Below are 95694 nucleotides of genomic sequence, written 5' to 3' on the forward strand. Positions count from 1 at the left end.
GTTCTGGCCCCGGCGACGACCTCGGGCAAGAACTTCCTGCCGCGCGTTGCCGCGCTGAAGGATGTGGCGATGCTGTCGGATATCTGCGGCGTGGTGTCTGCTGACACCTTCGTGCGGCCGATCTACGCCGGGAACGCGCTGGCCACCGTGCAGACGGTTGACGCCCTGAAGGTGATCACCGTGCGCACCACCGGCTTTGACGCCGTTGCCGCTGAAGGCGGGTCTGCGGCGGTTGAGGCTGTTGCGGGTGCGGCGGATGCCGGGCAGAGCAGCTTCCTTGGAGAAGAACTGTCGAAGTCTGAACGGCCGGAACTGACGGCGGCGCGGGTGATTGTCTCCGGCGGTCGCGGCATGGGCTCGGGCGAGAACTTCACCCTGATCGAAGCGGTTGCCGACAAGCTCGGCGCGGCGGTCGGTGCGTCGCGTGCGGCGGTTGATGCCGGATTTGTGCCGAACGACTATCAGGTCGGCCAGACCGGCAAGATCGTGGCACCGGAACTGTACGTCGCCGTCGGGATCTCCGGGGCGATCCAGCATCTGGCGGGGATGAAGGACTCCAAGGTCATCGTCGCCATCAACAAGGACGAAGAGGCCCCGATCTTCCAGGTCGCCGATTACGGCCTGGTCGCCGACCTCTTCCAGGCGCTGCCTGATCTCGAAAAGGCCCTGTAAGAAGCAGGACCGCGGCGCCGGAGCTTCCCTCCGGCGCCGTTGACCTTTTACCGATGTCAACCGGTGCGGCCACATTTGATCACCGGCTGACAGTCTCTGACGGGGGAAAACCCAATGATCCAGAATATCGGCGTTGTCGGCGCTGGCCAGATGGGCAATGGCATCGCACATGTCGCTGCGCTGGCCGGGTATAACGTGCGTCTGTCCGATATCAGCCAGGCCCAGCTTGATAAAGCCGTGGGACTGATCCGTAAGAATCTGGAACGTCAGGCCAAAAAGGGCATGATCCCGGAAGCGGACATCGCTGCCACCCTTGCCCGTATCAGCACGACCACCGACCTGAATTTCCCGGATGCTGACGTGGTGATCGAAGCCGCCACCGAAGATGAAGCGGTAAAGAAGCAGATTTTTGCCAAGATCTGCCCGTCGCTGAAGCCGGAAGCAATCCTCTGTTCCAATACCTCCTCCATCTCCATTACCCGTCTGGGTGCTTCTACCGACCGCCCCGGGCGGTTCATGGGGATGCACTTCATGAACCCGGTGCCGGTGATGCAGCTGGTGGAGCTGATCCGCGGCATTGCCACTGACGAAGATACGTTCCGCGAAATCCGTGAAATGACGGAACGTCTGGGGAAGACCCCGACGTCTGCCGAAGATTTCCCGGCCTTCATCGTCAACCGCATCCTGCTGCCGATGATCAACGAAGCGATCTACACGCTGTATGAAGGCGTCGGCTCGGTGGATTCGATCGATACCGCAATGCGTCTGGGGGCCAACCATCCGATGGGGCCGCTGGAACTGGCGGATTTCATCGGTCTGGATACCTGCCTTGCCATCATGCACGTCCTGCACGACGGTCTGGCCGATACCAAATATCGCCCCTGCCCGCTGCTGGTGAAGTACGTCGAAGCCGGATGGCTGGGCCGGAAGACCGGTCGCGGTTTCTACGATTACTCCGGCGAGAAGCCGGTCCCGACCCGCTGATTCCGGATCAGGGACAGAACCTGCAGAGCAGGACAAAAAAACACCCCTCCGGGCCAACCGGTGGGGTGTTTTTCTATCTGGTCTCCCCTGAAAACGACAGGGAAGCTCTGAGACAATCAGACAGGCAAAATCTGTTAACGGGGATTCCCGATGATCGACAGAAATTCACGGCGGGTGATCGGATCATCACGGAATGCGCCGAGCATCCGGCTCGTCACCATACTGACACCGGTCTTATGCACGCCCCGGGTGGTCATGCACTGGTGCACAGCCTCAATCACCACCGCCACCCCTTTGGGTTCAAGCACATCCTGAATCGCATTGGCGATCTGAGACGTCATTTTCTCCTGAATTTGCAGACGTTTGGCGTAGAGATCAACCACGCGGGCCAGCTTGGAAATCCCGACGACCCGACGCTGAGGCAGATACGCGACATGGGCCTTACCGATGATCGGGGCCATGTGATGCTCGCAGTAGCTTTCGAAATGGATGTCCTTCAGGACCACCATCTCATCATAGCCTTCGACTTCCTCAAACGTCCGCCGCAGCATCGCTTCCGGGTCATTGCCATACCCGACGAACCACTCTTCAAACGCCCGCACTACCCGCGCCGGAGTATCAATCAGTCCTTCGCGGGACGGATCGTCACCGGCCCAGCGCAGCAGGGTCCGGACCGCTGCTTCGGCTTCCGTCCGGCTCGGGCGGGTCTCATCGGAAAGAGGGCTGATCGGCGCAGGGGTATCCACGGGCTTCTCCTTAAACAACGGGCCGGTCATCCTTCCCCGTGACACAGAACAGGTGCCACACGACGGGTGGTGACCGAGTAAATCTCTAAGGTATTTAGGGCGATCCGGGGCAGATTACCAGTACAACATTCCCGGATCACCCCCGCGACAGGCCTTCCCTTTCAGTTCAGGACAATCCCTTGATAGGGGCTGTCGAGCGAAAAGGCCGGGACATCGACCCAGAAGCGCTCGCCATCCGGCGTTTCCATCTCGTAGCGCCCGGCCATGATCCCCGAAGGGGTCGCCAAAGGGCACCCGGAGGTGTAGGTGAAGCTGTCGCCGGGGTGAAGCACCGGCTGCTCCCCGACCACACCGGGGCCCTTCACTTCCTGCACCTGACCGCGGCCATCTGTGATAATCCAGTGACGGTTCAGCAGCTGGACGTCACCCGCCCCTTCATTGCTGATCTCGATACTATAGGCCCAGACGTAATGATTCTCATCGGGCCGCGACTGCTGATCCAGATACTGCGGCTGCACCGTCACCCGGATCTGATGTGTGGTCTTGGAATACATCTCCGCCCTCCGTCCTGTTGCAGCCGTCAGGCCCCCAGCTCCCGACCCCGCCGTTCAGCGGCAGCCGTGGCGCGGGCCATCAGCGGCGGCAGGCCGCTGTCCGGGTTCATCAGAACCTCCAGCGCCGCAGCCGTGGTTCCGCCGGGGCTGGTGACGTTTTTACGCAGCTGCTCCGGGCTGTCGCTGGCCTGCGCCAGCAGTTCTCCGGCACCGGCAACCGTCTGCCGGGCCAGCAGGGCGGACAGATCCGCCGGCAGGCCCAGCGCCCTGGCTGCCTGCTCCATCGCTTCCGTCAGATGGAAAATATAGGCAGGCCCCGAGCCGGAAATGGCGGTGACGGCGTCCATCAGGTTCTCATCCTCCAGCCAGGCGGCAACCCCGACCGCCTCCGCCAAGGTCTGGCACCGGGCCTTTTCTGCGGCGCTGACCCCGGCCCCGGCACACAGAACGGTCATCCCCCGGCCAACGGCAGCCGGTGTGTTCGGCATGGCGCGGACAATCTTGGCATCTGCCCCCAGCAGGGCATGGAACCCGGCAATCGTCTTGCCCGCCGCCACCGAGAAGAACACCGCGCCGGATGCCGCAAACTGCCGGTACGGGGCAATCGCATCAGCCAACACCTGCGGCTTTACCGCCACCACCACCACCTCGGCCGAAGTTCCGGCCGGAATGTCCGCTGCGGTGGCCAGCACCTTTACCCCAACGGGGAGCCCGGAGGCAAACGGGTCAACCACCAGCACATCCTGCGATGCGACCCCTTGCGCCAGCCAGCCATGCAGCATGGCCTGCCCCATTTTACCGCAGCCAACCAGAACGATTTGATAATGAGACTGAGGCAGGGGAGTGGTCATGTCTGCAATCCGAAATGAAGAGGGAGAAAGAAATGACGGCGCATCCGGATCGCATGCGACCGTAGGACGCACGGATGGAAACCAGCCCCGGACAGCCAGTTACAGGCGGAAAATTTCGTCAATCTGCGACTGGTCCATGGCCCGGTCGGATCCATGAATGACGGAGCTTGCCACATCAATCAGCCGCTGAATTCCCCGTGACGCGGCTTGTCCCCGTATTTTGACCAGTTCCGGATCGCCAAGAGACACAGCCTCCTCCAGCCGCTCCAGCGCCTGAAAAACCAGACTGTTCATCTGCTCGACGGTATCTTCGAAGGGACGGCGGAACCGCTGCGGCACATGGTTATAGGCTTCGACAGCCAGATCACGGTCACGGAAAGAGCTGTCGCGGAAGTGATCCTGATAGGACTTCGGCGCCCAGGCTTTACACTCCTCCAGCATATCAGGCATATCGGCAACCAGTTCAAGGAGCATCACGATCTCATTGAAATGATTCAGATAGTCGGTCGCCAGCAGGGTGTTTTGGCTGATATTGGCACCCGCCACCTTCTGCTGCCATTCATTGAAGGCAGCCTGTTCGTCAGGGGCAAGGCCATCCACGATGTCACTCATCTGATACGCGGGTCCTCACAATCGTGGTGTCGATTATCCCCGAGGCCCGCGCCCGGCGCAATGCTGTCGGCAGCCTAAGACTAATTTTTCGCTTTCGTCTTGCCGGTAAACACATCAATCCCTTGCCTTTTTAAAGCATGCTTTTACATATGGCCTGACATTTGCGCCAGACACGAAGGGGGCACCGGAATGGGATGGACGCTTGAGGATATTGCCTGGGACCGTTTCGATGCGACCCGGGTTGATCCTGATATTCTGGCCGTCGTCAAAGCTGCTGCCATGGTGGAGCGCAACGCTGCCGACTATACCCGCTATCTACGGGCGATCTTTCAGGATGATCCGCAGTTTCAGGCGGAAACCGACCGCTGGCAGATTGAGGAAGAGCAGCACGGCGATGCGCTCGGGACCTGGGCGGAACTGGCGGATTCCGGTTTCAACTATCAGGCCGCGTGTCGCCGCTTTACCGACGGCTACAAAATTCCGCTCGATGGTGATGGCAGCGTCCGGGGATCGCTGACCGGGGAACTGATCGCCCGGTGTATTGTGGAGACGGGCACCAGCTCTTTTTATTCCGCCCTGCGTGATGCAACAACAGAACCGGTGCTGCGTGATATCTGTCACCGGATTGCCGGGGATGAGTTCCGACACTTCAAACTTTTTTATGCGACGATGCAGGCTTATCTGAAGCGGGAAAACATTCCGGCCTGGAAACGTCTTCTGGTGGCTGTCAGCCGCATCCGTGAAAGCGAAGATGACGAACTGGCGTACGCCTGGTTTGCCGCCAATGCTCCGGCAGATGCTGTCTACAACCGGTCCAGCGCGACCGCCGCCTACGGCACCCGGGCTTATCGTCTGTATCAGCCCACCCATGTCACCCGCGCCACCCATATGGTTCTGAAAGCCTGCGGATTGAACCCACAGGGGCTTCTCGGCACCGTCGCGTCCCGTATCATGTGGCGCTATATCGCATCCCGGGCCCGGATCCCGCTGGCAGAAACCATGCCCCAGCCAATCCCCCGGGCGGCGTGATTGCCAATCATCAACCGGGGGCGACAGTTTGGTCGGGCCCGGTTGATTGATAAAATTGTACGTATACCGTGTCTCCTCCCTTCTCTCCGCTCAGCGAACGGCTACCACCGCCCGCCAGAACGGTACGGCAGAACGGCACAGACGGAGACAGGACCGGGATATGAGACGTTACCTTGCCCCGGCCATGGCTGGCCTGTTTGCAGGCGTTGATACCCTCGGCAGCGGCATTGCCTTTGCAACCCTGCTCTTTCCCGCGTCCCTTGCCTCCGGGCTCGGGACCGGTGTCGGTGTCATTCTCGTCAGCGCCGCCATTCTGGCGCTGGTACTGGCCTGGCGCAGCACCTGCCCCAATGGAATTCCACTGGTGCAGGAAACCAGCATCGCCATTCTGGCTTCGGCAATTGCGGGACTGATGCCAGCCCTGACAGCCCTGCCCCCTGACATCAGGCTGTATACCATTCTGGCTGTCCTGGGGACGTCAACGGCAGTGACGGGCCTGCTGTTCTGGGTCTTCGGCAGTCTCCGGCTGGGGACACTGGTCCGGTTTCTGCCCTATCCGGTGATCGCCGGTTTTCTGGCCGGATCAGGCTGGCTTCTGGTCGAGGGGGGCCTGATGATGATCACCGGGCAACATAGCCTGCTGGCCAGCCTGTACCACCTGCCGGACCTGCTGGTTCAGGCCAAACTGATGCCCGCAATCCTGTTCGCGATCACCATGCTGGTGGCTTTACGCCGCTCCAGCCATCCAATGGTCGCCTCAGGAATCATGCTGGGAAGTGGCCTGCTGTTTTATGCCATCCTTGCTGCCACCGGTATCTCTACAGAGCAGGCCCGCAGCTGGGCGTGGCTGCCGACAGTCCCCGGTGATGACAGCATCAGCATGCCCAATCCGCTGACCGTCCTAAGCAAGGCGGACTGGTTGATGGTTGGCACCGTCATACCGGCGATGATTTCCGCCGCCCTGCTGAACATGCTGGGCCTGCTGCTGAACCTGAGTGGATTAGAACTGGCGCAGGGACGCGAAATTGATACGAATGCGGAATTACGGACCAGTGGTCTGGCCAACCTTCTCGCCGGAGGGGTTGGCGGCGCAGCAGGCTATATCGGCCTGGGTGTGACCCTGCTGGCAGAGCGGATGGGGGCCACCGGGCGCAGTGCCGGGGTTGCAACCGCCATTGTCATTCTGGCAGGAGTGACCTGGGCCTCCTCACTGGCAGCAGCGATGCCTTCTTTCCTGTCCGGCGGACTAATGCTGTTTCTGGGGCTAGAGCTGCTGCTGGAATGGCTGGTCGCCGCACGGCGGACGCTGCCCAGACGGGACTGGATGATTATTGTCGCCATCCTGATTACCACCGCCACCACGGGCTTCCTGACCGGACTGGGGCTCGGGCTGGCGATTTCGGTTGTTCTCTTTGTCTATACATACTCCCGCCAGCCGGTCATCCGGCTGATCGCGGATGGCAGAACCCTGCGCAGCACTGTCGACCGTGCGCCGGCGGCAACCCATACCCTGAATGAACAGGGGGGACAGATTCTGATCCTGCGCCTTCAGGGATATCTGTTCTTTGGCACCGTCGAACAGGTGGTTTCACAAATCCGGACCCGGCTGATCCCGACGGATGGATCAATGCGCCCGGTTTTTCTGGTGCTCGATTTCCGTCACGCCAGCGGAATAGACTCTGCGGCAGCATCAGGCTTCGCCCGAATCTGCGGCCTCGCCAGCAGCAGCGGGACAGACGTGATCTTCAGTCACCTTGCTCCGGAGATTCAGAATGCGCTTCACCGAAGCGGTATCAGGGCAGACAGTGCGACGGATCTCGATCACGCGCTGGAAGCCTGCGAGAACGCCCTGCTTGCGCGCTATGGCGACCTTCGCCACGATACGCTTCCTGTGGCAGGCCATCTTCAGGACCTGATCGGCTCACATCCCCGCTTACCGGACATGGTCTCCGCGATGACCCGGCGCTCGCTGGCCCCCGGAGATGTCCTGATCCGGACCGGAGAAACCGCAGACGAACTGTATCTACTCGCCAGTGGACAGGTCAAAGTGCAGGTCACTCTGGCGGACGGGCGACCGATTCGGCTGCGAACGATGACAGCCGGGGCGATTGTCGGCGAAATTGCCCAATACCTCGGCGGGCGGCGGACAGCCGATGTTATTGTCGAAACGCCGACAACCGTTTACTGCCTATCCCGGCAACACCTGCTGCATCTGGAGCAGGCAGACTGTCATCTGGCTCTGCTGTTTCACCGCCTGCTGGCAGTCACGATGGCGGAAAAGCTGGTTCTGGCCAACCGGCAGATCCAGTCTCTGCAACAGGGGTAACCAGACTCTCTTTATTTCCGGACTCTCCTTTTTTCAGAAATACAACCGGGCGTTTTGAACTATGCCAGGCTGGTCTGACGTGGCACGGTGGTTGCGTTGCAATATGTGCCCACGGTAAGGCCCCGCAGAGGGTCACCGTCTCAGAAGAGAGGATGACCGACCATGGACTTCCTGACCAACCTACGCCTGCGGCGGCAATTGCAGCTGATGGCTCTGGCTTTTGTTATTCCGGCTCTCTTTGCCCTTGCGATGATCCTGCACAATGAAGGCGTCGCAATTCGCAATGCAAATCGCGAAGCCATCGGTGCCGAATACATTAAAGCCGTTTTTTTCGCCGACGCTGTGCTGAACCGTTATTTCGTCGATCCGTCACAGGATCTGAAAGACAGCATCTCTGCGGCAACCACGGCCATGACCAATGCGACAGCGCTGGCCAGCGACCTGTCGATGGATGACACCCATACCGCCATGCTGCAGGCATGGTCAGCCTATGCCGCCGCGCCGGATATGGCAAAAGGCGATGCCGCGATGGAAACCATCGACACCGCCTTGCGGATCGCCGGAGATACCTCGGGCCTGATCCTCGACCCCGAGCTGGCAAGCTACTATCTGATGGATACTCTGGTAGTCCGGCTGACAGCCTTAGTCGACAATGCCGGGGTGATCGGCCGCAAGTTCCGCGAGAGTGGCGAAAGCGGTGCCCTGGTGTATGAAGACCAGCTTGATCTGCGCCGGACGGCTGCCCTTGCAGACAGCGACCTGAACACCATCAACGCGTCTCTCCACACTGCGGCGGGCCATACCCGCCAGTCCGGCATCGACGAACAGCTGACCACCCTGAATCAGAAATTGCAGGACAGCGTGAAAGCGCTGCTGACCACCACCGAGCAGATGTCGCAGTTGCCCGATGTCGCCATGATGATGGCGATGAATAAGGATCCGACGCGGATCAAGCTGCGCAAACCGCAACTTGCAACCCACCATGACACGGCCCTGGCAGCTCTGGCAGGCATTGAGGCTGCCTTCGCCGAAACGCATGTGGCCTTTCTGGAAGAACTCTCCCTCCGGCAACGGCAGTCCGTCCTGACCATGGCTGGCAGCGTCGGTCTGACAGCACTGATGTTCGCCCTCACCACACTGGTGGTCCTGCGCTACGCCTCCCGTCAGCTATCCACCCCGCTGGCAGACCTCCGTAACTGCTTTGAGCGACTGTCCCGGGGCGATGAGGATGTTGCCATCCCCCTCTCAGACCGCCGGGATGAAGTGGGGGATATCATGCGCGCCGCCGCTTCACTGCGGGATGCCGTCGGTCGGGCCTTCACCCTGCAGGGGATGGTCGAAAGTATGCCGATCAGCCTGATGACCTGCGACCCCGAGACCTTTAAGATCACCTACCTGAATGCATCCTGCCGGAAAACCATGGCGCTGGTGGAAACCGCCCTGCCCTGCCGGGTTGATCATCTGGAAGGGCAATCCCTGACCCTCTTCCACCGTGACAACGCCGATCATATCCGCCGGATCATCACTGACCCATCGCGTCTGCCGTTCAGCAGCGACATCATGATCGGTCAGGAACATATGCATCTGGAGATTTCGCCGGTCTATAACAGCGCCGGGCGTTATGTCCGGACGATGCTGTCGTGGGACGTGGTGACCCGCCAGAAGCAGATGGCCAATCTGTTTATGGAAAACATGGAAGGCGTGATCGGTGACGCCGGGGCCGTAAAATCGGCAGCGCAACAGTTGCAGGACATTGCCCGGAAGTCCGGTGACGGCGTCCGCACCGCCGATCAGGCGGTGGAGGAAATCTCCTCGCTGATCGGTGATCTGGCCCAGACGTCGGAAGAACTGTCCCGCTCAATCGCAGGAATTTCGCAGCGCCTGCAGGAGGCCAACCATCAGACCCTGTCCGGAGTGCATCTGGCCAGCAACAGCATTGAGGCTGTTGACGGTCTGGCCCGCGTTGCTGAAGAAATCGGCGGTGTGGTCGGGTTGATCACCGATATCGCCAATCAGACCAATCTGCTGTCCCTGAATGCCACCATTGAGGCGGCCCGGGCCGGAGATGCCGGTAAGGGATTTGCCGTTGTCGCAACAGAGGTCAAAACGCTGGCCGGAGAAACCGCCCGGGCAACAGAAACAATCCGGTCCCGGATTGAATCCCTGCGCAGTGTCAGCCAGTCGGTGGTCACGTCCATCGGACGGGTGACCGACTCGATCTCAACGGTCAATGGTATCGTTGCCGCCCTCAGCGCAGCGGTGGAGGAGCAGACCGCCGCCACCGGCGACATCGCCAACAAAATCCACCAGACCGCCGGGCGCGCCAATGCGGCAGCCGAAGATCTGCGACAGGTTTCCACATCCGCAGAAGAAACGGCAACCGAGGCAGACTCCCTGCTGTCTATTTCCAGCAGATTGCAGAACCGGTCTGAAAATCTGGGGCAGGAGTGGTCCCGCTTCGTGTCGGGCTGAGCGACATAAAGCGTCGGGCCTGCCCCGGCTTAAGGGGAAGGGGCTTCTGTCCTCTTCCCCTTTTTTATTCCGGATCTGAAAAGATAAACAGGGTGGCCCTATACGGGACCACCCTGCTGTTTACTCACGGTTGCCCGGATACTGCGGCCTAGATCAGGACTGCAGCTCGGGCCGGTCAGCGAACAGCTCCAGCGCCTCAGGATTGGCGAGCGCTTCCTTATTTTTTACCGGACGCCCGTGCACCACTTCGCGGACTGCCAGCTCAACAATCTTACCGGACTTGGTGCGGGGAATATCGCTCACCTGCACCACCTTGGCCGGCACATGGCGCGGGGTGCAGTTGTCTTTGATCACCTTCCTGATCCTGTCAGTCAGGGCCGCATCAAGGATCAGGCCGTCACGCAGCCGCACGAACAGCACCACCCGGACGTCATTATCCCAGTCCTGACCGATCACCAGAGACTCGACCACCTCATCCAGCTTTTCCACCTGCCGGTAAATTTCGGCAGTGCCGATCCGCACCCCACCGGGGTTGAGCGTCGCGTCCGAACGGCCATAAACGATGATCCCGCCGGTGGGGGTCAGCTCGATCCAGTCGCCGTGCGTCCACACCCCCGGACACTGATCGAAGTAGGCCGCCCGGAATTTCACATCCTGCGGGTCATTCCAAAACCCTACCGGAACCGAGGGGAACGCCTTGGTGCAGACCAGTTCGCCCTTTTCCCCGGCAACCGGCTTGCCCTCATCATTAAAGACTTCGACCGCCATCCCCAGACCACGGCACTGAATCTCGCCACGGTACACCGGGGAAACCGGGTTCCCCAGCATGAAGCAGGACAGAATATCGGTTCCGCCGGAAATGGACGCCAGCTGCACATCCTGCTTCACCGCTTCGTATATGTAATCGAAGCTTTCCGGCACCAGCGGTGACCCGGTGGAGGTGATGACCCGGACACTGGACAGATCGTGGCTGTCCTTCGGCACCATACCGGCCTTTTTGACCGCATCAATCCATTTGGCCGAGGTCCCGAGCAGGGTGAAGCGCTCCGCCTGACAGTAATCAAACAGGATATCGCCGGACGGGTAAAACGGTGATCCGTCATACAGCATCAGGGTGGTGCCTGCGGCCAGTGATGCCGCCAGCCAGTTCCACATCATCCAGCCGCAGGTGGTGAAATAAAACACCCGGTCTCCCGGCTTTTCATCACAGTGCAGCACATGCTCCTTCACCTGCTGCAGCAGGGTACCGCCATGGCTGTGGACAATGCACTTCGGCACCCCGGTGGTCCCGGACGAAAACATGATGAACAGAGGATGATCGAACGGTAGCCGCAGAAATTCCGGCGTCTCTGCCGTTGAGGCGGCAATGAAATCAGCATGGGAGCAGGCCTTGGCAATCGCCGACAGGTCCGCCTCCTCCTGCACGTAGGGGGCCACCACGACCGCCTGCAGGCTGGGGATCGCCGCAGCGATATCCCGCACCTTATCGCGAATATCGTGGGACTTTCCGTTGTAAAAATACCCGTCCACGGTCAGCAGAAGTTTCGGTTCAATCTGCCCGAACCGGTCAAGAACCCCCTGTACACCGAAATCCGGCGAGGCCGAAGACCAGATGGCCCCCAGACCGGTGGCCGCCATCATGTACAGCATGGTTTCCGGCATGTTGGGCATATAGGCGGCAACCCGGTCCCCCTTGCCGATCCCCATAGCTTTCAGGGCCTGCTGGATCTGCGCCACCGTCCGGGTGGTTTCGCCAAACGTCAGCCGCCGCTTGACCTGGGTTTCCCCCCAGAACACAAAGGCCTCGACCTCAGGATCGCGGGTCTTGAGCAAATTCTCAGCGTAGTTGACCGCCCCCTGCGGATACCATTTGGCCCCCGGCATCCGGGTGACATCATCAACCACCACCGGGCCACGGTCACCGACCAGACCGCAGAATTCCCACACCGCATCCCAGAATGCCGGAATATGGTCGACCGACCATTGGCGGAGACTTTCATAATCTGACAGCGCCGTGCCATGGGCGGCATTGATGGTCTGCATGAAGGCGGTGATATTGGCCGCGCTGACGCGCTCCGGCGACGGTTGCCACAGCAGATTCGACACAGAACATCCTCCCTGAAGAAACGGGCCTGACAAGCGGGTCTTAAGGCCTGACCTCGTTGACAGTCCAGCGGGCCTCCCCCCGATGGATCTGCCCGTCGAGTGTAGTGAAGCCACTGCTTTTGTACATCTCTTATTGGTCAGACCAATAAAGGTTTCAATTGAAACTTAATCGCCCGCTCTGGGGATTGCTGACAACGCGTCGAGCATCGCCATCGCCCCGGCACAGGCGCTGCCGCACAGCGATGGCTCCTGATGCGCGCGGCTGAGGACGTAGCCCCCCTGAATCACCGCAATCAGGGCCCGCGCGGTCTGCTCCGGTGACAGCGTCTGCGGCAGCTCACCCCGGGTGACAGCCTCCGTCACTGCAGCGGTCACCAGATCCTCCAAAGAACGGAAATAGGCTGCCACCGGGTCATGCAGAGCCGCCTCAAAAACCGCGCTCTCACTGGCAAGCCGGCCGATCCGGCAGCCCTTCAGGCCATCGCGGGTCAACAGAAGCCAGCGCCGCAGACGTTCCAACGGCGGATCACCCCCGGCCAGCAAGGACATCGCCACCGCCGTCAGTTCATCCCTGACCTCATCAAGCGCTGCCCGTGCCAGATCCCGCTTGCCGGGAAAGTGGTGGTAAAGGCTGCCTTTCCCCACCCCGCTGAGGGTCAGGACATCCTGTGGACTGGTTTTTTCATAGCCTTGACGCCACAGCAGATCTTTCGCCGCCGTCAACAAACGGCGGCGGGACGAATCCTCTTTCCGGCTGCGGTCATCGCCCACCGATCGTCCTTTTCTGTCCTTACCGCTGTCCCGCCGGTTTTACCCGGCAGGACAGCCATACCCCTGGGGCCTGTGGATCAGGCCGGTTTCGTCGCCTTAACCACCGGGTGATCTTTCAGGCTTTCCCACCAGGCGGTCAGCGCCGGGCGGGCAGCCCGCCAATTCAGCTCCGGATGACGGAAGTCGATATAATCAAGGGCACAGATCAAGGCAATCGCTGGCAGCGGCAATGGACTGGCCACGGCCGGAACCGCCCCTTCCGCCACATCCAGCGCCCGCAGGATCGCATTGCGGTAACGGTCCATCCACAGCGGGGACTGCTGTTCCGCCGGGCGACGCTTCTCACCATTCAGCGCCACGCCCGCTTCACAGATCCCGTCTGCCAAGGCCTCATCACGCAGGGCTGCCCAGCGGCCGGGGCCACTGGCGGGCAGCAGGCCACCGCCGCCCATCTCATTCACGGCCTGCACGATCACCGCACTGTCAAACAGGGTGGTCCCATCTTCCATCAACAGCGCCGGGACCTTGCCCAGCGGATTGGCGGCCAGCAGCTCCGGCGGGTTATCCAGCGGCATCGCATCCACAGCCTTCAGGGGAACACCCAGCTCGGCAGCAGCGATCGACACTTTGCGGGCAAACGGGGACAGAGGGCTTGCATACAGAATCACGGTTCAAACTCCGGGATGAGAGAGAAAGACGATATCAGAAAATCCTAGCGGCGCATCCCTGTCAGACTGTTTCCGGACGACGCCCCGCCGGAAGAGCCGCCACCGCAGAGGCCACCACCAGCGCTAGCGCGGCAACCAGAAACATCGGACGGTAACTGCCGGTCAGGGTGAACAGCTGCGCGTGCAGGACGCCCCCGACAGCCTGAAAGAGAGCAAAAATGCCGGTCATCAGCGCCCACTGTCCGGTCAGGCGGTGAGGCTCCGTGACACCGGCCAATCGCCCCGACATCAGCGCCACCACCCCGGGGACCAGAAGACCGACGAGGATGCTGGAGACCGCCAGCACCCCTGCCGCATCACTGATCAACGGCAGGCCGACCACTGTCGCCTTCAGCAGCAGAGCCAGCGGCACGGCACGCCGGAAGCCGATTCTGGCGGCAACCACCCCGGCTACCGGGGCCCCCAGCACCGCCCCGGCCCCAAACAGCACCCATTGGCTGCCGCCGCTGCCAACCCCGAGCCCCAGTTCGCGGGCGATATAGCTGCTCCAGTAGACCGTATGGGGAATGTAACCGATCGCATCCAGTCCATACGCAAGGGTCAACAGCAGCACCGGCAATGGCATCTTCAGGCCAGCCCACCGCCCGCCTTGCCCGGTGGCGATCTGTGATAGCACCGGCTGCGGCGGGGCCCGGCGAAAACCCGGTAATGCCCCCAGCAGGGCTGCCCCGGCAATCAGCCAGCTGGCTGAAACCGCATCTGCCACGGTCGGGATCACAATTCCGGACAGAGCAATTCCCAGACCGATCCCGGCATAGATCACCGCACTGACCGCCGGGCGCGCCGCCGCAGCTGTCGCCCGGAGAATCGCACTGGGCCCAAGAACCATCAGAATGCCGCCGGTCGTACCGGTAACCGCCCGGAAGGCGGCTTGCCCTGTCTCATCAGGAAAAACCGCAGCCCCGACAAGCGCCGCGACCGTCACCAGCAGCGCCAGCCACAGGCAGCGGTCGGTGCCGAACAGGCGGGCCAGCGGTGCCGCAGACAAGGCCCCGACGGCATAGCCCGCCAGCATCAGGGCGGCGGCCTGTGCCGCCGCCTGTGCGGTCAGCCAGTGCTCCGCCACCAGCAACGGTGCCAGAGGCGTCAGGGAAAACCGCCCCATCCCGATGCCGACAAATGTTGCCGCAAACCCCGGCAGGGCACGGGGGACGGCGGTCAGCCACAGAACAAGAGCCCCGGACTGAGGAGAGACAGGCTGACTCATCACGCGCTCCATACCTACCAGTTGGTATGCTTTAACCATTCCCTCTCTGGCCGGGAATGTCCAGCCCTGATCTACCGGGTCTGACCGATCGGGGCTTGGACGCACCGGCAACTCGGAGTATGAACAGCCTGTGATATGTCTTCTTGACCGGAATTCCGCAGGTGACCGAGTTTGGAAATCTGGCCCAGCAGATGGGCGACCTGTACGACGCTGCCGCCCGTAAAGGGTTTGATCTGAAACCGGTGCCGGTCTTTGACACCCGCAACGATCTGGTCAACACCCTCTATCTGCGGCCAACCGGGGTTGACCGCACCATCCGCCCACTGGAAGATGAAGAGCTGCTGGCCGTCGGCACCTATGACGCCAGTGGGGTCGGCAATACTATCACCCGCACCATGATCCTGACGCTGGAAGCCGCGATTGAAATAATCCCCGCTTTCCTGAAGCTGTCCCCCGACCTGAAATGTATTGTACCGCTGAATGCAGCCATACTGCATGACCGCCATACCGCCAGCCTGTTCACCACCTTCTGTCGGACTCATGCCCGGCATCTGGCACCATCCCTGATTTTCGAGGTCGTGAACATCACCGGCGAGCAGGTAATGAGCCATCTCGATGAAATCGCTCTGATCCTGTATCCGTTCTGTCTGACGTATTCTGCCCGGATCGCGCCTAAGACACAGAACCTGCGCCTCTACGCCTCGTGCAATTACAGCGGGATCGCGCTTGACCTGAAGGGCAAGCCGTGGCCGATGAAAGCTGTGGGCGGATACTTCACAGATCTGGTCAGCCGCAGTGAACAACACCGCCTGAAGGCCTACTGTCATGGACTTGGCACGGCGGAACTGGCGGATGCCGCCCGGCAGGCGGGCATCCGCTTTATTTCCGGTCCGGGGGTCAATGACCTGTTCGGCCTGACCGTTCCGGCCTGATCTGCCTACTGTCCGGTTTTGGGCAGAAACACTGTCACCAATCCCAGCAGGGGCAGGAATGACGTCAGGGTGTAAACCCAGACAATGCCATACGTGTCTGCAAGCTGCCCCAGACCGGCCGCTCCGATTCCACCGATCCCGAACATCAGACCAAACATCAGGCCGGACACAAGCCCGACCCGGCCCGGCACCGCCTCCTGCGCATAAACCACCAGCGCCGCAAAAGCAGACGACATAATCAGGCCGACCGTACTGGCCAACACCACAGTCCAGAACAGGTTGGCATAGGGCAACGCCAGCGCGAAGGGGGCAACCCCGAGGAACGAAATCCAGATCACGGCCCGACGGCCGATCCGGTCCCCCACCGGACCACCGGCAAAAGTGCCGACCGCAACCGCAGCCAAAAAGGCAAACAGGATCATCTGGCTTTCCTGCGTGCTGAGGCCGAACCGCTGGATCAGGTAAAAAGTGAAGTAGTTGGTCAGCGACGCGATATAGACAAACTTGGCAAAGATCAGAAGGCAGATCACCACAATCGCCTGCACAATCCGGCCCCGTCTCAGACCTTCCCCCTTGCCCCGGGACAGACTTTTTAACTGGGCCTGCCCATGGGTCAGGGTCCAGCCGGTCAGCCGGAACAGCACCCAGATGGCAAACACCGCTGCAACGGCAAACCACGCCACTGCGGACTGACCATAGGGGATGACAATCACCGCCGTCAGCAGCGGGCCAATGGCAGACCCGGTATTTCCCCCGACCTGAAAGGTCGACTGTGCGGTCCCGAACCGCCCGCCGGAGGCCATGCGGGCGACTCTGGAGGCTTCCGGATGGAAGGTTGCCGATCCCACGCCGACCACAGCCGAGGCAACCAACAGCATGGCATAGCTGTCAGCGGTGGCGAGCAGCAGAATCCCCAGCAGGGTCATCCCCATCCCGGACGGCAACAGATACGGCATCGGATGCCGGTCGGTATACAGGCCGATCCAAGGCTGCAACAGCGAGGCCGTGACCTGATAGGTCAGCGCAATCATGCCGATTTCACTGAAACTGAGCGAAAACTGAGTCTTTAGCAGCGGGAAAATCGACGGCAGCATTGCCTGAATCAGATCATTCAGCAGATGGGCCAGCGCCGCCGCGCCGACGATACGGACATAGAATGTGCCGCGAACCGGCTCGGCTGCCGCAGGGGCGGAGAGGACATCTGTTGTCTCAAGGACTGCTGTTTTCGCTGTCATGGAATCACTTTCGGAAACAGGGGCCGCATCCCGGACGCAAGGCCGGTCTCCGTCCTCTGGAAACACTCTAACCAGCGCAGAGTATAAGAAACCCACCTATGGCCGTCTCGCGTACTTACGCCAAATATTATAGAGTTTCTGCCATGAGACAGGACCCCACCCCGTACTATGAAACCTTTGACGGTCAACCCTCTCCGTTAGTGGCCATTGAAAGCGCATGGCCTTCCGGCACGTCGACCGGCTGGCATTCCCACGCCCGGGGACAGCTCCTGTATGCGATCACCGGCGTCATGGTCATCCAGTCCGAGGCCGGAACCTGGGTCGTCCCGTCCAACCGGGCTCTGTGGATGCTGCCGGGGCTACGTCATACAGTGCGGATGTCGGGCGATGTCGATATGCGGACCGCCTATATTGATACCGACGCCGCCCGAAACCTGCCGACGCAAACCTGCGTCATTAATGTGTCTCCCCTGCTCCGCGCCCTGCTGATGGAAGCGGTGCGGTTACCCCGCAGCGGGCCCCTTCTGCCCCGGGCAGAACACATTGTCGGCCTGATCCTTGATGAGCTGCGGATTTCCAGCAGCCTTGCCCTCCACCTGCCAACGCCGGGACATCCGGTGCTGAGGAAACTCTGTCAGGCCCTGATCGAAACACCCTCTGACCGGTCAAGCGCCAGGGACTGGTCTGCCCGGGTGGGAATGGGGGAAAGAACCCTGCACCGGCTGTTTTCACAGCAAACCGGCATGACCTTTGCCCAATGGCGGGAGCAGGCCAGACTGCTGTCTGCCCTGAAGGACATTGCTGAAGGAAAGAAGGGCATCGAGGTCGCCCTGAACTGCGGGTATTCAAGTCAGAGCGCGTTCTCGGCGATGTTCCGTCGCCATTTCAGCCTGACTCCCTCGGAATTTTATCGCCAGCTGACCGAGGACGGTCAAAATCCCCAGCCGTAAACCGTGAAAGTGCACGGCTTTCACGGTCTTCCACAGAAAAAGGGCCATCCCATTCGGGATGACCCTTTCTGTAACGCAGACTGCGTCACGGTTTCTCTCGGGGTGGACCCCGGCCAAAGCCGGGGTCCGGAGCCGATTAGAAGCCCATGTCGCCCATACCACCCATACCGCCCATGCCGCCCGGCATCGGAGCATCCTTCTTCTCCGGCAGTTCGGAGATCATGGCTTCGGTGGTGATCAGCAGACCGGCGACCGAGGCGGCATCCTGCAGGGCAGTGCGCACAACCTTGGTCGGGTCGATGATGCCGGAGGCGATCATGTCGACATACTGGCCGGACTGGGCGTTGAAGCCGAAGTTGACGTCGGTCTGTTCCAGCAGCTTACCGGCAACGACAGCACCATCGGTACCAGCGTTTTCGGCGATCTGACGGACCGGAGCCTGCAGGGCACGACGGACGATTTCGATACCGACGTCCTGATCGTTGTTGGCACCCTTCAGGTTGGTCAGGGCACGCACGGAGTACAGCAGAGCGACGCCACCACCGGCGACGATGCCTTCTTCCACCGCAGCGCGGGTGGCGTGCAGGGCGTCATCAACGCGGTCCTTGCGTTCCTTCACTTCGACTTCCGAAGCGCCACCGACCTTGATCACCGCAACGCCGCCAGCCAGCTTGGCCAGACGTTCCTGCAGCTTTTCACGGTCGTAGTCCGAAGAGGTTTCTTCGATCTGGGCGCGGATCTGGTTGCAGCGGGCTTCGATATCAGCCTTGGAACCGGCACCGTCAACGACAGTGGTTTCTTCCTTGGAGATGGTCACCTTCTTGGCAGTGCCAAGCATGTCGATGGTGACGCTTTCCAGCTTAATGCCCAGATCTTCGGAGATCACGGTACCACCGGTCAGGATGGCCATGTCTTCCAGCATCGCCTTACGACGGTCGCCGAAGCCCGGGGCCTTCACGGCAGCAACCTTCAGACCGCCGCGCAGCTTGTTGACCACCAGGGTGGCCAGGGCTTCGCCTTCGACGTCTTCAGCGATGATCAGCAGCGGCTTGCCGGACTGCACGACAGCTTCCAGCACCGGCAGCAGCGGCTGCAGGGAGGACAGCTTCTTTTCGTTCAGCAGGATGAACGGGGATTCGAGATCCGCGATCATCTTGTCGGCGTTGGTCACGAAGTACGGGGACAGGTAGCCACGGTCGAACTGCATGCCTTCGACGACGTCGAGTTCGGTGGTCAGGCCCTTGGCTTCTTCGACGGTGATCACGCCTTCGTTGCCGACGCGTTCCATCGCCTGAGCGATCATGTCACCGATTTCTTTTTCGCCGTTGGCGGAAATGGTGCCGACCTGAGCCACTTCGGCAGAGGTCTTGATCTTGTTGGTGCGGGACTTCACGTCTTCGACGACGGCGGCAACCGCCATGTCGATGCCGCGCTTCAGGTCCATCGGGTTCATCCCGGCGGCGACGGCCTTGACGCCTTCGCGGACAATGGCCTGAGCCAGCACGGTGGCGGTGGTGGTGCCATCACCGGCCAGATCGGCGGTCTTGGAAGCGACTTCCTTGACCATCTGGGCGCCCATGTTCTCGAACTTGTCCTTCAGTTCGATTTCCTTGGCGACGGAGACACCGTCCTTCGTGATGCGCGGGGCACCGAAGGACTTGTCGATCACGACGTTGCGGCCCTTCGGGCCCAGGGTCACCTTAACGGCGTTGGCGAGCAGGTCGACACCGCGCAGCAGACGGTCGCGGGCGTCGGTGGAAAACTTAACGTCCTTGGCAGCCATGTGAGTATTCCTCTGAATAAAACGCTGTGTAGAGAGGCGATCAGGCGACCGGAAACCTTAGGCTTCCAGGATCCCCATGATGTCGGATTCCTTCATGATCAGGAGATCCGCGCCATCGATCTTCACTTCGGTGCCGGACCACTTGCCGAACAGCACGGTGTCACCGGCCTTGACGTCCAGAGCAATCAGCTTGCCATCTTCGCCGCGAGCACCGGCGCCAACAGCCACCACAGTGCCCTGCATCGGCTTTTCCTTGGCGGTGTCCGGGATGATGATCCCGCCGGCGGTCTTTTCTTCAGATTCAACGCGCTTCACCAGCACGCGATCGTGCAGCGGACGAAACTTCATAATGGGTCCTCCAATTGAGCGTTGCCCAGTTTGAAAGTGTGACTCCGACGGGGAGCCTAAAGTCGGCTAGCACTCCCCACAGTCGAGTGCCAAAGAGGTAGTCTGCCTGTTGCCTGAAGTCAAGAGGGGCAGCCGTCAATCCAGCTGCCCCCCATGAAAAATCAGATTTCTCAGGCTCTTAAACTGACGGCCCGGCAAAACTCTCCAGACAATCAGGCACGGCCATCCGCCGTCCGCCCATATCCCGGCTTTCAATCCAGCTGGACAGACGGCTCTCCGGCGCGGCCTTATCCGGGTAGAACGTCACATCCAGAACACAGCGGCCGGTCACAAACTGCCAGACCTCGGCGGGCTGCTCGCGGCGGATATAGGTCGGCTCCCCCAGCAGAGCACTGATCGCCGCAGGCGGACGGCTCTTCAGCTCCGCCTCTTTCGGCACCACCTTGATCGGGGCCCGGCGCGGCACACCCGGCATGATGTAAGCGTTCTGCGGATCCGGTGTCTGGACAGTCTGCGGCCCCCCGCAGGCCACCGGCAGCAGGCACAGGGCCAGCACCGCCGCCCGACGGATCAGCGGGCGGAACGACTCGGGCCGCACCGGCAGAACAGACGGCATCAGGGCGATGGACATAACATCTCTCCGGTTAGACAGCGGACAAACGGCACGGCATTAAGCCGCAGGACGCAGACGCTGCACCATATGCACCATCACCGCAACCCCGATGATCGGAGCCAGCAGATTGATCCCCGGGATCACCAGCAGCCCGGCAAGGGCCATGCCGGTTCCCCACAGCCGCAGCCGGTGTTCCCGGCGCAAGGCAACCGCCTCGGCCTTCGGCATCCGCCGCAGGGCCGCCAGTTCAAAATATTCCCGGCTCAGCAGATAACCGTTCAGCGCCGCGAAAACCCCCAGATTGACGACCGGAACCAGATACAGCGGCAGAACCAGAAGATTCAGGCCAATGGTCAGGCCGAGCAGACGCAGACCATCGAGAACCGCTGTCAGCACCGGCGTCGGCCGGGCGGGGGGCAGACCCGGATAATCGCGCCGCTCCACCGCCGTGGCGACGGTATCGAGAAACAGCCCGAGAAATGCCGAGACTGTTCCGGGGAACAGCAGCCACGCCAGCATGACAGCGGTCAGGCCGCCCAAAACGTCAATCACCGCGTCCATCCACGGCACCGACGTCAAGACAGCAGAGGACAGCGCCCAGACCACGCCCCCCAGCAACAGGGCAAAAATGACAACAGCCGCCGCAACGGAAATCGCCAGCATCCGGCGGATTGTCGGATCTTCAAGGTCCGTCAGGGATTTCCAGAACACCGAAATCACGTCATCACACTCCTGCTGTCAGCCGGATCAGGAGAGCGGCACCCCCGGCCTTATTGCGAACGCCGAAAAATACCCGAAAAGAAATCTGAAAGGCGATTTTTCCGCTGCTTCAGGTCTTGTTCCGGCCCTGCCCGCCTGTATACTCCGCCGCCGCTGAACAGATACTCCGGGTGGGTCGCCATCATTTGGCAGTCCCCGGCCCCGGTCCGCAAGATGCTCGGCAGAAGAAATACCCGCCGACACCCCCGGTCTTCGGCGTGGATCCGGATAAACCAGACGGAACCGTCATGCCGCAGGCAGACCTTAAAAAAGGCGGTTCAGAGAGACTTGAACAGGACCCTGCCGCCATGACCACGCCCCGCTTTGCCGTTGCCGCCATCGGGAATGCCATTGTCGATATCCTCGCCCATGCTGATGATACCTTCCTGACCGCCCATGGCATGGCCAAGGGAGGCATGGCGCTGATCGACGAAGCCACCGCCGATTCGCTTTATGAAGCGATGGGACCGGCCATTGAGGCATCCGGCGGGTCAGCCGCCAATACGGCGGCCGGTATCGCCTCGCTCGGCGGGGCCGTGGCCTATGTCGGCAAGGTCAACGGAGATCTGCTCGGCCGGGTGTTCACCCACGACATCCGGGCCATTGGCGTTCATTTCGATACCCCGGCCCTGGCCGATGGCCCGGCGACCGCCCGCTGCATGGTGCTGATTACCCCGGATGCCGAGCGGACCATGAACACCTATCTCGGTGCCTGCACCCGCATGACTCCGGAAGATATTGACGATACAGTGATTGCTGACGCCGCCGTCACCTATGTCGAAGGCTATCTGTGGGATCAGCCGGATGCCAAGGCCGCTATCCTGAAAGCGGCGAAGGCCGCACGGGCCGCCGGGCGCAAGGTTGCCCTGTCCCTGTCCGATGCCTTCTGCGTGGACCGCCACCGGACTGAGTTTCTGGAGCTGCTGAGCACCACCGTCGACATCCTGTTCGCCAACGAACAGGAGATTTGTCATCTTTATGGGGTTGCATCTTTCGACGAAGCAGTAGAAAAGGTGCGCGGTCAGGTAGGACTTGCGGCGTTGACCCGCGGGGCCGCCGGTTCGGTGGTGGTGACGGCAGACCAGACAGTCGAAGTTGTCGCCCATGTCCCGGATGCGGTGGTTGATACCACCGGAGCCGGCGATCTGTATGCCGCCGGTTTCCTTTACGGCCTGACCACCGGGCGATCGCTGACCGACTGCGCCCGTCTGGGCGGCCTGTGCGCCGCTGAGTGCATCAGTCACGTCGGTCCCCGTCCGCAGGTGTCGCTGGCGGACCTCGTTAAACGGCATCTTGGCTGATCCCTCCGGACCCCTTTTATCCGGGTCGTTTCAGCCGCTCAGGATACCCCTCCTCCGGGCCGGATCGGCCCGCCCGCGTCCCAGGGGCTGCACAGCAGCCCGTCCCTAACCAATTGGAACCCTTCATGGATCTTCGCAATATCGCGATCATTGCCCACGTCGACCACGGGAAGACCACCCTCGTTGACGCCATGCTGAAGCAGAGCGGAACCTTCCGCGAAAACCAGAAAGTGGCCGAGCGCGCCATGGACTCCAACGATCTGGAGCGTGAGCGCGGCATCACCATTCTGGCAAAGTGCACCTCCGTTGACTGGAACGGGCACCGCATCAACATCGTCGACACCCCGGGCCACGCTGACTTCGGTGGCGAAGTGGAACGCATCCTGTCGATGGTCGATGGCGTGGTTCTGCTGTGCGACTCCGCTGAAGGCCCGCTGCCGCAGACCAAGTTCGTGCTGGGCAAGGCCCTGAAGCTCGGCCTGCGCCCGATCGTGCTGATCAACAAGGTTGACCGTCAGGACGCCCGTCCGCACGAAGTCCATGACGAGATCTTCGACCTGTTCGCCAGCCTTGATGCCAGCGATGAGCAGCTCGACTTCCCGACCCTGTTCGCTGTCGGCCGTGAAGGCTGGGCGGTGGAGAATCTGGATACCGACGAGCGTAAGGATCTGACCCCGCTGTTTAATCTGGTGCTGCGCCATGTGCCGCCGCCGAAGCGGGATCTGGAAGCGCCGTTCTCCATGCTGGCCACCACCCTGGAAGCCGACCCGTATCTGGGCCGTATCCTGACCGGCCGCATCGCCACCGGGCGCGCCAAGGTCAACATGGCGATCAAGGCGCTTGGCCGTGACGGCAGCCTGATTGAACAGGGCCGTGCCTCGAAGATCCTTGCCTTCCGTGGCCTGCAGCGCGTGCCGCTGGACGAAGCCGAAGCCGGGGACATCATCTCCATCGCCGGTCTGACCAAGGCGAACGTGTCGGATACCATCTGCGCCCCCGACGTGACCGAGGCGCTGGAAGCCCAGCCGATCGATCCGCCGACTCTGGCAATGACCTTCACCGTCAACGACAGCCCGCTGGCCGGGACCGAAGGTGACAAGCTGACCAGCCGCGTCATCAAAGGCCGTCTGGAACGCGAAGCTGAAGGCAACGTCGCCATCCGCATCACCGAAAGCGCCGACAAGGACAGCTTCGAAGTGGCTGGCCGTGGTGAACTGCAGCTCGGTGTTCTGATCGAAACCATGCGCCGTGAAGGGTTCGAGCTGTCGATCTCCCGCCCGCGCGTGCTGTTCCGGGAAGAAAACGGCGTCCGCATGGAGCCGATCGAAGAAGTCGTCGTCGACGTCGATGAAGAATTCTCCGGTACCGTGGTCGAGAAGATGAGCCTGCGTAAGGCTGAAATGACCGACATGCGTCCGTCGGGTGGCGGCAAGACCCGCATCACCTTCCTCGCCCCGTCGCGTGGCCTGATCGGATATCACTCTGAATTCCTGACCGACACCCGTGGCACCGGCCTGATGAACCGCCTGTTCCACAGCTACGCCCCCTACAAGGGTGCGATTGAAGGGCGCCGGACCGGGGTTCTGATTTCCAATGCCCAGGGCGATGCCGTTGCTTATGCCCTGTTCAACCTGATCGACCGTGGCCCGCAGTTCGTGGTCCATAACGACCGGGTGTATGAGGGCATGATCGTCGGCGAACATACCCGTTCCAACGATCTGGAAGTCAACGTCCTGAAGGGCAAGCAGCTGACCAACATCCGCGCCTCCGGCAAGGACGAAGCCATTAAGCTGCCGCCGCCGAAGAAGATGTCGCTGGAAGAAGCCCTGTCTTATATTCAGGATGACGAGCTGGTGGAAGTGACCCCGAAGTCGATCCGTCTGCGCAAGCGTTACCTTGACCCGAACGAGCGCAAGCGCGCCGCCAAGAAAGGCGAGTTCGAATAAGACCTAGAAAGAAACCCCCGTCAGTCCTCTGACGGGGGTTTCTTTCTGACGCCCTCAAAACGGCGCGCCGCCAGATCCGAAGCATGGCGCTTTTCTGGGCGGGAGCTATTTGCAGTCGAAGACAGACAGATTCGGCGCCGTCAGTGGGCATTGGTACCGCAGGGTTCCAACAAAAACCGGCGTCCGCTTGGTCCGCGCACATTCCTGCACGGCCAGACGCTGAACTTCAGCGGTCGGCTGGCCGGCATGACAGACAGACACCAGGTCATCGGTTGAAGTGCCGACAAATTTATGCGGTTCTCCGGCCTCACGGCGCCGGTCAACCCACGGGTCCGCACAGCCCGCCAGCAGGGTGAGGATCGATACTGATGCAACAAGGGCGCACATCCGGCGTAACCGGGCCTTCTGTTCCGGACGGTGGATACCTGCGATGCTCATCTGCTGCCTCCTGTGCGCCCACTCTGTCGGCGGACAGGTATACTGCACCCGACGCGACAGGCAAAGCGGCATCCCATGAGGGGACTCTACAGTTATTGATAATGCTTCTCATTCTCTTGAGTGGACAACCGACTTTCTCCTGCCTATAATCAGTCTCAAGTTCTCTTCGTGATGGATCAGCCCCATGTTCGCCGACAACACTCTGACACCGCGTGAAGCCGTCCGCCTGTGTACCCTCGGCACCATTGCAGCGGGGCCGCTGCACTATTCGCAGCTGGCATCCTCGGTCCGGCTGTTCATCACCCGCCTGTCCGGCCCCTCGCTTGACCTGCTGGGCAGCTCCATTGAACTGCTCCGCTACGAAGGCCTGGTCGAGCCGGTAAATGGCGAAGGCATGGAAGATGATGCCCTGTTGCAAATCACTCCGGCCGGGGCTGAAGCCTTTCATGATCTGATGACGGCGCCGCTGCGCCCGGCCAGCGATCTGTCCAAGCTGATCACCGCCCTGAAATTCCGCTTCCTGCATCTGCTGCCTGCCGCAATTCAGGCAGAGCAGATTGACCTGCTGATCGATACTCAGGAAACCGGGCTGAACCGTCTGGCTGATCTGCGGAAGGCAGTCAACGGTGAACCGGGCTACATGGGCGATTGGCTGGACGAGGAAATCGCCCGCGCTGAAGATCGCCTGGCGTGGCTGGAAAATCTGCGGGTCCGCGCCGGTCAGGCGTAATCCACTCTCAAAAGCAGATTGAGAAAAGAAGAAGGGGAGCCGGTCGGCTCCCCTTCGTTCTTGTGGCCTTCAGGACCAGCCTTTCAGCTGCTCCACTGCCTCGCGCAGGGTCGCCTCATCCCGCGCGAAGGAAAAGCGGACAAAATGGCTACCGCCGACCGGGTCGAAATCGACCCCCGGCGTTGCCGCGACCCCGGTTTCAGCCAGCATACGACGACAGAACTCAAGGCTGTCATTGGTCCGGTCGGCAACGTCTGCGTACAGATAAAAAGCACCGTCCGGCGGGGCAAAACGGCTGAATCCGGCCTTCGGCAACTCTTCCAGCAGCATCGCCCGGCTGCGGCCATAGGCGGCAACCCGGGCCTCCAGCTCCTCAATATGATCGAACACATGGATTCCAGCATGCTGAGACAGGGCCGGCGCGGAGATGAACAGATTCTGCGCCAGACACTCAACGCCGCGGACCATGTTTTCCGGCACCACCAGCCAGCCAAGGCGCCAGCCAGTCATGCAGAAATATTTAGAGAAACTGTTGATCAGAACCGCCTGATCGGTAAAGCGGGCCGCCGTCGCCGCTTGCTGGCCAAAAGCAATGCCATGATAGATCTCATCAGAGATCAGGCGGATGCCATTAGCGTCACAGTAGGCCGCCAGCCGCTGCAGTTCGTCCGGGGCCATGATCGTACCGGTCGGATTCGACGGGCTGGCGACGATCAGACCATCCAGCTTCTGCCCACAGCGCTCCAGAACCTCGACCGTCGGCTGATAGCGGCTGTCCGGGCCAACCGGTATCGAGACCGGCTCAATCCCCAGTGAGCGCAGGATGCTGGGATAAGCCGGATATCCCGGCTGGGCCAGACCAACCCGGGCACCAACCTCGAAACAGGCGGCAAAAGCCAGAATAAACCCGGTGGAAGACCCAGTGGTCACCACCACCCGACTGGGGTCGATCTCCACGCCCTGCGTCCGCTGATAGTGCACAGCGATTCGACGGCGCAACTCCGGCAATCCAAGGGCCACGGTATAGCCGAGGGTATCACTCTCCAGAACTCCCTTCAGCGCCTCGGTCACGCCCTGCGGTACGCCAAGGGAGGGCTGCCCGACTTCCATATGCCAGACCGGCAACCCCTGCGCCTCCCGGTCGGTTGCCGCACGCACAACATCCATCACAATAAACGGCGGCACGGTGCCGCGGCGGGAGAGTCCCGACATCTCAGATTTCCTCACAGACACTGTTTTCCCCCGGCGAAACCGGCGGAAGCTTACGTTTGCTTACTTTTCTTTCCCGATCAGCAGACCGTACCCGGCACCACGCGAATCGATGGCAACGCGGCAGGATGCCGGATACGGCGGCAGCCCCTGCGGACAGCTGAGGCCGACAATCCGCCCCGGTCCGGAAGCGGCATTGATCACCGGCGGGAAAGACGCCTCAACCGACGCATCCGGCCCAATCAGGGTCACGGCAACACGGGCAGCGTGTTCCGGTGCCCCAAGACCGCCACCGGCCAGACCATACCGGAATTCGTTGACATTATCGTTGATCAGCAGACCAACGGCCATCGGGGCCATCATGTCGCCATCCGGCGGCAGAGTCAGGAACATGCCAAACCCCGGCACGGTCCGCCCGGCCCCGAAAGGAGCCACCATGGTCAGCGCGCAGGAGACCGAGGTGCCGGTACGGTCCGCCACCACAAAACCGGTGCTGCCTGCCTTGGTCGGAATCGCCCCCGACGGCGCAGGCAAAGATCCCGCCTCAGCCCCGCTCCACAGGGCGGCAAAATTCCCGAAAGAAGCGGCTCCCGGCGGGGTATAGAGGGTTTCGTTCCCGATCTTCCGGCTGTCCGGTGTCACCCACGACGGTGTCCATTCCCGCAGCCCCTGCACCGTGATGAGCCCACCGACACTGCGGACGGCTTCGACATAGTTCCGGCCCAGCACCCCGCCATACAGATCCCCCGGCCCATTCTGCCGCAGACGGCCCAGAACGGCCGCCAGATCTGTCTGAACCAGCTTATCGCCTTCCTTCAGCAGCGCCCCTTCGCGGGTACCAAACACCCGCGCGGCCAGAGGGTCACGGGCAATCGCCCGCCCGCCTTCCTGCAGTTCCAGCGCCAGTGCCCGCGACATCGGCTCGCCGAAGCGGGCCAGAAGTTCAGCCGGGGTCACCACCTCTTCCCAGCGCATCCGGCCATATTTGGCATGCAGCGCGAACAGGCCCCGTGGCAGGGCGGGCAATGCTACCGGCGTCCCCTGAACCCCGGCGGGCAGGCCAACCACAGACGCCGACAGGGGCGGGGTCATAAAATCAAGGACTTCAGTGGTTTTGGTCGCCCGGTCATGCACCACGCAGACCCCACCGCCCCCCAGACCGGCAGACGACGGCAGCGTCACCGCAAGGGTAAAGCCCATCGCCACGGCAGCATCAACCGCCGAGCCCCCGGCTGAGAGCACATCCCGCCCGACCAGCGTGGCCCGTGGCTCATCCGCCGCAATCGCACCGGCAAAGCCTTTAACCGTCCCAACGGTCCCTACCTTGAGATCCCGGGCCGGGTCGCCACAGCCGGTCAGGGCCATCGCCGCAACAATAACCCCTGCCAGAGACAGGCCCATCCGTTGACGGTGACGGGACATGCCCCTACCTTGGGAGGAAACCTTGAGGGTCATGGCAGTGCACACTTTCAGTTCAGCGTTTCGCATCTTCCGGTTCAACGTCCTGCGGTTGGCGGTAACGGTACTGGCAGGGGCGTCCCTGATCCTAGCGCCGGGAGTGGCTCAGGCCGCGGGGGCTTCGGTCCTTCGCGACGCGGAAATTGAAACTATCATCCGCTCTTACGCTGATCCACTGTTCCGAGCATCCGGCATCCCCCCGGAATCAATCCGGATCCGGATTCTTGAAGATGAGACCCTCAACGCCTTCGTGACATCGGGCAACCGGATGTTCATCCACTCCGGCCTGCTGATGAAGACGGAGACCCCCCTGCAGCTGATCGGCGTCATCGCCCACGAAACCGGACACATCGCCGGGGGCCATATCGCCCGTATGGGGCCGGAGCTGGAAAAGGCGATGATGACCTCGCTGCTGGCAACCGCCCTGGGGGTGGTGGCCGGGGTCGCATCGGGGCGCGCCGATGCCGGGATGGCGGCGATGACACTGGGCGGCACTGTGGCGGAGCGCACCTTCTTCGCGTTTACCCGCACGCAGGAAAACTCGGCGGATGCCTTCGCGATGAAGGTGCTGGACTCGACCAATCAGTCGGCACAGGGCCTGCTGGAATTCTTCCATACCCTGCAGGGTCAGGAAATGCTGGTGGCCGCACGGCAGGATCCCTATGTGCGAACCCACCCGCTGACCGAAGACCGTATCAGCGCCATCGAAAACCACGTTGAGCAGAAAAATATCTCCGACCGCGTGCCGTCGCAGCAGCAGGCCACCCATGACCGGATGGTGGCCAAACTGTTCGCATTCCTGAACGGACAGGGGCGGACCCTGCAGAAATACCCGGAAACAGACCAGAGCCTCTCAGCCCGCTACGCCCGCGCCATCGCCTATTACCGGCGCGGAGACATGGCGAAAGCCCTGCCGGAAATTGACGGCCTGATCCGGGAATACCCGAAAGATCCGTACTTCCACGAGCTGCGCGGCCAGATGCTGGTGGAAAATACCCGCATCGCCGAAGGCCTGCCCTCCTACCGCACTGCTGTCTCTCTGGCCCCCAATGCGCCCCTGATCGGGATCAGCTATGGCCACGCACTGGTTGAGAGCGACATTCCCGCCAACTGGACCGAAGCGCAGACCGTTTTGCGCCGCGCCCTGTCGCAGGAGCCGGACCACGCCTTCGGGTGGCGGATGCTGGGCAATGCCTATGGCAAAGCCGGAGACGAAACCCGCGCCGCCTATGCGATGGCTGAATATGCCCTGCTGATCGGTGACCGCAGTCAGGCCCGCTTTCAGGCTGCCAAAGCTGAGAAAGGCCTGAAGCAGAGCGACCCGATGTGGCTGCGCCTGCAGGACATCAAGACGCATGCCAAGCCGGATGATGAAAAGTAAGACACGCCGATTTGATCACCGGACCAGCACACACCACGTTATGCTGTGGCGCTGCCGCTTTCTGCGTCGACACCGATGGACGCCCCCTGGAGACACCTGTTTGATGATCCCGATGCCTCGCGCCCTCCGCTCTCTGGCCGCCGCCGCCCTGATTCTGGGGGCAGCACTGCCCGCCACGGCCTCTGCTGCCGACAGTTTCTCCGACAGCCAGAAGACGGAGGTTGAAACTATTGTCCGGGACTACCTGCTGAAACACCCGGAAGTGCTGATGCAGGCGATGGAAGTCCTGCAGTCCCGTCAGGAGGCGGAAGAAAAGACCCGTCAGCTGGCAGCGGTCAAAGAACACCGCCGGGCCCTGCTGTCCAACGCCGATGACCCGGTGATGGGCAACCTGAAAGGCGACGTCACAGTGGTCGAGTTCTTCGATTATCAGTGCGGCTACTGCAAGCGGGTTTATCCGTCCCTGATGGATACCGTCAAAGCGGACGGCAAGGTGCGGATCGTCATGAAGGAACTGCCGGTTCTGGGTCCGGCCTCCATCGTTGCCGCCCGCCATGCGCTGGCCGCCAAGCTGCAGGGGCAGGCAAAGTATGATGCCTTCCACAGCGCCATGATGGCCGCCCGCGGCCCGGTGACCGAAGACAGTATCGCCGCTGCTGCCCGCACTGCCGGGCTGGATACCGCCCGGCTGGCCGCTGATGCCAAGAAGCCGGAAATTGAGCAGCAGCTGCGCGCCAATATGGAGCTGGCTTCGGCGCTGGGGATCAGCGGCACCCCGGCCTTTGTCATCGGCGACACCCTGATCCCCGGTGCGGTGGAAGCCCCGGTCCTGAAAAAAGCGATCGACGACGCCCGCAAGGGATAAGGCCCGGCCCCTTGCCGGGGTCTGAAGAGCCGCCTATATCGGCCGGGGGAAGCGCCTTAATCTTCCCCCGGTCTGTTTGTTTAAGGGTCGGAGTGATTATGCAGGTCAAAAAAGCCCTGTTCGAGATCGGTCAGGTGGTCCGGCACCGGGTCTTCGCGTTCCGGGGCGTGGTCTTTGACGTGGACCCCGAATTTGCCAACAGTGACGAGTGGTGGCAGGCAATCCCCGAGGCGATCCGCCCCCGGAAAGATCAGCCGTTCTACCACCTGTTGGCTGAAAATGAGCAGGGCTCTTATATTGCCTATGTCTCTGAACAGAATCTGCTGCTGGATGACTCCGGCTCCCCTGTTGACCACCCGGACATTGATAAGCATTTCATCATTGATGCTGACGGGAGCTATCACCCGAGGCCACAGGCCCTGAACTGAGCCGCGCTCTGCCGGATCAGGCCACCTCTGGCAAATCCCTGATGACGTGGCAGGGATCAGCGGGCATTCTGCGCCCCTGCTTCTCTGATGCGGTGATGCTGAATGGATCTGAAACCGTTACGCCCGGAATGGCTTCTCCCCCTGTGTGCCCCTCTGGCATGGCTGGCTCCACAGGGACTGTGGATTCCCGTTGCGGTCAGTGGACTGTGGTCCCTGTTTTTACTGCGGGGTGATCTGATCCGCTGGGCGGTCCGGGCCAACCCGGTTCTGCTGGCATTTCTGGCTTTTGCGGTTCTCAGTGCAGTCTGGGCGATTGATCCGGTCGGATCCCTCAAGCGCGGCCTGCTGCTGTGCCTTGAGGTTCTCGCCGGGCTCAGCCTGTTTCTGCATCTGAAAAAAAGCCCGGATCAAGCCCTGATCCGTCCGGCCCTGACCCTGCTGGCGGGCACCGTCCTGTTCGCACTTCTGGCCAAACTTGACATGATCAGTGCTGGCCTGCTCAGCGGCTGGGCCCGTAAAGGGGCAGCCGTTCAGGATGGCGTGGTTTACAGTCGCGGCGTCGCGTTCCAGACCATCATCCTGTTTCCGCTGTGCGGGCTGTTGCTGCGGATTATCCAACCCCGTCTGCGCGGAATACTCCTTGCCCTGACCGCGACCGGGGCTGTCAGCATTTTTCTGCACACCAGCGAAACGTCGATGGGCGGGCTGTTGCTGGGCGGACTGGCAGCTGCGGTCCTGTTCGCCATTCCGCGCTTTGTCAGCCTGCTGCCGGTGGTGCTGGCGTTCGGTTTTCTGGCGATGCCCTGGATCACGCCAAAAGCCAACAGCACCCTGTACTGCCTCTCAGATTTTTCCCCCAGCCTGATGCACCGCATGCAGATCTGGACCTTCGGAAAAGACCGGATCAGCGAAAAGCCGCTGTTCGGATGGGGGCTGGATGCTGACCGGGTCATGCCCGGTGGCCATGATCCGGTGACCATCGCCCACTGCTCTACCGGGGTGGTGATGGCGGTGGGGGAATCCCTGCCCCTGCACCCCCATAACGGCCCCCTGCAGATCTGGATTAACTTCGGCCTTGCCGGGGCGGTTCTGGCCGCCGCCACGCTGGGCTGGGCCCTGTCCTCTGTAATTGAGCGCTGTAGCGGTTCACGGCGCGAGGCCGCCCTGCTGGCCGCCTGCCTGATCCCCGGTTTTGTGGTGATTTCGATGGGATACGGATTCTGGCAGAGCTGGCTGCTGGCAACACTGTGGATTGCCGCCGCCCTGACCGGGCGCCGCTTTTCCGTCGCCCCACATACCACCTGACCCCTCCTGAAACAAAAAAGGCGCATGGGGCTGCCGTCCCCATGCGCCCGCCATCCATCCCCGAGAGGCAGGGACCGGATGGTGTCTGATACCGCGCGGATACTGAAACCGCTTTAGCCGCGCGGGTGCATCGCCTTCCAGATCACAAAAGCCCCAAGGCCGACAGTGACCAGCAGAATCAGCCCGATTCCGGACATGCCATAGAAAAACATCTCTTCGAAAGTCATCGCAGATACTCCCCTGATACACCGGGGAGCACAGCCCCCGCTGTGCCTCTCCCGGGGGACTGTGGGTTCGCCACAGCCCGTCATTCTGAGGGAAGTAAAGCCCATCGAGGAATTCAGGACATTGAGAATTGTCAATCTGGGGAAAAATTAGCCACGGCCCTCACGGACTGGCCATTTCAGCCTGACGGTTTCGCAGTTGCCCGCAGCAGCGCCCGGAACAGAAGACCGCAGATCAAGCCCCAGAACGCAGGCCCGATCCCCCACAACGACAGACCGGAGGCCGTGATCAGAAAGGTCAGCACCGCAGGCAGACGGTCTTCCGCCTCCTGAAATCCGGCGACAGCCGCCCCGGCAAAAGCATTCATCAACGCCAGACCGGCAACCGCCTGAATCAGCAGGGGCGGCGACTGGGAGACCAAAGCCGCCGCCGCTGCCGAAAGCACGGCTAACCCGACATACATCAGGCCAGCCATCAGCGCGGCGATGTAACGGCGGTCCGGCGAAGAGGAGGCCTCCGGCCCGGCACACAGCGCAGCGGTGATTGCAGCAAGGTTGATAGACAGGCCGCCACAAAGGGCGGACAGCATGGATCCTAAACCGGTCCCGGCAAACAGTGGCCGGGCGTTCGGGCGATAACCGTTTGCCGCCAGAATGGCCAAACCCGGCACATTCTGCGACGCCATGGTGACCAGAAACAGCGGCAGTGCAATGCCGACCACCGCACTCCCCGTCAGGGTCGGGGTGACAAACGACAGGGACGGAGCCAGCGACACTGCTGCCGCAGCCTGCCCCCCGGTCAGTTCAGGAAAAAGCATCAAAACCAGCGCGACCAAGACCGCCACCGGCACCGCATACAGCCGGGAAAACACTGTGGTCACCGCCCACGCCAGCACAACCGGCACCGCCAGCATCGGTATCGCCTTCAAGGCCGTAAACGGCGCCAGACACAGAGGCAGCAGAATCCCCGCCAGCATGGCATTGGCGATCGAAGAGGGAATCCGCTGGATTAGTGTCCCCAAGGGCCGCCACAGGCCACACAGAATGATCAGGGCCCCGACCAGCAGAAAAGCCCCGACTGCCGCCGCAAAACCACCATCAGCGACGCCGGTCGCTGCCAGCAAAGCAGCGCCGGGCGTGGTCCAGGCGATACTGATCGGCTGCCGCAGGCGCAGACTGAACAGCACCCCTGCCACCCCCATCATAATGCAGGTGGCCGTCAGACCCGAAGCGGCCTGCTCCGGGGTGGCCCCAACCGCCAGAAGCCCCTGCACCACCACCGCGAAGGAACTGCCAAAGCCGACCAGACCGGCGATCACGCCAGTTGTAATGGTCTGAAAAGACAACGCCAGTCGGAGCGGGACCGGAGACGGGCCATGTACGGGGGAGGTCATCGGGGAAACATCCACTGTCAGCGGTCGGTACAGTCCTCACGACGACAGCCTTCGGCTTGCCAACGCAGAGGGATATGATATTGTTCAATTGGATCCAATTGAACATGTTTGGAGCATCATGGCAACCCTTTTGCCGGACCTGCCCGCCCCCTCATCCCACAGCGACACCCCGGGAGAGGACGCCTCTGCCCCGCTCGGGTCCCTGATCGCGAAAAGCAAGCCACGTTACCGGACGGCGACGGAATTCGTTGAGGCTACTCTCCGCGACGGCATTCTGTCGGGTCAGATTCCCGGTGGCACCCCGCTGCGACAGGAAGACCTCGCCCACCAGTTCGGGGTCAGCCGGATGCCGATCCGGGAAGCCCTGCGGCAGCTGGAGGCCCAGGCCCTGATTGACTTCACCCCCCACAAAGGGGCAGTGGTCACCACGATCTCCGCCGCAGATGCTGCTGATCTGTTTACCGTGCGGCTGGCATTGGAGCCCGCAGCCCTCGCCCTGTCGTTACCCCATCTGACAGCAGAGGATCTGCTGCGGGCCGCTGACAGCATTGCCGATATGGATGGGGAACGGGATCTGGCGCGGATGGGGGAGCTGAACCGCCGCTTTCACATGGTGCTGTATTCCCGGGCTGACAGCCCTCGCCTTCTCGGACTGGTGGAACAGCACATGGCCGTCTTTGACCGCTATCTGCGGTTTGAGCTGGCTGCCCTGGGCTGGGATCACCTGAAGCAGGATGACCACCGTGCGCTGCTGGAAGCCTGTCACAGCCGAGATACAGACACCGCCATCACAATCCTGACCGGCCATCTGCGTCACGCCGATCAGGCCCTGCGCCGCTTTTTTACCAACCGGACAGACCGCACAGCCTGAAGATGCCCCCCCGTCGCAGGCCTCAGCTTGCAACCGGAGAAAGCCAGAAAAAAGGGCACCCCTAAGGGTGCCCTTTCTGTTTACAGGCTTAACAACCGCAACCGATCAGCGGCGCCACCAACCCCGGCGGGGCGGAGCATTCGGGTCTTCCTGCTCAGTGACCACAACCGGCGTCACTGCGGTATCGCCCGATTCGGCGACCTCAGCGACAGGAGCAGCCACCTCGACCTCGGCCGGGGACACGTCCGCAGACACCGGAGCAACCGGCTCAGCGATCAGCGGAACACTGTCATCCTGAGCGTCAGCGGGGACAGCCTCCGTCGCAGGAGCCTCCGCTTTCCGGCGGCTGCGGGTCTTGCGGGCAGGCTTCTCAGCTTCGGCCGACTCCGCCTTCCGGCGGCTCGGACGACGCTTGGAGTCAGAGGCAGCCTCAACAGCTTCCACCTCGACAGCAACCGGACCATCGGATACACCGTCCGTATCCTGCTCGGCAGCGTCCACCGCCGGAGTCGCCTGAACGGTCACCACCGTTTCATTCGGGGCGCTGCGAACCCGGCGCACACGGCGACGGGCCGGACGGCCTTCCGGGGCTGCAGAAACCGGCGCAGCCTCAACAACAACATCCTCAGAGAGGACGGCCTCGCCCTCTTCGTCCGTCACCGCCTCAGACGCGGCATCGACATCCGCCTCAGCCCGGTCATCGGCCCCGGCAACACCGTCAGAGCCGTTCCCATTCCGACGGCGGCGGCGGCCCCCACGGCGGGACCGACGGCGACGGCCGCCATCACGGCCATCATCAGACCCGGCATCGTCGCCGTTGTGGTCGGCGGCGGCATCAGTGTCGCTACCGTCGGCGTCGTCTGCGGCATCCTCAGCCTCTTCACCGGCATCAGCGTCAGACTCATCGCCATCCTGCAGGGCAGCATCGGCAACGTTGTCTTCACCCTCACCGTTTTCACCCCGACGGCGGCGCTTGCGGCGCTTGCGGCGACGCTTGCCATCTCCGTCACGGGCCCCCTGCTCGCTTTCAGCACGGGTTTCTGTGACCTCTTCGATCTCTGCGGCTTCTACCACGTCGATCTCATCCACCGGATCCTCTTCGACAAAGTCGTCGTCAGGATCCGCCGGCAGCGGAGCCGGCATTTCCGGGATCGGCAGCGGATTTGCGGCCTTAACCCGATCCATCCGGTAATCCGGAGCAATCAGGCTGTCATCCCCGCGCAGGAACGCCTGCAGGCCATACCGGGCCTCGATCTCGTCCAGCGTCTTGCGCTTATTGTTCAGCACATACAGCGCCACCGGGGTGGCGACATGGACGGTGATTTCCGACGAGCGGCGACGGACGCCCTCTTCTTCGATCACGCGCAGGATCTGCACTGCCGCGCTTTCGACCGAGCGGACCATCCCGGTCCCGGCGCAGTGCGGGCAGGTATGGAAGCTGGTTTCCATCAGCGACGGACGCAGGCGCTGACGGGACAGTTCCAGCAGGCCGAAATGGCTGATCCGGCCGAGCTGGATCCGTGCCCGGTCCTGCTTCAGGGCATCTTTCAGGCGGCGCTCAACTGCGGCATTGTTCTTCGACTCCTCCATATCGATGAAGTCGATGACAATCAGACCGGCCAGATCGCGCAGCCGCAGCTGACGGGCGATTTCCTCAGCCGCCTCAAGGTTGGTCTTGACCGCCGTTTCCTCGATGTGCCGCTCCTTGGTGGCGCGGCCAGAGTTAACGTCAATCGCCACCAGCGCTTCGGTCTGGTTGATAACAATATAGCCGCCGGACTTCAGCTGCACGGTCGGGCTGTGCATCGCATCCAGCTGATTGTCCACCTGATAGCGGTGGAACAGCGGCATGGTCGGATCACGGTAAGGCTGAACCTTCTTGGCATGGCTCGGCGTCAGGATCTTCATGAAATCCTTGGCCGTGCGGTAGCCTTCATCGCCGTCAACCAGAACCTCTTCAATATCAGAGGTATAGATATCGCGGATCGCCCGCTTGATCAGGTTGCCTTCCTCGTGAATCAGGGCCGGAGCCCGCGACTGCATCGTCGTTTCACGGATCTGGGTCCAGGTGCGGATCAGGTATTCGTAATCCCGCTTGATTTCCGCCTTGGAGCGCTCCTGCCCGGCGGTGCGGAGAATGACAGCCATCTGCGACGGCACGTCCAGCTCCTGCATCACCTGCTTCAGGCGCTTGCGGTCAGCGGCATTGGTGATCTTGCGCGACACACCGCCGCCCTTGGCGGTGTTGGGCATCAGCACGCAGTAGCGGCCCGCCAGCGACAGATAGGTGGTCAGGGCGGCCCCCTTGTTGCCGCGCTCTTCCTTCACCACCTGCACCAGCATGATCTGACGGCGCTTGATGACTTCCTGAATCTTGTAATTGCGGGAAATGTAAGACTTGCCGCGGGACCGCGGGGCCATTTCTTCCGGATCATCACCGCCGAGGGTTTCAACATCCTCGCCGTCATCATCGCCATCATCGGCATGGCTGTCGGCTTCCGCCTGCATCAGCGCCTGACGGTCCGCGACCGGAATCTGATAATAATCGGGGTGGATTTCGCTGAACGCGAGGAACCCATGGCGGTTGCCGCCGTACTCTACGAAAGCCGCCTGAAGCGACGGCTCGACCCGGACAACCTTGGCAAGGTAGACATTGCCCTTCAGCTGCTTCTTGGTCGAGGTTTCAACGTCAAACTGTTCGAGACGGGTTCCATTGACCACCACGACCCGGGTTTCTTCCGGGTGGGTAGCATCCATTAACATGCGCTTGGCCATAAGCCTTGAGACTCCGTTGCATCCCCGGCCGGGACAGGCCACTGCGCCGGGGGCAGGTCATGACAGCAAGGCCCATGGCGCCAGGCTTCCCGCCCGTCGGCCGCCGGAAAGCGCCGGACAGGTCGCGGAGGGCGACTTCGGGTCCGGTCTTCGGCGCGACAGAAAGAGACAGCGGCTGCACGTGGGCCTCGAATTTCACAGGGTTGTCGAATAGGTCTCCAACCGGGCTCTCCCCACCGGTCTCTAACAGGCCGGAACGGGAAGCCGCATCGTGACTCCGAAAAAAAGTCGTTCAGAAACAAAAGGCTTCCGGACAGACCGTGCAGGGAGACACCGATACTGGGTGGCGACGGGAATTCGCGTTATGAACATAACGGGCAGGGGCCGTCGGCACAACAGTTTGTTGCCTGTAAAGATACCGTTGCCGGTCCCGGACCGTCTTTATTTTGCAGGCGCTCAAAAAGGCAGGGTGTTTCGCCCCCTTCCGGGTTGAAACCCCGGCTGCTTTGGTCCAGATTGAGCCTGACCGGTACAAAAGCAGTCCGGCCCGGAGCCCCGAACCGGCCCGCCCCCACGGACAAAGACCGCACCTGACGGCCTGCCTCAGACTGTTCCCGGCCCCGGTGCGGCTGACCGGGACAGAAAACCCCTGTCGTCCGAACGGAAACCGCTGTAAGACGCTTTGCCTGACCCACACCGACCGCCGAAGAACATATTCCAGCCCATGGCCGATCACCGCTCTTCAGACGACCAGCATCCCGATCAGCAGTCCCGCTGCACGCAGCAGGGCCGCCGCCGGATACTGCGCCGCCCCCTGTCAGCCCTGCTGCACAGGCAGGCGGCAGAAGGCCCGGTCCTGCCGGTGACGGATACGCGGACCCGGCTGGAAACGGTGTACAGCGTCTCCCGCCGGGCGATTCTGGCAGGCCTAAGTGGGGCCGCCAGCCTGCTGGTGCTGCCGCGCCTTGCCTTTGCCGTTCCGCAGGCGATGGATGTCCGCCTGGGCAAACCGACCCCTGACGTCACCCGGGTGGTGGTCGATGTCTCGGAAGAGATGCGGTTCAGCCTGTATACACTGGATAATCCCAACCGCATCATTGTCGACCTGCCGGAAGTGGACTGGAAACTCAGCCGGGACGGTGTGTTCGGCGGCGGGGGGATCATCCGCGCCATGCGCTATGGCCTGTTCCAGAGCGGCAACTCCCGCATGGTGCTGGATCTGGCCAGCCCGGCACAGGTCAAACAGGCCTTCATGCTGCCCCCGAACGAGGGGGGCGGCTGGCGGCTGGTGATCGACCTGCAGCAGACCACAGCAGACCTGTTTGCCGCCTCTTCCGGCCCGGAACACCGGATCGGCAGTTTCCGTCCGCCTGCCCAGCAGATGACGGAACCGACACCGGTCTCTCAGCAGGATGTGCAGGGGGGCAAGCCGCCGTCGAAAGCGAAGGACCCGCAGCAGCAGGAAGCAGCCCTGCGGTCCCCCGATCCCCGCACCGACAAGGCTGAAGACAAAACGCCGCCAAAAGGTAAGGTTAAGCCCGGCGGCAAGCCGGTCATCGTGCTGGATCCCGGTCACGGCGGCATTGATCCCGGTGCTATCGGGGTCTCCGGGGTTTTTGAAAAGAATATCACGCTGGCGGCCGCCAAAGAGTTCCGCAATATCATTGCCGCCTCCGGCCGCTATGACGTGCGCCTGACCCGCGATACCGACACATTCCTGCAACTGCGGGAACGGATGGCTTTGGGCCGCAAATATGGCGCATCGCTGTTTGTCTCGATCCATGCCGACACCGGGGCCCGCCCGAACGTCAAGGGTCTGTCGATCTATACCCTGTCCGAGAAATCTTCTGACGCCGAGGCCGCCGCCCTCGCCGACAAGGAAAACAAGGCCGACATCATCGCCGGGATCGACCTGAGCCATGAAAGCGCCGAGGTCACCAACATCCTGATCGAACTGGCGCAGCGCGAGACGATGAACATCTCGTCGCGCATTGCCGACACCATCATCGACGAGCTGCGCCGGGAAGTGACCCTGCTGCCGCGCTCGCACCGCTTTGCCGGTTTTGCGGTGCTGAAGGCCCCCGATGTGCCGTCGGTCCTGGTGGAAATGGGCTATCTGTCCAATCCGGAAGAAGAAAAAATGCTTCAGACAGCAGCCTACCGCGCCAAACTGGGGCGCTCGCTGCTGCGGGCCATTGACCGGCACTTTGCAAACGGGCAAAAGGCCAGTCGCACATGATGGCCCCCGCCCACCGGGCGGGTACGCCAGTACAGTACATATGACCGGCTGCCGAGCATCACCCCACACAGGGGGGATGTGGTGGCCCACTCTGTTTTGGTCACGGCCTGAGGGTAAGGATACTCGGTATGCTCAGGGGTTTCGCCATTCTGCTCAGCCTGCTGTTTCTGGGCATTGTTGCCGCCGTCGCCGTTGTCGGCGGCGTGTTCTGGCACTATGGCCGCAGCCTGCCGGATTACCGGCAGCTGGCTGACTATCAGCCGCCGGTCACCACCCGCCTGTATGCGGGCGATGGCCGCCTGATGACAGAATACGCGGTGGAAAAGCGGGTTTTCGTACCGATTGACGCCATCCCCCGCCGGATCATTGATGCCTTTCTGTCGGCAGAAGACAAAAACTTCTATCTGCATCAGGGCCTTGATCCGACCGGCCTGCTGCGGGCCATTGCCGTTAACGCCCGTAACGTCGGCTCTGACCGGCGCCCGGTCGGCGCATCGACCATCACCCAGCAGGTGGCGAAAAACTTTCTGCTGACCAACGAAGTGTCCATTGAGCGCAAAATCAAGGAAGCCATCCTCGCCCTGCGGATTGAACAGTCCTTCTCGAAGGATCATATCCTTGAGCTGTATCTGAACGAAATCTACCTTGGCTTTGGGTCCTACGGCGTGGCCTCGGCGGCGCTGAACTACTTCAACAAGTCTCTGGACCAGCTGACCGTTGCCGAAGCGGCCTATCTTGCCGCCGTCCCGAAAGCGCCGAACAACTATCACCCGATCCGCAAGCACGATGCCGCCGTCGAACGCCGGAACTGGGTGGTCGACCGGATGCTGGAGAACGGCTACATCTCTGACGCCGAAGCCGATGCCGCCCGGAACGAGGCGCTGCAGGTGCGGGAACGGGACGAGACCGAATACGTGCGGGGCGGGGAATTTTTCTCGGAAGAAATCCGCCGTCAGGTCGCCTCCGGCTACGGAGAGGCATCACTGTACAAAGGGGGCCTGACCGTCCGCACCACGCTGGATCCCGCCTATCAGGGATTCGCGGAAAAGGCCCTGCAGAAAGGCCTGATCGACTACGACCGCCGCCATGGCTGGCGCGGCCCGGTGGCCACCATGGGCGATCTGTCGTCCTGGAAGACCATGCTGGCCTCCATCGCCGCCCCCAAGGGCACGCCGGAGCGCTGGGGTCTGGCCGTGGTGCTGAAAGTCGGCAAGGATGCCTCGATCGGCTTTGTCAATGGCAGCACCGCCACCATTCCCTATGAAGCCCTGAAATGGGCCCGTCCGCACCTGCCGGAACAGCGGGTCGGACCGGAACCGAAATCCGCCACCGATGTTCTGAAGGCCGGAGACGTGGTGCTGGTGTCTGATACCGGCAAACCCGGCCAGTATGCGCTGGAACAGATGCCGGATGTGGATGGGGCGCTGGTCGCCATGGATCCGCACACCGGCCGCGTTCTTGCCATGGCCGGTGGCTTCTCGCCGGAAAAGTCGGAATTCAACCGGGCCACACAGGCCCTGCGTCAGCCCGGTTCCTCCTTCAAGCCGTTCGTCTATCTGGCCGCCCTCGACTCCGGTTTCACGCCGTCCACCCTCGTGATGGATGCGCCGTTTGTTTACGATCAGGGGCCCGGTCTGCCGCCCTGGAAGCCGAAAAACTATTCCGGCGACTACCTTGGCCCGACCACCCTGCGCGTCGGCATTGAAAAGTCCCGCAACCTGATGACCGCCCGCCTGGCACAGGCCATCGGCATGAACCGGGTGGCCCAGATGGCGGAACTGTTCGGGATCGACAAAAACTTCCCGCGGTTTCTCGCCGCCTCGCTGGGGGCCGGGGAAACAACGGTGATGCGGATGACCACCGCTTATTCCATGCTGGCCAACGGCGGGCGGCGGATTACCCCGACACTGATCGACCGTATTCAGGACCGTACCGGCAAAACCATCTACAAGCACGATACCCGCCAGTGTGAAGCCTGCAACAACACCTTCTGGACCGGTCAGGGCATGCCGGAAATCCCTGACAGCCGGGAACAGATTCTCGATCCGCGCAGCATTTACCAGATTGTCCACATCATGGAAGGGGTGGTGCAATACGGCACCGCAACCCGCCTGAAAGCCCTGAACGTGCCGATGGCCGGAAAAACCGGCACCACCAATGACAGCGTTGACACCTGGTTTGTCGGCTTTACCCCTGATCTGGTCGTCGGTGTGTTCGTCGGCTTTGACGAGCCGCGCTCGCTCGGGAAAAAAGAAACCGGCGGCTCTACAGCCCTGCCGGTGTTTCAGGCCTTCATGACCGATGCGCTGAAGGGTAAACCGGTCCGCCCGTTTGCCGTTCCCCGGGGAATTCAGTTCATCCGCGTGGATCATCGTACCGGCCGGATCGCCCAGGCCGGGGACAGCGACGTGGTGTATGAAGCCTTTAAGGTCGGGAACACGGCAGGCTTCACCCCATCGCCGGTCATTGACGGTTCCGCCCCGATTGACGGTGCCTCCGGCGCTGACGGCAACGGGGATATCATGCCGGAAGAAGACGGCCTTGGCCCGGCAGATGTCTATCGTGACACGGCCGGTTCCACCCCGTCCGCTCCGCCCCCGAACCCGTTTGCCACCGGCGCAGGCCAGACCCCGGCCCCCGCCCCGGTCACAGCCCCGCAGGCCGGTGGCCTGTACTGATCCTTTCCGCCCCACGGGAGGCCCCGCCGCCGTTGGCTGTTGCCAGCGGCGGCGCTTCGGCCTAAAACCGGGGTTCGCTTTTTGCCCATGCACGCCAAGAGGACCTGATGCGCGCTGAAGCCCAACAGTTGGTCGATGAGATCAAGCAGGCAATGGCCCTGCTGAGGAGGCATCTTTGACTGGGAGAATGCTCTCCTCCGCCTCGACGAAGTAAACGCGCTGGCCGAAGATCCCAATTTGTGGAACAACGCCGCCAATGCCCAGACGGTGATGCGGGAACGCACCCAGCTGGAAAATTCCATCACCGGCTTCCGTAAGCTGGAGAAGGATCTCGACGACGCGGTGACGCTGGTCGAACTCGGTGAAATGGAAGGCGATGAGCCGACCGTTGAGGAAGGTCTGACCGCCCTGCGGGCCATGCAGGCTGAAACCGCCAAGCGACAGCTGGAAAGCCTGCTGTCCGGCGAAGCCGACAGCAACGACTGCTACATCGAAATCAACGCCGGGGCCGGTGGCACCGAAGCACAGGACTGGGCCAGCATTCTGCTGCGCATGTACACCCGCTGGTGCGAACAGCACGGCTACAAGGTGGAAGTGCTGGAAGAATCCGACGGCGAAGAAGCAGGCATCAAGTCTGTCACCCTGCAGGTGACCGGCCTGAACGCGTATGGCTGGCTGAAGACCGAGAGCGGCGTGCACCGTCTGGTCCGTATTTCGCCGTTCGACAGTGCCGCCCGGCGCCATACCTCCTTCTCGTCGGTGTGGGTCTATCCGGTTGTCGATGACAACATCGAAATCGAGATCAACGAAAGCGACTGCCGCATCGACACCTACCGCGCCTCAGGCGCCGGGGGGCAGCACGTCAACCGGACCGAGTCGGCGGTGCGTATCACCCATATCCCGACCGGGGTGGTGGTGGCCTGCCAGACCCAGCGGTCGCAGCATCAGAACCGGGATGCGTGCTGGAAGATGCTGCGCGCCCGCCTGTATGAGCTGGAACTGCAGAAGCGCGAAGCCGCCTCGCAGGCTGAGCAGGACGCCAAAACCGATATCGGCTGGGGTCACCAGATCCGCTCTTACGTGCTGCAGCCGTACCAGATGGTCAAGGATCTGCGCACCGGGGTCGAAACCTCCGACAGTCAGGGGGTTCTCGACGGTGATCTCGACCAGTTCATGGCCGCCTCGCTGGCGCAGAAAATTCAGGGCTATGCCGATACCCTCGACAACGCCTGAGTCGATCTTGTCATAAGAAAAACGCCCCGGACCAAAGCCGGGGCGTTTTTTCATGCCGAAGAGACATCAGCGGGTTTCTTCCACAATCAGACCCCGGGTCATCTGGGCCAGAATCTCCCCCAAAGCTGCCCCATTCTCACCCCGGCGTGGCAGGCTGCCGGTGGCGGAAGCCTGTACCTCGGATTTATAACAGAAGGCTCCGATCACCCGGACCGTCGCCGGGTCACCCTGTTGCTCAAGACGGGTGCCGTCACACAACCGCTCCGGGGCAGTCGCAGCAGGAAGATCAAAAGCAAACACCAGCCGGTATTCAGGGGCTGCGGCCTGCGCCGGATCTGCGGTGGCCGTCACCACCTTCCGCTGAATGGCCCGGCTGACAGCGGCCCCGGCCTGTGCCGAGACACTATCCGGCGTATACCCTGCCGGTGCGGTCAGCACCTGTACCAACAGCGGCCCCCGGCTGGTCGCATAGTCAAAAAAAGCCCAGGTCCCACCCGGCCGCATAAAGGTCACCACTGTCTGCGGCACCTCGTCGCAGGCAGCGACCCCACTGACAGCCAGCGCCAGAACTGCCTGCGTCAGCCGCTTGAAAACCGTGCTCATGGCCATCTCAGGTCCGCTCCTCTACGGGTTTCACCAAGGGAGTGTACCACGCTGCCGGAAATCCGGCCTGATCGCGAGCCGCTTCATTGAACGGTGCCTTCAGCCCCCCGGGAAAATGCGCCGTCAGCATCGCCGCGTAAAGACCGGCAGGATCAGTGCCCCGGCACTCCGCCACATGCCGCATCCAACGCACACCGGCAGCGACATGCTTGATCTCATCGGCATAGATCACCTCCAGCGCCGCCACCACGACCTCCTCCCCCTGCGCCCGCAGGCGTGCCACCGTTGCCGGTGTCGTGTCCAGTCCCCGGGCCTCCAGCGTCATCGGCACCACCGCCAACCGGGCCGCAAGATCATGGGCGGTCTTTTCCGCAGCCTGCCACAGACCGTCATGGGCGGGCATCGCCCCATAAAAAGAGTCATAGCGCCGCAGGGTTGCCTCCAGCAGCTCGAAATGCTCAGCCTCTTCGACCGCCACCTGCACCCAGTCGTCATAAAAAGCCCGTGGCAGATCCTGCCCGGTGAAGCGGGCGATGATATCCCACGCCAGATCCACCGCATTCAGCTCGATATGGGCCAGTGCATGCAGCAGGCCAGCCCGCCCCTTGCCCGGACCGGTGGACCGCTTGGGCATTTCCCGCGGTGGCAGCAACAGCGGTGTGGCAGGCCGGGCTGGCCGGTCAGGCGGAACCGCCTTCCCCACATCACAGATGTCCCCCGCCTGCCAGGCGGCGGCAATCCGACCGGTCAGGGCACACTTTTCCTGCGGATCCGGCGTGGTCAGCACCAGTGTCGCAGCGGCGGCGAGGGTCCGGGGCAAAGGCGTCGGCTCGGTCACGGCGGATCTCCTGTCAATCATGAATCATGGCCCTACCCGAAGCGGACACCCCCGTCAATCATCGGGTCGCCCGGACCCTGATCATAAGATTATCTAATGGCATGCCTTAGCAGGTTCCGGGCTGTCAGCCCGCCGGGAGTTGTCTATGTTGCATAAATGTTCCCCCGGCTCCGTGAGGCACCCCATGGCATCCCCTTCCTCCCCTTCTCCGTTGACCCTCGATGGCCGGGACTGGGGTACCCTGCTGTTTCTCTCTCTGCTATGGGGCGGATCTTTCTTCTTCGTCGGGATTGCCGTCAAAGGTCTGCCCCCCTTCACCATCGTCGCCCTGAGGGTGGTGATCGCCAGCGCAACGCTATGTCTGGTGCTGTGGGCCCGGGGGATGCCCTTGCCTTTTGAGCGGCGGACCCTTGGCCTGTTCCTGACCATGGGCCTGTTGAACAACGTTTTGCCCCAGACCCTGATCGTCTGGGCCCAGACCCACATCACCAGCGGGGCCGCGTCGATCCTGAACGCCACCACCCCCCTGTTCACTGTCCTGATCGCTCACGCCTTCACGCAGGATGAACGCCTGACCCCGGCAAAACTGGTCGGTGTCGGCATCGGCTTCGGTGGGGTGGCGGCGATGATGGGGCCTGATGCGGTCGCCGGTCTGGGTAGTGATCTTCTGGCTCAGGGGGCGATTCTTATTGCCACCCTGTCCTATGGGTTTGCCGGGGTTTATGGCCGCCGCTTTGTCCGCTATCAGCTTCCCCCGATGACAACGGCGGCCGGGGCCCTGATGGGGGCCAGCCTGCTGCTGATCCCGCTGTCTCTGGTGTTTGAAACCCCGTGGACCCTGCCCCAGCCGGCAACCGAAGTCTGGGGTGCGGTCTTCGGGCTGGCCCTGCTGTCCACCGCCCTTGCTTATGCCCTGTTTTATCGCCTGCTTGGCCGGGCCGGAGCGTCAAACCTGTCGCTGGTCACCTTTCTGGTTCCGGTCAGCGCCATTCTGCTGGGTGCCGGAATTCTTGGGGAAACACTGGAAACCCGGCATCTGGTCGGAATGGCCCTGATCAGCTGTGGTCTGGCAACTCTGGACGGTCGCCCGCTGCGCTGGCTGAAGCCAGCCTCAGCCTCCAACGGCTGAGTCGGGCCCCTCTTGCGTCTTACCGGACATTCCAGTGCTGGAAACAACAGTCTTCTGCCCCGTACCCTGCCCGCCCGGCCTCATAGACCCGGACACCCAGAAACGGTCCTACAGAAACGGAGTCCCCGATGGCGGTCAACCTGATCAGTCTTGCTCAGTCCCTGCCCCAGGAGTGGCAAAGCCACCGCGTCGCTCACCTTGAGGGGACAGCCATCAAGCTGTTCCGCATGGATGGGGCCGCTTTGCCTGAAGAATGCCACCCCGACTACACCGAAATCTTTCTCGTACTCGACGGAGAGATGCATCTGGTCATCAACGGGCAGACAGAAACCCTGCTGGCGGGGGATATGCGGCACATTCCCCCGTCCACGCCCCACAGTGTTTTAGCAGGCAGTCATGGGACGCTGCTGATCATCGATAACGAATCGGCCTGATTCCCCGGCCTGTGCCGACGGGGGTGAAGGCCCCATTTTCCCCATTCAGACAAAAAAAGGGGCCCACCGGGAAATCCCGATGGGCCTCAAGTTTTGCTCAGAGACTCAATCCGTCTTGCTCACCGAACCGGACAAGGGTGGCCAGAGTCCGGTCCACCTGTCATCAGGCACGGGCTTGCGCGGTGGATTGGGCCGACACCGGCACCTCCAGCTTGTCGAGCATTTCCTTAGGCACGACATGCCAGAACTTGCCGATCTCACGATCCCAGTTCGCCAGCAGACGCTCGGCGAAGCGGGAATTGGTTTCACGCACATGCTCTTCGATCAGCGACTTGAGCATGGACTGATAATGCGGGACCTCCATCCGGACCCATTCGACCGAGTCGGGGTTGACCCGGATGTCAAACAGGTTGGAGTCATCGTACACGAAAGCCATGCCCCCGGTCATCCCGGCACCGAAGTTAGCACCGACATCGCCCAGCACGACCACGGTTCCGTTGGTCATGTATTCGCAGCCGTTGGAGCCACAGCCCTCAATCACCGTCAGAGCCCCGGAGTTGCGCACCGCGAAGCGCTCCCCGGCCTGACCGGCGGCAAACAGCTTACCAGACGTGGCACCATACAGGACAGTATTGCCGATGATGGTGTTCTGGTTGGACTGCAGCGGGCTGGACACCGGCGGACGCACCACGATCGTCCCCCCGGACAGACCCTTACCGACGTAATCGTTGGAGTCGCCGAACACTTCCAGCTTCAGGCCCTGCACCGCGAAGGCACCAAGGGACTGACCGGCAGACCCCCGCAGACGCACGGTGATATGGCCCGGCTGCAGACCGGTCATCCCATACTTCTTGACGATCTTGTGCGACAGCTTGGTCCCGACAGCACGGTCGGTATTGCGCACGTTGTAAGCCAGCTGCATCTTTTCGCCGTCCCCAAGGGCCGGGCGGGCATCCTCGATGATCTGGGCGTCGAGAGTTTCAGCAACTTCGTTCCGGCCCTCAACGGTATTGACGGTCGGCAGACCGCCGGAATCCGCCTGCACCAGCAGCGAGTTAAGGTCGAGGTCGTCAAGGTGCGACGCCCCACGGGAGACCTGATACAGCAGGTCCGTGCGGCCAACCACTTCGTTCAGGTGCTTGAAGCCCAGTTCGGCCAGAATCTGGCGCACTTCCTCGGCGATGAAGGTGAACAGGTTCACCACCTTCTCCGGGGTCCCGGTGAACTTCGCCCGCAGCGCCGTATCCTGGGTACAGACCCCGACCGGGCAGGTGTTGGAATGGCACTGGCGGACCATGATGCAGCCCATGGCGATCAGGCTGGTGGTGCCGACGGCGAATTCTTCCGCCCCCAGCATCGCCGCAATCACCACATCGCGCCCGGTCTTGATGCCACCGTCGGTCCGCAGCTGCACCTTGTGGCGCAGGCGGTTGAGGGTCAGCACCTGATGGGCTTCAGACAGGCCCATTTCCCACGGCAAACCGGCGTATTTGATCGAGGTCTGCGGGCTGGCCCCGGTACCGCCGACATGGCCGGAGATGTGGATCACGTCCGCCTTGGCCTTGGCCACCCCGGCGGCAATGGTGCCGATGCCGGACCGCGACACCAGTTTGACCACCACGCGGGCAGAGGGGTTGATCTGCTTCAGGTCATAGATCAGCTGGGCCAGATCTTCGATCGAATAAATATCATGGTGCGGCGGCGGCGAGATCAGCATCACGCCGGGGGTGGAATGCCGCAGCTTGGCAATTTCCACCGTCACCTTGAAACCGGGCAGCTGCCCGCCCTCGCCGGGCTTGGCCCCCTGCGCGACCTTGATCTCAATTTCACGGCACTGGTTCAGGTATTCCGCCGTCACCCCGAAGCGGCCGGACGCCACCTGCTTAATCGCCGAGTTGGCGTTGTCGCCATTCGGACGCGGACGGTAACGGCTCGGATCTTCCCCGCCTTCCCCGCTGTCAGACTTGGCGCCGATCCGGTTCATCGCGATATTCAGAGTGCCGTGGGCTTCCGCCGACAGCGCCCCCAGCGACATCGCCGGAGTGATGAAACGCTTACGCAGCTGGGTCACCGACTCGACTTCGTCGATCGACACCGGATGAGTGGCCGGACGGAAGTCCAGCAGATCACGGACGCTGATCGGCGGCAGTTTGCGCAGACCTTCAGAGTACTTCTTGTACATCATGAAGCTGTCGGTGGAGACCGCCGACTGCAGGGTGTGGATCAGCGTCCCTTCAAAGGCATGGGCTTCACCGGCATTGCGACGGTAGCGGTAGAACCCGCCGACCGGCAGCACCGCCGCCGAGGTGCTGAACGCCTTGTTATGCTGTTCCAGAACCTTCTTCTGGATCCCGGCCATCCCGATGCCGGAGATGCGCGACGGCATACCCGGGAAGAATTCGGCGACCAGAGACCGCGACAGACCGATGGCCTCAAAGTTCAGACCGCCACGGTAGGAGGAGATCACCGAGATCCCCATCTTCGACATGATTTTGCGCAGACCGTCGTCGATGGCCTTCTTGAAGTTCTTCAGCGCCTTGTCGATCGGCAGATCGGCGAACAGACCACGACGGTGACGGTCCTTGATCGCCTCTTCCGCCACATAGGCGTTGACCGTGGTCGCCCCGACGCCGATCAGCACCGCGAAGTAATGGGTATCAAGGCATTCACCGGACCGCACGTTGAGACTGGTGAAGGTACGCAGCTGCTGACGGATCAGGTGCGTATGCACCGCCCCGGCCGCCAGAATCATCGGCAGCGGTGCCCGGCTGGCACTGGCCTTTTCGTCGGTCAGGATGACGTGGGTACAGCCGCCGCGCACGGCGTCTTCCGCCTCGCGCTGGATGTAGGTGATGGCATCGCGCAGGGCATTTTCCCCGCCGTTGACATCAAAGGTACAGTCCACCACCGCAGCGGTTTCGCCCATGTAATCCCGCATGGCGAAAAATTCCGCCGTGGTCAGCACCGGGCTTTCCAGCTGCAGCAGGTCACACTGGCTGGGATCTTCATCCAGAATGTTGCCGAGGTTGCCGAGACGGGTGTTCAGGCTCATCACCCGGGTTTCACGCAGCGGGTCAATCGGCGGGTTGGTGACCTGCGAGAAGTTCTGCCGGAAGAAGCAGTGCAGGCCACGATAGTTTTCGGCCAGCACCGCCAGCGCGGTGTCATCGCCCATGGAGCCGACCGCTTCCTTCCCCTCTTCCACCATCGGGGTCAGGATCAGTTCCATATCTTCCAGCGTCATGCCGTGGCCAAGCTGGCGGCGACGCAGGGTATCGCCGTCAACCTGGGCATCGGCCACGCCCGAGCCCTTGATCAGGCTGTCGAGGTGCGTGATGCGGTTGGTCCATTCGCCAAAGCTGGCGCGGCTGCCAAGCTCATCCTTCAGGTCACCATCACGGAAGAACTTGCCTTCCACCAGATCAATACCCAGCACCTGACCGGGGCCGACCCGGCCCTTTTCGACCACGGCAGTCTCGTCAACGCGGACCATGCCGGTTTCCGACCCGACGATCAGCAGGCCGTCACCGGTGATGGTATAACGCAGCGGACGCAGACCGTTGCGGTCAAGACCGGCCACCACCCAGCGGCCATCGGTGGCACACAGGGCAGCCGGGCCGTCCCACGGCTCCATCACGCAGTTACAGTAAGAGAAGAAGGCGCGATGCTTTTCTGACATCACCGCATTCTGGATGATGCTTTCCGGCACCAGCATCGCCTTGACCACCGGGGCCGGGCGACCGGCACGGACCAACAGCTCGAACACGTTATCGAGAGCCGCCGAATCCGAGCCACCCGGCTGGATGATCGGCTTCAGATCTTCAATCCGTTCCCCGAAAACCGGGCTGGACAGGCGGGTTTCATGCGCCTTCATCCAGTTGGCATTGCCCGACAGGGTGTTGATTTCCCCGTTGTGCGCCAGCATGCGGAACGGCTGGGCCAGACGCCAGGTCGGGAAGGTGTTGGTCGAATACCGCTGGTGATAGATCACGAACGCGGAAACGAAGCGCTCATCCTGCAGGTCGGGATAGAACACATCGACATGCTCGGCAAGGAACATGCCCTTGTAAATGATCGACCGCGACGACAGAGAGCAGATGTAGAACTCGGTCAGATTCTCACTCTGCGCCTGCTTTTCCATCCGGCGGCGCAGGACGTAAAGATCAGTCTCAAACTGCTCATCCGACACCCCGCGGGTGTTCGCGATCATGATCTGCTCGATCTCGGGGCGGGTGGCGTTAGCCTTTTCCCCAATCACCGAGATATCAACCGGCACCTGACGCCAGCCGAGAATGCTGTACCCATAATGCAGGATTTCGGATTCGACGATAATCCGGCAGCGTTCCTGCTTATCCATGTCGTTCTTCGGCAGGAAGACCATGCCGACGGCCAGACGGCGCTGGCCCGGCTCGCTGCCACCACGACGGATATGTTCCTTGAAGAATTCCTGCGGCACTTCCACATGGATGCCCGCACCGTCACCGGTCTTACCATCAGCGTCAATCGCACCACGGTGGAACAGCACTTTCAGGGCGTTGATCCCGGCTTCCACCACCTGACGGCGCGGCTTGCCGTCAATGGCGGCGATCAGGCCGACGCCACAGGAATCCAGTTCCTGCGCCGGGGAATACAGGTGCGCGGCTTCCAGCTTGGCAGCGTTGGCCTGCCAGTCGGCAACAAACCGTTCCCCGTCCGTCATTCCGTGCTGAAGGGCGTGGGCGGACACCGCCTGCGGCAGAATGGAGTCGATCTTGGTCATGGTCGGTATCCCTCTTACTCGGCGGCGGCGCGGTCGCTGAGCGACTTCTGGTTCAGATAGGCGGAAATGGCAGCGGCGGAGTCCCGGCCATCGCGGATGGCCCATACCACCAGTGAAGCCCCGCGCACGATATCCCCGGCGGCAAACACACCGTCCAGAGTGGTCATCGAAGAGCGCGGGTTGACCTTCAGGGTGCCCCATTTGGTGACGTTCAGCTCTTCCTGCGCAAACATCTGCGGCAGGTCTTCCGGCTCAAACCCCAGAGCCTCAATCACCAGATCAGCGGGCAGAACGAACTGAGAGCCTTCCAGCGGCTGCGGCGACTGACGGCCGGAAGCGTCGGAGACGCCGAGGTGCATCCGCACCGCCCGCACACCCGACACCACATCACTGGTGCCTTCGTTCAGCAGGGCCTCCGGGGCCGCCAGCCAGACGAACTCAACACCCTCTTCCTCGGCATTGGCAACTTCGCGCTGCGAGCCGGGCATGTTGTCACGGTCACGGCGGTACAGACACTTAACGCTCTTCGCACCCTGACGGATGGCGGTGCGCACACAGTCCATCGCGGTATCACCGCCGCCGATCACCACCACATCCTTACCGGCGGCATTCAGCTCGCCGGAGGTAAAAGCAGCGACACTGTCACCAAGGCTGACCTTATTCGAGGCCGTCAGATAATCCAGTGCCTTGGCAACCCCCTTCAGGCCAGCCCCCGGCAATGCCAGACCACGCGCCTTATAAACGCCGGTGGCGATCAACAGGGCATCATGGCGGGCCCGCAGCGTGGCAAAGGAGACCGTCTTACCGACATTGGTATTCGGGTGAAACACCACACCTGCCTGCTCCAAACGGTCAATCCGGCGCTGCACCACGTCTTTTTCCAGCTTGAAGCCGGGAATTCCGTACATCAGCAGGCCGCCCATGCGGTCGTAGCGGTCATAGACATGCACCGCGAACCCCTGCTTGCGCAGCTCTTCCGCCGCCGCCAGACCGGCCGGACCGGACCCGATGATCCCCACCGACTCCCCGCGTTCAGCCCGCGGCACAATCGGCTCGACCCAGCCTTCAGCCCAGGCGGTGTCGGTGATGTACTTTTCCACCGCGCCGATGGTGACGGCCCGGTGGGTCGACTGTTCCAGTACGCAGGACCCTTCGCAGAGGCGGTCCTGCGGACAGATCCGACCACAGATTTCCGGCATGGTGTTGGTGGCGGAGGACAGCTCGTAGGCTTCCTTCAGACGCCCGGCAGTGGTCAGCATCAGCCAGTCAGGAATGTTGTTCCCCAGCGGGCAGTGGATCTGACAGAAGGGGATGCCGCACTGCTCGCAGCGCGACGCCTGCTCCCCGGCGCGGGTCGGCTGGAAACCGGTGTAGATTTCGTTGAAATCCTGTTTGCGATCGGTGGCCGACCGCTTCTCCGGCATCTGCTGATCCAGACGGGTGAACTGCATCATCTTCGGCGACATCGATCGACATCCTCTTTCTAAGGGCCTCCCCGGCCTCTGCCCTGAGGGGATTGGGGAAACCGGACCGCTTTTCAGGGGAAAACCCAAGAGCAGAAACAAAAGTTCCTACGAGCGGGGCAATACGTAATTTTCACTCACAAACCCCGCTGAAAGTCGCAGGGTCTGCGGCGCATGTTCCGTATACCCCCATCGAAACCCCCGATCAAGCAAAAATAGCACAGATAGTTCCGCTTTGATTACCATTTCCACAAGGTCAATGCGAACCGCTCGCAACAAATCCCGGAACCTGAGACGCCCTTGCCGGAAATTAGTAAACATATGCGAACGATATCGCCCCTTTGTGCTTTTTCAACAAGATGATAAAAAATCGCCACGATCCACATGATGGGAGCGGGCGGTGACGCTTCTACAAATTCTGGTGTTTGCGCTCATTCACGGCCTCACCGAGTTCCTGCCGGTGAGCGCAACAGCTCATCTGATCCTGATTCCGCTGGTGACTCAGTGGCCTCCGACGGATCTGGAGCTCGATATTGCCGTACGCCTCGGCACCCTCGCGGCAGTCTGCCTCTACCTCTGGCGCGATATCGGCGGCATGACCGCCGGACTGTTCCGGGTTCTGAAGGGCAAAAGCGACAGGCGGGCCCGTCTGTTCTGGCAGCTGGTCACCGCCACCATCCCCGTCATCGCCGCCGGAGCTGCCCTGAAACTGTGGATGCCGCTGGATGACCTGCGCAGCCTGATCTTCATCGGCTGGTGCACCCTCGGCTTCGGCGCATTCCTGTGGCTGGTTGACCGGTTGTGCCTGACCGTCAAACGGCTGGAGCACCTGACGTTCCTTGATTCCCTCGTCATTGGCATCGCACAGGCCATCGCCTTCCTGCCCGGGGCATCCCGCGTCGGCCTGGCCATTACCACCGCGCGGATGTACGGCTACGAACGCCGTGACGCGGCCCGGCTGGCCATGTTGCTGTCCGTGCCGACCATCATCGGCACCACACTGCTGGTCGGCTATGACCTGTGGCTGCATCAGGGCTTCCACTTCGGCAACAGCTCACTGATTGCCATGGGACTGGCCTTCGTCATCAGTTTCCTGACCATCGCGTTCCTGATGAGCTGGCTGCGCCGCCGCTCCTTCGGCCCGTTCATCCTGTATCGGGTCCTTCTGGGCCTGATCCTGCTTGGCTTCGGGTATGACCTCTTCCGGTTCTGACACCGCCCTGTCCCTGCTTCTGGACCACACGGGAGCCAGCGCCGCCGCGCTGGTCGCTGCCGCCGTGCTGCTGGATGCCATCATCGGTGACCCCCCGGCACTATACCGCCGCATCCCCCACCCCGTGGTGTTATATGGGGCCCTGATCAGCCACCTTGAAAAAGCCCTGAACCAGCCGCGTTTTGGGCGCGGCCTGCGCCGGGCCGGGGGAATCCTGCTGCTGCTGATCCTGCTGACGGTGAGTCTGGGGGTTGGTTGCGGGCTCAGCTGGGCAGCGGCACAATGGCCCTGGATGCTGGCCGTCAATGCACTGGTGGCGATGACCCTGATCGCTCAGAAGAGCCTTTATCAGCATGTCGTCGCCGTTGCCGATGCCCTGACGACAGACGGACTGGACGGGGGGCGGACTGCGGTCTCGATGATTGTCGGGCGCGATGTCACCCAACTCGACAGCGCCGGGGTTAGCCGCGCCGCGATTGAAAGCGCCGCCGAAAATTTCTCCGATGGGGTCACTGCCCCGGTTTTCTGGCTGGCCCTCGGGGGGCTGCCCGGCCTGATGGCCTACAAAGCCGTCAATACCCTCGACTCGATGGTTGGCCACCGTTCAGACCGGTACCGGGATTTTGGCTGGGCCTCTGCCCGCTTTGATGATCTCGTCAATCTGCTTCCCGCCCGCCTGTCCGGCCTTCTGCTGTGTGCCGCTGCCCTGTTCTGCCCCGGTACACAGCCGGGGCCCGCCCTGCGGGTCATGCTGCGCGATGCGGGGAAACACCGCAGCCCCAACGCCGGCTGGCCGGAGTCCGCGATGGCCGGTGCCCTCGGGCTGAAACTCGCGGGCCCCCGCCTTTACCCGGGATACCGGGTGGACGACCCCTTCATCGGGGACGGCACCCCGGATGCGACCCCGGATGCCATCCGCAGGGCCCTGCGGCTGATGACCCTGGCCTGTCTTTTCAACGGCGGCATCGCCGTCATGCTGTCTCTTGCCGTTCACCGGGCTGCCGCCCTATTCTGAAGCGCGCCCCCGACCTGAGGTTTCGCATGCCCCCGATGTTCCGTTCTCTGTTGCGTTCCGGTGCCCTCTGCGCCCTGATGGCCCTGTCCATCGCCCCTGAAGGCCACGCTGCCGAGACCAAAACCCTTGGGGTGTTCGGGTCATGGACCGCCTATTCCTTCACTGAGAATGGCAAACAGGTGTGCTACATGGCGGCCCGCCCCAGCAAGGCGGACGGCAACTTCGCCAGCCGTGGTGACATTTATGCCCTGATCACCCATCGCCCCGGTCAGAAAAGCCTCAACGTCTTTTCCATTGTTGCCGGATACGCCTATTCGATGGACAGTGAAGACTTGGTGCAGGTCAGTATCGGCAAGCGGATCTTCAAACTGTTCACGCAGGGAGAACGGGCCTGGACCCATGACGACAAGGCCGATCAGGCCCTGTCTGATGCAATCCGGAAAGGCGGCGCCGACATGATCGTGCGCGGCAAGTCGATGCGTAATGCCGAAACCGTCGATACCTATTCTCTGATCGGCGCCCCGAAAGCGCTGGAAGCCATTGATTCTGCCTGCGGCGTAAAACCCACAGGATCATAATTCCGGCGGATTGGGTTTTTCTGACTGCCGGCAAGCACAGGGTTTCCTTTTACTCCACCCCGACAGACAGTGGTAAATCGCCACGAATAAAAGGCCTTTCGCCGGGGGCTGAATGCGCCTATAACCCCGGCCATGACTGACACCACCATCATGAAAACCGCCGTCACGCCGGATCCGGCTCCGGGCGACGCTGCGGCGCTGAACAACCCCGATGCAGAGGGCCGCGAGGATCTCATCGGGCTGTCGCGGGAACAGCTTGCCGGGCGTCTGGCCGCCATGGGAGAAAAGTCCTTCCGGGCCGGTCAGGTGTGGGCGTGGCTGTATAACCGGGGTATCCGCGATATCGACGGGATGAGCAACATCTCGAAGGAAACCCGCGCCAAGATGAAGGAGCGGTTCCATATCAGCCGCCCGCAGGTCAGCCGCGAACTGACATCCGCCGACTCCACCCGCAAATGGCTGCTGAAGTACCGCGACGGGCAGGAAGCTGAGACGGTCTACATCCCGGACGATGACCGGGGCGCTGTCTGCGTTTCCACACAGGTCGGCTGTACCCTGACCTGCCGGTTCTGCCACACCGGCACCCAGATGCTGGTCCGCAACCTCTCGGCAGGGGAAATCGTCGGCCAGTTCATGGTGGCCCGCGACTCCTACGGCGAGTGGCCGACCCCCAACGAGACCGGCCGCCTGCTGTCCAACGTTGTGGTGATGGGCATGGGGGAACCCCTGTTCAACTATGACGCCACGGTCACCGCCCTGCGGATTCTGTCAGATCCCGAAGGTCTGGCCCTGTCAAAGCGGCGCATCACCCTGTCAACGTCCGGTGTGGTGCCGCGCATGTATGATCTGGGCAATGACGTCGGCGTCAATCTGGCCGTCAGCCTGCACGCCGCCACAGATGACGTGCGTGACGTGATCATGCCGATCAACAAGAAGTGGCCGCTGAAAGAGCTGATGCAGGCCTGCCGGGATTATCCCGGTGCCAGCAATGCCCGGCGCATCACCTTTGAATATATCATGCTCAAAGGGATCAATGATTCTGACGCCGATGCCCGCCAGCTGGCGCGTCTGGTCAGGGGGATCCCTTGCAAGTTTAACCTGATCCCCTTCAACAAATGGCCGGGATCTGATTTTGAATGCTCTGACTGGGCACGGATCGAACGCTTCTCAGACATTCTGGCCGAACACGGATACTCCGCACCGGTCCGGAAACCACGGGGCCGGGATATTCTTGCCGCCTGCGGTCAGCTGAAAAGCGAGAGCCAGCGCGAACGCCTGACACAGTTGAAAGCCCGCCGTGCGGCGGGGATTGATGATGAGGATCACGGGGAAACTGCAGCGCAGTAAGTCTCTGTTTTCTTTATGCCTGATAAACCCCTGTCTTTGGTTGGACAGGGGTTTTTCGTTTTCAGGGATGTTCGTACCTGTTGACTCTGCAACCGTTTATTTCGCTTTTGCACACTTCCGATGTGCGTTTGATTGCATTTGAAAGTTCACAAAACTGAAATTTTTCTGTAACGTTCGCGGTCTATAAAACCGGGGCCCCCGAAGGCATACGTTTGCAACGGGTCCGCCGTCGGACCAACCGCGAGGAAACGCCGCAATGAAATTCCGCTCTCTGACTCTCGCCACCGCATCGGTGGCCGCCACTCTGGCGATGGGCACCGGCGCGAACGCCGCGACCGAAATCCAGTTCTGGCATGCCATGGGCGGCGAACTGGGCGCCAAGGTTCAGGAAATCGCCGACAAGTTCAACGCCAGCCAGGCGGACTACAAGGTGGTGCCGGTTTTCAAGGGCACCTACACCGAAACGATGACCGGGGCGATCACCGCCTTCCGTGCCAAGCAGCAGCCGCATATCGTGCAGGTGTTTGAAGTCGGCACCGCCACCATGATGGCGGCACAGGGTGCGGTGTACCCGGTTTATCAGCTGATGGCTGATGCCAAGCTGCCGTTTGACGCAAAGTCCTATCTGCAGGCTGTGTCCGGGTATTATACCGACACCAACGGCAACATGCTGTCGATGCCGTTCAACAGCTCGACCCCGGTGCTGTATTATAACAAGACCGCCTTCGCCAAGGCCGGTCTTGATCCGAATACCCCGCCGAAGACCTGGAAAGATGTCGAAACCTACAGCGAAAAGCTGCTGGCCGCCGGGTACAAGTGCGGCTTCTCCACCGGCTGGATGCCGTGGGTGCAGATGGAGACCTTCCTCGCCCTGCATAACCAGCCGATCGGCACCAAAGGCAACGGTTTCGGCGGGCTGGATACCGAACTGACCGTCAACGGCCCGCTGGAACTGCGCCACATCACCAACATGGCGGAATGGGCCAAGAAAGGCATCTTCAAGTACACCGGTCGCCGCTCCGACGGGGCACCGTCCTTCTATAACGAAGAATGCACCATGTACATGAACAGCTCCGGCGGGTATGCCGGGGTGAAGGCCAATGCCAAAACCTTCGAATTCGGCGTCGGCATGCTGCCGTACTATGATGACGTGAAGGGTGCCCCGCAGAACTCCATCATCGGCGGGGCCGCGCTGTGGGTTCTGAAGGGCCACAAGGCTGAAGACTACAAGGGCGTCGGCCAGTTCTTCAACTTCATCTCCAAGCCGGAAATTCAGGCTGACTGGCATCAGGTCACCGGCTATCTGCCGATCACCACCGCCGCCTACGAGCTGAGCAAGGCCCAGGGCTTCTATGACAGAAACCCCGGCACCGACATGTCCGTCCGTCAGATCAACCTGAATCCGCCAACCGAAAACTCCAAGGGTCTGCGCTTCGGTAACTATGCCCAGATCCGTGACGTGATCGACGAAGAACTGGAAGGCGTGTGGTCGGGCCAGAAGACCCCGAAGGACGCGCTGGATTCCATCGTCAAGCGCGGCAACGATCTGCTGCGTAAGTTTGAAAAGACCAACGGTTAATTCCTCCTCGTGAAAGGTGCGGGGATGCGGTGACGCATCCCCGCCTTTCCGTTTTCGGGCGCGCCGGTAACGGCCTCCCGGCCGGGGCCGGGCCTTACAGCCCCGCCCCCGCCCCGCTCCCTACATCCTCTTGCTTCACCGGGTCTGTCCGTGACCGGACGGCCCCAGTCCTGCAACGCATAACGTCTTCGGGTTGGCGCAATGCACCAGAGCTCCCCCTTCAATCACCGGCTGCTGCCGTATCTGCTGGTCCTGCCGCAGATCGCAGTCACGCTGGCCTTCTTTATCTGGCCTGCCCTGAATGCGGTCTGGCTGTCCACCCGGCAGGAGGATGCCTTCGGCCTGAGCAGCGAGTTTGTCGGGCTGGAGCATTACATCGCCATTTTCCACGACGGCACCTATACCCGCGCACTGGTCAACACGGCGGTGTTCAGCACCGGCGTGACCGTGGTGTCGCTGGCCCTGGCCCTGCTGCTGGCGGTCATGGCAGACCGTGTCGTACGGGGGGCAATGGTCTACAAGACCCTGCTGATCTGGCCCTATGCCGTCGCGCCTGCGGTTGCCGGGGTGATCTGGTGGCTGGCCTTCAACCCCTCCATCGGGGTGGTTGCGTATTTCATCAACATTCTGGGCTATGACTGGAACCACCTGATCAAAGCCCGTGACGCGATGATGCTGGTTATCTTTGCCGCTGCCTGGAAGCAGATCAGCTACAATTTCCTGTTCTTCCTTGCCGGTCTGCAGGCAATTCCGCGGTCGTTGATCGAAGCCGCCGCCCTTGATGGCGCCAGCCCCTTCCGCCGCTTCTGGACCGTGATTTTCCCGCTGCTGTCGCCGACCACCTTCTTCCTGCTGGTCGTCAACATCATCTATGCCTTCTTCGATACCTTCGCCCTGATTCACGCCACCACGGCGGGTGGCCCTGCCGGGTCCACCGAGACGCTGGTGCTGAAAGTGTTCATGGACGGGTTCGTCGGCCTCGACCTTGGCGGCTCTTCGGCCCAGTCGGTGGTGCTGATGGTGATGGTGATGGCGCTGACGGTGGTTCAGTTCCGCTTCGTTGAACGGAAGGTACAGTACTGATGGTCGAAAATCGCCCCTGGCTGACCGTAATCGCCCATGTGGTCCTGCTGCTGGGTCTGCTGATCACCGCTTTTCCGGTATGGCTGACCTTTGTCGCCTCGACCCACGAAGGCACGGCCCTGACGCAGTTTCCGATGCCGCTGTGGCCGGGCAGCCACTTCCTCGATAACTACGGCACCATCCTGTTCAGCGGCGCCAAGGCCGCCGGCGGGCAGCCTGTGCTGCTGATGCTCGGCAATTCGCTGATCGTCGCGCTGGGAATCGCGGTCGGCAAGATCGCCATCTCGATCATTGCGGCCTATGCCATTGTCTATTTCCGTTTTCCGCTGCGCCAGACTTTCTTCTGGATGATCTTCATGACGCTGATGCTGCCGGTGGAAGTGCGCATCATGCCGACCTTTGAAATCACCGCCAATCTTGGTCTGCTCAACAGCTACAGCGGGCTGATCGTTCCGCTGATCGCCAGCGCCACCGCCACCTTCCTGTTCCGTCAGTTCTTCCTGACCATCCCGGTAGAGCTGGTGGAAGCCGCAAGGCTGGACGGTGCCGGACCGATCCGGTTCTTCCGTGATGTGCTGCTGCCGCTGTCGCGGACCAACATCGCCGCGCTGTTCGTGATCCTGTTCATCTATGGCTGGAACCAGTACCTGTGGCCGTTGGTGGTTTCGACCGATCCGTCGCTGACCACCATCATGACCGGCATCAACGCGCTGGTCCGCGTGCCGGACTCTGAGCCGCAATGGCATCTGCTGATGGCAATGTCGATGCTGGCAATGCTGCCGCCGATCCTGGTCGTGGTGGTGATGCAGAAGCTGTTCGTGCGCGGTCTGGTCGAGACCGAGAAATAACCCGATGACGCCCGGCTCCGGCCCTCCCCCCTGCCGCCGGACCGTCAACCTTTGTTTCTGGAGAGCCGCTCTATGGCGACCGTAGACTTTATCGGGGTCGAAAAGACCTACCCCAACGGCCACAAGGCTATTCATGGGATCAACCTGAACATTACCGACGGGGAATTTGTGGTGCTGGTCGGCCCGTCAGGCTGTGGCAAATCCACCCTGCTGCGGATGCTCGCCGGTCTGGAAACCGTGACCGGCGGCGAAATCCGCATTGATGGCAAGGTCGTCAACCGGCTTGAACCGGCAGACCGGGACATTGCCATGGTGTTCCAGAACTACGCCCTGTATCCGCATATGAGCGTACGGGAAAACATGGCCTATGGTCTGCGCAACCGCAAAACCCCGGTGGACGTGATCGAAAAGCGTGTCGCCGAAGCCGCCAAGGTTCTGGGGCTGGAAGGGATGCTCGACCGGAAGCCGAAGCAGCTGTCCGGTGGCCAGCGCCAGCGCGTTGCCATGGGCCGGGCCATTGTACGGGAGCCGAAGGCCTTCCTGTTTGATGAACCGCTGTCCAATCTTGACGCCAAGCTGCGCGTGCAGATGCGCGTTGAAATCCGCCGCCTGCAGCGGGAACTGAACACCACCGCCATCTACGTCACCCACGATCAGGTGGAAGCGATGACCATGGCGGATCGGCTGGTGGTGATGCGCGACGGCGTTGCCCAGCAGATTGGCCGCCCGCTGGACGTCTACGCCAAGCCGCGCACCACCTATGTCGCCGCCTTCATCGGCAGCCCGGGCATGAACCTGCTGGAAGGTGTGATCTCGGCCGACGGATCTGCCGTTGTTCTGGGTAAAAACGGTGCTATGGGCCGCAGCATTGCCCTGCCGGTCGCCCGCCCGGGGGAAACCGGCCGCCCGGTCGTGCTGGGGATCCGCCCGGAACACCTGCTGATCAACCCGCAGCAGGGCGATACCGTCGAAGTCCGTTCGGTTCTGACGGAGCCGCTGGGCGCTGATACCATCAAATACACCCTGCTGCCCGGCTGCGGTCAGTCCCTGACCGTCCGTCTGCCCGGAACCCATCCGTCGGGTGATACCGATGTGCTGGCGGTCGGCTTCGATCCGGCCCACCTGCACCTGTTTGACGAGGCAACCGGACTGCGGCTGGAAGACTGATCTTTCAGCCCCACGGTTGTTTTCCGCAGACGGCGGGCCGGTTTCCTCCCCCGGCCCGCCGTTTCGCATGTCCCGGACAGTCGGCCCCTACAGCGCGGTATTTAAATACCAAAGGTTGAATTTTCACACGACGGAGTTGCATCCCGCGTGGGACAGACGCACACTGGCATCCGGGCAAAGCGCACGGACTTTGGCAACAGACGGACTGTCCATCATGATTCCTGTCCGGGTCGGCAACAGCATTCTTGATCATGACCACGCAGAACTCTCCTGCCTTCTGGAGGATCTGCACGCCCTATGGATCAACCGCTGTGGCGGCGCAGCGATCCTGACCGGACTGATCCGCTTTGAAGAGGTCCTCTGCGCGCATTTCGCCGTCGAGGAAGCAATCCTGCGCGGCTGCGCTTATGCAGGACTGGCCCATCACCAAGCCCAGCACAGGGCCTTCCTGACCGAAGTGGCTCACTTCCGGCGGCAGCTGTCGCCACATCCGGTGACGGAGGGGGAACGCCCCCTGCACGCCTTTGACATCGCATCGCGGCTGTCAGATCTGCTGTATGCCCATGAGCTGGTTGAAGACAGTGCCTATGTTCCGGCCCTGCTCGCTCCCCCCGCTATCGCGGCGGAGACCATTGATCAAAGCCTGACCCCTCTGGTGCAGGAAGCGGCAGCCCTGAAGACACGCCAGCCAGACCCGATGCCTCCCACTCTCGCGAGCAATGCACCGGCCTTGACACCGCAGGCCGCACATGCCCTGTCACGTCTGATCCGGGGTCTGGCGGGCGGTGAGCTGGTACCGGAGCAGATCGCCACCGAATTTTTGCCTTATTGGCTGGAAAAGCCGGCCACCGGAGCCTGATGGCCTTTGCCTGCACCCGTTGCCATCTGCCACAGGGCCTCAAGGGACAGATGATGCGTCAGATGATCCGCCAGAGACTCCAGCGTGTCCTCAACCTGCCGCTCGTAGGCAACGCTTCCGGCGACAGAACTCCCAAGCTCCCGCAGCAGAGTCCGCCGGAAGGAGTCGGCGGCAAAGACCCCATGCAGATACGATCCCCGGACCCGGCCATCCGCACTGACGGCCCCTTCAGGACGGCCATCCAGCACAAACCAAGGCCGGTCCAGCGCCGCCCCGTCCGTGCGGCCCATATGCATCTCGTATCCCCGCAGATCGCAGCCGGTGCGGTCATCATGGGCGGTAATCTCGATCAGCGCCTTCTCGGCGGTCATCGTGGTTTCCAGATCCAGCAGCCCCAGCCCCGGCGTTGACCCCGGCGCTCCTTCCCGGCCATCGGGATCATGCACCCAGCGCCCCAGCATCTGAAAACCGGCACACAGGCCGATTACCCGCCCGCCACGCCGGACATGGGCCAGAATATCAATGTCCCATCCGTTGTGGCACAGGGCCTCAAGGTCTGCCCGGGTCGCCTTTGAGCCCGGTAACAGGACGACGTCCGCATCCACCGGCAGCGGCTGCCCGGGAACCAACAGGCTCAGGCGAACCCCCGGCTCTGCCCGCAGCGGATCGAGATCATCAAAATTAGAAATACGCGGCAGGCGCGGCACCACAATGTGCAGGCCTTCCCCTGCGCTCAGACCCTGCCGGTCCAAAGCCACCGCATCTTCCGCAGGCAAAGCCGACGCCTGCGAAAACCACGGCACCACCCCCAGACAGGGCAGGCCGGTGTGTCCGGCGATAATGTCCAGCGCCGGATCAAACAGACGGGGATCCCCCCGGAACTTATTGATCAGATACCCCTTGGTCCGCGCCCGTTCGCTCTCGGAAATCAGAGCATGTGTGCCGACCACAGAGGCCAGAACACCGCCGCGGTCAATATCCCCGATCAAAACGACCGGCACATCCGCCGCTTCCGCGAACCCCATATTGGCAATGTCTGCCGCCCGCAGATTGACCTCGGCAGCGCTGCCTGCCCCCTCGATCAACACCAGATCGGCATCGGCACACAGAAAAGAAAAGCTGTCGAGGACCTGCGGCAGAAGCGACGGCTTTAACCGCATATAGTCACGGGCGCTGGCATTGGTCAGCACCCGCCCCTGGACCACAACCTGACTGCCGACATCGGTTGTCGGCTTCAGAAGAACCGGATTCATATCCACCGTAGGGGCGACCCCACAGGCCCGCGCCTGCAATGCCTGCGCCCGTCCAATTTCCCCGGTTCCCGCCCCGGTCCGCAGGGCCGCGACCGCCGCATTGTTAGACATATTCTGGGGCTTGAAGGGACGCACCCGCAGCCCCTGCCGGGCAAAGGCCCGACAGAGCCCGGCCACCAGCAGGCTTTTGCCCACATCAGACCCGGTGCCCTGAAACATCAGGGCCCGGGCCGGACGGGAGGAGGCGCGAAAACGATCCTGACCGGTCATCGGCGGGTCAGTTCAGATCCTGCTTCTGCACCGGGGTCAGCTTGACCGGAGCCGAGGACGGACGGGACGACGCAGCCGGAGCCGATGCCGGGGCCGAACTGCCAGAGGATGACCCGCCGGACGACCCAGACGACCACGAGGACGAAGAACCAGACGACGACGCCGGAACCTCTTCCTGCGCCGGGGGGGCATCAGGGTTCAGGGCGTTGCTGCGCTGCGGCGGGTAATACTGGACCCCCAGAGACCGGTGCAGGTTATCGGCATCCGGCAGCACCCAACGGCGGTCAAACAGAATCGCCTTCGCGCTGGCATTGGGGCCATAGACCGCCCGGTTCCACGAATCGCGGAACACCAGCCCTGCCCCTTCAAACACCCCGCCACCATACGCACCCTGCGAATGGGCAAAGGCAATGATATCAGCATCAAGATTGGCGGTGGTCGAGGCTTCGATATTCGCTCCGACGCTGGCAAAAGACACCCCGGCGGAAGCCCCCATCTTGAAATTATCAGACAGAACGGAGTTCAGGCCGTTTTCTGTCATGATCATCAGGATCATCTGCGCCCGCTGCCCACCGATCTGCAGGCCAAGGCTGCCACCGACCACCGAATAGAACGCCGGTGGGGTCAGCTTACCCTGATCATCCCGCACCATCAGCAGACCAACCCCATAAGAGCCGCCGATGATAAACCCCCCTTTATAATACGACGGGATCACCATCACGGCGCGGGCACGCTGCAGATACGGCTCAAGATCTTTGGTGAAATTGGCATCGTTGCGGACGCTTTCCACCGTTGCCACAGCATTGGCGATTTCCGCACGGGCGTCAGACAGGTCATCAGCCCGTGCCGGACCGGTCAGCCCCGGCGCCAGCACGGCCGAGACCGCCAGCAGCGCCACGACGAACAACCGGGCACCTTTTGCCCGAAGACCCCGGAACAGGGGCTCATTCTGGTGCCCAGCAAGACCAAACATCGGCATACACCCTCCTTCATGGGATCATCCGGCACCACGCAGGGGGGGCGGGCTCCGGCAGGGGTCACAGTGGCAGACGGGCAGAGTGGCCCGCCAGAAACTCAGAATTCCACGCCCGGCTGGGCTTTCACACCGCTGCGGAACGGGTGCTTCACCAGTGTCATTTCCGTCACCAGATCGGCAGCCTCGACCAATGGCGGCAGCGCATTGCGCCCGGTCAGCACCACATGCTGCATCGACGGGCGGTTCGCAAGAGCCGTCAGCACCCGGTCCAGCGTCAGATATTCGTAGCGCAGGACAATATTGATTTCGTCAAGAATAACCATCCGGAAATCAGGATTGGTCAGCATTGCCTCGGCCTCGGCCCAGGCCCGCTCCGCCGTGGCGATATCGCGGGTTCGGTCCTGCGTTTCCCACGTAAAGCCTTCCCCCATGGTGCGGAAGGTCACCAGATCCTCAAACCGGGCCAGCACATCACGCTCTGCGGTGTGCATTGCCCCTTTGATGAACTGAACAATCCCGACCCGGAAGCCATGGCCGACACAGCGCAGAGCCATCCCGAAAGCGGCGGAGGACTTCCCCTTTCCTGCCCCGGTATTGACAATGATCAGGCCCTTTTCGACCTGCTTCTCAGTCATGATCCGGTCTCGGACAGCCTTTTTCTTGGCCATCTTACGTTTATGGCGGTCATCCTCTGACTCGTCAGCCTCAGGAGACGGGGCGGCGGTCACATCAAGATCTGTCATGCGGCGGTCCTCAGGCTGTCGAGTACGGAGAGGGTGCTGTTGCGGCGCGGGGTCCACAGCGATCTGTCGATCGCTTCATCAAACCGTGCCGCCATCTCCCGCAGGGCATGGGGATTGGCTTCAGCCAGAAAGGCCCGGACGGCCTCGTCCCCGAGATAGGCGTCAAAAATGGCATCAAAATGGTGGTTGCCGACACAGCGGGCCGTCGCGGCAAAGCCGAACAGATAATCCACCGTCGCCGCCATTTCCGCCGCGCCCTTGTAGCCATGACGCATAGCCCCGGCAATCCATTTGGGGTTGGCGGCACGACCCCGGACAATCCGGGCGATTTCTTCCCGCAGGGTACCGATCCGCGGCGTCTCCGGGCGGGAATGATCAGGGTGATAGATTTCCGGCATCTGGCCGCTCAGCTGTTCCACCGCCGCCGCCAGACCGCCTTCAAACTGATAATATTCATCAGAGTCGAGCAGGTCATGCTCGCGGTTGTCCTGATTCTGCACCACGGCCTGAACCTGTCGCAGACGGTCGCGGAACAGACCGTGGGCCGCCTCGCCCCGGCTGCCGTTGCCATAGGCATAGCCCCCCCACTGCACATAGGCCCGGCCCAGATCGGCACTGTCTTCCCACAGGCCCTCGTCCACCAGCGTCTGTAACCCGGCCCCATAGGCCCCCGGTGCCGCGCCGAACACCCGGAACCCTGCCTGCCGGACCGCCTGCTCCTCCGGCATCCCTTCGGCCTGCAAGCGGTGTACGTCAGCCCGGTATCGGGCAGCCAAAGGATTTTCGTCGGCAGGCTCCTCCAGCGCGGCCACCGCCCGCACCGCACTGTCAAACAGATCAATCAGGGCGGGGAATGCATCACGGAAGAAGCCGGATACCCGCAGGGTAACATCGACCCGGGGACGGTCCAGCACGCTGACCGGCAGAATCTCAAATCCGGTAACCCGACGGCTGGCGGCTTCCCACGTCGGCTTGACGCCAAGAAAGGCCAATGCCTGCGCCAGATCATCCCCGCCGGAGCGCATGTTGGCGGTGCCCCAGGCCGTCACCGCCAGCGCCTGCGGCCATTCCCCATGGTCCTGTGCATGACGCTCCAGCAGTAGGGTGGCGGATTTCCAGCCCAGCGCCCATGCGGCGGGCGTCGGTACCGTACGGGTATCGACCGAAAAGAAATTCCGTCCCGTCGGCAGAACATCCGGACGACCCCGGGTCGGTGCCCCGGATGGCCCCGGTGGGACAAAACGACCCTCAAGCCCACGCAGCAGACCCGCCATTTCTGCCGGGCCGCATCCGGCTACAACCGGCCGCAGGGTCTGTATAATCCATGCCACACTGGCCGCCGACTGCGGGCCGGGGGCGGCCTGCCCACCGGACACCACCTGCCGGGCCAGCAGTTCCAGCCGCTCCACCGTATCACCGGTGCTGCGCCACAGATCATCACTGACTGCCTGCAGGACGGTCGGGCGTGGCCCGGTCCATGGGTCTGCCATCACAGCCGCCAGCGGATCAAAGGCAAGATCGAGATCCGCCGCCAGCGCCCGCAGCAGACTCTGCTGTCCGGGGCGGTGGGCTTCCCCCACCGGGCTTTGCCCCGGGACCCGGGCAAGCGCCACCAGAAGATCCGTCAGGGCATCACCCTGCGGTGACTGGCCGAAAATATGCAGACCATCCCGGATCTGCAGCTCCTTCAGGTCGCACAGGTGATTGTCGAGCCGGGCCAGGGCCTCGGTCTCATCCTCAACCCCTTCAAATCCAAGATCACGGTCCAGCCCCAGCACCCTCGACAGGCTGAGAATCTCTTCCCGCAGGATCGCCAGCCGACGGGGATCAACCCCGGCAGCCTCATAATATTCATCGACCAGCGCCTCAAGATCCTTCAGCGGGCCATAGCTTTCAGCCCGGGTCAGCGGCGGGGTCAGATGGTCGATAATCACCGCACTGCTACGGCGCTTGGCCTGCGTCCCTTCGCCCGGGTCGTTGACAATAAACGGATACAGATGGGGCAGCGGCCCCAGCACCGCTTCGGGGAAGCAGTCCGCCGACAGTGCCACTGCTTTTCCCGGCAGCCATTCCAGGGTGCCATGCTTGCCAACGTGGACCACCGCCTGCGCCCTGAACTGCTCCCGCAGGAACACATAGAAGGCCAGATAGCCGTGCGGCGGTGGCAGGGCCGGATCGTGATAGCTGGCGACCGGATCAACATCCGCGCCACGGGACGGCTGAATCCCGACCATGACCCCGCCCAGATCCAGCAGAGGCAGGGCAAAATGACCGCAGGACAAAGCCCCCGGACGGAACCACGGATCCCGCTCCGGCGGCCCCCAGCGGTCCAGCATCGCCTGCCGGGCGGCGTCCGGCAGAGCCGAAAAGGCCAGCATATACTCCGGCAACGCCAGTTCCACACCGGCGCCGGTATGACGCTGGCCGTTGGTCGGCCCGGCCAGCAGACGGTCAAGCAGGTCTGCCCCGGTCAGGGGAACATTCCGCAGCCGATACCCGGCCCCCTGCAAAGCCGCCAGAATACCGGCAACCGCCGCCGGGGTATCCAGACCGACACCATTGCCAATCCGGCCATCACGGTTGGGGTAATTGGCCAAGACAAAAGCCACCCGCCGGTCCGCCGGGGCGGCATGGCGCAGCCGGGCCCAGTTAGCCGTCAGGTCCGCAACGAACGCTATACGGTCCGGGACCGGGGCGTAGGTCAGCAAATCGCACTGCGTCGCCTCATCCCGCCGCGACGCCGCCTTAAACGACACCGCCCGGCTGAGTATCCGCCCGTCCACCTCCGGCAGGGCCACATTCATGGCAATGTCGCGGGCAATCAGGCCGTTGCTGCCCTTCCGCCACACCGCTTCGCTGCCACCGGAGAAAATCACCTGCAGTACCGGGCAGTCAGCGGTGGAAAACGGTGTGTCCCGCGCTTCGCCGGGGGCGGCAACGGCAAAGGCGGTCCCATTCAGGATCACCGAGGACGGATGATCGGCCAACAGGCTTTCCAGCACCCCGGCGGCCAGAGAATCCTTCAGACTGGTGACAAAGGCCGGCAGCGGATTGAGGCCGCGCTCCAGCAGAGCCTCGGCCAGTGCCAGAACCGGCGCGGTGTTTCCGGCATGAACCAACGCCCGGTAAAAGACCAGCGGCACCACCGGTGCCCCATCGGTCCAACGGTCACGGATCTCGACCGGGAACACCCCGGCAGGCGGCAACGGTGCCGGTTCGGTCCATTCCACCGCCCGCCCGGTCAGGCTGGCAGCGTAACACAAAAAGCGGTGAGCGTTCTCGACCCCACCCTGCACCAGATACTGCCACAGGCGATGGGCAGCGGCGGCGGGCACAGATCCGGCAGCCGCCAGATCAGCGTCCGGCTGATCATCACCCGGCACAAACGCCACGGGAATCCCGCGGCGACGGCATTCCTGACTGACCTGCTCCACCCCATAGGCCCAGTACCCACGCCCGCCAATCACCCGCACCACCACCAACCGGGCCTGACTGATGATCTGATCAACATACAGATCAACCGACATGTTATGGCCCAGCGCCAGAAGGCTGGCGAGGCGCAGCACCGGCGCGGCGGGGTCTTCCGCCAGACGGCGGGCCTGCGCCTGTGCCAGACAGGCAAGGTCACTGTCGGCAGCCGACAGCACGACCACATCACCCGGTGTCTGCCCGAGGTCGATCGCGTCCGTGCCGTCGGTGATGGCCCCGGGGGTAGCGGCAAGCAGATGCATCAGGCGGCAGTACCGAGGATGCGGGCGGTGATCGACTCGCGGTCCAGACCATGCAGGCCGATCACCACCAGACGGCTGCGGCGGTCTTCCCCGGCCTTCCACGCCCGGTCATAGTAGCGGTCAAGGCGCGGCCCGACCGCCTGCACCAGATGGCGCATCGGCTTACCCGGAACATCAATGAAGCCTTTGATCCGCAGGATATTGTGCTCGGTGATCGCGGTATGCAGACGGGCTTCAAGACCATCCAGATCCGTCACCGCCCCGAGATCGACATGGAACGACTCGAAATCGTCGTGGTCATGGTCTTCTTCGGTCTCATGGTGCGAGGGCCGGTTTTCCAGATCATCCTCAGCTGCCGCGCCCATCCCCAGCAGAACCCGCGGATCCATCTGGCCGCGGTGGGTCGGCACCACCTTAACCCCGGAACGGACCTGTTCCGTGACGGTCTTCAGCACCGTGTCGAGACCCGGTTCATCAATCAGATCGGCCTTGTTCAGCAGGACCATGTCAGCACACAGGATCTGGTCGGTGTAGACCTCCTCCAGCGGATTGTCATGATCCAGCGAGTCATCGGATTCGCGCTGCACCTGCACCGCGTCGGGGTCATCGGCAAAGCGACCTTCCGCCACCGCCGGGGCATCCAGCACCGCCACCACACCATCCACCGTCACCCGGGAGCGGATTTCCGGCCAGTTAAAGGCCTTAACCAGCGGCTTCGGCAGGGCCAGACCGGATGTTTCGATCACGATATGGTCTGGCGGATCAGCCCGGTTGATCAGGGCCTGCATGGTCGGCAGGAATTCATCAGCAACGGTGCAGCAGATACAGCCGTTCGGCAGTTCGATGATGTTGTCTTCTTCACAGCCCGGCACCCCGCAGGCTGCCAGAATGTCACGGTCCACCCCCAGATCGCCGAACTCGTTAATGACCAGCGCGATCCGCTTGCCATCGGCGTTTTCCATCAGGTGCCGGACCAGCGTGGTTTTCCCGGCCCCAAGGAAACCGGTGATGACGGTGGCGGGAATCTTATGCAGCGACTTCATCGGGGAGGGTTCCTTCACGGGAATAACAGCGACACATCGGTGCTGCGGCGCAGCAAGTACCTCAGAGCGACACCAAAGTGGGTGATTTAAGAACCATTGGCAACCCGGCTGCGATAAATTCCACGCGCTGTGACACTGCTGCCACGGCCTGATTCAGCCGCCCGGCGGCATCCCGGAAGCGCCGGGCCAGCGCATTGTCCGGGACGATCCCCAGCCCGACCTCGTTGCTGACACAGATCACCGGCCCGGAACAGCGTTGCAGAGCCGCCACCAGAGCCGCCGATTCGGCCTCAAGATCGTGGTCGGCCAGCAGATGGTTGGTCAGCCACAGCGTCAGACAATCCACCAGAACCGGGCGGCCACTGAAGTCACGCCCCAGAACCCCGGCAAGGTCCAGCGGCTCTTCAATTGTTTCCCACTCTGCCCCACGCTGCTGCTGATGCAGCGCAATTCTCTCCGCCATTTCGGCATCAAAGCACTGACTGGTGGCAATATAGACTGGCGGAACTGTCTCTGGCGTCAACGCGGCAGCGATCAGGGTTTCGGCCCGGCGGGACTTGCCGGAACGGGCCCCGCCAAGAATCAGGGTCAGGGGCGGAAGGCTGCTCATGGTATCCCCCATCAGGGCAGGCTGTTGGTGCAGACGATCCGGCTGCCGCCGGGGCCAACATCAATCCGGGTCAGGGTCAGGTTATCCATCCCGAAGCTGAAGGCCGGGCCGGGGGCGGCCCCCACCCCCAAGGCCAGTGCCAGCGCGGCACGGATAGTACCGGCGTGGGCAACCACCGCCAGATCGGTATCAGGATATGCCTGACACAGCAGGGCGATTGCCCGTTCCACCCGTTGGCACTGCGCGACAAAACTTTCTCCGCCCGGCGGCGCAGTAGCCGCCGCATCCCGCCAGAACCCCAGCGTATCGGCCTGCTCGGTGATCTCATCCCAGCGCTTGCCGTCCCACGCACCGAAATCCTGCTCCATCAGGTCATCAATCAGCCGGTCCGGGACACGGCCCCAGAGTGCTTCTGCGGTTGACCGGGCCCGCAGCAGCGGGCTGGAGACCAGAACCGCCCTCTCCGGTATCCGCTGGCGCAGGGCGGCCAGACGGACGGTATCGGTCAGGTCACAGGGGCGGTCAGCCCGCCCGACCAGCGTGCCGCGTGGCACCGGTACTGGGGCATGACGGATCCACCAGAAGCGGGTCCCTGTAAAAGTGGCGCTGCTCATCTCACACCCTCTTCCCTTTTAATGACCTGAGGCTACCAGCCAGATCAGGCACAGGGTTTCCGCCAGTGCGGCCCCGGCCCCAAGAACATCCCCGGTCTGACCACCGATTTTCCGCCATGCCAGCCAGCTCCAGCCCAACACGAGAACACCGGCAGCCGTTGCCGCCTGCAATCCGCTCCCCCCTGTCGCGGTCATCGCGATCCCGGCAGCCAGCGCCCATGCCACCAGCACTCCCCAGCCGGGCATCTTTCCGGCACCGGCCCCCAGACCGTCAGACCGGGCCGGAGGCAGCAGCGCCAGCGTCAGGGGCAGAGTGGCCCGCCCCAGTGCCGGTGCCACCAGCAACGCCAGCGCCCCATCGGGGACCGAGGCGCCGGAGAGGGCCGCCCAGCGTAGCCCCAGAATCAGGATCAAAGCCAACGCCCCATACGTCCCCAGCCGCGAATCCCGCAGGATTTCAAGCCGCCGCTCCCGGCGATGACTGCCCCAGAAGCCATCGGCCACATCAGCCAGACCGTCTTCATGCAATCCGCCGGTCAGCAGCAGGCCAGTGCCGAGGGCCAGACCGGCCGCCACCGGCGCCGTCAGACCGACCGCATGTGCAACGGTCCAGACCACTGCCATGCCAGCCCCAATGACCACACCGACCAGCGGGGCCGCCCACAGGGCCAGACCGACCGGCGCCACCGGCTCCCGCAGGCGGGGCAAGGGCAGCCGGGTCAAAAATACAAAAGCCAGATGCAGGGTATCAACCGCCTGCCGGACGAAAGGGGTCATCGGAACAATTCCCCGGTGTTTTTTCCCCGGCGGCAATGGCGCCCGCCGCGCCGGGGGTGTAAACAGACGGCACATCCTTTCCCGTCCCTGCCGCAGGTGCAAGCATGACGACGCTGACCGCGCCCGTTTCCTCCGCCGACGTTCTGTCCGGCCTGACTTCTCTGGATGCGATCCGCGCTCTGCTGCGGGCCCTGCCGGGCCCGGACCTGACGGCACAGGCCGCAGCCACCGCCCGGGAGCCGACCCTGACCAAGCCGCCCGGTGCGCTGGGCCGTCTGGAAACGCTGGCCCTGTGGCTGGCGGGCTGGCAGGGGCAACATCCGCCACAGGTGGAAACCCCCCGCTGTGTGGTCTTTGCCGGTAACCACGGCGTCGCCGCGCTGGGCGTTTCCGCCTTCCCTGCCGCCGTCACCCTGCAGATGGTGCTGAACTTTGAACGCGGTGGGGCGGCGGTGAATCAGCTGTGCCGGGCCAATGGTGTGGCGCTGGAGGTGGTCGCGCTGGATCTCGACACGCCGACCGCAGACTTCACGCAGGCACCGGCAATGACGGACGCTGAGTTCCTCGCCGCCTTCCGCGCCGGAGTTGAACAGGGCCTGCGCCCGGCGGACCTGCTGTGTCTGGGCGAGATGGGCATCGCCAACACCACCGCCGCCGCCGCGCTGGCGCTGGCGCTGTTCGGCGGTACGGCAGAAGACTGGACCGGCCCCGGTACCGGCGTGCATGGTGCCGCCCTCAGCCGCAAAGCCGAAGTGGTGGCGGCCGGTGTGGCTCGCCACCTGCCGGAAGCAACCGATGCACTGGATCTGCTGCGCCGTCTGGGGGGGCGCGAACTGGCAGCAATGGCCGGGGCTGTCTTTGGCGCCCGCCTGAACCGGGTGCCGGTGGTGCTGGACGGATTTATCTGTACCGCTTCGGCTGCGGTCCTGCAGGCCATCGCCCCCGGCGCACTGGACCATTGTGTGGTCGGCCACGCCTCGCAGGAACCCGGACACCGCCGGATGCTGGACAGACTTGGGCAAAAGGCCCTGCTGGATCTCGACCTGCGGCTGGGGGAAGCATCGGGTGCGGTCACCGCAGTCCCGATCCTGCGGGCGGCGGCGGCCTGCCATGCCGGAATGGCCACCTTCGCCGAAGCCGGGGTCAGCGACACCTGATGATCCCCGTCACCCGCACCATCAGCCTGCACGAAGATGAGCTGGAGGAAACCTTTGCCCGCTCCTCCGGCCCCGGCGGGCAGAATGTCAACAAGGTGGAAACCGCCGTCCAGCTTCGGTTCAACGTGCTGGCCTCGCCCAGTCTGCCGGAGCCGGTGCGGGCCCGCCTGAAGCAGCTGGCCGGACGACGGATGACGCTGGACGGGGTGCTGATCATCACCGCGCAGGAGTTCCGCAGTCAGGAGCGGAACCGTGCCGCAGCGCTGGAAAAGCTGCTGGAGCTGATCCGCGAAGCCGCCAAACCGCCACCGCCGAAGCGCCGCCCGACCAAACCGACCAAAGGGTCGCAGGAACGACGGCTGACCTCGAAGGGCAAACGCGGGGCGGTCAAATCCCTGCGTCAGAACAAATCCGGCTGGGACTGAGGAAAATCTGACGATGGCGAAAAAGACCACCGCCACCATGGCCATGGACCGGGCCAAAAAGCCCTATCAGCTTCTGGAATACCCCTATGACCCGGACGCCGCCTCTATCGGGCTGCATGCGGCGGAGTCGCTGGGGCTGCCACCGTCACAGGTGTTCAAGACCCTGATGACAACGGCGGGGGACGAGGCCCTGATTGCCGTCGTCCCCTCAGACCGTGAGCTGAACCTGAAAGCACTGGCGCAGGCTGCCGGTAAGAAAGCCGTCAGTATGATGAAAGGGCCTGACGCCGAACGCCTGTCCGGCTACAGGATCGGCGGCATTTCTCCGCTGGGGCAGAAGAAGCGGCTGCGGACGTTTTTTGATGGCTCCGCCCTGCTCTTTCCCTTCATCGTCATCAACGGCGGGCAGCGCGGCCTGCAGATTCAGGCCGCGCCGCAGGATCTTCTTGAGGTTACCGGCGGTCTCCCCGCCCCCCTTGCGAGCGGTTAATCCGCCCGCTGCTGCGGTGTCAGCCGGAATGCGGCTGCCGCCAGCAGCAGAGAAAGAACCGATCCACTCAATACCCCCAGACGGGCTGCCGACTCGGCGGCGTCATCTCCGGCGAAGGCCAGACCGCCGATAAACAGGCTCATGGTGAAGCCGATGCCGCACAGACAGCCGACGCTGACCAGATTGCCGGTCGAAAACGGCAACGGCGTGCGGGCCAAACGGGCCACCAGCACTGTGGTCAGCACCACGCCGACCGGCTTGCCCAATGCCAGCCCCAACGCCACACCGGCCGAGACGCCGCCCAGCATCTGCACCGGATCAAGCCCGGCGAATGAAACCCCGGCAGCACAGAAGGCAAACACCGGCAGTACGCCGTAGGCCGACACCGGATGCAGGGCGTGTTCCAGCTGTTCCAGACGGGTGGATCGCCCGACAGCCGTGGATGGCACCACCATCGCCGCCGCCACCGCCATCACGGAGGTATGCACCCCGGCTTCCTTCGACAGTGCCCACGTCACCAGACCGATCACCGGATAAACCCACACCGGCAAGGGGGCCCGCTGACTGAGCAGAAACGTCACGACCAGCAGGGCAAGGGCAATCAGCAGCGGGGTCACAGCCAGACCATGGGTGAACAGCACCCCGATCAGCACAATCGCCATCAGGTCATCGACGACCGCCAGTGTCAGCAGAAACAGCCGAACCCGGGTATCAATCCCCGGTGCCAGCACCGCCAAGGCCGCCAGCGCAAAGGCGATGTCCGTCGCCACCGGCACCGGCCAGCCACGCGGGTCAACGGATCCGGCCAGCAGGCTGTATAGCACCACCGGCATCACCGCCCCGCCAAAAGCCGCTGCCACCGGCAACAGGACAGTTTTAGGGTCCGACAGTTCCCCCAGTGTCAGTTCCCGCTTCAGTTCAAGACCGACAACGTAGAAGAACACCGCCATCAGGCCGTCTTTCACCCAGTCCTTTGCCGTTGCCTCGATCTTCCAGACCCCAAGGTCCAGCGTCAGCGGTGTTTTCAGAGCCGCAGCATAGAGCGGCCCGGCGGCGGTATTGGCAACGATCAGGGCCACAATGGCGGCCAGTGCCAGCAGGGCACCGCCCCCGGCTTCGGTCTTGAGAAAGGTCAGAACGGCACGGCGCATCGGCAGGCAGTCTCCTCACGGTGTGCGCCACCGGACTCCGGGGCGGCGGCAATCCCCATCCGGGTTAAGGTGGGGAGCGGATGCGCCCGGGTCAAGAAATTGTTTCGCGAAAACATATTTCCGCCAAAAAACAAGGGGCACCGCTGCGGCCAATCAGCGGTGCCCCCAATGTTCCCGGCGGTGCGTCGCGCCCTGCCCGCAGCCTTATCGGCGCAGACGGCAGGGCGCCACCGGGAACAGTCCCGGCAGGGTGTCTCAGCGGCTCAGCAGGCCACGGGCCACCACCTGCGCCTGAATTTCCGCCGCCCCTTCAAAGATGTTGAGGATACGGGAATCACACAGCACCCGGCTGATCTGATATTCCTCGGCGTAGCCGTTGCCGCCATGGATCTGCAGGGCGTTATCGGCATTCGACCAGGCGACACGGGCCGCCAGCAGCTTGGCCATCCCGGCTTCGATGTCGCAGCGGATATCGGCATCCTTCTCCCGCCCGGCGAACCATGTCAGCTGGCGGGCGACCATGGTTTCCACCACCGCCCAGGCAATCTTCTGGTGCACGCGGGGGAAATCAAACAGCGGCTTGCCGAACTGGATCCGCTCCTGCGCGTACCGCAGACCGATTTCCAGCGCATTCTGGGCCACACCGACAGCGCGGGCCGCCGTCTGAATACGGGCCGACTCGAAGGTTTCCATCAGCTGCTTGAAGCCCTGCCCCTCGGCGCCGCCCAGCAGATTTTCCGCCGGGACGGTGAAGCCGTCGAAGGACAGCTCATATTCTTTCATGCCCCGGTAACCGAGGACCTTGATCTCGCCGCCGGTCATCCCTTCCGCCGGGAACGGGTTCTCATCGGTGCCACGCGGCTTTTCGGCCAGCAGCATCGACAGCCCCTTATACCCGGATTCATCAGGGTTGGTCCGGGTCAGCAGGGTCATCAGATCCGACCGGCTGGCATGGGTGATCCAGGTTTTGTTGCCGGTCACCACATACTGGTCGCCCTGCCTGACGGCACGGGTCCGCAGGCTGGCGAGATCAGACCCGGTATTCGGTTCGGTAAACACCGCTGTCGGCAGAATCTCGCCACTGGCGATCTTGGGCAGATATTTCTGCTTCTGGGCTTCGGTGCCCCCCAGACGGATCAGCTCTCCGGCGATTTCGGAACGGGTGCCAAGAGAGCCGACACCGATATACCCGCGTGACAGTTCTTCCGTCACCAGACACATCGCCATCTTGCCCATCCCCAACCCACCGAATTCTTCGGGGATGGTCAGGCCGAAGACGCCCATCTCGGCCATCTGTTCGACGATCTCCAGCGGGATCAGCTCGTCCTTCAGATGCCAGTCGTGACAGTGCGGAACCACCTGCTCCTCAACAAAGCGACGGAACTGATCGCGGATCACCTGCAGGGTTTCGTCATCCAGTGCCGGATCCCCGAAGTGACCGTCGCGCACCAGCTCGGCGATACGCTTCTTACAGGCCGCGGTGAAACCGTGCTCACGCAGCAGGGTGGTGTACGGGGACTGCATCAGCTGGCGCTGACGCACCTCGATCCCGAAGTCGGCCAGCCGGACGAACTCGCCCTGACTCATCGGCAGACCGCCGTAAATCTGGTGCAGGTACTCGGAATAAGCCGCCTGCAGAATCAGCTGTTCCAGTTCGCCGAACCGCCCGGAAGCATCCAGACGGCGCCCCCAGTTCAGCATCTGCTCCAGCGCCGCCACATAGGTGGTGTACCAGGCATAGCCGTGGGCGGCGTGCTGGTTCTGCTCAAACAGCAGGCTGTCAATTTTCCCTTCCGGGGCCACCAGCTTCAGGACAGCGGTGTGCAGGGTCTTGCGCACATCGCGGGCCAGTTCACAGGCCCGTTCGCAGGTGTACAGAAGGTCAGAAATAATCAGCGGCTTGCCCATGGCGGACATGATCGGCAACTCCCCAAAGGACCGGAGGATGTGGGAGACTGGAAAATACAGAGGACACCGGACCGGGGCAGGCCCCCGGCCCGGGGATATCAGCGGACTCAGGCGTCGAGGCTGTCTTCAAGCGTACGGCGGCCCGGCTTCACGGCCTGCACCATCACCGCCATGTTGCCGGGCTTGTGCTGGTTGCGCAGCATCTTGGTGTGAGCCTTCGGAATATCATCCCACGAGAACACTTCCGACATGCACGGGTCGATCCGGCGCTCAATCACCAGCTGGTTGGCCTGATTGGCTTCCTTGGCATGGGCGAAATGGCTGCCCTGAATACGCTTCTGCCGCATCCACACGAAACGGGCGTCGAAGGTCAGGTTAAAGCCGGTGGTCCCGGCACAGAACACCACCATGCCGCCGCGCTTCACCACGTTGCATGACACCGGGAAGGTCTGTTCGCCCGGATGTTCAAAGACGATATCGACGTCCTTGCCCTTGCCGGTGATGTCCCAGATTGCCTTCCCGAACTTACGGACTTCGCCCATGTATTCAGAAAAGCCTTCGCCGTTAACCTTCGGCAGCTGACCCCAGCACTTGAAGTCATTGCGGTTCAGAACCGCCTTGGCACCAAGGCTCATCACGAAATCGCGCTTGGTTTCATCAGAGATGATGCCGATGGCATTGGCCCCGACCGTGGCGCACAGCTGCACCGCCATCGACCCCAGGCCACCGGAAGCCCCCCACACCAGCACATTGTGACCCGGGCGGATGATGTGCGGACGGTGGCCGAACAGCATGCGGTAGGCGGTGGCCAGCGTCAGGGTGTAGCAGGCGGCTTCTTCCCATGTCAGGTGCTTCGGCTTCGGCATCACCTGCTGGGCCTGCACGCGGGTGAACTGGGCGAAGGAGCCGTCGGGAGTCTCATAACCCCAGATCCGCTGGCTGGGCGAGAACATCGGATCGCCGCCGTTACATTCGTCGTCTTCGCCATCAGTCTGGTTGCAGTGGACCACCACTTCATCCCCGACTTTCCAGCGCTTCACCTTGGAGCCGACAGCCCAGACAATGCCCGAGGCATCAGACCCGGCAATGTGATAGTCGGCCTTGTGGACGTCAAACGGGCTGATCGGCTTGCCCAGACCGGCCCAGACGCCGTTGTAATTGACACCCGCCGCCATCACCATGATCAGCACTTCGTGCGAATCCAGAACCGGGGTGTCAACCACTTCGATCAGGAAAGACTGCTCGGGATCGCCATGGCGTTCCCGGCGGATCGCCCAGGCGTACATGTTTTTCGGCACATGGCCGAGGGGCGGCAGCTCGCCCAGTTCATACAGGTCTTTCTTCTGCTGGCCGGGGAACAGCTCGATCACCTGAGCGGCTTCGGTCATGACGTGGAACTCCCTTGTTTCTCGATCTGCGCGCCGGGCGCTGACAGCGCCGCACAGCGGGCGGGAACGGTTGCGATTCGGTCTGGCGTCTGCGTTCAGGACCCGGAGACACAGCCAGTTGGAGCGGTCGGTTCCGGGGAGGTGTTGGTGCGCCCTTTCTTCGCTTCTACCGTTTTGTGACTTCCTTCGCAATGCACAAAATGATAGTTTCTTTCTTAGGGATGTTCCCAAAAGTAATAATTGTTCGCGTTTTACGCCACTCAGAGGCTGTTCCCCGTCTAAAAAACGCGTGATGATGGAGAAACCGATGTCCGAGAAGCCCGTTTCCGCCGCCTCTTCCGCAGCGCAAAACCGGGACAAACCCTGGCTTTTCCGCACTTATTCGGGGCATTCCTCGGCGCGGGAGACCAACCATCTCTTCCGAACGAATCTTTCGCGGGGCCAGACCGGCCTGTCGGTGGCCTTCGATCTGCCGACACAGACCGGGTATGACTCCGACCATGTTCTCGCCCGCGGCGAAGTCGGCAAGGTCGGGGTGCCGGTCGGACATCTGGGGGACATGATGGCCCTGTTCGAGGGGATCCCCCTCGATAAGATGAACACCTCAATGACCATCAACGCCCCGGCGGCGTGGCTGCTGTCGCTGTACATTGCCGCCGCTGAACGGCAGGGCGCGGCCCGTGATACCCTGTCGGGCACCACCCAGAACGACATCATCAAGGAATACCTGTCGCGCGGGACCTACATTTTCCCGCCGCAGCCGAGCCTGCGGCTGATCAACGACGTCATCGCCTTTACCTACAAAGAAGTTCCCAAGTGGAACCCGATGAACGTCTGCTCCTATCACCTGCAGGAAGCCGGAGCGACCCCGGAGCAGGAACTGGCCTTCGCGCTGGCCACCTCCATCGCCGTGCTGGATACCGTCAAAGCCGGGGGGCAGGTGCCGGACGCCGATTTCGGGCAGGTCGTCGGCCGGATCAGCTTTTTCGTCAACGCCGGAATCCGCTTTGTCACCGAACTCTGCAAGATGCGGGCGTTCACTGAGCTGTGGGATGAGATCACCCGCGACCGCTACGGCGTTGCCGACGAAAAATTCCGCCGCTTCCGCTATGGCGTACAGGTCAACAGCCTTGGCCTGACCGAACCGCAGCCGGAAAACAACGTTTACCGCATCCTGCTGGAAATGCTGGCGGTCACCCTGTCGAAAAACGCCCGCGCCCGCGCCGTGCAGCTGCCCGCCTGGAACGAAGCCCTCGGCCTGCCGCGTCCGTGGGATCAGCAATGGTCCCTCCGTCTGCAGCAGATCGTCGCCTATGAAACCGACCTTCTGGAATATGCCGATATCTTCGACGGATCCCACGCGATCACCGAAAAGGTGGAAGCCCTGAAGGCGCAGGCGCGTGAGGAACTGGCCCGGATCGATGCCATGGGCGGGGCGGTGGCTGCCATCGACTCCAGCTACATGAAGCAGAAGCTGGTCGAATCGAACACCCGCCGCCTGAAAGCGATCGAATCGGGCGAGCAGATCGTGGTCGGCGTCAATAAGTTCACTGAAGGGGCCCCCAGCCCGCTGACCGCCGGAGACGGCGCGATCATGACCGTTGACCCGAAGGTGGAAAACGAACAGATCGAGGCCCTGAAAGCCTGGCGGGCCAGCCGCGACTCCAAGGCTGTCGAGTCGGCGCTGGCCGGTCTGCGCTCCGCCCTGCAGGAAGGCCGTAATGTGATGGAACCCTCCATCGCCTGCGCCCATGCCGGGGTCACCACCGGGGAATGGTCTGACGTGCTGCGTCAGGTGTTCGGCGAATACCGGGCCCCGACCGGGGTTGGCCGGGCCGCCAGCGAAGAGAAGACCGGTCGCCTTGCCGATGTCCGCACCCACGTTGATGCCGTTTCGGCCCGCCTCGGGCGGCGGATCAAAATGCTGGTCGGCAAGCCGGGGCTGGACGGCCATTCCAACGGGGCAGAACAGGTCGCGGTGCGCGCCCGTGATGCCGGGATGGAAGTGGTTTATGAGGGGATCCGCCTGACTCCGGCTCAGATCGTCAACGCTGCACTGGAAGAAAGTGTGCACGTCGTCGGCCTGTCAATTCTGTCCGGATCGCACGTGCCGCTGGTGACCGAAGTGCTGGAACGGATGAAGGCCAACGGGCTGGATGATATTCCGGTGATCGTCGGCGGCATCATTCCGCCGGAAGACGAGCGCCTGCTGCTGGATGCCGGTGTCGCCCGGGTATACACCCCGAAAGATTATGACCTGACCGGCATTATGGCCGATATCGTCAGCCTGCTGGATACCCGTCAGGCCGCAGCCTGACGCCGAAACCCGGGGCGGCAGAAGCCGCCCCGGCCCCGGCCCATCACCGGGTCCGCCGGTATCCCTGACCGGTCATGCAGCTTTCCAGCGCACGGTCATAGGCCTCTTTGCGCTTTTTTGCCTCGATGGTGGTCATCTGCAGGGCCCCGCCACCGTCCCCGTCATAGGAGCGGACTCCGGCGGTTTCATTGGCGTCGGCACGGCAGTAATTCCAGTCTTCCGTGACCTTCTTGGTCGGTACGCCCGGCTTGCTCCAGTCCGGCTTGGCGGAACACCCTGCGACCAGAAGCGCCCCGACGGCACAGACCAGCAGGCAGACACCCCGCTTACCCATTCCCACGCGCTGCATCCTCAATAGTCCTTTCAAGCAGTGTGACCCGGTTTCTGCCCCGAACCATACGGCGACAGCACCCTGCGGTCACGCTTTCTTCCCTACCGTGTTCGGCAGGGGGTTCTTATACTCCTGATGCTGATACGGCTTTTGCCCCAACGGAGAAGACCCCGATGACCACCGACAGCCCGATCCTGTTTTATTTCGAAGACATCAAAGAAGGGATGAGCGCGACCTACGCCAAGACCGTCACCGAGACGGACATCATCCTGTTCTCCGGTGTCTCCGGGGACACCAATCCGGTGCATCTGAATCAGGAGTTTGCGGAAACCACCCTGTTCAAGACCCGCATCGCCCACGGCATGCTGTCTGCCGGGTTCATTTCCACCGTGTTCGGCACCAAGCTGCCGGGGCCGGGCTGCATCTATGTCAGCCAGTCCCTGAAGTTCAAGGCGCCGGTGCGGATCGGCGATACCGTCACCGCCCGGGTTGAATGCATCGGCACCGTGGCGGACAAAAAGTTCTGCCTGTTCCGCACCCAGTGTCTGGTGAAGGGTAAGGTGGTGATCGACGGCGAGGCCACGGTGATGGTGCCATCCCGCGGATAAAGAAAAAGGGCCGGTTGTTTCACGGGAAACATCGGCCCTTCTTTTTTCTCAGTCCGGCCAGCGACGGTGCACCCACAGCCATTGCGCCGGATTCTCCCGGATCCAGCTTTCAAGCAGCTGATTGATCCGGGTCATGATATCGGCTTCAGAGTCATGGCTGCCCAACAGATCATCGGGCAGAAGCGGATTATGGACCGTCACCGTGAACCGTCCCGGCCCGGTCCGGACCACCTGCGTCGGTACAATCGGGCACTTGAAACGTAGGGCCAGCGCCGCCGCCGCCGGGGCCGTCATCGCCATCCGGCCAAAAAACGGCACCGGAATCCCGTCGTTCATTTTCTGATCGACCAGCATCCCCAGATGATCCCCGTTCTTCAGCAGCTTCAGAGCCCGGCGGGCGCCATCCCGCCCTTTCGGAAGAAGCTCCCCTTTCGCCAGAGCCCGGACCTTATCATACAGCGGGGCAACCAGCGGATTATTGGGGGCCCGGAAAAACAGATGCAGCGGCACCCCTTGACGGGCCACAGCAAGGGGAGAAATCTCCCAGTTGGCGAGATGGCCTGACACCATGATTCCGGGCAGACCATCATCCCGCAGGGCATCAAGATGCTCCTGCCCATGCACGATCACCCGGCCACTGGCCGGATCAAGGATCCGGTCCATGCTCGGCATTTCCGCCGCCGAGCGCCCCAGATTGTCCCACATCTGGTGCAGGAGACTGCCGATCTCTTCCGGGGTTTTCTCCGGAAAGGCCCGCTCCAGATTCCGGCGGGCGATCCGGTGCTGTTTCAGCATCGGCCCCACCCGCGTCATCACGGCAGCCCCGATATTGGAGGCCGTATCAACCGGCATGGCCGCGAACAGCCGCCACAGACTGTTGACGGCAAACGCTTCAACACGATGGCGAAAAGAGATGGTCGGGGTCTCAGTCATGGGGTTCCGGACACACTGTCAGCACAAAAAACACGCTGTTCCCCTCAGCCTCTACCATGATGGCAGGGCCGATGCAAAGGCACGTGACAGAACCGCCGTCAGCGCTGCCTCATCTTCCCACGCCAGACCGATGGACAACACATTAACCTGTCCCCGCTGATCTGGGGGCAGACGCACCGAGTCTTTCGCGGTCGTCACCGGGATTGCCCCCAGTTGATAGGCCTCATCAAGAATCGGCTGCACATCAGCCGGGGCGTAGGGGTAGTGATCCGCAAAGGGGTGAATCGCCACCACCTCCGCCCCCAGACGGCGCAGGGTAACAAAAAACTTCTCGGGGCGACCGATACCGGCAAAAGCCACCACCCGCTGACCGCGCAACGCCAGTGCCGACACATCCGGCACCACCTGCGCCCGCAGCACCGGCAGACCGGACGGAACCCGGCGGGCGACACCGGCAGTATCGTCCCCGACGATCACCACCGCCGAAACCCGGTCCCAAACCCGGCGCAACGGCTCGCGCAGCGGTCCAGCGGGAATGACCCGACGGTTACCAAAGCCGAAACCGCCATCGACAACCAGCAGGGACAGATCCTTGTGCAGGGACGGATTCTGCAGGCCATCATCCATGATGATTCCCCGCGCCCCGGCGGCCACAATCGCCTGTGCCCCAGCAGCGCGGTCACGGGCAATCCACGTCGGTGCGGCCTGCGCCAGCAACAGCGACTCATCCCCGACCTGCTGATACCCATGGGTCGCCGGATTGACCCGCAGCGGGCCGGTCTCATCACCGCCATACCCACGCAGCAGACCATGCACCCCCGGCAGGCGGCGCAGCAGGTCGAGACACACCGGGGTCTTCCCCGCCCCCCCTGCCGTCACGTTGCCGACGCAGACCACCGGAACCGGGGCCTTCCACGGTGTCCCGCGGGACAGCCGCCATGTGGTTGCCGCGCCGTAAAGCGCCCCCAGCGGATCGAGCAAACGGGGTAACGGACCGTCACCGCCCCACCAGAACGGCGTCTTCATGGCACTTCCTCCCGCAGGACCGGCAACAGCTCCGCTATCACCCGGTCAAGCACATCGGCTTCTGCCGTAGCAAAAGCCTGACCGGCCGAAACGACAGCCTGCCGCAGGGCCGGGTCGGTCAACAGACCCCGGACCGTTTCCGTCAGCGCGGTATCATCAGCAACGCTGATCGCCCCGCCACAGGCCAGAAGGCGTGGTGCCAGTTCGGGAAAATTCTGCATATGCGGGCCAAACACCACAGCCGTCCCCAGACGGGCAGCCTCAACCGGGTTCTGGCCCCCTTGCCCCACCAGCGACTTGCCAATAAAGGAGACCGGGGCCAATCGGTACAGAACCCCCAATTCACCCATAGTATCAGCCAGATATACCCCGGTCTCCGCATCCGGCAGAGTTGCGGCAGCCCCGGCCTGGGCCCGTCGGGTCAACCGGGCCCCTTGCAAAGCAGCAATAATCTCTTCTGCCCGCTGGGGATGGCGGGGGGCAATCAGCGTCAACAGTCCCGGCAGCTCAGCAGACAGAGCCTGATGCACAGCAAAAGCCACGGCCTCCTCCCCTGCATGGGTGGAGGCTGCCAGCCAGCAGGGCCGTCCCCCGATCGCCGTCCGCAGGGCTGCCAGCGCTGCCGGATCTGCCGGCAAAGCCGGGGTCGCCATCTTGATATTGCCAACACAGCGGGCCTGCCGCGCCCCAAGGGCGCGCAGACGGTCGGCATCCCCCTCTGTCTGCCCCAGACACAGGGTGAAGGGTGCCAGAAGGCTCCGGGCAAATCCCGGCGTCTTCTGCCATCGCCGGAATGACCGCTCAGACATCCGGCCATTGATCAGCACCAGCGGCACCTTGCGGCGGCCCAGCGCATGAATCAGCGTCGGCCACAGTTCACTTTCCAGCCACAGGGCCGCGTCAGGCCGCCAATGATTGAGAAAACGTCGTACCCACAGAGGATGATCAACCGGCACATACTGATGACAGACATGAGCCAGGGCCGGATCAGCCGCCAGACGGTCAGCCAGCAACGCCGCCGAGGTCACTGTCCCGGTGGTCAGGACCACCGCCCAGCCGGGGCAGACCTGCCCCAGCCGCGACAGCAGCGGCAGAATCGACAGAGACTCACCGACACTGGCCCCATGCACCCACAGCACCCGGCCTGACGGGCGTGACAGCCCGGCAAAGCCCCGCCGCTCCCGCCAGCGCCGAGGATCCTCTTTCCCCTGTGCCTGCCGCCGCCGCAGCCATAGCTCCAGCAGCGGTGTCCCCAGCATGACCAGTCCGCGATACGCGGCGCCAATCATGACGGGGCCTTTTTACTTTTGGTGCGCGGTGGTCCCGGCGGCTCCGGCTGGGTGGGGAGATGCCCCATGCGGGCCTCGGCCTGATGGGCCAGCGCGGTCATGGCCGTTTCAATTTCCAGCCGCTTGGCTTCAATACCGGCCGCATCGAGACCCGGATCGACCATAATCGGCTCCCCCCAGAGAATCACCCCGGAAGAAAACGGAAACGCCACCTGAAAACGGTCCCAGGACCGCAACTGCCTGCGACCACGGGAAGAATAGGCGCAGGGAAGAATAGGCACCCCGGCCAGACGGGCCATCGAGACGATCCCGTCGCTGGCCCGCATACGCGGCCCCCGGGGGCCATCAGGGGTAATCCCGACATATTCCCCGGCCTTCAAGGCCTTCAGCATCTGCCGCAGGGCCCCCGCCCCACCCTTATTGGAACTGCCTGCAGCCGCCCCCAGACCAAAATGACCGATAAGACGGGCAATAATCTGTCCGTCCCGGTGCTGAGAAATCAGCATGTGCATTTTCTTCGAGCGGTCCCAGCAATAGGGCATCATCAACAGATTCCCATGCCAGAACGACAGAATAAACGGCTTGCCTTCTGCCCACATCCGGCGCGGCAGGGCGTCATTCTCCACCGTCCAGTGGCCGGTATACCAGACCAGCCGCACGTACTGCGCCCCCAGCCAGCAGGCGAAAGCCCGTACTCCGTCACTTTTCAGCAGGCGCTTGATCATCCCTGTCCCTCAATCTGCCCTGCGGTCATCACCGTCCTTCTGGCACCGCCGACTGCTCGGCGGCAAACTGCAGGGCATAAAGATGGGCATAGGCCCCGCCCAGCGCCAGAAGCTGATCGTGGGTGCCGCTTTCCACCACCCGGCCACTGTCAATGACGTGAATAACATCGGCATGGACAACGGTGGACAGACGGTGCGCGATCACCAGCGTGGTCCGGCCTGCCATCAGGGTTTCAAGGGCACTCTGCACCTGCCGCTCGCTTTCGGTGTCCAGTGCGCTGGTCGCTTCATCCAGCAGCAGGATCGGGGCATTTTTCAGCAGGGCGCGGGCAATGGCCAGACGCTGACGCTGACCACCGGACAGCTTCATCCCCCGCTGCCCGACCACGGTGTCATAGCCTTCCGGCAGGGCACAGATAAAGTCATGCGCCGCCGCCATCCGCGCCGCCTGCTCAATTTCCGCCTGCGACGCCCCGGGCTTGCCGAACGCAATGTTGGCCCGCACCGTATCATCAAACAGCACGACCTCCTGACTGACCAGCGCCGTCGCGGCCCGCAGCGAGGTCAGGGTCACATCGCGCACGTCCTGACCGTCAATCTCAATGATCCCGGACGACACATCGTGAAAGCGGGGGATCATATTGAGAATAGTGGTCTTACCCGCGCCGGACGGCCCGACCAGCGCCACGGTCTGCCCGGCGGCAATTTCAAGCGTTACGCCGGACAGCGCCTCGGTGCCGTCCTCATAGGAAAAGCGCACATCCCGGAACGAGACCGCCCCGCCGGTAACCTGCAGCGGCGTGGCCTGCGGGGCTTCGACAATCCGGGTCCGGGTGTCGAGCAAGTCAAACAGGCGCTGCGCCCCGGCCAGACCTTCCTGAAGGTTGGTGTTCAGGCGGGCGAGGTTCTTCATCGGCTGATACGCCATCAGCAGGGCGGTGATAAAGCTGAAGAAGGCCCCGGTGGTGGTGGTATCGGCAATCACGCGGTAACCGCCATAAATGATCACCACTGTCACCGCCGCCCCGCCCAGGGTTTCCATGATCGGGCTGGACAGGGCGCGGGTGTTTGACCCCTTCAGGGTCAGGCGGTAGATCTCTTCTGACAGGGCATGGACCTTGGCCTCCTCATGACCCTGAAGGCCATAGGACTTCACCATGCGGATCCCCTGAAAGGACTGCTCCAGCACGGTGTTGAGCGCCCCCATCTGCTCCTGCGTATTGATGGTGACCTTGCGCATCCGCCGGCCTAGCCGGACAATCGGATAAATCGCTACCGGAAAGACGAAAAACGCCAGCAGAGCCAGCATCCAGTCCTGATAGAACATCACGATCACCAGCGCCACCACGGTCATGGTATCCTTCCCCATACCCGTAATGGCGTTGGACACCCCGTTTCGCATCTGGTTGATGTCGACCATAAAACGCGACACCAGATTGCCGGAGCTGATCCGCCCGAAGAATCCGGCATCCAGCGTCATCAGATGACGGAACAGCCGCTGCTGCAGGTCGGCAATGATCCGCAGGCCAACATCTGACATAACCGCTGACTGAAAGTATTCCGCCGTCCCCTTGATCGCAAAAGTCGCCAGCACTGCCAGTGCCACCGGCCACAGCAGGGTGGAGGATTTCTGGGCGAAGACCCAGTCCACCACCGGCTCCATCAGCCAGGCGGTTGCGCCCTGCGCCGCCGCCGTTACCCCCATCAGGATCAGCGCCAGCACGATCCGCCCCAGATAGGGCCGCATGGCCTCATCGTACAGACGGCGGGTCAGGGTGGCGGTGGAACGCCGGCCAGCGTGGTCTTCGGGGCCGGGGGACGGAATGGGAGCCGGGGCAGAAGCGTCAGTCACTGGCGTTGTCATATCCACAGAAAAAACTGCGGGCACCCTAGCACGCCCCCTGCCCAAAGGCCAAGTGTGGCCCGCCCCACAGGGTCAGGGCCGTCAGCCGGTCTCCCGCCCCAGAAGATCACCCAGATGGCAAAACCGGGTCCGATGTCGACAAACGGTGTGGCATACCGGCAGGGACAAACAGACAATCTCCGGCCAGAAAAAAAGCGGAGGCTTCCGCCCCCGCTCCGTGATGCTGCCTCATCCGCCGTTACTGGCGTGGCACAATAAACACCTGCCCCGGATAGATCAGATCCGGATCGCGGATCTGCCCTTTGTTGGCATCGTAAATCACCGTATAGGCCAGCCCGTCGCCATAGGCCCGGCGGGCCATCCGCCACAGGCTGTTGCCCTCCTGCACGACAACGCGCAGACCGTTGGGCATTCCGGCGATCTCAACCCGGGAAAACGGCAGCTCGACCCGGCCCAGAACCTTGCCTTTCTCATCCACAAGATCCGCCCGCAGCACGTGATCCCCCTTGGTGGCCTTCTGTTCCGGCTTCAGGGACCAACCGTTCCCGTCCCCGGTCTTAGTGGACCCGATGGCAGCATTATCGAGGTAGACCTGCACCGTTCCGGGCTTGGTCGTCCGCCCGCGCAGGGACAGGGCGCCGGTTTCATCGTAATCAACACTGTCGAGGGTAATGACGCTGCCTGCCGGAATCGGGGAAACCCCTTGCAGAATGGTGCTGGTCCCGGTTTCCCGGTCGGTCCGGACCGCCAGTGTCTTGCCCCCCTTCTGCTCAGGGACCACCAGCACAACCACATCACGGGAGTCCATCGGGGCCCCCTTGTCGTCAACGCCCCGCAGGCTCAGCTCCCGGCTGCCCGGCGGCAGAGCATGGTCGGGCAGATAAACCCATTCCCCCCGCTCATCAGCGCGGGCATGGCCGATTTCCTTCCCGGCATCGAGAATCGTCACATCAGAGCCCGGCACAGCACGACCGGCGATCACGGTGTTGCCGTCAGGATCAATACGCACGACATCAAAGCCCGGGCCCGAAACTGTCGCCTTCGGTTTTGCCGCTTCCTTGCTGGCAGGTGGGGGAGACGCAGCCGGAGCCTGCGGCGCAGCGGGCGAGGACGGCGCTGCATCCGGAGTCTGCGGTGCCGTTCCCTCAAGGGTCAGGAGCGCCAGAATCCCGGCCCCGGCCAAGACCAAAACCCCCAGAACCATCGCCACGACCGGACGTTTCACGTCGGACTTCTCTTGTTCCGCCAAAGGAAGAACTCCTGCTGCATCATAACCGCTGTCTCAGACGGGATACTCCCGCAAATACCCGCAATCCGTGTAAGTCTTCCGGGACGCGGACCCGCCTAGGTTAGTTTATTTCCCCTGCCCTGAAAACCCGCTTGCCACACAGGCCGCCGAGGAAAGGATCTCAATGGCTGCGTGCGGCATAGGCCAGCAAAGTCGCCAGACCAACCGGCAGGAGGCCAAGCAGAAAAAACCACAGGGGGGAACACCAGATTGCTTTTGGCAGTCGCCGGGCAGTAGGGCCGACAAACAGGATCAGGGACAGAACCAGCAGCGGTACCACGGTGCCCGGCCGGGATCCGGCCAGAGACTGAGCGAGCCCCAGAACGGCCCCTCCCCCGCCGTAGGCAGCGGACAACGGCAGCGGCAGACGCATCGGCCAGACCACCGTCAGTACCCCTGCCGCCGCCATCGCCAACGCCAGACAGGGCCCGGCGACCGCCTGCGCCTCAGCCTGCAGGGCGATCAGTCCCAGACCAAGACCCAGCAGAAGAATCAACATGACGCCGTCAGCCCCACGGCCCGGCACATGGTCCGCCTTAAGGCGGGTCAGAAGACCCAGCCAGGAGACCACCAGAATCACCGCCGCGAGCACAAGCTCAATACGGGTGACCGGCGTTCCCGGCATCCGGTCGGGGCTGCCCAGCGCCAGCCAGACACAAAGCCCGACAAAGCATACCGTGGTCAGCAGCCGGGGCCCTTTCCGCACGGCCATTGCATCAAGGATGATCCCCAGGCACAGCCCGCCAAGGGCGATGTAGGCTGTCAGCCCGAATGTCCCCTCGGGTGGAAAGTCAAACCCGGCAAACCAGCTCCAGGCTGTCAGAAACCCGATCGGTAACCCGACCCCGGCAATCCGGGCCCCGGTTCCGGCCCCGCCGATCAACCGCAGCAGAGCCGTTGACAGAACGCCGCCGCCGAAGGCCAGCAACAGGGCCAGAATATCATCCGTCCCGCTCATTTCCTGTCTCTGCTCATGCTCTGATTCTGGCCCGGCCCGGGCAATTCTGCCTGCCCGAAGGCTGTCAACGGTCGGGACAACACCCTGCGTCTCCTTAAATACCAAACACTGCGGACCAGAATACCGCAGCCGCGCCGGACAGATCCACGCCGGACAACAAACCGTACGATAGAATAGTGTTCAGCCTGAGGCCGTCCGGCCTGAAAGCGGCGGGAATTGTCGCACAGCCCCTTTTAAAGGTACACTTTGGAAAATAGAGCGGAGTTCCCGGCCAGACCATGAGCGATCCCGTGTCCCCCGTGTCGCCACCGGTGACGGAACCAGACCTCCCGTTCCCCCCCTTCCGCCTCTGGACCGGCCTGCTGATCATCACCGGCCTTCTCGTCGGGGCTGTTTCGTTTTCGCTGCACACATGGGTCAACACCCGGGAACAGGCGGCGGAATACCGCCGTAACGCCGCCCGGATTGCCGGATCCATTCAGCCCTCCCTGACCGCCCTGCTGCCTCTGACCGAAACCACAGGGGGCGAGCGGGCTGACCCCACATCGCCGGGAATTGATGCACCCCCGCTGACCAACCGGCGCGACCCTCTCTCTTCCCGCCTGAGCAAACACCTTCAGGAAATCTCGCTGTGGTCAGGCTTACTGGAACTGTCCATTCTTGATTCTTCCGACACCGTTCTGTTTTCCACCAATCCGGCCCTGCAGACTGATCCGGCCCCTCTTCTGGCAGATCTGCGGCAGACACCGTGGGTTTTGTCTGCCGAACCCTCCCCGGTCCCGACATCCCGACAGTCTTTCCGGCTGTTTGAACAGGTTTTCTCCGGCCACAATATCAGTCAGCAGATTGTCGCGATGGGGATGGGGACAGGGACGGGCGCGCCGGTCCGCGCCGTCATGGTTTTCCGTGTGACGACGCCCTCGTCAGATCTGACACATGGCCTGACCGGCATTCTCACCATCGCGGTTCCTCTGGCGATCGCCCTTCTGGCAATCCATGCCCTGTCCCGCCGGACACGGGCCCTGCGCGACAGCCTTGATGCCCGGCTGACCGCACAGGCAGAAACCGATCAGGCCCGCCGCCGTCTGCACGACATTATGGAACAGACAATCGCCCAGCGGACCCGGCGCCTGCGGGACAGCGAAGGCCGGTTCCGGGACTTTGCGATGTCCTCCAGCGACTGGCTGTGGGAAACCGACACCCAGAACCGTTTCACTTACGTTTCAGATGGAATCCGCCGCCTGCTGGGACTGGACCCCGACCAGATCATCGGGCGGACCCGCAGTGAACTGCAGGCAATCCCTTATGATGAGACCAAACGCTGGGAGACCTATCTGGCAACCCTGCGGGCCCGGCGGCCTTTCCGTAATTTCACATACCGCATCCTCGACGGAAGCGGGCAGGAGCGGATTCATTCCATTTCCGGAACACCTATCTTCGATAACAACGGCGTTTTCGGCGGATACCGGGGCAGTGGCACCGACATCACCGATCAGTACCGGGCGATGAAAGCACTGGTGGAAAGCGAAGACCGCTACCGCTCTGTTGCCGACCTGTCACTTGATGCCCTGATCGTGCATCTGAACGGCCATATCGTCTTCGTCAACAACCGCGCCGTCGCCATCACCCGCGCGACCACGGATCAGGATCTGATCGGCAGACCGGTTACAGACTTCGTCCCCGAAACCAGCCTGCAGCAGGTACAGGAACAGTTCGATCAGGTCCAGAACAGCCAGCAGATGTCAGAACGGCGCGAAATCCGCCTCAAACGGATTGACGGCACCCCGTTTGAAGCCGAGGTCGGATCTGCCCCGATCATTCATGACGGACAACCGGCCGTGCTGACCCTGATGCGCGATATCACCACCCGCAAAACCGTGCAGACCCAGCTGATCCAGACCGCAAAACTGGCAACCCTGGGAGAAATGGCGGCCGGGATGGCCCACGAACTTAGCCAGCCGATGAACATCATCCGCATGGCGGCAGAAGGCACCCTTCTGACAGAAGGCTCCACCCTGTCCGACCAGACCCGGAAAGGGCTGGAGGTGATCGCCGGGCAAGCCGGACGGATGGGCGACATCATCGACCACATGCGGGTGTTCAGCCGGAAGCAGACCCCCAGTGCCGACCTGTTTGACCCACAGCTGTGCATCCGGGAAGCCATCAATATGGTTGAGGCCCAGTTCTACGCTGAGACCATCACCATGTCCGTCCGCTATCCGAACCAGCCGACCCGGGTTCTCGGGCAGCCGGTACATCTGGAACAGGTTCTGCTGAACCTCCTGACCAATGCCCGGGACAGCCTGCGCGCCCGCAGCCGGACCGAACTGCCGGACTCCGGCTGGAACGCAGCCATCAATGTGCGCGCCAGTGTCGACGGTGCCGGAGATCTTCTGCTGATTGACGTTGCGGACTCCGGCACCGGAATCCCGGCAGACGTGCTGGACCGTATTTTCGAACCGTTCTACACCACGAAAGAAGTCGGCAGTGGTACCGGTCTGGGACTGTCAGTAAGTTTCGGCCTGATCTCCGCCATGGGGGGCAGCATCAGTGCCCGCAACGAGGACAGCGGTGGCGCTGTTTTCACGGTTTCCCTGCCGCTGGCGCAGGCGACCGATGGTGTCTCAACGGCACCGGACCTGAACGCAGACCGACCCCGCCCAACCTTGCACCAACCCCGGATACTGCCGGCCCCGACCGAAAACAGCGACACCGAGGAAGATGAGCCCTCCGCCCTGATCGGCCATATTCTGGTGGTCGATGATGAACCCGCAGCCGCAATCCTGATCCGCGATCACCTGCGGGCCATCGGCTACCGGGTCACCATGGCCCATGACGGGGCCAAGGCCTATGACCTGTTTCTGGAAGATCCGCCGGATCTTCTGATCACCGACCTGCGGATGCCCCGGGTCGGCGGGCTGGAACTGATGGCCCGGCTGCACCGGCATATCCCTGATCTGCCGGTAATCATTATGACCGGCCACATGGGCCAGTCAGATCTGAGCCCGGAAGAAATTGAAACCGTGGCCGTGGCCATTCTGCGCAAACCGATCCGCCTGACGGACCTGACGGCCCTGGTGGAAGCCAATCTGCCGGAAGATCTGCACCCCGACGTCACCCCGGAAACCCTGCCTTCCTGACGCGGCCTGTACTTGGGGATGTTTTGACTTTTTATGCCAAAATTGCTGAAGTGTGGTCCGGGTGCGTGGGAGGATGGGAGGCAAGGGTGCTGCGACTGATTTTGGCAGATGATCACACATTGGTGCGTCAGGGGCTGTTGCCGTTTCTGGCAACGCTCGACACAGCGGTAGAAGTGCTTGAGGCGTCTGATTTTGATGAGGCTCTGAGCAAGGCCACCGCCGAGAAAGCCAAGGATGCCCCCTGTCGTTGATTCTGCTGGATCTGCGGATGCCGGGAATGCGTGGAACATCCGGGATCAGCCGGATGATTGAGGAGCAGCCCGGTGTGCCGGTGGTGATCCTGTCCGGCTCGATTGATGCCGGGGATGTCGTGGCCTGTGCCGAAGCCGGGGCCAACGGCTATCTGCCCAAGACCCTGAGCTCCACTGCCATGCTGAATGCTCTGCGTCTGGTACTGTCAGGGGAAAAGTATTTTCCGTCTTTTGCGGTCGGGGCCACAGCCCGTCCGGCCACGGAGATGGACCGTGAGCCCGCAAACAGCCCCGCCAGCGGCCCGAGCCCACTGCTGGAGCGGCTGGAGCCCCGGGAGCGGATCATTCTGGGCATGGTGGTTGACGGGGCCACCAACAAGGAAATTGCCCGGGCGCTGGATCTGCAGGAAGTGACCATCAAGGTACAGACCCGCAATATCTACCGCAAACTGGGGGCCGCCAACCGCAGTCAGGCCGTGCGGATCGCCATGGAAAACGGCTGGCAGACCTGATCCGCCAGCCGCGACGAAGAAGACAGCCCCCAAAGCAGGGATCAGGCTGCGGGCTGACCTTTCCAGACCAGAAAGGTAACCCGGGCCTTGCCATAGTCCCGCACATCCGCAACCGCAAAGCCGTCCGCAGTGACGGCTTCGGCTTCCCGTGCGGTTTCCGCGACCGCCACCGCCCCCGGTGTGAGCCAGCCACACCCGGCCAGTGCGGTCAGGGCCGGGGCACACAGCGGCTGGGCATAGGGCGGGTCAAGAAACACCAGCGATACCGGCAGCTTTGCCTGCGGTGGCCTCAGCGCATCTCCGGTAATCACCGAAGTGTCTGCTTCAGCCCGCATAGACCGGATATTCGCTTTCAGTGCCTGCAGAGCCTGCGGCCCACGTTCCAGAAATGTCACGTGTTTGGCCCCACGGGAGAGCGCCTCCAGCCCCAGAGCCCCGGTGCCGGCAAACACATCCAGCACCCGGCTTTCTGAGAGCATGAAGCCATTCCGCCCCTGAAAGCGGTGCAGCAGCACATTAAAGACTGCTTCCCGCGCCCGGTCGGATGTGGGGCGGACTTCATCCAGCCCCTCCGGCGCTGTCAGAAGCTTGCCGCGGAAGCGACCGCCGACAATCCGCATCATCCAGCCCCTTTATCGATCCGACCGTGACCGGGGCGGGCCAGACCGGCCAGCACCCGGACGGCCCCCGTGAGGACGATCCCCACGCGGACGGTCTTCCCGCGGGCGGTCAGTCCAGCCTCCTTCGCGGCGCGGACGATCCCCTGGCTTGCCACCCTGCGGACGGCCACCTTCGGGACGATCCCCACGCGGGCGGTCTTCTCGCGGGCGGTCAGTCCAGCCCCCTTC

The 95694-nt window shown here is 62.6% G+C and carries 80 protein-coding genes; 37 read left to right on the top strand and 43 right to left on the bottom strand.

The genetic code is table 11. The features are described from left to right. The coding region (locus tag G365_RS0116980) for an electron transfer flavoprotein subunit alpha/FixB family protein (RefSeq protein WP_019646738.1) at positions 1-672 on the top strand (672 nt) is incomplete at its 5' end. A 114-nt stretch (positions 673-786) separates the two neighbouring features. Next, on the top strand, positions 787-1656 hold the full coding sequence (locus tag G365_RS0116985) for a 3-hydroxybutyryl-CoA dehydrogenase (RefSeq protein WP_019646739.1): 870 nt from the start codon (positions 787-789) through the stop codon (positions 1654-1656). 134 nt (positions 1657-1790) lie between these two features. Here the strand turns inward: G365_RS0116985 and folE are convergent, their stop codons facing one another. From folE to G365_RS0117005, 4 genes are all read right to left on the bottom strand, one after another. Then, on the bottom strand, positions 1791-2402 hold the full coding sequence (gene folE / locus G365_RS0116990) for a GTP cyclohydrolase I FolE (RefSeq protein ID WP_019646740.1): 612 nt from the start codon (positions 2400-2402) through the stop codon (positions 1791-1793). Between the two features lie 161 nt (positions 2403-2563). Then, positions 2564-2956, bottom strand: coding sequence for a Co2+/Mg2+ efflux protein ApaG (gene apaG, locus G365_RS0116995; protein ID WP_019646741.1), 393 nt, complete (start codon positions 2954-2956; stop codon positions 2564-2566). A 26-nt stretch (positions 2957-2982) separates the two neighbouring features. Further along, complete coding sequence (gene proC / locus G365_RS0117000; protein WP_019646742.1) at positions 2983-3807, bottom strand: pyrroline-5-carboxylate reductase; 825 nt, start codon at positions 3805-3807, stop codon at positions 2983-2985. A 99-nt stretch (positions 3808-3906) separates the two neighbouring features. Continuing rightward, complete coding sequence (locus G365_RS0117005; RefSeq protein ID WP_019646743.1) at positions 3907-4419, bottom strand: hypothetical protein; 513 nt, start codon at positions 4417-4419, stop codon at positions 3907-3909. Positions 4420-4608: 189 nt separating this feature from the next. Here G365_RS0117005 and G365_RS0117010 point away from each other — a divergent pair, with 189 nt between their 5' ends. The 3 genes from G365_RS0117010 (at position 4609) to G365_RS0117020 (ending at position 10246) form a co-directional block, all read left to right on the top strand. Continuing rightward, the gene (locus G365_RS0117010) at positions 4609-5448 is read left to right on the top strand and encodes a ferritin-like domain-containing protein (RefSeq protein WP_019646744.1); all 840 of its coding nucleotides are present in this window, start codon (positions 4609-4611) and stop codon (positions 5446-5448) included. A 160-nt stretch (positions 5449-5608) separates the two neighbouring features. Continuing rightward, positions 5609-7774 carry a SulP family inorganic anion transporter gene (locus G365_RS0117015; protein ID WP_019646745.1) on the top strand — a complete coding sequence of 722 codons (2166 nt, stop codon included), beginning with the start codon at positions 5609-5611 and terminating at the stop codon, positions 7772-7774. 162 nt (positions 7775-7936) lie between these two features. Further along, positions 7937-10246, top strand: a complete 2310-nt coding sequence (locus G365_RS0117020) for a methyl-accepting chemotaxis protein (protein ID WP_019646746.1) — start codon at positions 7937-7939, stop codon at positions 10244-10246. Positions 10247-10399: 153 nt separating this feature from the next. On the opposite strand, the gene G365_RS0117025 is transcribed toward G365_RS0117020, so the two are convergent. From G365_RS0117025 to G365_RS0117040, 4 genes are all read right to left on the bottom strand, one after another. After that, positions 10400-12352, bottom strand: coding sequence for an acetoacetate--CoA ligase (locus G365_RS0117025; protein WP_019646747.1), 1953 nt, complete (start codon positions 12350-12352; stop codon positions 10400-10402). A 165-nt stretch (positions 12353-12517) separates the two neighbouring features. Next, complete coding sequence (locus G365_RS22145) at positions 12518-13123, bottom strand: TetR/AcrR family transcriptional regulator (protein ID WP_019646748.1); 606 nt, start codon at positions 13121-13123, stop codon at positions 12518-12520. Positions 13124-13200: 77 nt separating this feature from the next. Further along, entirely contained in the window at positions 13201-13791 is a 591-nt protein-coding gene (locus tag G365_RS0117035; protein ID WP_019646749.1) for a glutathione S-transferase N-terminal domain-containing protein, read from the bottom strand. 61 nt (positions 13792-13852) lie between these two features. Then, a complete protein-coding gene (locus G365_RS0117040) occupies positions 13853-15058 on the bottom strand; it encodes a YbfB/YjiJ family MFS transporter (protein WP_019646750.1) in 1206 nt (401 codons plus the stop codon). A 161-nt stretch (positions 15059-15219) separates the two neighbouring features. Between G365_RS0117040 and G365_RS0117045 the strand changes: the two genes are divergently transcribed. Continuing rightward, entirely contained in the window at positions 15220-15990 is a 771-nt protein-coding gene (locus G365_RS0117045) for a hypothetical protein (RefSeq protein WP_019646751.1), read from the top strand. Positions 15991-15995: 5 nt separating this feature from the next. On the opposite strand, the gene G365_RS0117050 is transcribed toward G365_RS0117045, so the two are convergent. After that, positions 15996-17225: an MFS transporter gene (locus tag G365_RS0117050; RefSeq protein ID WP_019646752.1), complete on the bottom strand. Its 1230-nt coding sequence runs from the start codon at positions 17223-17225 to the stop codon at positions 15996-15998. A 143-nt stretch (positions 17226-17368) separates the two neighbouring features. Between G365_RS0117050 and G365_RS0117055 the strand changes: the two genes are divergently transcribed. Then, positions 17369-18175, top strand: a complete 807-nt coding sequence (locus tag G365_RS0117055; RefSeq protein WP_019646753.1) for an AraC family transcriptional regulator — start codon at positions 17369-17371, stop codon at positions 18173-18175. Positions 18176-18311: 136 nt separating this feature from the next. Here the strand turns inward: G365_RS0117055 and groL are convergent, their stop codons facing one another. The 4 genes from groL to G365_RS0117075 all read right to left on the bottom strand — a co-directional run bounded on the left by groL (position 18312) and on the right by G365_RS0117075 (position 21639). Further along, on the bottom strand, positions 18312-19958 hold the full coding sequence (gene groL / locus G365_RS0117060; RefSeq protein WP_019646754.1) for a chaperonin GroEL: 1647 nt from the start codon (positions 19956-19958) through the stop codon (positions 18312-18314). A gap of 57 nt (positions 19959-20015) precedes the next feature. Continuing rightward, a complete protein-coding gene (gene groES / locus G365_RS0117065) occupies positions 20016-20306 on the bottom strand; it encodes a co-chaperone GroES (protein ID WP_019646755.1) in 291 nt (96 codons plus the stop codon). A gap of 178 nt (positions 20307-20484) precedes the next feature. Next, positions 20485-20937, bottom strand: coding sequence for a hypothetical protein (locus G365_RS0117070; protein ID WP_019646756.1), 453 nt, complete (start codon positions 20935-20937; stop codon positions 20485-20487). A gap of 39 nt (positions 20938-20976) precedes the next feature. Further along, positions 20977-21639, bottom strand: a complete 663-nt coding sequence (locus G365_RS0117075; protein WP_019646757.1) for an EI24 domain-containing protein — start codon at positions 21637-21639, stop codon at positions 20977-20979. Positions 21640-21986: 347 nt separating this feature from the next. Here G365_RS0117075 and G365_RS0117080 point away from each other — a divergent pair, with 347 nt between their 5' ends. Together G365_RS0117080 and typA are read left to right on the top strand one after the other, a co-directional pair. Next, entirely contained in the window at positions 21987-22979 is a 993-nt protein-coding gene (locus tag G365_RS0117080; RefSeq protein WP_019646758.1) for an adenosine kinase, read from the top strand. A 125-nt stretch (positions 22980-23104) separates the two neighbouring features. Further along, positions 23105-24925: a translational GTPase TypA gene (typA, locus tag G365_RS0117085; RefSeq protein WP_019646759.1), complete on the top strand. Its 1821-nt coding sequence runs from the start codon at positions 23105-23107 to the stop codon at positions 24923-24925. Between the two features lie 105 nt (positions 24926-25030). Here typA and G365_RS0117090 read toward each other — a convergent pair whose 3' ends face one another. Next, a complete protein-coding gene (locus tag G365_RS0117090) occupies positions 25031-25363 on the bottom strand; it encodes a hypothetical protein (protein ID WP_019646760.1) in 333 nt (110 codons plus the stop codon). A gap of 184 nt (positions 25364-25547) precedes the next feature. Here G365_RS0117090 and G365_RS0117095 point away from each other — a divergent pair, with 184 nt between their 5' ends. Beyond that, positions 25548-26093 (top strand): hypothetical protein, encoded by a 546-nt coding sequence (locus G365_RS0117095; RefSeq protein WP_019646761.1) that lies wholly within the window; start codon positions 25548-25550, stop codon positions 26091-26093. 69 nt (positions 26094-26162) lie between these two features. Here G365_RS0117095 and G365_RS0117100 read toward each other — a convergent pair whose 3' ends face one another. Further along, positions 26163-27305: a pyridoxal phosphate-dependent aminotransferase gene (locus G365_RS0117100; protein ID WP_019646762.1), complete on the bottom strand. Its 1143-nt coding sequence runs from the start codon at positions 27303-27305 to the stop codon at positions 26163-26165. 60 nt (positions 27306-27365) lie between these two features. Then, positions 27366-28724, bottom strand: a complete 1359-nt coding sequence (locus tag G365_RS0117105) for a gamma-glutamyltransferase (RefSeq protein ID WP_019646763.1) — start codon at positions 28722-28724, stop codon at positions 27366-27368. 31 nt (positions 28725-28755) lie between these two features. Between G365_RS0117105 and G365_RS0117110 the strand changes: the two genes are divergently transcribed. The 4 genes from G365_RS0117110 to G365_RS0117125 all read left to right on the top strand — a co-directional run bounded on the left by G365_RS0117110 (position 28756) and on the right by G365_RS0117125 (position 32739). Further along, positions 28756-30141 carry a M48 family metalloprotease gene (locus tag G365_RS0117110; protein WP_169545185.1) on the top strand — a complete coding sequence of 462 codons (1386 nt, stop codon included), beginning with the start codon at positions 28756-28758 and terminating at the stop codon, positions 30139-30141. A 103-nt stretch (positions 30142-30244) separates the two neighbouring features. After that, the gene (locus G365_RS0117115; RefSeq protein ID WP_019646765.1) at positions 30245-31006 is read left to right on the top strand and encodes a DsbA family protein; all 762 of its coding nucleotides are present in this window, start codon (positions 30245-30247) and stop codon (positions 31004-31006) included. A 98-nt stretch (positions 31007-31104) separates the two neighbouring features. Continuing rightward, positions 31105-31434, top strand: a complete 330-nt coding sequence (gene hspQ / locus G365_RS0117120; protein ID WP_019646766.1) for a heat shock protein HspQ — start codon at positions 31105-31107, stop codon at positions 31432-31434. 102 nt (positions 31435-31536) lie between these two features. After that, positions 31537-32739, top strand: a complete 1203-nt coding sequence (locus G365_RS0117125; protein WP_019646767.1) for an O-antigen ligase family protein — start codon at positions 31537-31539, stop codon at positions 32737-32739. A gap of 403 nt (positions 32740-33142) precedes the next feature. Here the strand turns inward: G365_RS0117125 and G365_RS0117135 are convergent, their stop codons facing one another. Further along, positions 33143-34357 (bottom strand): benzoate/H(+) symporter BenE family transporter, encoded by a 1215-nt coding sequence (locus tag G365_RS0117135; protein WP_019646769.1) that lies wholly within the window; start codon positions 34355-34357, stop codon positions 33143-33145. A gap of 118 nt (positions 34358-34475) precedes the next feature. Here G365_RS0117135 and G365_RS0117140 point away from each other — a divergent pair, with 118 nt between their 5' ends. Continuing rightward, positions 34476-35228, top strand: a complete 753-nt coding sequence (locus G365_RS0117140; protein ID WP_019646770.1) for a GntR family transcriptional regulator — start codon at positions 34476-34478, stop codon at positions 35226-35228. A 105-nt stretch (positions 35229-35333) separates the two neighbouring features. Here G365_RS0117140 and G365_RS0117145 read toward each other — a convergent pair whose 3' ends face one another. After that, positions 35334-38003, bottom strand: coding sequence for a ribonuclease E/G (locus tag G365_RS0117145; protein ID WP_019646771.1), 2670 nt, complete (start codon positions 38001-38003; stop codon positions 35334-35336). 724 nt (positions 38004-38727) lie between these two features. Between G365_RS0117145 and G365_RS0117150 the strand changes: the two genes are divergently transcribed. From G365_RS0117150 to prfB, 3 genes are all read left to right on the top strand, one after another. Continuing rightward, the gene (locus G365_RS0117150) at positions 38728-40242 is read left to right on the top strand and encodes an N-acetylmuramoyl-L-alanine amidase (protein ID WP_019646772.1); all 1515 of its coding nucleotides are present in this window, start codon (positions 38728-38730) and stop codon (positions 40240-40242) included. 128 nt (positions 40243-40370) lie between these two features. Beyond that, the gene (locus G365_RS0117155) at positions 40371-42920 is read left to right on the top strand and encodes a penicillin-binding protein 1A (RefSeq protein WP_019646773.1); all 2550 of its coding nucleotides are present in this window, start codon (positions 40371-40373) and stop codon (positions 42918-42920) included. Positions 42921-43027: 107 nt separating this feature from the next. Next, positions 43028-44153 (top strand): peptide chain release factor 2 gene (prfB, locus tag G365_RS0117160; RefSeq protein WP_155976348.1). Its coding sequence is split into 2 segments (ribosomal slippage): positions 43028-43096 and positions 43098-44153, totalling 1125 coding nucleotides; the frame shifts between segments, so codons are not numbered across the junction. Between the two features lie 66 nt (positions 44154-44219). On the opposite strand, the gene G365_RS0117165 is transcribed toward prfB, so the two are convergent. Further along, positions 44220-44756 carry a hypothetical protein gene (locus G365_RS0117165; RefSeq protein WP_155976349.1) on the bottom strand — a complete coding sequence of 179 codons (537 nt, stop codon included), beginning with the start codon at positions 44754-44756 and terminating at the stop codon, positions 44220-44222. A gap of 7 nt (positions 44757-44763) precedes the next feature. Next, positions 44764-45594, bottom strand: coding sequence for a ferritin-like domain-containing protein (locus tag G365_RS0117170; RefSeq protein WP_019646776.1), 831 nt, complete (start codon positions 45592-45594; stop codon positions 44764-44766). A 184-nt stretch (positions 45595-45778) separates the two neighbouring features. Here G365_RS0117170 and G365_RS0117175 point away from each other — a divergent pair, with 184 nt between their 5' ends. Together G365_RS0117175 and G365_RS0117180 are read left to right on the top strand one after the other, a co-directional pair. Beyond that, positions 45779-46723, top strand: coding sequence for a DMT family transporter (locus G365_RS0117175; RefSeq protein ID WP_043742843.1), 945 nt, complete (start codon positions 45779-45781; stop codon positions 46721-46723). A 128-nt stretch (positions 46724-46851) separates the two neighbouring features. After that, on the top strand, positions 46852-47157 hold the full coding sequence (locus tag G365_RS0117180) for a cupin domain-containing protein (protein WP_019646778.1): 306 nt from the start codon (positions 46852-46854) through the stop codon (positions 47155-47157). 163 nt (positions 47158-47320) lie between these two features. Here G365_RS0117180 and gltB read toward each other — a convergent pair whose 3' ends face one another. After that, on the bottom strand, positions 47321-51856 hold the full coding sequence (gene gltB, locus G365_RS0117185) for a glutamate synthase large subunit (RefSeq protein ID WP_155976352.1): 4536 nt from the start codon (positions 51854-51856) through the stop codon (positions 47321-47323). A 74-nt stretch (positions 51857-51930) separates the two neighbouring features. Continuing rightward, on the bottom strand, positions 51931-53382 hold the full coding sequence (locus tag G365_RS0117190; protein ID WP_019646780.1) for an NAD(P)-dependent oxidoreductase: 1452 nt from the start codon (positions 53380-53382) through the stop codon (positions 51931-51933). A 397-nt stretch (positions 53383-53779) separates the two neighbouring features. Here G365_RS0117190 and G365_RS0117195 point away from each other — a divergent pair, with 397 nt between their 5' ends. The 9 genes from G365_RS0117195 to G365_RS0117235 all read left to right on the top strand — a co-directional run bounded on the left by G365_RS0117195 (position 53780) and on the right by G365_RS0117235 (position 63068). Continuing rightward, entirely contained in the window at positions 53780-54592 is an 813-nt protein-coding gene (locus tag G365_RS0117195) for an undecaprenyl-diphosphate phosphatase (protein WP_019646781.1), read from the top strand. Next, positions 54573-55607: an adenosylcobinamide-phosphate synthase CbiB gene (gene cbiB, locus G365_RS0117200; protein WP_019646782.1), complete on the top strand. Its 1035-nt coding sequence runs from the start codon at positions 54573-54575 to the stop codon at positions 55605-55607. Before G365_RS0117195 ends, cbiB begins: the two co-directional genes overlap by 20 nt. Positions 55608-55633: 26 nt before the next feature. Then, positions 55634-56185, top strand: a complete 552-nt coding sequence (locus G365_RS0117205; RefSeq protein WP_019646783.1) for an invasion associated locus B family protein — start codon at positions 55634-55636, stop codon at positions 56183-56185. A gap of 132 nt (positions 56186-56317) precedes the next feature. Further along, positions 56318-57532 (top strand): 23S rRNA (adenine(2503)-C(2))-methyltransferase RlmN, encoded by a 1215-nt coding sequence (gene rlmN, locus G365_RS22150; RefSeq protein WP_019646784.1) that lies wholly within the window; start codon positions 56318-56320, stop codon positions 57530-57532. A gap of 256 nt (positions 57533-57788) precedes the next feature. Next, positions 57789-59111 (top strand): sn-glycerol-3-phosphate ABC transporter substrate-binding protein UgpB, encoded by a 1323-nt coding sequence (gene ugpB / locus G365_RS0117215; protein WP_019646785.1) that lies wholly within the window; start codon positions 57789-57791, stop codon positions 59109-59111. Between the two features lie 201 nt (positions 59112-59312). Then, the gene (gene ugpA / locus G365_RS0117220; RefSeq protein ID WP_019646786.1) at positions 59313-60194 is read left to right on the top strand and encodes a sn-glycerol-3-phosphate ABC transporter permease UgpA; all 882 of its coding nucleotides are present in this window, start codon (positions 59313-59315) and stop codon (positions 60192-60194) included. Beyond that, a complete protein-coding gene (gene ugpE, locus G365_RS0117225) occupies positions 60194-61042 on the top strand; it encodes a sn-glycerol-3-phosphate ABC transporter permease UgpE (protein WP_019646787.1) in 849 nt (282 codons plus the stop codon). Before ugpA ends, ugpE begins: the two co-directional genes overlap by 1 nt. Before the next feature lie 72 nt (positions 61043-61114). Beyond that, positions 61115-62209: a sn-glycerol-3-phosphate import ATP-binding protein UgpC gene (locus G365_RS0117230; RefSeq protein ID WP_019646788.1), complete on the top strand. Its 1095-nt coding sequence runs from the start codon at positions 61115-61117 to the stop codon at positions 62207-62209. Between the two features lie 214 nt (positions 62210-62423). Continuing rightward, the gene (locus G365_RS0117235; protein ID WP_019646789.1) at positions 62424-63068 is read left to right on the top strand and encodes a bacteriohemerythrin; all 645 of its coding nucleotides are present in this window, start codon (positions 62424-62426) and stop codon (positions 63066-63068) included. On the opposite strand, the gene G365_RS0117240 is transcribed toward G365_RS0117235, so the two are convergent. The 8 genes from G365_RS0117240 to cobS form a co-directional block, all read right to left on the bottom strand. Next, a complete protein-coding gene (locus G365_RS0117240; RefSeq protein ID WP_019646790.1) occupies positions 63035-64591 on the bottom strand; it encodes a cobyric acid synthase in 1557 nt (518 codons plus the stop codon). The genes G365_RS0117235 and G365_RS0117240 overlap by 34 nt on opposite strands. Before the next feature lie 7 nt (positions 64592-64598). Beyond that, the gene (locus tag G365_RS23220; protein ID WP_169545187.1) at positions 64599-65564 is read right to left on the bottom strand and encodes a lipid-binding SYLF domain-containing protein; all 966 of its coding nucleotides are present in this window, start codon (positions 65562-65564) and stop codon (positions 64599-64601) included. Positions 65565-65665: 101 nt separating this feature from the next. Next, entirely contained in the window at positions 65666-66310 is a 645-nt protein-coding gene (gene cobO, locus G365_RS0117250) for a cob(I)yrinic acid a,c-diamide adenosyltransferase (protein WP_019646792.1), read from the bottom strand. After that, positions 66307-70041: a cobaltochelatase subunit CobN gene (cobN, locus tag G365_RS0117255; protein WP_019646793.1), complete on the bottom strand. Its 3735-nt coding sequence runs from the start codon at positions 70039-70041 to the stop codon at positions 66307-66309. Before cobN ends, cobO begins: the two co-directional genes overlap by 4 nt. Beyond that, positions 70041-71084, bottom strand: a complete 1044-nt coding sequence (gene cobW, locus G365_RS0117260) for a cobalamin biosynthesis protein CobW (RefSeq protein WP_019646794.1) — start codon at positions 71082-71084, stop codon at positions 70041-70043. The genes cobN and cobW overlap by 1 nt, the downstream gene beginning before the upstream one ends. Before the next feature lie 61 nt (positions 71085-71145). Further along, a complete protein-coding gene (gene cobU, locus G365_RS0117265; RefSeq protein WP_211217700.1) occupies positions 71146-71694 on the bottom strand; it encodes a bifunctional adenosylcobinamide kinase/adenosylcobinamide-phosphate guanylyltransferase in 549 nt (182 codons plus the stop codon). Between the two features lie 11 nt (positions 71695-71705). Next, the gene (locus tag G365_RS0117270; protein ID WP_019646796.1) at positions 71706-72308 is read right to left on the bottom strand and encodes a histidine phosphatase family protein; all 603 of its coding nucleotides are present in this window, start codon (positions 72306-72308) and stop codon (positions 71706-71708) included. A gap of 18 nt (positions 72309-72326) precedes the next feature. Then, complete coding sequence (cobS, locus tag G365_RS0117275; RefSeq protein ID WP_019646797.1) at positions 72327-73085, bottom strand: adenosylcobinamide-GDP ribazoletransferase; 759 nt, start codon at positions 73083-73085, stop codon at positions 72327-72329. A gap of 104 nt (positions 73086-73189) precedes the next feature. Here cobS and cobT point away from each other — a divergent pair, with 104 nt between their 5' ends. The 3 genes from cobT to ybaK are packed head-to-tail and all read left to right on the top strand — an operon-like array spanning position 73190 to position 75157. Next, positions 73190-74242, top strand: a complete 1053-nt coding sequence (cobT, locus tag G365_RS0117280) for a nicotinate-nucleotide--dimethylbenzimidazole phosphoribosyltransferase (RefSeq protein ID WP_019646798.1) — start codon at positions 73190-73192, stop codon at positions 74240-74242. Next, a complete protein-coding gene (arfB, locus tag G365_RS0117285) occupies positions 74242-74667 on the top strand; it encodes an alternative ribosome rescue aminoacyl-tRNA hydrolase ArfB (RefSeq protein ID WP_019646799.1) in 426 nt (141 codons plus the stop codon). Before cobT ends, arfB begins: the two co-directional genes overlap by 1 nt. A gap of 13 nt (positions 74668-74680) precedes the next feature. Beyond that, positions 74681-75157, top strand: a complete 477-nt coding sequence (ybaK, locus tag G365_RS0117290; RefSeq protein ID WP_019646800.1) for a Cys-tRNA(Pro) deacylase — start codon at positions 74681-74683, stop codon at positions 75155-75157. On the opposite strand, the gene nhaA is transcribed toward ybaK, so the two are convergent. From nhaA to ccrA, 3 genes are all read right to left on the bottom strand, one after another. After that, positions 75154-76308 carry a Na+/H+ antiporter NhaA gene (gene nhaA, locus G365_RS0117295; RefSeq protein ID WP_019646801.1) on the bottom strand — a complete coding sequence of 385 codons (1155 nt, stop codon included), beginning with the start codon at positions 76306-76308 and terminating at the stop codon, positions 75154-75156. The genes ybaK and nhaA overlap by 4 nt on opposite strands. A 255-nt stretch (positions 76309-76563) precedes the next feature. Continuing rightward, a complete protein-coding gene (locus tag G365_RS0117300) occupies positions 76564-78225 on the bottom strand; it encodes an acyl-CoA dehydrogenase family protein (protein ID WP_019646802.1) in 1662 nt (553 codons plus the stop codon). 98 nt (positions 78226-78323) lie between these two features. Further along, entirely contained in the window at positions 78324-79604 is a 1281-nt protein-coding gene (gene ccrA, locus G365_RS0117305; protein ID WP_019646803.1) for a crotonyl-CoA carboxylase/reductase, read from the bottom strand. Between the two features lie 307 nt (positions 79605-79911). On the opposite strand from ccrA, the gene G365_RS0117310 reads away from it, so the two are divergent. Then, the gene (locus G365_RS0117310) at positions 79912-81921 is read left to right on the top strand and encodes a protein meaA (RefSeq protein ID WP_043742864.1); all 2010 of its coding nucleotides are present in this window, start codon (positions 79912-79914) and stop codon (positions 81919-81921) included. A 43-nt stretch (positions 81922-81964) separates the two neighbouring features. Here the strand turns inward: G365_RS0117310 and G365_RS0117315 are convergent, their stop codons facing one another. Next, complete coding sequence (locus tag G365_RS0117315) at positions 81965-82270, bottom strand: hypothetical protein (RefSeq protein WP_019646805.1); 306 nt, start codon at positions 82268-82270, stop codon at positions 81965-81967. 155 nt (positions 82271-82425) lie between these two features. On the opposite strand from G365_RS0117315, the gene G365_RS0117320 reads away from it, so the two are divergent. After that, positions 82426-82860, top strand: coding sequence for a MaoC family dehydratase (locus G365_RS0117320; protein ID WP_019646806.1), 435 nt, complete (start codon positions 82426-82428; stop codon positions 82858-82860). A gap of 48 nt (positions 82861-82908) precedes the next feature. On the opposite strand, the gene G365_RS0117325 is transcribed toward G365_RS0117320, so the two are convergent. The 7 genes from G365_RS0117325 to G365_RS0117355 form a co-directional block, all read right to left on the bottom strand. Next, complete coding sequence (locus tag G365_RS0117325) at positions 82909-83793, bottom strand: LpxL/LpxP family acyltransferase (RefSeq protein ID WP_019646807.1); 885 nt, start codon at positions 83791-83793, stop codon at positions 82909-82911. A gap of 51 nt (positions 83794-83844) precedes the next feature. Next, entirely contained in the window at positions 83845-84819 is a 975-nt protein-coding gene (gene lpxK / locus G365_RS0117330) for a tetraacyldisaccharide 4'-kinase (protein ID WP_019646808.1), read from the bottom strand. Next, positions 84816-86108 carry a 3-deoxy-D-manno-octulosonic acid transferase gene (locus G365_RS0117335; protein WP_019646809.1) on the bottom strand — a complete coding sequence of 431 codons (1293 nt, stop codon included), beginning with the start codon at positions 86106-86108 and terminating at the stop codon, positions 84816-84818. Before G365_RS0117335 ends, lpxK begins: the two co-directional genes overlap by 4 nt. Then, positions 86105-86833 (bottom strand): lysophospholipid acyltransferase family protein, encoded by a 729-nt coding sequence (locus tag G365_RS0117340; protein ID WP_019646810.1) that lies wholly within the window; start codon positions 86831-86833, stop codon positions 86105-86107. Before G365_RS0117340 ends, G365_RS0117335 begins: the two co-directional genes overlap by 4 nt. Before the next feature lie 28 nt (positions 86834-86861). Next, on the bottom strand, positions 86862-88685 hold the full coding sequence (locus G365_RS0117345) for an ABC transporter ATP-binding protein (protein ID WP_019646811.1): 1824 nt from the start codon (positions 88683-88685) through the stop codon (positions 86862-86864). Between the two features lie 250 nt (positions 88686-88935). Then, on the bottom strand, positions 88936-89922 hold the full coding sequence (locus tag G365_RS0117350) for a LysM peptidoglycan-binding domain-containing protein (RefSeq protein WP_026345461.1): 987 nt from the start codon (positions 89920-89922) through the stop codon (positions 88936-88938). A 184-nt stretch (positions 89923-90106) separates the two neighbouring features. Then, complete coding sequence (locus tag G365_RS0117355; protein ID WP_019646813.1) at positions 90107-90943, bottom strand: hypothetical protein; 837 nt, start codon at positions 90941-90943, stop codon at positions 90107-90109. Positions 90944-91221: 278 nt separating this feature from the next. Here G365_RS0117355 and G365_RS23225 point away from each other — a divergent pair, with 278 nt between their 5' ends. The 3 genes from G365_RS23225 to G365_RS22165 all read left to right on the top strand — a co-directional run bounded on the left by G365_RS23225 (position 91222) and on the right by G365_RS22165 (position 94846). Further along, a complete protein-coding gene (locus G365_RS23225; RefSeq protein ID WP_019646814.1) occupies positions 91222-94083 on the top strand; it encodes a PAS domain S-box protein in 2862 nt (953 codons plus the stop codon). Between the two features lie 86 nt (positions 94084-94169). Beyond that, entirely contained in the window at positions 94170-94334 is a 165-nt protein-coding gene (locus G365_RS24415; RefSeq protein ID WP_019646815.1) for a helix-turn-helix domain-containing protein, read from the top strand. A gap of 26 nt (positions 94335-94360) precedes the next feature. Continuing rightward, the gene (locus G365_RS22165) at positions 94361-94846 is read left to right on the top strand and encodes a response regulator transcription factor (RefSeq protein ID WP_245554776.1); all 486 of its coding nucleotides are present in this window, start codon (positions 94361-94363) and stop codon (positions 94844-94846) included. Between the two features lie 41 nt (positions 94847-94887). On the opposite strand, the gene rsmD is transcribed toward G365_RS22165, so the two are convergent. After that, on the bottom strand, positions 94888-95469 hold the full coding sequence (rsmD, locus tag G365_RS0117370; protein ID WP_211217701.1) for a 16S rRNA (guanine(966)-N(2))-methyltransferase RsmD: 582 nt from the start codon (positions 95467-95469) through the stop codon (positions 94888-94890). Continuing rightward, positions 95466-95694 (bottom strand): hypothetical protein (locus tag G365_RS24245; protein ID WP_026345462.1); only part of this gene is annotated, 229 nt, incomplete at its 5' end. The genes G365_RS24245 and rsmD, both read right to left, overlap by 4 nt.

Source organism: Novispirillum itersonii subsp. itersonii ATCC 12639, assembly GCF_000381985.1.
Lineage (GTDB): Bacteria > Pseudomonadota > Alphaproteobacteria > Rhodospirillales > Rhodospirillaceae > Novispirillum > Novispirillum itersonii.

Coding starts and splice junctions, on each gene's coding strand:
- G365_RS0116985 (WP_019646739.1), top strand. CDS start 787: ATGATCCAGAATATCGGCGTTGTCGGCGCTGGCCAGATGGGCAATGGC.
- apaG (WP_019646741.1), bottom strand. CDS start 2,956: ATGTATTCCAAGACCACACATCAGATCCGGGTGACGGTGCAGCCGCAG.
- proC (WP_019646742.1), bottom strand. CDS start 3,807: ATGACCACTCCCCTGCCTCAGTCTCATTATCAAATCGTTCTGGTTGGC.
- G365_RS0117005 (WP_019646743.1), bottom strand. CDS start 4,419: ATGAGTGACATCGTGGATGGCCTTGCCCCTGACGAACAGGCTGCCTTC.
- G365_RS0117010 (WP_019646744.1), top strand. CDS start 4,609: ATGGGATGGACGCTTGAGGATATTGCCTGGGACCGTTTCGATGCGACC.
- G365_RS0117015 (WP_019646745.1), top strand. CDS start 5,609: ATGAGACGTTACCTTGCCCCGGCCATGGCTGGCCTGTTTGCAGGCGTT.
- G365_RS0117020 (WP_019646746.1), top strand. CDS start 7,937: ATGGACTTCCTGACCAACCTACGCCTGCGGCGGCAATTGCAGCTGATG.
- G365_RS0117040 (WP_019646750.1), bottom strand. CDS start 15,058: ATGAGTCAGCCTGTCTCTCCTCAGTCCGGGGCTCTTGTTCTGTGGCTG.
- G365_RS0117050 (WP_019646752.1), bottom strand. CDS start 17,225: ATGACAGCGAAAACAGCAGTCCTTGAGACAACAGATGTCCTCTCCGCC.
- G365_RS0117055 (WP_019646753.1), top strand. CDS start 17,369: ATGAGACAGGACCCCACCCCGTACTATGAAACCTTTGACGGTCAACCC.
- groL (WP_019646754.1), bottom strand. CDS start 19,958: ATGGCTGCCAAGGACGTTAAGTTTTCCACCGACGCCCGCGACCGTCTG.
- groES (WP_019646755.1), bottom strand. CDS start 20,306: ATGAAGTTTCGTCCGCTGCACGATCGCGTGCTGGTGAAGCGCGTTGAA.
- G365_RS0117070 (WP_019646756.1), bottom strand. CDS start 20,937: ATGTCCATCGCCCTGATGCCGTCTGTTCTGCCGGTGCGGCCCGAGTCG.
- G365_RS0117080 (WP_019646758.1), top strand. CDS start 21,987: ATGACCACGCCCCGCTTTGCCGTTGCCGCCATCGGGAATGCCATTGTC.
- typA (WP_019646759.1), top strand. CDS start 23,105: ATGGATCTTCGCAATATCGCGATCATTGCCCACGTCGACCACGGGAAG.
- G365_RS0117090 (WP_019646760.1), bottom strand. CDS start 25,363: ATGAGCATCGCAGGTATCCACCGTCCGGAACAGAAGGCCCGGTTACGC.
- G365_RS0117095 (WP_019646761.1), top strand. CDS start 25,548: ATGTTCGCCGACAACACTCTGACACCGCGTGAAGCCGTCCGCCTGTGT.
- G365_RS0117100 (WP_019646762.1), bottom strand. CDS start 27,305: ATGTCGGGACTCTCCCGCCGCGGCACCGTGCCGCCGTTTATTGTGATG.
- G365_RS0117105 (WP_019646763.1), bottom strand. CDS start 28,724: ATGTCCCGTCACCGTCAACGGATGGGCCTGTCTCTGGCAGGGGTTATT.
- G365_RS0117110 (WP_169545185.1), top strand. CDS start 28,756: ATGGCAGTGCACACTTTCAGTTCAGCGTTTCGCATCTTCCGGTTCAAC.
- G365_RS0117115 (WP_019646765.1), top strand. CDS start 30,245: ATGATCCCGATGCCTCGCGCCCTCCGCTCTCTGGCCGCCGCCGCCCTG.
- hspQ (WP_019646766.1), top strand. CDS start 31,105: ATGCAGGTCAAAAAAGCCCTGTTCGAGATCGGTCAGGTGGTCCGGCAC.
- G365_RS0117125 (WP_019646767.1), top strand. CDS start 31,537: ATGGATCTGAAACCGTTACGCCCGGAATGGCTTCTCCCCCTGTGTGCC.
- G365_RS0117135 (WP_019646769.1), bottom strand. CDS start 34,357: ATGACCTCCCCCGTACATGGCCCGTCTCCGGTCCCGCTCCGACTGGCG.
- G365_RS0117140 (WP_019646770.1), top strand. CDS start 34,476: ATGGCAACCCTTTTGCCGGACCTGCCCGCCCCCTCATCCCACAGCGAC.
- G365_RS0117145 (WP_019646771.1), bottom strand. CDS start 38,003: ATGGCCAAGCGCATGTTAATGGATGCTACCCACCCGGAAGAAACCCGG.
- G365_RS0117150 (WP_019646772.1), top strand. CDS start 38,728: ATGGCCGATCACCGCTCTTCAGACGACCAGCATCCCGATCAGCAGTCC.
- G365_RS0117155 (WP_019646773.1), top strand. CDS start 40,371: ATGCTCAGGGGTTTCGCCATTCTGCTCAGCCTGCTGTTTCTGGGCATT.
- G365_RS0117165 (WP_155976349.1), bottom strand. CDS start 44,756: ATGAGCACGGTTTTCAAGCGGCTGACGCAGGCAGTTCTGGCGCTGGCT.
- G365_RS0117175 (WP_043742843.1), top strand. CDS start 45,779: ATGGCATCCCCTTCCTCCCCTTCTCCGTTGACCCTCGATGGCCGGGAC.
- G365_RS0117180 (WP_019646778.1), top strand. CDS start 46,852: ATGGCGGTCAACCTGATCAGTCTTGCTCAGTCCCTGCCCCAGGAGTGG.
- gltB (WP_155976352.1), bottom strand. CDS start 51,856: ATGACGGACGGGGAACGGTTTGTTGCCGACTGGCAGGCCAACGCTGCC.
- G365_RS0117190 (WP_019646780.1), bottom strand. CDS start 53,382: ATGTCGCCGAAGATGATGCAGTTCACCCGTCTGGATCAGCAGATGCCG.
- cbiB (WP_019646782.1), top strand. CDS start 54,573: ATGACCTCTTCCGGTTCTGACACCGCCCTGTCCCTGCTTCTGGACCAC.
- G365_RS0117205 (WP_019646783.1), top strand. CDS start 55,634: ATGCCCCCGATGTTCCGTTCTCTGTTGCGTTCCGGTGCCCTCTGCGCC.
- rlmN (WP_019646784.1), top strand. CDS start 56,318: ATGACTGACACCACCATCATGAAAACCGCCGTCACGCCGGATCCGGCT.
- ugpB (WP_019646785.1), top strand. CDS start 57,789: ATGAAATTCCGCTCTCTGACTCTCGCCACCGCATCGGTGGCCGCCACT.
- ugpA (WP_019646786.1), top strand. CDS start 59,313: ATGCACCAGAGCTCCCCCTTCAATCACCGGCTGCTGCCGTATCTGCTG.
- ugpE (WP_019646787.1), top strand. CDS start 60,194: ATGGTCGAAAATCGCCCCTGGCTGACCGTAATCGCCCATGTGGTCCTG.
- G365_RS0117230 (WP_019646788.1), top strand. CDS start 61,115: ATGGCGACCGTAGACTTTATCGGGGTCGAAAAGACCTACCCCAACGGC.
- G365_RS0117235 (WP_019646789.1), top strand. CDS start 62,424: ATGATTCCTGTCCGGGTCGGCAACAGCATTCTTGATCATGACCACGCA.
- G365_RS0117240 (WP_019646790.1), bottom strand. CDS start 64,591: ATGACCGGTCAGGATCGTTTTCGCGCCTCCTCCCGTCCGGCCCGGGCC.
- G365_RS23220 (WP_169545187.1), bottom strand. CDS start 65,564: ATGTTTGGTCTTGCTGGGCACCAGAATGAGCCCCTGTTCCGGGGTCTT.
- cobO (WP_019646792.1), bottom strand. CDS start 66,310: ATGACAGATCTTGATGTGACCGCCGCCCCGTCTCCTGAGGCTGACGAG.
- cobN (WP_019646793.1), bottom strand. CDS start 70,041: ATGCATCTGCTTGCCGCTACCCCCGGGGCCATCACCGACGGCACGGAC.
- cobW (WP_019646794.1), bottom strand. CDS start 71,084: ATGAAGTCGCTGCATAAGATTCCCGCCACCGTCATCACCGGTTTCCTT.
- cobU (WP_211217700.1), bottom strand. CDS start 71,694: ATGAGCAGCCTTCCGCCCCTGACCCTGATTCTTGGCGGGGCCCGTTCC.
- G365_RS0117270 (WP_019646796.1), bottom strand. CDS start 72,308: ATGAGCAGCGCCACTTTTACAGGGACCCGCTTCTGGTGGATCCGTCAT.
- cobS (WP_019646797.1), bottom strand. CDS start 73,085: ATGACCCCTTTCGTCCGGCAGGCGGTTGATACCCTGCATCTGGCTTTT.
- cobT (WP_019646798.1), top strand. CDS start 73,190: ATGACGACGCTGACCGCGCCCGTTTCCTCCGCCGACGTTCTGTCCGGC.
- arfB (WP_019646799.1), top strand. CDS start 74,242: ATGATCCCCGTCACCCGCACCATCAGCCTGCACGAAGATGAGCTGGAG.
- ybaK (WP_019646800.1), top strand. CDS start 74,681: ATGGCGAAAAAGACCACCGCCACCATGGCCATGGACCGGGCCAAAAAG.
- nhaA (WP_019646801.1), bottom strand. CDS start 76,308: ATGCGCCGTGCCGTTCTGACCTTTCTCAAGACCGAAGCCGGGGGCGGT.
- G365_RS0117300 (WP_019646802.1), bottom strand. CDS start 78,225: ATGTCCGCCATGGGCAAGCCGCTGATTATTTCTGACCTTCTGTACACC.
- ccrA (WP_019646803.1), bottom strand. CDS start 79,604: ATGACCGAAGCCGCTCAGGTGATCGAGCTGTTCCCCGGCCAGCAGAAG.
- G365_RS0117310 (WP_043742864.1), top strand. CDS start 79,912: ATGTCCGAGAAGCCCGTTTCCGCCGCCTCTTCCGCAGCGCAAAACCGG.
- G365_RS0117315 (WP_019646805.1), bottom strand. CDS start 82,270: ATGCAGCGCGTGGGAATGGGTAAGCGGGGTGTCTGCCTGCTGGTCTGT.
- G365_RS0117320 (WP_019646806.1), top strand. CDS start 82,426: ATGACCACCGACAGCCCGATCCTGTTTTATTTCGAAGACATCAAAGAA.
- G365_RS0117325 (WP_019646807.1), bottom strand. CDS start 83,793: ATGACTGAGACCCCGACCATCTCTTTTCGCCATCGTGTTGAAGCGTTT.
- lpxK (WP_019646808.1), bottom strand. CDS start 84,819: ATGAAGACGCCGTTCTGGTGGGGCGGTGACGGTCCGTTACCCCGTTTG.
- G365_RS0117335 (WP_019646809.1), bottom strand. CDS start 86,108: ATGATTGGCGCCGCGTATCGCGGACTGGTCATGCTGGGGACACCGCTG.
- G365_RS0117340 (WP_019646810.1), bottom strand. CDS start 86,833: ATGATCAAGCGCCTGCTGAAAAGTGACGGAGTACGGGCTTTCGCCTGC.
- G365_RS0117355 (WP_019646813.1), bottom strand. CDS start 90,943: ATGAGCGGGACGGATGATATTCTGGCCCTGTTGCTGGCCTTCGGCGGC.
- G365_RS23225 (WP_019646814.1), top strand. CDS start 91,222: ATGAGCGATCCCGTGTCCCCCGTGTCGCCACCGGTGACGGAACCAGAC.
- G365_RS22165 (WP_245554776.1), top strand. CDS start 94,361: ATGCGTGGAACATCCGGGATCAGCCGGATGATTGAGGAGCAGCCCGGT.
- rsmD (WP_211217701.1), bottom strand. CDS start 95,469: ATGATGCGGATTGTCGGCGGTCGCTTCCGCGGCAAGCTTCTGACAGCG.